Raw genomic sequence first — 115,343 nt, forward strand, 5'->3', positions numbered from 1 at the left:
GTCAGGACCTCGGCAGCAGTACGACCCCGTCCTGGTCGGCGTGCAGGATGTCGCCGGGGCTGAAGGTGACCCCGCCGAACGTCACGGGTACGTCGACCGCGCCCGCGCCCCGCCTTCGCGCTCTTGCGCGGGTTGGTGCCCAGCGCCTGGACGCCGAGGCCGATCCCGGCCAGGACGGCGCTGTTGCGGACGGCGCCGTGGATCACCACGCCGGCCCAGCCGTTCTCCCGCGCCGGCCCGGCCATCAGGTCCCCGAGGAGCGCGGTGCGCAGCGAGGCCCCGCCGTCGACGACCACGACACAGCCCTCGCCGGGGGTGCGGAGCAGCTCGTGCAGCAGGGCGTTGTCCTCGGTTCACGGACGTCGATCGTCTGGACGTCCGGGCGGGGCCTGTCCTAGGGTGCAAGGTGTATAGCAAGCGCTTTCTGGCCTGGCCTGGCTCGGCTTGGCCACCCCACACTCATACGCTCAGCTCCTTGACCGGCTGCGCGAAGAGCCGACGCGGGGCGCCGGGCGGAAAGGGAGCGTCTCGTGCCGCACCACGAACCCCGGAACCGGTCACAGCAACCACAACCGCCGCAGGCCCCGTCCCTGCCATGGACTCGCAAGTCGTTCCTGCGGGGCCTGGCCGCCGCCGGAGCGACCCCGCTGCTCCCGGGGCTGCTTCCCGCAACCGCCCACGCCGCGCCCCCTGATCTCATCGGCAGACCCGAATTCCCGCTGGTACACGGCGGGTTGGCCACCGACATCTTCGTCGACGCGGCCGACGACCCCACCGTGATACGCGCGGCCGGAGACCTCCAGGCGGACGTCGAACGGGTCACCGGCATCCGCCCCCAGCTGGTCCACGCCCTGCCCCGGCAGGCGCCGTACCTCGTCGTGATCGGCACGATCGGCGCGAGCCCGGTCATCGACCGGCTCATCGCCCAGGGCCGCCTCGACGTCTCCCGGGTGAAGGGGAGTTGGGAGGCGTCGGTCACTCAGGTCGTCGACCGTCCGCTGCCCGGGGTGGACCGCGCCCTGGTGATCGCGGGCAGCGACCGGCGTGGCACGGTCTACGGGATCTACGACACCTCGGAACGCATCGGCGTCTCTCCCTGGTACTGGTGGGCCGACGTCCCGGTGGAGCACCGCGACGAGGTGGCCGTGCCGACGGGCCCCTTCGTCCGCCACGAGCCCTCGGTCCGCTACCGGGGCATCTTCGTCAACGACGAGCAGAACCTGACCACTTGGTCCCACCGCACCCAGGAGCCGGACAAGAACATCGGCCCGGAGACGTACAAGCGCGTCTTCGAACTGCTCCTCCGCCTCAAGGCCAACTACCTCTGGCCGGCCATGCATCCGTACTCCGACTTCTTCAACAAGCACCGCGAGAACCCCGAACTCGCCGAGCGGTACGGCATCGTCGTCGGCTCCAGCCACCCCGAGGCGCTGCTCCGGAACGGCGTCCACGAATGGGACCCGTGGGCGGCGGAGCACCCGAACGCCGATGGCACCCTGCCGGTGTACGACTACACGGTGAACCCCGGTGTCATCTCGGACTACTGGAGAGCCCGGGCCCGCCAGAACGCCTCGTACGAGAGCAGTTGGACGCTCGGGATGCGCGGTCTGCACGACACGGCGCTGGAGACGAAGTACGCCACGACGATCCCGGAGAAGGTCGTGGTGATGAACGACATCATCGCCGACCAGCGCCGCATCCTGACCGAGGAGGTCGGCCTGGCTGCCGAGCCGCAGATCTTCATCCCGTACAAGGAGGTGCTGGACCTCTACAACGCGGGCGTCCAGGTGCCCGACGACGTCACGCTCATCTGGCCGGACGACAACCACGGCAACATGCGCCAGTTGCCGAACGACGCCGAGCGGCGGCGCGAAGGCGGCAACGGCATCTACTACCACCTCTCCTACTGGGGCCGCCCGAAGAGCTACCTGTGGCTGGACACCACCCAACTCGCCAAGGTCTGGCAGGAGTTGCGCCGGGTGTACGAGCACGGCGCCGACCGCATGTGGATCTTCAACGTGGGGGACGTCAAGTCGATCGAGACCGGCCTTTCCTTCGCCATGGACGTCGCCTGGGACGTGGACAGATGGGGCGCGGACGATGTGGAGGGATTCCTGGTCGAGTGGGCGGGCCGGCAGTTCGGGCGCCGGCACGGCCGCGAGATCGCCGCGATCCGTACCGAGTACTACCGCCTCGCCGCCGAACTGCGCCCGGAGTTCATCGCCAAGGGGCTGGTCTCGGTGGTCCACCACGGTGACGAGGCGGGCCGCCGCATGGATGCCTACACCCAACTCCTTGAGCGGGCCCGGACCTTGGGCGCCAAGTTGCCCGAGGCCTACCGGGACGCCTACTTCGAGCTGGTCGAATACCCGGTGCACGGCGCCTACTTGATGAACCTGAAGTACTACTGGGCGGACCGCAACGCCCTCGCGCTCCGCCAGGGACGCGGCGCCGGGACCAACCGCTTCGCGGACCTGGCCGAGGCGGCTCATACGACCGAGGCGGCGCTCACCAAGCGCTACAACACCGAGGTCGCGGGCGGGAAATGGGACGGGATCATCAACCCGTACCCCTCGCAGATCCCGAAGGCGCCGGGCCGCCCGGCCGTCAGCAGGGTCGCCCGGCAGGAGACGTCGGGGCTGGGGGTGGCGTCCGAGGGCAACGAGACGGGGACGGCTCGCCCGCTGTCCTTCTTCTCGGGCACCCGGGACCGGCGCTTCGTGGACGTCTTCAACACCGGCTTCCTGGAGGTGAGTTGGACCGCCGAGGCCAGTCATCCCTGGGTCCTGCTGAGCGAGTCGGGCGGTTCCGTCACCGACCAGACCAGGGTGTGGGTGGAGATCGACTGGGACCGGGTGCCCGAGGGGACCTACGACGCGACGGTCACGGTGAGCGGAGGCGACGCCGGGCAGCGTGTCGACGTACCGCTGAGTGTGCGCAACGACGGCGAACGGGCGCGCCGTCGGGCTCGTGGGTTCGTCGAGGCGCACGGGTACGTCTCGATCGACGCCGTGCACACCGACCGCCGGGTGGCGCGCGGCGGGGCCCGCTGGCGTACCGTGCGCGGGCTGGGCCGGCGTATCGGCGCGGTGAAGGCGGTGCCGTCGACGGCGGCGCCGGTCACCGTCGAATTCGCCGCGCGGGCACCGGAGTTGAGGTACCGGGTGCGCTTCAGCAGCACCGGTACCTTCCCGGTGACCGTCTTCCGGCTGCCGTCGCTCGACGAGCGGGGGTACCGGCGGGTCGCCGTGTCTCTCGACGACCAGCCGGTGACGGTCCTGTCGGGGCAGTCCGTCGCCACGGGCAACCGGGGGGACGCCTGGGCCCGCAATGTGGAGGACGGTGTGGAGAGACTGACCGCGACCGTGACGGTTGCCGAAGCCGGTGAGCACGTCCTGCGGGTCTTCATGGTCGACCCGGGGATCGCCGTCGACCAGATCGTCATCGACACGGGCGGACTGCCGGTCAGCTATCTGGCTCCGCCGGAGAGTTATCGCCCCGTCTAGGTGGTGGCGGAGTGCAGGAGATTACATCGGATCTATCTTCGGCTTGACGTGAGCGTTGACGCCCATCTGGGCCAGTTCTAGGCTCACCCGACAGATAGATCCGATGAATCGCCAATACTGGACCATTAGCGGAAGGGTGATTTGGCATGCCCATGACTCCATCGAGGCGCACGATTCTGGCAGCCGGAGGCTTACTCGCCGGAGGTACTGCCTGGCTGACGCCCCAGGCTGCGGCCGCGGCCGCCGCCGCGTCCCCCACGGACGGCTGGACGAAGACGGCCTTCACCTATGGCATGCAGAAGCCGTGGAACCTGGCCCTGAGCGACCGGTACAGCAACAGCGGCGGCGTCCACCGCATGTGGGTCTACGACACCGACGAGCCCATGTCCGAGGGCAGTTCGACCGACCCGCGCACCGAGATGCGCTGGCGCCAGGAGTACACGTCGGGCCGCCACATGTGGGACGCCGACGTGTACCTCCCGTCCGGCACGAACGGCGCGACCTTCGTGCAGATCCTCCGCGTGATCCACCCCGAGGGCACCCCGGCCACGGACTTCATGCTCAACGCGTACAGCGGGAGCGGCGGCACGGTACGGGCGTACGACAGCACGGTCCTGAAGACCGACGCGTACGACACGTGGTTCAACGTCAAGCTCGCGCACGACGCGTCGGCGGGCAGCGTGAACGTCTATTTCGACGACGAGTTGGTCCTCACGAGGGCCGACCGGGGTCCCGCCACCCGGCACTTCAAGAACGGCGTCTACCACCACGGCAGCGGACGGGCCGAGGCCCGCTTCCGCAACATCACCTACTGGACGCGGTGATCCGGCGATGACCTCCAGAAGAGCGGTCATCGGATCGGCGCTGGCCGGGACAACGGCCGCTGCCCTGCCGGGAGTTGCCCAGGCGGCCGGGAGCGCGGGTGTCGCCGCCCCTCCTCCGGGCGGCCGTTGGAAGCTGCGCAACCGGATGGACTCGGACGCCGCCTGGGCGGACTTCCTGCGGCGGCAGGATCTGCTGTGGCGCAGGGTGCCCACGCTGTGGCACGAGGGTCCGTTCCTCGGGGACGGGCGGCTGGGCAGCATGATCTACCGGGAGCCGGGCGCGAACGCGATCCGCTTCACCGTCCAGCACGGCGAAGTCCAGGACCACCGCCCGGAGTTCGGCAGCGGCTGGGGCACCTGCCGCCTCCCGGTCGGACATCTGACCCTGGACCCGGTCGGCACCATCACCGCCGTGGACTGGCGCCTGAGCCTCTGGAACGCCGAACTGACCGGCACGATCACCACGGACAAGGGCACGCTGACCCTCACCGCCCTCATCCACGACGGCGTCCTCGCCGCCCGTGTCACGGCGTCCGGGGACGAGGAGGTCCACTGGACCTTCCACCCCGAGGAGGCCATCAGCCCGCGCAGGATCAGCGAGGCCCCGCCGACGGGATACGTCCCCAACCCGCCCTGGACCACCGGGTCGACGGGCGACGGCATCGAGCAGGTCCTCCAGCCCCTGACCGGAGGCGGCCAGACGGCCACGGCGTATCGCCGGTCGGGCTCGGATTCGGACGGCACCCTCCTCCTCACGGTCGCCCACAGCCACCCGTCCGACACCAGGGCGGGGGAGGAGTCGCTCAGGAAGATCCGCCGCGCCAGGCCGAGTTACGCGGCCCTCCGCGCCCCGCACGCCCGCTGGTGGCACACGTACTACCGCAAGAGCTTCGTCTCGTTCCCCGACGAGCGGTTGCAGAGCTTCCACTGGATCCAGCTCTACAAGGTCGCGTCGGCCAGCCGCGCGGGCGGCCCGCCGATGGCCACCTGCGGCCCCTGGCTGGAGCCCACGCCCTGGCCGGCGGTGTGGTGGAACCTCAACATCCAGCTGGAGTACTGGCTGATCCACGGCTCCAATCACCTGGAGTTGGACGCGCTGGCGACGACCGTCCGCCAGAACCAGGAGCAGCTGACCGCGAACGTGCCTGCCGCCTACCGCTCGGACAGCTCCGGAGTGGGGCGCAGCTCCGACATGTTCGCCAACCGGAACGTCGGCACACCGGGCACCGGCGCCGAAGTCGGCGACCTGACCTGGGCGTTGCACAACGTGTGGCTGAGCTACCGCCACAGCATGGACGAGAAGCTGCTGCGGGACACCCTCTACCCCCTCCTCCGCCGGGCGATCAACTACTACCTGCACTTCCTCCAGCCGGGCGACGACGGCAAACTGCACCTCCCCTCCACCCTTTCCCCGGAGTACCCGGTGATCCCCCCGAAGGACACCAACTACGATCTGTCGCTGATCCGTTGGGGCTGCACCGCACTCCTGGAGGCGGCGGAACGCCTGGGCGTCGACGACCCGCTCGCACCCCGCTGGCAGGAGACCCTGGCCAGGCTGACGCCGTACCCGGTGGACGACAACGGCTACATGATCGGCGCGGACACCCCGTACGCGCAGTCCCATCGCCACTACTCGCACCTGCTGATGGTCTACCCGCTGTACCTGGTCAACTGGGACCAGCCGGAACACCGCGAGCTGATCGAGAAGTCGGTGGTCCACTGGCACGCGCTGACCGGCTCCCATCGCGGCTACAGCTACACGGGCGCCGCGTCGCTGTACGCGATGATGGGCCGCGGCGACACGGCCCTGACCTACCTGAAGAAGTTCTTCGACACCAGCACGCGCTACCCGTGCCGGGCCAACACCCACTACACGGAGGCCGGCCCGGTCATCGAGACCCCGCTCTCGGCCTCCCAGTCCCTGCACGACATGCTCTGCCAGAGCTGGGGCGACGTCATACGGGTCTTCCCCGCCGTCCCGCCCACCTGGCCGGACGTCACCCTCCACGACTTCCGCACCCAGGGCGCCTTCCTGATCAGCGCGGTCCGTACGGCGGGCATCACGCGTTTCGTACGGATACGAAGCCTTGCCGGTGAGCCGCTGCGGCTGCGGCACGATCTGACCGGCGGGCCGGTGCGGGCGGTGCTGGACGACGGCACCCGGGCCCGTACGAAGGTGTCGGAGGACGGCACCCTCACGATCGAGCTGGCCAAGGGGCGGGAGGTGCTGCTGTACGCGGGGGAGCGGCCCGACCTGGTGATCGGGCCGGTGGAGTCGGGGGAGCGGGGGGAGGCCTGGGGGCTGCCGTAGACGCGCACCCGTTCATGCCGCGAGCCCTGCCCGACGACCGGTGTCGGTCGGTCGGGCAGGGCTCGCGCACGGAAGGGGCGGACGGGACGGTCAGGTGGACCAGACCACGGTGCCCTTGTCCACGATGACGACCTTGCCGTCGGTGCGCAGGACCAGCTTCGCGCCCGGGTGCGTGTAGGTGCCTGAGGCCCACACGGCCCGGTTGTCACCGTTGTAGACGACCAGGTTGCCGTCCTCCTGGAAGACGGTCCTGTGGTTCTTGCCGAACATCATGCTCGCCCACAGCGCCTTGTTGTTCTCGTTGTAGACGACGAGGTTGCCGTCCTCCTGCTGGACCAGTTTGATCCGGTTCGTGGTCCAGGACTCACCGACGGAGAGCGTGCTGGGAGCGGAGACGGACGTCTGCGTCCACACCGGCGCCTTGGGCGTGTCCGCCTTCTTCGTCGCCTTCGGCGTGCTCGCCTTCTTGGTCGCCTTGGCCGTCGTCGACTTGCTGCTGCCGGTGGACGGCTTGGGCTGCGACTTCTGGGGCGCGGCGGGCGTGGTGCGGGGCGAGGCCGAGGCCTTGGACTCCTTCGGGCTCGGGGGAGCCGAAGGGCGCTCGGTGGTGTAGTCGTCCGGCGTTTCGCTCGGTGCGTCCGCGCCCAGAACCGTGTCGGACTTGTCCTGCTGGGACACGCTCTGGACCGTGTCGGACTTCTTGCCGTCGTCCTTTCCGCCCATCAGCAGGAAGGGGACGGTGATCAGCACGGCCCCGACGATGGCCGCCGCGGCCAGCATCGGCTTCTTCGGACGTCCGTCGTGGGCCGTGTGGCCGTCGTTCCTGGGCGGTGTCGCACCCGCTGCCGCCGCGATGGCGGCGGGCATGGCTCCCTCGGGGTCCTGGCCGCGGGTGCTGGGCGCGGCGGTCTCGCTCGTGCCTGGGGTCGCGGCGGCACCGCTCGCGGTGGTCGTCGCGGTCGCGATGGTCGCGGCGGTTGCGGCCTCGCTGTCGGCCCCCTGGACCTGGGGAGGCGCCGGGGCCGTGGAGGTGCCGGCGGGTTCCTCCGGCAGTACGGCGGCCGGGGCGGGGGCCGCGGACCGCTCGGGCGCGGTGGACTGCTCGGGCGTGGTGGACCGCTCCGGGGCCGTCGGCCGGCCGGCCGGGGTCAGCGCGCCTTCAGGGGGCTCCGAGGAGGCTGACAGGGCGACCGCCACCCGCACACGTGGTAAACCGTTTGCGGATCCGGGGGTCGTCCCGTCCCCCTCGTTTCGTGCGCCCATCCAGTCATTCCTCTCATCAAGAGAAGTCATCTGTTCATCCAGTCACAAGATTTACCTTGCAGATGTCGTCGGGGACAACTGGAGGTGTCCACGGGGTAATTGACATGTCCTGGGCCCACAACGGTTCCCTGATGGGGTCCCCTGGTGGGATCAGTACTCGCCGACCGGCCCCGAACACCGTTCCGGCCACTCCCCGGGACCTGGTGACGTGCGGTCGGTCAGGGCGTGCTGGATCCGTTCCAGGGCCGTGCGGTCCGCGTCCTCCAGCACTCCGGACATCGTGCCCATGTCGGGGAGCTGACGGAGCAGAACCAGAGGGGCGCCGCCCTCGGTCCGTACGTCGAGGACCCTGAAGGGGGTGCCGGGGGCGAACACGATCTCCTCACCGGAGTCCAGCAGTTGCCGTACCCGGCGGCCGGTGATCGACCAGATCGCGTAGCCCACGCCCGCGATCCGGTCCTTCCCGGCCGCGTCGAGCGGCAGCCCGCTCAGCGGCGCCGGGTCCCGCAGTACCGTGCCCGGCCGCAACTCCCCATGTCCCGCCGCACCGCCGGGTCCGCACAGCACCGCTCCCCGGTACGACGGCAGCCGTCCGAGCCCGGAGGCCAGACAGGCGGCATACGGCACCAGCCGGGGCTCCCCGTCCCGCAGCGACCGGGTCAACTCCCGGTGGTCCAGCGGCCCTTCGCCGTTCTTCAGATACATCCGTACGGCGATCAGATCGGCCCGCGCCGCCTCCTGCGCGGCCCCGCGCAACGCGGGCATCCCGGCGAGGGCCCGGTTCACGGCAGCGCTGTGCCGCTCCCAGGCCGCGTCTGCGAGCGCGCGGAAGGAGGTGCGTTCTTCTTCGGTGCTCTGGTGGCGGGGGGATACGGGTACTGGGGGGAGGGGGTGTTGGGGCGCTGCGTTGGGCGCGGGCGAGGAAGTCGGTGTCGGTGTGGGTGTCGGTGTCGGACGGTGTGGAGGCCCGGCAGGGCTGGGTTCGCGTGTGGGGCCGGGGGCCGGGGTCGGTTCGCCGTCGCCTTCGCGGGGCGCGGTTCTCGGCCCGGCCTCCGCCCGGCGAGGAGGGGACGCCGGGGCCGGTGCCGCACCGGTCGTACGGTGCGGGGCGGCGGGCGCTGCGGGGTCGCGCTCCGGCTGGGGAGCGTTGCCTCCAGTGGGCTGCGCCGGGGTGGCAGGAGCGCCAACCGGGTTCGCCGTCGCGCCTGTTGTGCGGTGCGGGGCGGTGGGTCCGGTCAGCTTGGGGTACGGGATGCGTGGCGCAGCGGGTTCGCGCTCCGGCTGGGGAGCGGGGCCGTTGCTGCCGGTGACCGGCGCCCGGTACGGGGCAGGAGCGCCAACCGGGCTCGCCGTCGCGCCCGTTGTGCGGTGCGGGTCGATGGGTGCGGCCGGGTCTGGTGGTGTCGGGCGTGCTGCGGGCTCGTGCTCCGGACGGGAGGCGGTGCTGTTGCCTGCGTCGGGTGGCGTCGGTACGGCGGGAGGGGCACCTGGGCCGGCCGCTGCGGCGGCGGTAGGGGGCTGGCCGCCGGGTTCGGCGGGGCGAACTGAGGGCGGTGCCGCGGGCTCGTGCTCGGGCCGGGGAGCGGGGTCGTTGCTGACGGCGGTTGGCGCCGGGTGCGGGGTCGGGGTGGCGGGAGGGCTACCCGGGGCCGCCGGCGTACCCGTCGGCTCGGCCGGGTTCGGTTCCCGGCGCGGGGCGGGTCCGTGCCTCGGACGGGAACCGGGACCGTCGCCCCCGGTGACCGGCACCGCTGAGGCAGGAGCGTCACCCGGGCCGGCCGCTGCGGCGGCAGCAGGGGTGGGCGGTGCTGTGGGCCCGTGCTCCGGCCGGGGAGCAGGGGTGTCGGTGCTGCTGGTCGGCGCGCGGTGCAGGGCCGACGTGGCAGGAGAGCGGCCCGGGTCTGCCGTCGTGCCCGCTGTGCGGTGCGGGTCGGCCGGGTTGGGTGTCGGGTGTGCTGCGGGGCCGTTGCCTCCGGTGGCATGAGGGGGACTCGGGACCGCTGTGGCGGCGGCCGTAGGTGCTGCCTTCGGGTGGGCCGATGGTGCTGGTCCGTTTGTCGTTGCCGGGCGGGGGCCCGGGGTGTGGGGTGCCGGAGTTGCCTCCGGGCGTACGGGTGTCTCTCCCCTTGGCGCCGGGCGGGGTGAATGGGGCGGCTTGGCGAAGCGGATGACTCGGAGGCCCTGGTCGGCGGCCAGGGTGCGTAGGGCTCGGCCGCCGTCGAGGGGGGTGGCGTGTACGTGGAGGGCGGCGCGTTCGCGTACGGCGGGGGCGAGGGTTTCCAGGAGGCGGGACAGGACCGGCCATAGGGAGGAGTCGAGACGCTCGCCCGGGCGGCCGATCTCGATGACCGGACCGTCGCCGCTCACCGGGTGGACGCTGTTCGACGGCGGGGCCCCGTCACGGGGGCCCACCCACAGGCCGGCCCTGGTCGCCGTGGCCAGCCACCGGTCGGAGAGCACGACCACGCCGTTCTCGGCACCGCCGATCTCCTCCAAGGGTGGTGCCCAGTGCAGCAGCCGGGGCGGCGGAGCGTGGTCGGCGTCCGCGGAGGGCGGGCACACCGCGGCGTCCACGAACGGCACCCACACCGGCGCCCCGTCCGCACCGACCAGCACGGAACGGACACCGTACGAGCCCAGCGGCCGTTCGCTGGTGAACAGCGGCAGCCCCGTGGTCACCTCGACCTCGGACTTCAGCATCCAGGCCACCGACTGGCCGAGCCGCAGTACATCGCGTCGCCCGCCCGGGGCGAGCCGGACCTGGGACCGCACCGCGGCCGGCAGGGTGATGAGCAGTTCGGCGACCTCGGACGCCGCGACATCCTCGCCCCACGGCACGCCGACAACCACGGCCGGACGCCTGTGGTCGACGGGTATCGCGTGGAAGACATCCCCGGGCCGGGACGCGGTCGCCTCGGCCGGCCGGATCAGCAGGCCCGCCGGTATCTGGTCCACCACACAGCCGTCCGTCATCCTGGCGGGCACCCGACGCACCCCCGACTGCCAGTCGGGGGCCGGAGTGCGCGGACCCAGCAGCTCCGGCTCCTCCCCGGGCGCGAACCGCCACCAGCCGGCGCCACCGGGCGGCACGAACACCGACCCACCCGGCACCACCAGCACCTGCCCGTCGGGAGCCTCGACCACCAGCTCCCAGGCGTCCGCGATACGACGGGCCAGGGCGGGCCGCTCCGGGCGGTCGTCCCCGGCGCCGGCCATGACCAGGCGTATGGACCCGGTGCCCTCCGCGCTGAGGGTGTCGAGCAGCTCGCTCAGTCGCGGCCACAGCGCGTCCGCCGCGCCGCCCGGGGCGGTGGCGACGATCGTGACGGTGCCGTTCTCCGAGTGCAGCGTGTGGGCCAGGTCGGCGACATCGACCGGCTCCAGGGTCTCGTCCGAGGCCGGACGCAGGAGGAGCAGACCGTCGTGGTCCTCGACCAGGAGCCGCTCGGTGGGCTCGTCGGCCCCCTTGCCCAGGGGCGCCGTCCGCCCCGTCGTCGTCGCCCGGTCACCGCGGCGCCGGCCGAAGGCACCACCCCAGCGGCTCACGCCCGGCTCCCGTCGGCCGAGGCCACCGCGGCACGCTCCCGTGCGCCGGTCGCCATGGCAAGTCCTCCAGAAGACAAGACGCGTACCACCCCTTCGAACCGTTCGTCACACACCCTCGTCGGTCGGCGGCCTGCTCCACAGACATCCGGCCGGAGGTCCCTCTCGGTGGCCCGAACGCGTGCGACACATGAACGGCACGCGACAGGCGTGATCCTGGGGCGAGCGCCCCGGCGTCCGGCGGGAGGGCCAACACTACCTACCGTCACCGGACTTGGGCCGCGGCGGATCCGCCGGGCGGACCGGCGAACGGTTCGGGCTGAGCGGGCACGGTACGAACTCTCCTCTGTTCTCAGGGTTGTTCTTGTTCTCAGGTCTTGTTCTCAGGGTCGTTCTCGGGTCAGGCGCGGTCGTTGTTCGGCGGCTCGCCCGGATGCCCGACGAGACGGCCGTCACCGTCGGGAACGAGGAGGACGGGCGGCGCGCTCCCCGAGGGATCGCCGAGCAACGTGACCTCTCCCTCCGAATCCACCATGGCCACGTGCGCGTCGAACAGGCGAACGGCAATCGCCAGCAGCGCGTACAGCCGTGTCTCCGCGTCCGCGTAGGAGGAGTCGCCGAGCAGCACCTGGAGACGCTGAACGGGCGTCAGATCGGCGAGAGGCAGGTCACCGCCGAGCAGGATTCCCTGGGCACGCTGGGAGTTGTCGAGCAGCACACCGAGTCCCTCCAGCCGCTCCACGGAAAGGCTCCGTCCTCCGGTCGGCTGCGGCACCAGCACGGTGGGCACCTCACCGTCGCCGACACCACGAACCAGCCGCTCGCGGAGGGCGTCCGCCGTATCGATCCCCGCCTCCACGAGCGCGGCGGGCGCGGCGAGGCGCAGTACGTCCAACAGGGCGCCGGCGTCGTCCCCCGGCGCCGGGAGCAGGGTGAACGCGGTGCCGTCGAGTACGGCGGCGTGGGTCCCGGTGCGCCGGAAGCCGGGGGTGTCCTGGGCGTCCTGGGCGTCCTCGGCATCCGGAGCGTCCTGGGCGCCGGCGTTCACTTCGGCCACCGGCTTCTCGTCCACGTACGAAACCGGGTCCCGCCTCTCGCGGTGCATGCCGTCCGTCGGGGCGGTTGGGGGTGCGGCGTGCACGCCGGCCTCGGCGGCTTCGGCTTCGCGTTCCCGTAGGGGAGCCACTTGCCGCTTGATGAGTCTGTCGATGGCCGGCCTGCGTGCCTGGCGGGCCGCCTCGGCTGCGTCCGCCGCTGCCTGTGCCACCTCGGCGGCGGGCACCTGCCGTCTGGTGGTCACGAGTGCGGCGAAGTCCCTGGCGTTGCCGTGGCCGATGCCGATGTTGTGGTGGGTGTGGTCGGCCATGACCGCGCCGACGTCCTGGGCGGACCTGAAGTTGGCTTCCGCACCCGTGCGCAGCCGCTCCTGGTGGATGAGGGCCGAGTCACGGATCTGGTAGGCGCCGGTCTGCTGGTTGGGGGTGCCGAATCGTCCGGCGAAGGCCCAGTAACCGTTCCACGGGAGCGTGAACTCGACGACCACCTCGGAGTCCGACGCGGCGTTCGCGTTGCTGAAGACGTGGGTGTGGGAGAGGGAGGTGGTGAAGAACTTCCGGTATTCGTCGCTGCGGTTGTAGGCCATGGCCGCGGCGATTCCGGCCGTGGCGGTTTTCGCGTCGAGGATCTGTGCGGCTTCCTCGGCGGACATCTTCCGGTACAGCTTGGCCGGTTCGCTGCCGGTACGCGGGATCACCGTCGGCTCTGCCGCCTGCTCGTCCCGGATCCGGACCAACTCGTCGTGGAAGGCCCGCATGCGGCCGGCCAGTGAGTCGTGCATGGCCAGTTTGCCGATGAGCACGGTCTGGTTGTCGGCGAAGACGTAGTAGCCGCTGTTGAAGTCGGCGGCGGTGGCGTCCGATTCGAAGAAGTCCGTGTACGCCTGGAAGTAGTCCTCCATGGCATCGGCGGTGATCCGCTTCGCGGGGCCGCCCGACGGAGCCGCGTGCACCCCGGCAACCGAACCCGCCCCTGAACCAGTCGCCAAGGTGACTTTCGAAGACGGCACCACCGCATCAGCAGTGGACGTGGCCTCTCCGTCCTCTCCCTCGATGCCGGCCATGAAGTCCCGGAAGGCCTCGTAGACGGTGTTGTCCGCGCCCGTCGCGGCCACCGGGTTGGCCGGCGCACTGTGCACGACCTGCGGATCGGCCCCGTACAGCCGCCGCATCAGCGACAACAGGTCCGGCTCATGGGACTCCACCCACTCGGCGCCGTTGTTGCGCGGGCGGCCGGTCGCGGTGTCCGTGCCGTGGTTGGTCCCCAGGAACGCGTTGCTGAGCTGCGCGAAGAACTCGTACTCGTTCATGGAGGAATAGGTGTCGGCCGCCCGCCCCTTCAGGTCCTGGCCGACACCGTCCGGCCACTGCACCTGCGGGCCTGGATCCCGCCCCTCCTCGACCGCCTTGCGCCAGGCGGCCTCCTGGTCCTTCTTCGCGTCGTACACGCGCTTGATGAGGTCACGGTCGGACTCGGTCAGAGCGACGGTGTGCAGCAGGTGCGCGATCTCGTGCGTGGCGGTCGAGTAGCCCTCGGCCTGGTGCGGGGAGGGGCCCACCGACGTGACCTCGCCCAGCAGGTTCTCCTCCGGCACCGCAGCGGTCAGCCCGCCCGTCGCACCGCGCAGGTCGTCGAAGCCGCGCCCGGACTCGGCATCCACCCGTCCGTGCAGGTGCGCGAAGGAACTCACCCACGTCAGCGGGACGTCCTGGGGCAGTACGACCACTGCCGCGCCCGACTCCAGCAGCTGGACCGTGGCTTCCTTGTCCTGGAGCATCCGGGCGGTCTGGGCGTACGTCTCGTGCCGCGCCGACACCGGCCGCAGCACCTCACCCGGCACGACCACCAGCAACCGCGCCGCCACCTGGGCGAACTCCGGCGCCGCCAAAGACTCCCGCACCCCGTCCACGAACGGCGCATGCCCGGCCAGCCACCGCCGGTGCGCCGCAGGCAGCAAGGCCAGGGTCTGGGGCAACTCCCCTGACGGCAGCGCGAGCAGACCCGCCACCAAGACGTCCGACCTCGGCGGCTCAACCGGCTCCACCACCGACACCGGAACCACATCCGGATCCAGGTCCGGGACCAGGTCCAACAGATCCGACCAGTCGTCGGATGCCTGCTCGGACGCAGGCCCGGAGGGCGCGGGATGCGGTCCCGTACCGTCGGCCGCCGCGTCGCTGCCGTCGTAGTGGTTGACGCCGTTGTAGTAGATCTCCACGTTCCCGGCGGCGGCTCCGCCCTGTGGCCCGAGGCTGCTGACCACGTGGCGCTGTCCTGGTGCGAGGATTCGCGCCACGTCGATCCGGACCCCGAAGGCATGGGCTGTGAGCGCCGGGAAGACTTCCCCGTACGCCGACTCCCAGCTCTGTGCCCAGTTCTGCACCGCGTTGAGGAGGCCGGCCAGTTCTTCGGTGGTGAGCGGTGCGGGGCTGGTCGCGTAGGCGAGTTCCAGGCGCTTGCGCAGTTCGCCGTCCGACAGGGTGTCCAGTCCGGCGGGCTCGTTGATGCCGTGCCACCGGGCGAGCGCGACCAACTGGGCTGTGCGCGTCTTCTTCAGTTCGGCGCTGAACTCCTGTGTGGTCGACAGCCGGAGCTGGCCGATGACCTCGTGGGGCAACTGGCCGTTGCCCGTCGCGCGGACCAGGTAGTTCACGACGAAGTCCCGCATGGCCGCGGTCACGGGATCCGCCTGGCGGTGCCGGGGCAGGGTGCCGGTGTGGGAGTACGCCTCCGCTCGTCGCCGGAGATCGCGACGCACACCGCCGGTGTCCGACAGCCACTGGAAGGACCCGGGGTGGTCGCTTGCCAGCCCGGGCAGGCTGTTGCGGACGTGCTGCGGATCACTGGCGAGGAACGCGTGCAGCAGGCATTCGCCGTTGGACACGGTACGGATGGGCCGGCCCCCGGCCGGAGGCAACAGGGAGCCGTCGGCCGGGGTCTGCTGGGAGGTCGGCTTGCCGCCCGGCACCTTCGACAGGGGCCCGGCCGCCGCCGACGAGGACGAAGCGGGTGACTGCACGGGCGGGACCGGCGGAGTCGGCAGGGGCGCCGTCAGCGGCGCGGGAGGCGTCCCGGTCACCACCGGAGGAACCGGCGGTTCCACGGGCGGGTCCGTCGGCTTGACGGGTGGGTCCGTCGGTTTTACGGGCGGGTCCGTCGGTTTCGCAGCCGGATCCAGCGGGTCGACGGGTGGCACTGGCGGTTCCACGGGCGGGTCTGACGGCTTCACCGGCGGGTCCGTCGGTTCCACGGGCGGGTCTGACGGCTTCACCGGCGGGACCGGCGGTTCCACAGCCGGGTCCGTCGGCTTCGCAGACGGGTCCAGCGGGTCGACGGGCGGCACCGGCGGTTCCACGGCTGGATCCGTCGGCTTCACCGGCGGGTCCGACGGCTTCCCAGCCGGATCCGTCGGCTTCGCAAGCGGTACCGGAGGCGCAGCAGTCGTCCCCGACTTCGGTGTCCCCACCGTGCCCGGCCGAGGCGTCGAAAGCGGGCCAGGGCGGCGGGCCGGGGTGGAGGCCAGGGAGGAGAGGGGGACGCTCACCAGGTCCTCGCCCGTGGCCTGGTGGGCCGTGTCGAGTTGGTCGGCGAGGTTCGGCAGGTGTTGTTCGGCGTCGGTCTGGGCGGCGGCGCGGTCGGTCTGGTCCTGGAGGGCGAGGACGATGTTCCGGTTGAGGGCGCGCAGCCGGTCCCGTACGGCATCGCGGTCCTCGGTGACCGTGGTGAGGTGCTCGGCGGCCGTGTTCAGGTGGGTCTTCGCCCCGGACGTCTTCGAAGTCGCGTCCGCCAGGGTCTGTTCGAGGCCCGGCAGACGGTCGGCGGCCGTCCTCGCCTTGGCCCGGGCGGCGTCGAGTTCGCCCTGGACGCGCACCTGGTCGGCGCGCAGGGCCGTCAGTTCCCCTCGTACGAGAGTGAGCCGCTCATCGGCCTTCCGGGCCCGCTCCCGCGCTTCGCGGGCCCGCGCCTCGGGTACGGTGCCGGCCTCCTGACGGGCGATGTGTTCGAGGAAGGCGTCGGCGGCCCGTAGCTCGCTGGAAGCGGCCGACTCCCGCTGCTTGACCTCCGCGATCCTGCCGGGCAGGGCGAGGAGCGCGGTGGACAGCTTCCGGACCTGGCCCTCCCAGTGGTCCCGCTCGGCCCGGCCGGAGGTGAGCGCCTCCTGGGCCTCGGTGAGTTCGGTCTCGGCGTTGCCGAGGGCCTTCCGGGCGTCGGTGTGTTCGGTGGTGGCGGTGTCGAGGTCGTCCTGGGCGGTGGCGAGGGCGAGCCGGCTCTCGGCCTGCGGGCCGCGCAGGTCGCTCTCCCGTCGGCGCGCGTCGGCCTGGGCGAGGGCTGCGTCCGCGTGCGCGGTGATCCGGGCGGCGAGGTCGGTCCAGGCGTCGGTGGTGTCCGCGTCGGTGCTGATCAGGCCGCCGGTGGGGTCGAACCGCCAGTGCCGCAGCCCGTCGTCCGTACGCAGCACCAGCTCGACGGGCCGGTCCGCGAGGACGGCGGTCCGGGAGGCCGCGTAGAGGGCGCGGCCCAGCAGGGAGCCGTCGGGGTCCGGGCCCGGGGCGAGCCAGATCTGTGCGGCCGGATCCTGTGGGTCGAGCCGGTCGGCCAGGGCGCGGGGCAGGTCGGTCAGCGGGTGCGTGGTCCAGTCCCGCAGGTCGGCCGCGGACTGGTCGGCGAGCATCGACCGCAGATCGTAGACCTGTGGGTCGGTACGGGCGTCGGTGATGCCGTAGCCGAGCACGTCCCGTTCGGACAGCCGCAGTTCGGCGCTGCCGGTCACATGCCGGGTGCCTCCGGGGCCGGCCACCGTGATCACGACGTCGGTCATGGTCTCGTAGCTGCGGACCCCGCGCCCCTCCGCGGGCAGTGCGGTACCGCCGGTCTTGAACCACTCCCGGCGGGTCGCGGCGCCCGCCGAGCCCTGGCCCGTGGCGATGGGCTGCTGGGCCAGCAGCGCCACCCCCACGCCGACGATGTTGCGGCCGTCGCCGCCCGCGTCGTAGGCGGCCTGCACGCCGAGGCCGGTGGTGGTGCCGGTCGCCAGCGAGGTCGAGGCGGCCGTGGTGGGCAGGCGCAGCCGGTCGAGCGTCACATCTCCGGCGTCGGTGACGCGCCGGGGGTTGTGCAGCGTGATCCGGAGGCTCGGCGGGGTGTCGGAATCGGACTCCAGGGGGTAGGCGCCGGGCATGGTGTCGGTCAGTCCGGCGGCCGCGCGGGGCGCGTCGAGGCTGATCTTCCCGGCCTGGATGAGTTCGCCGATGCGTACGGCGGTGGCCTCGGCGGAGCTGGAGGCCTGCGACGACTGCCACTCGGAGGCCAGCCGGGGCGCGACCGTGTGCAGGGCCTGGACCAGTTGCGGATAGCCGTTGAAGTGGAACACCGGGGTCGGCCCGGTGGGCACGATCCGCTGCCCGTCGGTGACGCGGCGCCCGTCGGCACCGGGGGGCGCCGTGGACGGGTGGACGGCCGAGGCGGCGGCCGGGACCGGGGTGGCGGACGCCGGGGGATCGGCCGCCTCGCTGCCGGTGAAGCGCAGGGTGACCTCCGCGGGCACGGTCACCGTGCGGGTGGGCCGGCCGTACAGGGTCTGCCTCAGCCAGTCGGCGAGGCCGGTCTCCTCCTCGTACCAGGCCAGGACGCCGCCCTCGATGAGGCCGCCGGGGATGTCCAGCGGCCAGTCGGTGACGAGTTCGGAGCGGACCGAGGCCTCGTACTCGTACTCGACGTCGAAGTCGGCGGCGTTGTCGGTCCGCATCCAGAAGCGGTCCTCCGCCGAGGCGGCGACCTTGCTGGTGTCCGTACGGACGCCGACGGCCGAGACCGCCGGTCCGGTCCGGTCGGTGCGGTCGTCGTCGGCGGGACGCGGATAGCGGGTCGTGGGGTTGAAGACTCCGGTGTGCTGGCGGGTCTCCGACACGGCACTGGAGGTGTTCGCCGGGGCGTGGATGTGCACCTGCTCCTGGCCGGTGCCCGCGCCCGCGGGCCTGCCGCGCACCGTGCGCAGCCCGGCGGTGTCCTGTACGGGCCTGGCCCGCAGGGTGACCTCGACGAGCCGGGCGCCGCCCTTGGCCACATGCCGGAAGTGGAAGCGCTGGACGCCGTGGGGTCCCCGGCCGGGCAGCGCGCGCAACGCGGTCGGCATGGTGATGTCGGCGATCCTGGCCTTGACCCCGGGCAGGTACGAGGCGCGGCCCGGCGTGGTGGAGCCGGGCGCCTCCCGCTCGATGAGGTCGGTGAGTTCGGAGCGCAGCCGGTCGCGCTGCTCGGCCCGGCCGTCGGGGCCGCCGCCGAGCTGCCTGACGGACAGGACACCGGCCAGGCCCGGTTCCCCGGTGCGGGCGAACCTGTCCGGCAGGGGCAGCTTCGGTTCGGGACGCTCGGGCACGGTCAGGCCCTCGACGCCCGTCAACCAGGCCGCGTCACGCGCCAGTTGGGGGTCGGTCAGCAGGAACTGCGCCGCGCGCGGCAGCTCCACGGCCACGGTGACGGGCTCGGCACTGGTGATACCGAGGGCGTTGCCGACCACGTTGCGCCGCCCATGACGGATCGTCATGAGGATGGTCGCGCCGCTGCGGACGCGGTGCTGGGTGCCGCTCTCGGTCGGCGTTCGCGTCACACCCGTACTCGACCCGAGGGTGTGGGTGTCGTCCGTACGGTGGGTGAACGCGTACCGGCCGGAGGGGTTGAACAGGGCGGAGGGCCCGGGCTTGGGCGCGCCGTCGGGGACCTTCGCGGGCCGCTGCTGGGTCATGGCGGCGACGGCGCCCCCGTGACTCGTGCTGGTGGTGGTCTGCTGGGTGGCGGTGTCCGTGGCGCCGACGTCCGTCTCCAGATACTGCTTGGCGCTCTGGAGGTGCTCCGGGTCGTGCAGGAAGCCCTGGAGTTCCACCGAGAACTCGTGGTCGGCGCCCAGGCCGGGCAGGGTCAGGCCCTCGATGACGTACCCGCCCTTGAAGATCTGGTGGGCGCGTGCGACGAGGTTGGCGGGGCTGAGCGCGGTCCGCAGCGCCTCGGCTGCCGGTGTGCTCTGGTCGGTGACGTCCGCGCCGGTCAGCGCCTCGGACATCCAGTCCCTGGCGGGCGCGGTGGCCGAGGCCACCTTGCCGGGCACATAGGAGGCGACGGTGTCCCACGCCTGGTCGAGCAGGCCCTTCTCGGGGTGCCCGGGGTAGGTGTTGGTGACGGCCTGTCCGAAGGCGTCGAGCAGGGCGGCCGAGCCGCGTATGCCGTCCATGATCGCGTCGTCGGGCAGCCGGACGACACCGGGCAGCGGGTTGCCGTCCGGGCCGGTCATGGCCAGCCTCGCCCGGTCGTCGGCGTCCGCGAGGCGGACACTGTGCCCCGGCGGCGTCTCCCGCTCCTGCCCCGGCTCGACCGTGCGGTGATGCGGGACGAGGAGGGTGATGCTCCCGCCGACACTGCGTACGACGGGACGCTCGGGCTCGGCGGGGCGCTCGATGTCCGCGGGAGCTACGGCGGACACCTCGTCGTCGGGGTGCCGCCCGGGGTCGGCGAAGCGCACGGCCGGCTCCGTGCCCGGACCTTCGTACAGGTCGAGCGCGAGCTGTGCCGGGACCTCGAAGACCTCGGCGGACTGTCCGCTGCCGATGAAGAACTGGTCCTGGTTGATCCCGGCGCCGACCGTGGAGGTGTGGGCGGTCGCCTGCGCGTAGGTGTAGTCGCCGCTGCCGCCGAGCGACCACGGCCGGTCGTCGCCGACCGGTCCCGCCACGCCTCCGCCGAAACCGGCCTGCCAGCCGTAGCCGTAGCCGGTCGACTCGGTGCCGCCGACGCTGAACGAGGAGATGCCCATGTTCTGGACGTCGGGCAGCGTCCGGCGGTGCCGGGTCCCGGTGCCGTCGGCGGTGTCCCGGAAGGCGGACAGCCGCAGTTGGACGCGGCGCGTGCCGCCGGTCCGCGACGGCCGGTCGAACCACAGGGCCTGGCCGCCGTCCAGCATGGAGTCGACCGAGGCCCGCAGCCCCACCTCGGACCTGGCCTGCTCGAACCGCCGCAGGTTCATCAGCTGGGCCTTGGCGGTCTCCTCGTCGAACAGGGTGCCGGGCGTCGGCTCGGCCGGCGGGAGGAAGCCCCGCTCGCGCAGCCACGACTCGGCCCGCTCGAAAAGCGGTTCGGTGCCCGTCACGGCCAGCGGGGCGGCGGACATGCCCAGGTTCTGGAGGTTCTCCAGTTCGTCGGGCAGCTCGCGCAGACCCTCGCCGGGGGCGTGTTCCTGTCCCAGCGCGTCGGCCTTGCTGAGGATCCGCAGCTGCATGCCCGCGTCCCAGGGCCCGAAGTCATGGGACGTACTGCCGCCGCGTGCCCGGATCAGGGTGACCCGGTGGGTGACCCTGACCGGGCCCAGGAGATGGCTGCGGTTGCTGCGCACGGAGTGGGTCATGCTGGCGGAACCGCCCGCGGCGAGCGCGGAGTTGGTCTGGAGCCGCGCGCCGGCCTTGCCGACGAAACTCCCGGAGACCACCGACGTGGCCCCCGCGTGCCCCCGGTCGTGGTCACCGGTGAACGACGGACCGACACTGCCGTCGAGGGCGACCCCGCTGGTCAGCTTCGCCGAGCTGTCCACCTTCACCGTCTGGGTGACATGCGCCTCCAGGTTGATCTTCCCGTCGAGCGAACGGTGGGCCGGCTGCACCGGCTCCACCTCGGTGGTGAGCTTCAGCATCCCGATCGTGTTGCCGTCGCCGTCCAGCAGGACCGGCGAGAACAGCCCCCGGCCGCGCTGCAACGGCAGCGTGCCCCGCAGGACCTGCTCGGACAGAAACGTCTCGAGCTCCCCGACCGAGGACTCGGACAGCGCCGCCAGCTCGGTGGCGAAGCTCTGCCGCACCTCCGACAGCAGCCGCCCCGGCTCCTTGACCGTGTCCACGCCCCACACCGGCCCGTCGTCGAGCCCCGCGGGCTCCGGCAGCTCACCCTCGTGGTCGACCGCGAGATGCTCCGGGAACCAGACGGTGACCGGCCCGTGCGACCGGGGCGGGCTCCAGTTCACCGGCGGCGCGAGCGGCGGTGAGTCCAGCCGCACCTCCCATTCCCCGGTGAACTCGAAGGGCTGCGACAGCTCGTTGCTGCGCTGCGCGGTCATCGTCTGCACCACGTTGGTGACGGTGGTCGACGACGAGAACTGGTTGTGCGTCAGCGTCAGGGACAGCGCCGCGTCGATCGCCCGCACCGGGCCCGCCGCCGCGATCGGGAACGACCCCGACCAGGGCACGGGCACCGCGCGGACCGTCCCCGACGCGACCGTGCCCGACGACTCCTGCGTGCCCTGCGCGCGCCGCTCCACGCGGCCCTCGGGGTCCGTGACACTGTTCGCGCCGTAGCGCCCCGAGCGGACCGGATCACGCAGCGCGAGCCGCACATCGACCGTGCGCTCCCGGCCCTCGTGGACCACGGTGACGCTCAGACCACCACTGCTGCGCAGATACGGCAGCTCCCGCGCCAGCTCCTCCGCACTGAGCCGGTCCCGCAACTGGACCAGCACCGGATGGTCGTCGGCCACGGGCCGGGCGATGCCCAGCGCGGTCATGACCTGGTCGTGCAGTCCGGCGACCACCTCGGCGGGCAGCGGCTCGACATGGACCAGACCGACGTTGCCGTCGTGCTCCGCACCGTAGTTCCGGACGTAGACGGAGGGCGGCGTGGTCCAGATGCCCGACGCCTTGTCCGTCGAGGTGGTGGGGAGCACGGGGGGTGCGGCGTGCACGGAGGCTTCGGCTTCGCGTTGCCGCAGGGGGGCGATCTGCCGCTGGATGAGCGTGTCGACGGCAGGCCTACGAGCCTGACGGGCGTCCTCCGCCGCGTCCGCTGCCGCCTGTGCCACCTCGGCGGCGGGCACCTGCCGTCTGGTGGTCACGAGTGCGGCGAAGTCCCTGGCGTTGCCATGGCCGATACCGATGTTGTGATGGGTGTGGTCGGCCATGACCGCGCCGACGTCCTGTGCGGACCTGAAATTGGCTGCCGCGCCGGTCCGCAGCCGCTCCTGGTGGATGAGGGCCGAGTCACGGATCTGGTAGGCGCCGGTCTGTTGGTTGGGGGTGCCGAATCGTCCGGCGAAGGCCCAGTAGCTGTTCCAGGGGAGTGTGAACTCGACGACGACTTCGGTGTCGGAGGCGGCGTTCGCGTTGCTGAAGACGTGGGTGTGGGAGAGGGAGGTGGTGAAGAACTTCCGGTATTCGTCGCTGCGGTTGTACGCCATCGCGCTGGCGATACCGGCGGCGGGGGTCTTCGCGTCGAGGATCTGTGCGGCTTCCTCGGCGGACATCTTCCGGTAGAGCTTGGCTGGTTCGCTGCCGGTACGCGGAATCACCGTCGGCTGTGCCGCCTGCTCGTCGCGGATCCGGACCAACTCGTCGTGGAAGGCCCGCATGCGGCCGGCCAGTGAGTCGTGCATGGCCAGTTTGCCGATGAGCACGGTCTGGCTGTCCGCGAACACGTAGTAGCCGCTGTTGAAGTCCGCGGCGGTGTCGTCCGTCTCGAAGAAGTCCGTGTAGGCGCGGAAGTAGTCCTCCATGGCATCGGCGGTGATCCGCTTCGCCGGGCCGCCCGAGGGAGCCGCGTGCACCCCGGTGACCGGATCCGCCGAGGATGAGACGGACGTCGTCGCTGCCTGGGGCATTGCCGCTGAATCCGCTGAATCCGTTACGGGCTCAGGGGTCCCCTCGATGCCGGCCATGAAGTCCCGGAAGGCCTCGTACATGGCGTTGTCCGCGCCCGTCGCGGCCACCGGGTTGGCCGGCGCACTGTGCACGACCTCGGGATCGGCCCCGTACAGCCGTTCCAACAGCGGTGCCAGGTCCGGCTCATGGACCTGCACCCACTCGGCGCCGTTGTGACGCAGACGGCCCGTCGTCGCGTCCGTGCCGTGGTTGGTCCCCAGGAACGTGTTGCTGAGCTGGGCGAAGAACTCGTACTCGTTCATGGAGGAGTAGTTGTCGGCCGCCCGCCCCTTCAGGTCCTGGCTGACATCGTCGGGCCACAGCACCTGCGGGCCCGGCTCCCTGCCCTCTTCCAGCGCCTTCCGCCGGTCGGCTTCCTGGTCCTTCTTCGCGTCGTACACGCGCTTGATGAGGTCACGGTCGGACTCGGTCAGAGCGACGGTGTGCAGCAGGTGGGCGATCTCGTGGGTGGCGGTGGAGTAGCCCTCCGCCTGGTGCGGGGAGGGGCCCACCGAGGTGATCTCGCCCAGCAGGTTCTCCTCCGGCACCGCAGCGGTCAGGCCGCCCGTCGCACCGCGCAGGTCGTCGAAGCCGCGCCCGGACTCGGCATCCACCCGCCCATGCAGGTGCGCGAAGGAACTCACCCACGTCAGCGGGACGTCCTGGGGCAGTACGACCACTGCCGCGCCCGACTCCAGCAACTGGACCGTGGCTTCCTTGTCCTGGAGCATCCGGGCGGTCTGGGCGTACGTCTCGTGCCGCGCCGACACCGGCCGCAGCACCTCACCCGGCACGACCACCAGCAACCGCGCCGCCACCTGGGCGAACTCCGGCGCCGCCAAAGACCCCCGCACCCCGTCCACGAACGGCGCATGCCCGGCCAGCCACCGCCGGTGCGCCGCAGGCAGCAACGCCAGCGTCTGGGTCAACTCCCCTGACGGCAGCGCGAGCAGACCCGCCACCAAGACGTCCGACCTCGGCGGCTCAACCGGCTCCACCACCGACACCGGAACCACATCCGGATCCAGGTCCGGGACCAGGTCCAACAGATCCGACCAGTCGTCGGGTGCCACCTCGTCCAGCGTCGCCAGGTAGTCGCCGAACGGCTCGCCGTGCACCGAGGCCCGCTGCCGTGCCGCGTCCAGTTTCTCCTGGACCAGTTCGTGTGCGAGCCGTACGCGTTCCAGCCGCGCGGCCTCCCGGGCGTCCTCGGCCGCCTGTGTCACCTCGTCCGCCGACACCACCCGCATCTCGGTGATCAGCGCGGCGAACTGCTTCCTGTTGCCGTGGCCGATACCGACGTTGTGGTGCGTCAGCTCGGTGATGACGGCGTCGACGTCCTCCTTGGTCCTGAAGTTCGCCGCCGCACCGGCGCGCAGTTGTTCCTGGTGGACGAGTGCCGAATCCCGGACACGGTAGGCGCCGTCCTGCTGGTTCGGGGTGCCGTAGTTCCCGACGAAGTTCCAGTAACCGTCCCACGGCAGCGTGAACTCGACGACTTTCTCGGAGTCCGACGCCGCGTTGGCGTTCTCGAAAACACTGGTGTGGGAGAGGGACGTGGTGAAGAACTTCCGGTATTCGTCACTGCGGTTGTACGCCATGGCATCGGCGACGCCCGTCTTCGCGTCCTTGGCGTTGACAAAGGCGTCGGACTCGGCCTCCGCCATCTTCCGGTACAACCGCATGGGTTCACGATCGGTGTGCGGAATCACCGTCGGGTGCGTCGCCTGGTCCGCCTCGATGGCCAGCAACTGGTCGTGGAACTTCGCCATCTGCGGCAACAGCTTCTGATGCCGGGCCAGATTCTGGTCCAGGACGTCCTGTTCGTCGAGGAACGAGTAGTAGACGCTGTCGAAGTCCCGGGCACCCTGCCCCGAGAAGAGGTAATTCGCATACCCGCGGTAGAACGAGGCTGTCACCTCGGGCGTCATCTTCTTCGCGGGCGCCGGTGCCTGGTCCGAGGCAGACGACTGCCCTGCGGCGGGCGGCGACGCCATCAGCTGCGGCGCCTCCTGCGTTCCGTCGAGGTCGGGGTCGGCGTCGGGGCCGAGGGATCCCGCCAAGGCGCTGGCCGTCCGGGGTACGGAGTGGCCGCCTTCGCCGTCCGAGTCGGTGCCCGGGGCCGCCTGCGCCTGCCCCCAGCCTGCCGAGGACTCCACGGGCGGACGTCGCACCGGCGTGGTGAACAGCCCCTCGTCCGAGTCGTCACCGGAGTCGTCGTCCCGGGACTCCGCTGCCGGAGCCGGATCCCACTGGGCGGACGTCGGGATGGCGACGGGCCTGCTCGGCGCGCCGCCCCGGAGACGGGGACGCAGGCCGAGGTCGCGGCGGAGGCGGTCGGCGAGGGCAGTGGCCGTTTCAGGGCCGCCGCCCGCCAACAGGGCCTCGGCGACCTGGCGTACGGCGTCCCGGTACTCCTCGCCCGCGTGGCGGGAGTCGGCGAGCACCGGGTGCAGTTCGAGCGGGAGCACGAGACCGGTGGCGGTGCTCCAGGCACGGGAGGCGGCGCCCTTGGCGGTGTCGGGCGTGGTGTCCGCGAAGTCCGTGTAGGCGTCCGCCCAGATCCGCCGGGTGGCGTTCGCGGCCACGACGTCAAGGGACTTCGGCCATGGACCGGGGCCGAGCATCGCCGCGCTGATCTGACCGACCGTCACGACACCGCCGTCGGCGCCGAGTTCGGCGAGATCCTCCTCGGAGAGATCTGCGGGGAGGTCGGCGGGGGTCACCTGCCCGGCGATCCACTGGCGTTGGGCCGGGTCGCGGCGCACCACGGGGGTGATGTCGGAGCGCGTGCTGTCGTCGACCGCGTACGGGTCGATCCCGAGCGCCTGCAACCGGCTCTCGCTCTGCGCCAGTTGCTGCCGGGCCTGCTCCGCGTCGGCGGTGGCCTCCGCGAGGGCGGCACCGTCGCCGCTGCCTCCCCGGTTCGTCTCCGCACGGTGTTGCAGCGCGTCGACCCGGTGGACGGCGTCGACGAAGGTGCGTACCGCGTCGGCGTGTTCGTCACGCGCGGTGGTGATGTCCTCCGGAAGCGACAAGGGGTCCGCGGAGGTCGGGAACGGAGTCGGCGACGCGACCCCGTCGAGCCTGCCCTTGCCCTTGTCGGTGTCACCGGTGCTGCTGCCGTCGTCGAACTCGTCGGCGCTTCCGTAGCCGCTGTCCGTGTCGCTGTCGTCGTACACGAAGTCCGAGGACGTACGGAGCCCCGGGGAAGCCGCACTTGGCGTGGCCGGCGCGGGGGCGGGAGTCTGCGTGCCGGGCGGTGCGGTGTCCAGCTGCTCCGAGCTGTCGGGACCGACGCTGCTGTCCGCGCTGTCGGTCGTCTCGGGGCTCTCGGCGCCGTCCACGAGGTCGGCGTCGCCGGAGCCGTCCGCCTGGTCCAGGGACCCTTCCGACTGGTCCGCGCGGTTCGACTGGCCGGAGTTGCCCGACTGCCCGGACTGGCCCGACTGCTGCGACGGTCCCGGTGAGCCCTGCGCACCCGGGCTGTTCGACGCACCCTGCGGGCCCGCCGAGGTACTCACCGGGGCAGGCGGAGCGATGCTCTCGGAGCCGGACGCCAGGTCCCCGTCGGTTGCTGCGCCGTCACGGACGACCCCCAGGTCCGAGGTGCCGCCCGTACCGCCGGTACCGCTCGCCCTCGGAACCGTGGACACCCCGTCGGGGTTGAGTACGGCATCCAGGTCCACGTCGAGGTCGGGCGTGGTCGTGCCGTCGACCTCGTAGTCCACCACGGACGAGGAGTCGGAGGTGCGCGGCGGAACGAAGGAGGGAGCCGTCGACCCGGTCGGCGAGCTGAGCGACGGCGAGTTGAAGGACGGAGTCGTGGTCGTAATGGACGACGGCGAGTCGAGAGACGGGTCCGACAGAGACGTGTCCGACGTGACGTCCGGCATCGTGTTCAGCGGAGCGCTCTGCGTCGGCGTAACGATTCCGCTGTTCCCCACGACAGGCCCCGGCGACGTCGTCGTCAGCGGTGCCGGAGTCACCGGACCCGGGGTGAAGAGGGACGTGGTGCCGAACCCCGCGGACCCGGGTCCCAGACTCGTCGTACCCGTCGTCGTGCTCGAAGGACCGGTGGAGACCGTCGACTTGGTGCTTCCGGAGCCCCCTCCGCTGCTCAGCGGGCCGTCCGTGGGCAGGTCATTGATCTGGTCGGCGGAGAGGTTCGTGTCGGCGAACCACTTGTTGTACGCGTACAGCCCCGCCCCGCCGGCCGCGAGCCCCGCGCCGAGGTCGAAGACCGCGCTGGAGCCGCCGCCGACGAACGTCTCCCACTTGAATTCCCAGTTGCCCTCGAACGCGCCCTTGATGATGTATTCGGCGAGCCCCTCGCTCGCACCCCCGATCACGAAGGCGCCGGCGATTTCCCCGGGCCCGTTCTTCAGGCCCTTGAAAATCAACGTGTCCGGATCGAACTTGAACTTCGTGAGGACGTCGTCCATGTAGTTCTTGAAGATGTTCTTGAGCGGCTTGAAGAACTGCTCGAACACCCCCATGAACGCGCCGGTGAGCGCACCGAAAGCGGCGGCCTTTCCGACGTCGGCCCAGTCGATTCCGTCGGGCTTTCGGCCGCCGTCGTTCAGGCCGATCTGGGCCAGCCGGACCGCGAGGGTCTGGATGGCCTCCTCCACCGCCTCCGTCAGGGTCGGCATCAGGTGGGTCATCCGCAGCAGCCGGTCGACGATCATCAGGATCGCGAACCTGCTCCTGGCCCTGGCCAGGAACATCTCCGACACGGACGCACCGCCCGTGAAGGCCATCAGGGCCGTCAGGATCGCCAGTTCGGCGATCAGCATGATGATCTCGGCGATGATCTCCCATTTGGACGCCTGGACCTTCTGGGAGAGGTCGATCTGGTTGTCGGCGAGATCGTCGAGCTGATCGAGGAGACGCTGTACGGGATCGTTCCCGTAGCCGTCGCCGATCAGCATGGTGAGGCCCTGGATGTACTGCTCGGCGACGTCCGGAGGCAGGGAGTCCCGCGCCTTGACGATGGTCTCGCGCGCGTTCTGCCTGAGGCCGATCAAGGACTGCTGAAAGGCGAGGTAGAGATTGCGGCTGCCCCACAGCAGATTCTCCCTGGCCTGCAAGGGCTGCTCACCCAGCAGGACAAAGAGCATCTTCCGGACGTCCGGAGGGAAATTGATCTCCTCCACTTAGCGCTTCTCGCCGCCTTGCGAGTCCAGCTTCGAGTGCTGCTGCTGGATCAGGTCGCTGGCGCCCTCCTGGGTGCCCACGATGTTGCGACGGTTGCCGAAGATCGCCGACTCAAGCCCGACGAAGGCGTTCTCGAACGCCCTGATCGCCGAGAGGCACATCTCGTTGTTCGCCTCGTACCGGGGATGGGTCTCGCTGTAGAACTCGTCCGAATATCCGTTCAGGCCACGGTAGTTGGCCTGATCCGCGATGAAGTCGTCACCGATCTTCCGCGCGTGCGCCGGCAACCCGCCGACCTCGTTGCCGCTCTGCTGAAGCCCCGCCGGATCCGCCTCGAACCTGCCTGACATGACTACCGTCCCCTCGGCAAGGTGTCGTCCGTGTCCTCATGGATCTCGTCGCGCAGCCGGTCCCGGGACGGCCGCCCGTAACCGCTGCCGCCCTCCGGGTCGAGCGCGGAGCCGAACATCCGGTCCCAGTCGAGGTCGAGGCCCGAGCCGGCGCCCTCGCGCTGGGTCAGCGGCGCGAACGTGTCCATGACCTTGCGCGCCATCTGGGCCCGTCCCTCCTGCACGGCCTCCAGGATGGAGGTCGCCAGCTGCGGGCCGGGCATGTTGCGGTACTTGCCGTCCAGGAACCTCAGCCCGGTCAGTTCGCCCTGCGGACCGACCGTGATCTCCACCACGCGGTCCCGGGACCGCACGGTGGCCGTGGCCCGGCTGAGTTCGCTCTCCGCCTGGGCGACGGCCTCCTGAACGGCGGTCAGCTCGGCCATCGCCGCGGCCAGCTTCCGCTCCATCGACTCGCTCAACGGGCACCTCCCTGCTCGACAGCGGACATCCCGACAGTGGTCATCTCGGCAATGGTCATCCGATACGGGGTCACGAGACCCCGGGTCCTCCGGTTCACCGGCCGATCACGGCGGGCGCGCCCCCTTCGTCCGTTCCCCACACGTCGTCGTCCTCCGGCTCCCACGCGTCGCGCGTCCGGTCGCCGCTCTGCGTCTGGGTCTGGCCGGGTCCGCCCGGGCCGCCCGCCCCCGGGAGGAACGGGGTGCTGCCGGACGTGGTGGGACCGCTCGCCGCCACCCGTACCTCGTCGTCGGCGTAACCGCCGGGATTGGGGCGTACGCCGGCCCTCGTACGACGGTTGCTGACCACATCGCCGTCGAACACGTTACGGACACGCTCGCCGTTCTCCCCGCCGGCCCCGCCACCGCCCATACCGCCGCCCATGCCACCGCCCATCGGCATGCCGCCCCCGGGCGTCCCGCTGCTGCTCGCGGCGTTGCTCGCCACGTCCGAGCCGCTGGTGCTGAGCCCCGGGAAGGGGCCGGCGTTCAGGAGCTGACGGGTGGGGCTCTGCTGGGCCCCCGACGAGGAGCCGTAGTCCAGCGGCGACTGGTAGGGGGAGCCGTCGTACAGCTCCTCCTCGTAGGAGCCGTAGTCGCCGTACGAAGGGCTGTTGAAGGAAGGGGCGTTGACGGAGGGCAGGCTGAGGTTGCCGTTGAGGTTGCCGGAGGACGTCGTGCCGTTCGGGTGCGTGATCGTGGTGGTGCCGGTGTCCGGGTCGACGGTCTGGACGGTGCCGTCCGGGTACTGAGTGACCACGTTGCCCTGCGAGTCCAGGCGGGTCGCGCTGCCGTCCGGATTGGTCAGCAGATCACCGGAGTTGAGCGGGCCGGAGATGGTGGAGCCGTCGGGCCGGGTCACGGTCGAGGTGTGGGTGAGCGGGTCGATCGTCGTCGAGCTGCCGTCCGGGTACTCGGTGACCACCCGGCCGTCCGAGTCGATATGGGTCTCGCCGCCGCCGGGAACGTTCAGCTCACCGTCGTTGAGGGAGCCGCCACCGAGGTCCAGCACACTGTCGTCGACCGGGCCGCTGATGTCCGTGGGCGACAGCTGGGAGAGGTCGCCGTTGTTGAGGACGGACCGCCGTTCGGCCTCGTACTTGGCCTCCGCCTCGGCCTGCTTCGCCTCCTGCTCGGCGCGCAGCCGGTCGGCCTTGGCCTCCTGCTCGGCCTGCTTCGCCTCGGCTTCCTTCTCCTTCTGTTCCTGCTTGGCTTCCTGTTCGGCTTCCTTCGCCTCGGCCTTGGCCTCCGCGGCAGCCTGCTTCTGCTCCTGCTCGGCCTCCTTCTGCTCCTGCTTCGCCTCCTGCTCGGTACGGATCTGGTCGGCCTTGGCCTCCGCCTCGGCCTGTTTGGCCTCGGCCTCTTTCTCCTTCTGTTCCTGCTTGGCCTCTTGCTCGGCTTCCTTGGCCTCCTGCTTGGCTTCCTGTTCGGCCTGCTTGGCTTCTTGCTTGGCCTCCTGCTCGGCCTGCTTCGCCTCGGCCTCGGCCTCCTTCTCGGCCTGCTCCTTGCGCTGCCGCTCCTGCTCGGCCTTCGCCTGGTTCATCTGCGTTATCTGGAGCTGCTCCTGACGCGCCTGCGCCTCAGCCTGCTTCTGCTCGGCCTCCTGCTCCTTGGCCTCCTGCTTGGCCTCCTGTTCGGCCTGTTTGGCCTCGGCCTCTTTCTCCTTCTGTTCCTGCTTGGCTTCCTGTTCGGCTTCCTTCGCCTCGGCCTTGGCTTCCGCGGCGGCCTGCTTGGCCTCCGCCTCCTTCTCCTTCTGCTCCTGCTCGGCCTTGGCCTCGGCCTCCTTGGCCGCCTGCTTGGCCTCCTGTTCGGCGGCCTTGGCTTCGGCCTCCTTCTCCTTCTGCTCCGCCTTGGCCTCGGCTTCCCTTTCCTTCTGCTCGGCCTTGGCCTCCGCTTCCTTCTCCTTGCGTTCGGCCTCCTCCTTCTCCCTCTTGCGCTCCTCCTCGGCCTTGATGGCCTGTTCCTTCTGCCACTGCATGAACTCTTCTTGCTTCTTGGCCGCCGCCGCGGCGGCCGCGGCGGCATCCTCGGCCGCCTTGTTCGCCTTCTCCTCGGCGATCTCGGACTTGTCCTCGGTGTATCCCTCCTTGAGGGTGTCGCCGGGACGCGACTTGACCGAGCCGAGATCGAAGTTCGCGTTGCTCCAGGCGTCGCGCAGGGCGTTCAGCGCGGAGACGGCCACTTTTTCCAGCCGGTCCTCGACGGACTTCTGCCAGAGCAGGATCGCCTGGTTCCCGACGTTCGCCCAGGTGCTGAGATCCTTCAGCGGACCGAAGTCCTTGCCCTTCCAGTCCGCCGGAAGATTGTGCCCGCCGGCGAGCTTGGCCTGGTGGTCGAAACCCGCCTCCGCCTCATAGGTCGTGTAGACGGAGTCACCCAGGATCTCGACGTCATAGGTGATCTTCGTGATGTTGTTGTCCCACGCGTAATCGGTGATCGACGACAGGATCTTGTGCAGGTGCACCAGAGGGTTGCCGTCCTCCCACTCCCAGCTCGCCCATTCCCGCTGCATGTCACCGGCGGCCGTCTGGAGGGCCGTCTTGGCGTCCCGGATCTCGTTGCCCTGCTTCGAGTAATAGGTCCCGTTGGGGCTCATGTCCTCCGCGTAGTCGGAGTACATCTTGTTGAGCTTGTCGATGAGATCCCAGAAGACACCCGCCGCCTGACCGCGCCAGGCCTCGTTCTCCTCGGTGCCGAGCCTGCCCTGCCACTCCTCGACCTTCTTCTGCTGGTCGATGAAGAACTTCGCCACCCGGTCGAACGCCCCCGCCACCACGTCGAAGTTCGCCAGGGTGACGGAACTGCCGTTGGGCACGGGCTCGCCGCCGAACGAGAAACCGTGGGTGCCCTCGGGGTCCCACAGCAACGCCTCCAGGGCGCGCCCGGAGCCGTAGCTGTATCGGTTCAGCGGCCGGGTGTCCCAGGTGGGCTTCCCGTCCATGTCCAGGTGGTTGTTGATGTGGCTGGTGAACGTCCCGCCCTCGGTCACACCGCCGGTCAGTTCACCGTCCTTCTCGCTGTGGTCCCCGAGCAGCGTGATACGCGCCTTGTGGTACGAGACCGTCGACCCCTCCCCACCGCTGGCGGTGTAGAACGGGATGACGAAGTCGGTGTTGTTGATCTTGTATCCGGCGTTCTCGGACAGCCAGTTGTAATCCTCCGTGTCGACGTAGTCCACGGAGTCCATGTCCGAGATCTCCACCTTCATCAGTGGAATGCCCTCGTTGCCGACCAGCGTGTCGAAAAGCCCGTCCCTGGCCGGCATGGGAAAGCCGGTGAGGAATTTGACCGCCTCGGACCACACGTCATTGGTGGCGGTGAGTTCGTTGGTGACCTTGCTGGGGTCGAGTGCCATGGCAGGGGGCCTTTTTCAGGAGAAGGACTCGGGATCCGGTGAACGAGGGCGACGGCCGCGCGCTCGGCACGGCGACGGGGTCAGTCGTTGTTCTCTTCGGTCGAACCGGGGCCCTCGGACAGGATGCTGTCCACGTCCTCGAAGAAGTTGACGAACTTCTTGCCGTCGATCTTGTCCATGTTCTCGTCCTGGGTCTTGAACATGTCCTTGATGGTCGCCTCCAGGTCGTCCTCGATCTCCTCGAAGAGCTCCCCCTGGTGCTTGAGGATCGCCGTGACCTGTTCGACCAGCTCGGCCAGTTTCGTCGCGACGTTCCCGCCGTTGGTCCGGCCGCCGGTCTCCGTCGCCATCGTGCCGATCGCGAGCGGCTTCACCTGCCCGTCCAGGAAGCCGACAGCCGTCCCGCCACCCTCCGCCACGAGGTCGAACACCGCCGGCACCGGCACCGAGTCGATCGGGGATTCGCCCTCGCCGTTCAGGGCGCTGATCGCCACCCTGAACGGGCCTATGTCGTCGGTGAGGAAGGCCTGCAACCACGCCTTGTTCAGGTTGACCGTGGGAGTGTTCTCCGCCATTCCGTACTCCTCCTGCTCCTGCGTCCGTCAGGTCCCGCCCCGCGTCGAGGGGCACGAAAGGAACGGCCGTCCGCGGAATGCGCACGCGGACGGCCGCCGGGGTGGGCGTGCCGCCCTCATGGGGTCAGGCGCCGCCGATGCGCACGCTCTCCCAGAGCTGCGTCAGGGACTTCTCGCTGTACTGGTAGCTGTCGGACACCTCGGTCAGCAGGGCCGAGTTCTCGCCGAGGATCCGCTCCATCTCGGCGACGGCGTTGTTCCACGCCGCCTGCTTCTCGCCGTACACGTTCTTGTCGTCACCTTCCCAGGTCTCCTTGAGCTGCTGGAGCTCGGCGTCCAGGTTGGTGAGGATGCTGTCGATCGCCTTGGTCTGCTGGACCATGTCGTCGGCGGCGTTGTTCATGTGGGAGTAGTCGACGTAGATGAGTCCGTCGGTGAAGTCGGGCATGGCTGTCCTTAAGTCTTGAGGCGGTCGTTTCAGGGGTGGGGGGAGGGCGGTTGCTAGCCGCGCAGAGCCTCGAAGATGGCCTCGGACCGGCTGTACGCCTCCTGGATGGCCTGGTTGGACGAACCCTGCTGCTGGCCCTGGGACTTGAGCGTCTCGTTCAGCGTGTCGATCATGTTCTGGAGGTTGTTCGAGATGACCTCGGCCTGCTGGTCCCACCGCTCAAGGAGCTTCTGGAACGCGCCACCGTCACTGCCCGAATAGCCGGAGGACAGGTTGTGCTTCATGTTCTCGACGTCCTGGCGGCACTTCTGGACACCTGTGAAGGCCTGCTCCAGCGCGGTGACGCCGTTCCTGGTCGCATCCGCCTGTGACTGCTGCTTACCTGTAGGTGCCATGGATCCGCGCCTCCTGGGGTTCTAGTGGTTCAAGTGAGCCTAGACATGCGTGAGTTGATCCATCAATGATGGACGTCACCTCGGCCCGTCCGGTTCGGTGGTTTGGGCAATTCGGCTTGAGATTTAACGTCGCGGACGCGTGGCGCTTACGACGACCGGCGCCTACGACGCCTCGCAGCGCGGTGCCGTCGTGCCGCTCTCGCCGACCACCGCGGCCTCCGCGCTGAGGTCGGGACCGGTCGGCAGCATCGCCAGCAGCGGCGAGGGGAGTCCGTTCGCCTGGCCCTCCGAGTAGCCGAGCGCGGCCAGCGCCTTCGCCGTCCCCACCCGGTACTTCATCCCGGTGTCCGTCACCAGGTAGAGCGTGCCGCCCACCTGGCTGCCGCCCGCCCCGAGCGCCCGCACCAGGGCCCCGCCGCCGGGCCGTACGGTGATCCGGGCGACCGGCAGACAGGCCGGCGTCAGCCCCTCCGGCGGTGCCTGCGCGGCCGGGCCCAGCGCTGCCGCCGTCTCGATGGCCACGCTGACCCGGGGGCCCTCCGCGCTGGTCGTGATCCTTACGCAGGCGGTCGTGTCCTCGTCGATGCCGACCACCTCGGGCGGTGCCTGGGGCAGGTCCGGGTTCTGCGCCGCCTCGCTCGTGCCCGGCGTCAGCCGGCCGTTCAGCGCGTCCGCGCCCAGCACCGCGACCTGCGCGGGCCCGCCCTCGTACACCTTCTCCTGGGTGTCCGGGTCGCCGAGCACCAAGGCGGCCGCGGTGGCGGTGAGCGGGGTCAGGCCCCTGCTCTCCAGCAGGTAGTAACGCTCGGCGGTGCCGGGCACGGTGACCCGGAACACCTGGCCGAGCCGGGTGCGCGCGCCGCCCAGCAGGGGGCCGGCCGCACCCTTGTCCACCACCGGCTGAGGGGCCAGATCGGGGCCGGACGGCAGGGAGTTGAGGAACGCCGCCGACACCGCCGTACGCGGAGTGGAGCCGTAGCCGAGGGCCTCGCGCGCGTTGGCCTCGTCGTCCAGGCGCAGTTTGCTGCCCCGCCACACCAGATAGTCGGCCTTGTCCGGGCCGGTCACCAGCAGCGCCCGGGTGGTGGGCAGGCCCGCCGTGGTGGTCTCCCGGCCCACCGCGAGGGTGGTGCCCGTCGAACCGGAGGCGGTGCCCGAACACACCTGCCACGGGCCGGTGTCCAGGTCCCCGCTGCCGGGCAGCGCGTCGGGTGCGCCGTCGATGCCGACCGGGGCTCCGTGCGGAGTGTCGCGCAGCGACGCGGAACCGACCGTGACCACCTTCATGTCGGCGCCCATCAGAAGCCGCGCCGAGGAATAGTTCCGCACCGGCCGCAGCCGGCCGTCCAGATAGAGATAGCGGGAGCCGGTCTCCTTGTTGACCACCAGGGTCCCGGCCGCCTGCCAGGAGTCCTTGGTGCCCGGCTTGAGCAGACCGAGGACGAACGCCCCGGCCGAGATCAGCACGGCGATCACCACCCCGATGACCACCCCCCGGTTGGTCCGGCCCTGCGGGCTCTCCGGGGCGTCCGGGTCCGCCCGCAGCATGCTTGAGGTCAGCCGCCCCATGACGAACATGTGCGCCTGGACCTGATCGCGCTTGGACTGCATGACAGCGTTATCCCTTTCGGATCAGCCGTTTCGAACCAGCCGTTTTCGGATCAGCCGTTGAGGGAGCGCAGTGCGCCGTACACACCGAGCACCCAGAGGCTGAGCGGCAGCAGGCTGATCGCCATGGCCGAGTGGAGGATCTCGCCGATCCGCCCCCAGTACGGCACGAGCCGCCGTCCGGGCACGGTCCACGAGGCGATGGCGAGACCCGCCGTGGCCGCCAGCAGTCCCGCCGCGCTCACCAGCCGCATCCCCGGCGAGGACTGCGGAACGGCGACGACGACCAGCGCCAGCAGCCCCGCCACGCCCGGAACGACCAGCGACAGCCGCTGCCAGACGTTCCCCAGGCCCCGCGCGTGCAGCAGGAGCAGCAGGGACAGCACCACCGCCATGATCGTCTCGGGCAGGTCGTCCTCCCGGGCCAGCACCGCGAGACAGGCCCCGGTGACCACGCCCACCGCCCCGTACAGCGAGGTCATCCAGCCGTCGGCGAGCACGGCACGGGAGGCCACCGTGGCGGTGGCGTGCGGCTCGATGCCCTCCTGCAACTGCTGGGCGTTGGTGGGCAGCGGCGGCATCCGCATCCCCGACATCCGGAACGACAGCGTAGGGACGAACGCCCCGAGGACCACGGCCGCGACCGCGAGGATCCCCGCGACATGCACCGGCGGCAGATCCGCCGCGAGCATCAGCACCGCCGCCAGCGCCCCGAACACACAGACCACGGTGAGACCGAGGAACAGCGCCGCGTACGAGGCCACGACCGCCAGCGCGAGCACCGCGCCGCCCGCCCCGGCCGCGGTCGCCGCGAGGAGCCGCGAGCCCAGCACCTCGTACAGCTCCTGGCCCTTCAGCTCCCCGCCCGGCAGCAGCCAGCCGGCCAGTGCCAGATACGGCCCCACCATGAAGCCGAGTGCGGCGCCGGCGCCCGCGTCCCCGACCGCCCGGCTCGCCGCGCCGGCGCCCGCGAGCAGCAGCAGTCCGGCCGCCGTGGCGAACACCGCGCGGGGTCCGGCGGGGCCGCCGGGCAGGGCGACCAGCAGGATGCCGGCCGCGAGCACCGCGAGGGCCACTCCGAGCAGCAGCCAGCGGCTCGCCCGGGGGCTCCAGCCGTAGGGCCGCTGCTGCATGGTGGTGGCGATGCCGTCCACCAGGTCGTCCAGGTGCACCTCGGGCAGCGCCTCGGCACGGGGCCGCAGGAAGAGCGTCTCGCCGTCCCTGAGGTCGTACGAGTCCAGGGTGCGTTCCTCGTCCAGCGGCTCGCCGCCGAGCCGCTGGAGCACCCAGCCGCCGTGGTCGATCCCGGCCTCTTCGAGGTCGTCACCGCCGTAGCCGAGGACCGCGGGCAGCAGATCCGCGACGGGCACGTCGGCGGGCACGGCCAGATCCATGGTCTTGGCCGGGGCTCGTACCGTCAGTCGGCACAGCTCCGCCATCTGTGTGTCAGTCATCGGGCTTGCTCACGCTTCTTCGAAGGTGCTTTCCGTGTCCTGGGCGGTGACGCCGGCTGACGCCCCGCCGAACATCGCGCCCGACCGGTCCGGTTTGCGAAGGTGCGAACTCGCCATGGAGGACCGGTCGTTGGCGTTCGACGAGACGATCGTAGTATCAGATGCACCGCGGGCTTCAGCCGCCACCGGGACAACAGCCGGCACGGGCCCATCCGCCGGCCGCCCTCGGGCGCCGTCCCGCCCGGGCCTCGTCCGCCCCCCACCCGGACCTTGCCCGCCCCGCAAGTCCTCGTAAGGAGAAGCTCCTTGAGTGTGGTCCTGTTCCGTCGCCCGGCCCGGCGCCGAGGCCCGGAGATGCCCGACGGGGAGCTGAACCTCCAGGAGCCGCCCGCGCTCCCCGAGGTGGTGCCCGACTCCTCCGCCGTGTGGACGTACCTCCCCATGGCGATGATGTCCGTGTCCATGATGTTCATGTTCATGCGGCCCGGTATGACCCGCGGCAGCGGCGGATTCATCTATCTCGCCCTGGGTGTGATGGTGGTCGCGGCCGCGGCGATGATCGTCGGTCAGGCGATGCGCCGCAGCAGCGAACGCAAACAGCGGCTCAAGGGTGAACGGCGTGACTATCTGCGCTATCTCGGCCAGATCCGGCGCAAGGTGCGTGGCGCGGTCGTCGACCAGCAGCGCGCGCTGGCCTGGCGGCACCCCGAACCCGCCGCCCTCTGGTCGATGGTGGGCACGACCCGGCTGTGGGAACGCCGCCCCCGCGACGAGGACTTCGGCGAGGTCCGGGTCGCGGTCGGCGAACAGAAGCTCGGCCTGAAGCTCACCCCTACGTCCACCAGCCCCGTCGAGGACCTGGAACCGCTCGCCGCGCACGCCCTGCGCAGCTTCATCCGCGCCTACGCGACCGTGCCCGGGCAGCCCATCGCGATCTATCTGCGGGCCTGGGCCCGCGTGCTGTTCCGGGGCGACGAGGACCGGATCCGGGCGGTGGCCCGCGCGATCCTCGCCCAACTGGCCACCTTCCACTCACCGGACGACCTGTGGATCGCGCTGTGCGTGTCCGACGAACGCCGCGCGGACTGGGAGTGGACCAAGTGGCTCCCGCACGCCCTGCACCCGCACGAGACCGACGGCGCCGGACCCGCCCGGATGACGTTCTCGGCCTTCGGCGAGCTGATGGACTCGCTCGGCGCCGAGTTCGAGGAGCGGCCCCAGTTCGACCCGGACGCCCTGCCCGGCCGGGAGGAGCCGTTCACCGTGATCGTCGTGGACGGCGTCACCGTACCGACCGGACACCGGCTGGAGGGACCCGGCTTCCGCAACACCGTCGTCCTGGACCTGTCCGGCGCGCTCGCCTGGCGGCCCGGCCGGGTCACCCTCCGCTTCGACGTCACCGACGACGCCTTCGGGCTGGTGCGCACCGACCGGGACCGCAAGGAGCAGACCACCGTCCTGGGCCGCCCCGACGGCCTCGGCGTGGTCGGCGTGACGGCCCTGGCCCGCCGGATCGCCCCCTACCGCATGGGCCTGGGCACCGGCGTGGACGCCGCGGAACCGCTGGGCACGAACGTCGAACTGACCACCCTGCTAGGCATCTCCGACCTGCACCGCCACGAACCCGCCAGGCTCTGGCAGCAGCACACCGGAGCCGCCAGGCTGCGGGTGCCCATCGCCGTCGGCGTGGACGGCCGGCCGGTGGAGCTGGACATCAAGGAGTCCGCGCAGGGCGGCACCGGACCGCACGGCATGCTCATCGGCGCCACCGGCTCCGGCAAGAGCGAACTGCTGCGCACCCTGGTCCTCTCCCTCGCCCTCACCAACTCCTCGGAGACGCTGAACTTCGTCCTCGTCGACTTCAAGGGCGGCGCGACCTTCCTCGGTCTCGACGAACTCCCGCACACCTCCGCCGTGATCACCAACCTCGCCGGGGAGGCCGCGCTGGTCTCCCGTATGCAGGACGCCCTGCACGGCGAGTTGATGCGCCGTCAGGAACTGCTGCGGGCCGCGGGCAACTACACCTCGGCGCTCGACTACGAGAAGGCGCGCACCTCCGGAGTGCCGCTCCAGCCGCTGCCCAGCCTGTTCGTGGTCGTCGACGAGTTCAGCGAACTGCTCGCCGCACACCGCGAGTTCATGGAGCTGTTCGTGATGATCGGCCGCCTCGGCCGCTCCCTCGGCGTCCACCTCCTGCTCGCCTCGCAGCGCCTCGACGAGGGCCGCATGCACGCGCTGGAGAGCCACCTCTCCTACCGGGTCGGTCTGCGGACGTTCTCCGCGATGGAGAGCCGCGGAGTCCTAGGGGTCCCCGACGCCTACCAGTTGCCGCCGCAGCCCGGCAGCGGCTTCCTCAAGTCCGGGGTGGAGGAGCTGACCCGCTTCCGCGCCGCGTACGTCTCCGGCGCGTACGAGAAGCGGGGCGGCGGCGCCCATCAGGTACGGGTGGCCAGCCAGACCGTGCCGTGGACGACGAGCCATGTCGTGCCCCGGCAACTGCCCGCCCCCGACCCGACCGCCGAGACGGAGGAGAGCGGCGACACGCTGCTGTCCGTGGCCGTGGAACGGCTGCGTGACGCGGGCCCGCCGGCCCACCAGGTGTGGCTTCCCCCGCTGGACCTGCCGGCCACCCTCGACCAGGTGCTGCCGCCGCTCACCCCGGACCCCGAACTGGGGCTCACGGCGGTCGGCTGGGCGGGCCGAGGCAGGCTCACCATCCCGATCGGCATCGTCGACAAGCCCTTCGAGCAACTGCGCGACCTGCTCACCCTCGACCTGTCCGGCGCGGGCGGCCACATCGCGATCGCGGGCGGCCCGCAGAGCGGCAAGTCCACGATGGTGCGCACGATCCTGACCTCGCTCGCGCTCACCCACACCCCGCGCGAAGTGCAGTTCTACTGCCTCGACTTCGGCGGCGGAACCCTGGCCGGCCTCTCCGGGCTGCCCCACATGAGCGGTGTCGCGGCCCGCCTCGACACCGAGCGGGTGAGCCGGACCATCGCCGAGGTCACCTCACTGCTGGCGGCCAGGGAACGCTTCTTCCTCGCCGAGGGCATCGACTCCATGGCGACGTTCCGGCGCCGCCGGGCCGCCGGGGAGTTCCCCGACGAGCAGCACGGCGACGTGTTCCTGGTGATCGACGGCTGGTCCACGGTGCGTCAGGACTTCGACAAGTACATCCAGACCTTCGGCGCGATCGCGGCGCGCGGCCTCAACTACGGCATCCACCTGATCGTCACGACCGCCCGCTGGGTGGAGCTGACCTCGGCGGTCCGCGACCAGGCGGCCACCCACCTCGAACTGAGGATGGGCGACCCGATGGACTCCGAGATCGACATGCGGCGCGCCAAGAGTGTGCCCCGGATGCCCGGCCGAGGCCTGACCCGGGACACGAAACTCCACTACCTCACCGCGCTGCCCCGGATCGACGGGGTGGAGGCGGCGGAGGACCTCACGGACGGGGTCGCCGAGCTGGTGGCGGCGGTCAGGGAGAGCTGGTTCGGCCCCGCCGCCCCGGCGGTCCGCATGCTCCCGACGAATCTGCCGGTCGCCGAACTCCCCGCCCCCGAAGCGCCCTCGGGCGGATTCCGGATGGCGATCGGCCTGGAGGAGCAGGAACTCTCCACGGTGTGGCACGACTTCACGGAAACCCCGCACCTGATAGTCGTAGGCGACACAGAAAGCGGCAAAACAAACCTCCTGCGCATGGCGGCCAAGGCGGTAATGGACCGCTACTCGCCCGCCGAGGCCCGCATCATGGTCGTCGACTACCGACGCGAACTGGTCGAGGCCGTCCCCGACGAATACCGCCTGGGCCACGCCGTCTCGATCGACGCCCTGAAGGACCTGGTCGCGGGCGCGGCCCGCGCGGTCACCTCCCGCCTCCCCGGCCAGGACATCACCCCGTCCCGGATGCGGCGGGCCGACTGGTGGAACGGCCCGAGGCTGTTCATCCTGGTCGACGACTACGACATGGTCGGCACGGGCCCCATGAACGCCCCCTTCGACCCCCTCCTGGGCCACCTGGCCCTCGGCTGGGAGGTAGGCGTCCACGTGATCCTCGCCCGCTCGGCGGCAGGCGCCAGCCGAGGAATGGGCGAAAGCCTGGTCCGCCGCATGCAGGAGGTCAACACCCCGCTGATCCTGCTCTCCTGCCCCCCGTCAGAGGGCTTCATCACGGGTTCCCTGAAGGGCCGCAACCTCCCCCCGGGCAGGGGCACACGGGTAACACGCCGCAACTCGACACAGGTGCAGACGGCGGTACTGGAGGATGCGGGGGAGTGAGCTGCGGGGGCGCCTGGACGAGGGGCGCCCAGTACCGGCCGGCAGCCCCCGGGGCGGGTCCTGCCGGCCTACCGACGGACGGGAACCCACCCCGGTCTTCCGGGACTTGGAGACGCCCCGGGCAGAGACATCGGCGCCTCGACCGGTCCGTACGGCCCGGTGATCACCGGGTGCCGTTCCGGTCACGGCCCCGTCCGACGGGGCAGAGAAGCGCGGCGATCAGGCTCATGGGGAGGGCGACGGCCCCCCGTCCCACGGTGCCGAAGGACTGAGCGGGTCAGCCCGCCGGGCGCCAGCCCCGGGCCCGCCTCCGTGGAACGACCGCTGCCAGGGGGGGCTGCCAGCGGCGCCCCCCGCTTCCGCTGCCGCGTCCGGCGGGGCCGAAGGCTCGGGAGGGCCAGGAGGCAGGCTGCCGGCCCCGTCCCCGTGGAACGACCACTGCCAGGGCGGCCGCCGGCAGCAGTGCCCCCGCTCCTGCCACCGCCTCCATCCGGCGGGGCCGGAGAGCGCGGTGATCCGGCCGGTGGGGATGGTGACGCCCGCCCCTCGCCCGGCGGAGGCAGAAGGCTTGGGCGGGTTGGCCGGCCGGGCGCCGGCCCCGGACCGTCCCCGTAGGACGACCACTATCGCCAGGGCGGCCACCAGCAGCAGCGCCCCAGCTCCTACCGCGCCCCCATCTGGCGGGGCCGAAGAGCGTGGCGATCCAGTCAGCGGGGATGGGGACGACCGCCCCCGTCCGGCGGGGCCAGCAGGCTTCGGCGGGTTGGCCGGCCGGGCGCCAGCCGCGGGCCCGTCCCCGTGGGACGCCCGCCGCCAGGGCAGGCGCCAGCGGCAGCTCCCCGCTCCCGCAGGTGCCCCCGCCCAACGGCAACCGAAGGCCCGCGTAGGTCAGCCCGCCGGGCGCCAGCCCCGGGCTCGCCCTCGGGGAACGACCACCGCCAGGGCGGCCACCAGCAGCAGTACCCCCGCTCCTGCCGCCGCCACGACCAGCGCCCGTCGGCGTGGTTCGGCCGACACCGCTGCCGGAACCACGGCCTTTGCGGGCCGGGGGGTCGCGCCCGGCGTCTCCGCCAGTACGGCGGTGAGTGCCGCGTACGGGTCCAGGCGGGGCGGCGCGGCCGGGTATGCGGCCTCTGTCAGTTGGCGGGAGATCTCCGGTGCGGACATCTCCGGGTGGCGTGATCGCACCAGCGCCGCCGCGCCCGCAGTGTGTGCGGCGGCGAGCGAGGCGCCTGAGCCGATGAAGTGTCCGTCCCCCCGGGGCCCGATGCCGACCACCGCGTCGCCGGGGGCGGCGAGGTCCGCGCCGGAGATCGTCGGTGCGTTGTCCGGGCGGCTGCCGTCGGGGCCGTAGTCGGTCACGGCCAGTACGCCGGGGGCCGCGGCGGGCCAGTACCAGGGCTCCGGGGCCACCAGGTCCCCCGTGGCCGAGTCCTTGGGCAGCGCGTCCGGGGCGAGCGGCGCGACGACCAGGGCGTCCTTGCGGCTCGCGTACGCGACCGCGTTCGTCAGCTCCGACTTGCCGTCCGCGAGGGCCACCCCGACGTAGACGACCGAGGCACCGGCGTCGGCTGCCTCCCGTATCCCCGCGGCGACCCGGGCCACCGAGGCGTTGCCGCGCTCGTCAGTGCCCCGTACGGCCAGGATCCTGGCCTGCGGCGCCAGCCCGGCGGCGCCCCCGTCCGCCGTACCCGCCGCAGCGATCAGACCGGCCGCGAAGGTGCCGTGCCCCACACAGTCCACGCCCGCGCCCCCGAGCGCGCTCACCCGCCCGGACAGCCCGGGGACGCCCGTACTCACCCCGGTGTCCACCACCGCGACCGTGACCCCGGCGCCCTGGGAGAGCGTCAGGGACCGTGTGTTCCCCAGCGCCGCCAGCGCCCACGGCTGCCCACTGGCGTGCTCGGCGGACGCCGCGACGCAGGACTCGTCCGCCCCCAGCACGGACCGTACGGCGGGCAGCCCCACGGAGTCGGCGGCTGCGGGAACGGCGGCCGACGAGACCACGAGCAGGACGGCGGCAACCGCCGGCCCACGGAAGCGCTGAGTACGAGCAGCACACATGGCGCGATCCTAGGTGCCGGGGACGACAGCGAGGCGGACGGGGTCAGCACCTGAACTCCCCTGGCTCTCCTGGAAGATGGCCGCCCCGGTCCCGTAGCCTGCACGCGTGCGCACGTCCGTACGACCGTACCCGGAAGGGAGACGCGCGGCGGCGGCACCACAACGAGGAGGATCGACGCGTGTCACGGCAGTTGCTCAGGGTCAGCTCGGACCAACCGGACAGCTTCCGGACGATCGGTGAGGCCCTGGAGAAGGCACGCACCGGAGCGGTGATCCGGGTCCAGCCCGGCCGCTACGCCGAGAACCTGACCGTCAGGACACGCGTCACCATCGTCGCCGACGGCGAACCCGGCAGCGTCGAGATCTGCCCGCGCCGGGGCACCGCGGTCGTCCTGGTCGCCGACGCGGTCATGCTCACCGACCTGACCCTGCGCGGCGGCAGCGAGGACCTCCCGGTGGTCGACGCACCGCGCGGCCAGGTCGCCATGGACGGCTGCACGGTCGTCGGCTCGGGCTGGACCGCCGTACTGGCCCGCGAATCGGGCTCCCTGGCCATGCGCGACTGCCGGATCAGCAACCCCAAGGGCGCCGGAGTCGTGGACGCCGCGTCCACCGGCAGCATCGTCGAGGGCTGCCTCATCGAGAACACCGGCACGTCCTCCGTCGTCATCGGCGAGGACGCCCGTACGACCGTGCGCGACTGCCGGCTGCGCGACGCCCGCGCCAACGGCGTCCTGGCCAGCGGCACCGCACAGGGCCTGGTCGAGGACTGCGACATCTCCGCCACCGACAAGCCCGCCATCGCCCTGGAGGGCAGCAGCTCCACCCGGATCACCCGCACCACGGTCCACGACACCTCGGTCGGCGTCTACATCACCAGCAGCTCCCGCCCGGTCCTCGAACAGGTCGCCGTCCTCGACACCTCCGGCCCCGGCATCATGCTCGCCGACAACGCCGACCCCGAACTGGTGCGCTGCCGCACCGCACGCACCAAGGGCAGCGGTCTCGCCGTCACCGAACGCTCCCGCGGCACCTTCCGGGACTGCGAGTTCGACAACGCCGCCGCGCCCGCGATCCGGGTCATCGGCTCCAGCGCCCCCACCCTCATCGGCACGGCCGTACGCGACTGCGCCGACAAGAACTGCGCCGTCCTCCTGGAGGACGAGTCGTCGCCCGAGTTCGACGGCCTGGTCGTCTCGGACGCGGCCGCCGTCGGCATCCGCATCCGCACCGGCGCCAACCCGCTCGTCTTCCGAGCCCGGATCAACGACCCCGGCGGCCACGGCATCGAGGTCGTCGAGGACGGCCGCGGGCGCCTGGAGAACTGCGAGATCGACCGCGCGGGCGGCGCCGCACTCCGCATCGCCTCGGGCGGCAGACCCGAAGTACGCGACACGGTCATGCGCGAGGCCTCCGACGCCACCGTCTCCGTCGGCACGGAGGGCAACGGCACCCTCCGCGACTGCCGGGTGGAGTCCGGCCGGGCGTCCGGCGTCGTCGTCGACAAGGACGGCGAACTGTCCCTGCTGCGCACCCACGTCATGGACTGCGGCGCACACGGCGTCCTGGTGTCCAACGGCGCCCGGGCCGCCCTCACCGGCTCCCAGATCACCGGCAGCGTCGGCGACGGCATCCGCGTCGACAGCTCCGAGCCGGTCACCGTGACCGGCTGCACCGTACGCGACAACCGCGGCGCCGGTCTCAAGCAGTCCCGCGCCAGTGAGCGGCTCACCGTCGAGGACCTGAACAGCGCGGGCAACGCCGCACCGGACGCCTGGGGCGACACCATCGCCCCCGACGTCGCGGCGGCCTCGTCGGGCGGCGAGAAGGGCAAGACCCCCGAAGGCCCGCTGGCGGAACTGGAGTCCCTGGTCGGCCTCGCCGACGTCAAGCACCAGGTACGGACCCTCGTCAACGTCAACCAGCTCGCCCAGCGCCGCGCCCAACTCGGCATGCCCGTCCCGCCGATGAGCCGCCACCTGGTCTTCTCGGGCCCGCCCGGCACCGGCAAGACCACCGTGGCCCGCCTCTACGGCGGCATCCTCGCCGAACTGGGCGTACTGCGCTCCGGACACCTCGTCGAGGTCTCCCGCGCCGACCTCGTCGCCCAGGTCATCGGCGGTACGGCCATCAAGACCATGGAGGCGTTCAACGACGCCCTCGGCGGGGTCCTGTTCGTCGACGAGGCGTACACCCTCATGTCCGACAGCAAGGGCTCCGGCGTCGACTTCGGCCGGGAGGCGATCGACACCCTGCTGAAGCTGATGGAGGACCACAGGGACGAGGTCGTGGTCATAGCCGCCGGCTACACGGACGAGATGGGCGCCTTCCTCTCCTCCAACCCGGGCCTCGCCTCCCGCTTCACCCGGACCGTGGAGTTCGCCAACTACTCGGTCGACGAGCTGGTGACCATCACCGAGAACATGTGCGCGGGCCACCGCTACGAACTGGACCCCAGCACCCTGGACGCGCTCGCCCGGCACTACGAACGCATGCCGCGGGACGCCACGTTCGGCAACGGCCGCGCCGCCCGCAAGGTGTTCGAGGAGATGATCGACCGCCAGGCGCACCGCCTCAGCACCATGCCGAACCCGGCCGAGAGCGACCTGACCCTGCTGCTCCCCGAGGACGTCGCCGACGACTCCGCCGCCAAGGCCGACGGCGGCCCCGGTGCCGAGGAGCTCCTCGCCGACCTGCACGCCATGGTCGGCCTGACCGCGGTCAAGAACGAGGTGACGGCCCTGGTCAACCTGCTCACCGCCACCCGCCAACGCCAGGCGGCAGGCCTCCCGACCCCCAAGATCAGCCAGCACCTGATCTTCTCCGGCCCACCCGGCACCGGCAAGACCACCGTCGCCCGCCTCTACGCGGACCTGCTGCGCTCCCTCGGCGTCCTGCCCAAGGGCCAGCTCGTCGAGGTGGCCCGCGCCGACCTGGTGGGCCGCTACGTGGGCCACACGGCGCAACTCACCAAGGACGCGTTCGAACAGGCGATGGGCGGCGTGCTGTTCATCGACGAGGCGTACACGCTCACCCCCGAGGGCGCGGGCTCCGACTTCGGCCGGGAGGCGGTGGACACCCTCCTGAAGCTGATGGAGGACCACAGGGACGAGGTCGTGGTCATAGCCGCCGGCTACACCCACGAAATGGCCCGCTTCCTGGCCTCCAACCCCGGCCTGGCCTCCCGTTTCTCCCGAACGGTGCACTTCGAGAACTACACCACGGACGAACTCCTGGACATTCTCGCCCGCACCGCCACCGGCTACGGCTACGACTGCACCCCCGAAGCCCTCACCGAACTCCGCACCTACGTGGACGCCCTGCCCCGCGACCGCTCCTTCGGCAACGCCCGCACGGCCCGCCAGATCCTGGAAACGATGATGACCCGCCAGGCCGGCCGCATAGGCGCCCTCCCGGCCCCCGGTCTGGACGACCTCCGCATGCTCCTCCCGGAGGACCTTCCTCGCTGACGGAGGGCGGCCGGAGACAGCGAAAAGCCCGCCGCGAGTGATCTTGTGGCGGGCTCGGGATCTTGTGACGGGCTGGATCCGACGGGCTTGAAGGGCCGCTGAACTGCAAAAAAAAGAGCGCCCCCGGCGGGGCGCTCCGCAGAAGGATGGCCGTCTTCAGCTGGGGTTTTGCCGGGGAAGCTCGTGGTCGAGGGGAGCTTTTGCCCAACGGCGCGGGGGAGGGCGGCGCGGTGAGGCGGCCTGGCGTGGGGTCGGGGGCCGATCTGGAGGTGTGGGTTCGGCGTGTGGGGGCCTTGGTGGTTGCCGGGGTCGCGGCGTACGCCTCGTATGTGCATCAGCGTGAGTTCGCTCTGCAGGGTGGGGCGGACCGGACCAGTGCGACTCTGTGGCCGTTGTCGGTCGACGGTTTGCTGCTGTTGGCGACGGTCGGTGTGCTGAAACAGCCCAGTGAGGGTGACCGCCGCACGCGGTATGTGGTGCGGTTGGCGTTTCTGCTTGGGATCGCCGTTTCCCTGGCGGCCAACGTGGCCGCGGCGCCCGCGTTGGCGTGGAAGCCGGTTCTGGTGGCGGGATGGCCTCCCGTGGCACTGCTGCTCGCCGTGGAGCTTCTTGCCCACCGGTCTCCCGATCGTGCCGGGACCGCTGCTGGAGACGAGTTCATGGACGAGGGCGGCGGTGCGGGTGATCCGCTGGTGGGGCGTGCCCGGCAGGTGGATGCCCGGCATTGGGAGTTGTATCAACGGCCGGTGTCGGCTGAGACGTTGCGGAAGGAGTTGCGCATCGGCGCGAGTCGGTCACGGCAGTTGGTAGCGGCGGTGCGCGCGCGTAGTAACGGAAGCACTCGCGATTGAGTCTCCGGCGTACAGCCCGACTCGCCTGCCTTCGGGGCTCTGACCTGGTCTTATGGCCCGGTCGGGCCTCTTCTCGGGTTCGGGCGCTTCCCGCTTCTACCTGCGAGTTCCCGGGAGTTCCCGCGGAAGTGTGCACGCGTTGTGCACTGGATCAGCGTGCCGGGTGGTGGGTTCGATGAGTGATGTCGGCGAGCCTCGGGAGGGAGCGGCCGGGAGCCGGGGTTTCGGCCTGGACGCATGGATCCGGCCTCTGTGCGCTCTCGTCGTTGCCAGAGTCGCCGCTTATGCCTCGTACGTTCACCAGCGGGAGTTCGCGCTGCAGAGCGGAGCCGACACGGTCAGCGCTTCGCTGTGGCCGCTGTCCGTGGACGGGCTCTTGCTCTTGGCCACGGTCAGCGTGCCGAAGCCCACGGCGTTTCCCACACGCCGGGCGTGAGGCGCGGTGTGGTCAGCTTTTCTGCTGGGGATCGCGGTCTCGCTCGCGGCGAACATCGCGGCGGTGTCGGCTTTGGAGTGGAAGCCGGTGCTAGTCGCCGGATGTCCTCCGGTCGTGCTGCTGCTGTCGGTGGAGTTGTTGGGGCACCGCCCAGCTGACGTGGCCGGAGTTCAGGGTGAGGGAAACGGTCTCGTGCTGGGTGAGAGTCCGCTGCAGACGAGGATCCATTGCTGGCGCGGGCACAGATACTGAATACCAGGCATTGGGAACTGCACCAGCACCCCATTTCGGTTGAGACCCTGCGGAAGGAACTCCGTATCGGCGCGAGTCGGTCGAGGCAGTTGACGGACCTTGTACGGGGGAGCCGTCGTAATGGCATGGGCACCGATACGCCTCATGAGCGAATAGATGCATGCGGTGGGCCGGGTCCGAATTGAGTTGTGCCGGAAAGCGTACGGCCAGCGATGGCGCCTACATCAACACCGGCCTGGTCGTCCCGCACCGCAAACGCCCGGCAGGCCCTTGCTGGCCGCCGAGGAAGCTGAAAACGCGGAGGATCGCCGGTCCGTGCGGGGGTCGAGCATGCGACCGGCCTGTTGAAGAACTGCAAGATCCTCCGCGACTGCCGGCAGCACGGCGACGGGCTCTACCGCGGGGTCCAGGCCGTCACCCACATGCACGACCTCGCCCTGGCCGCGTGATCAGAACACCTGTGGGTCAGGGCCCTGACGCGCAAATTAGGAGCAGGTTGGGGTGTGCGAGGGAAGGGCTGGGTGCCCGGTGCCGGTAGAGGGCTGCCGGATGTCTGGGACTAAGGACGGGTCCCGGACGTACCAGCGCGTCGTTGGAGTTGTCACCCAGCTACTTGATGGTGCCGGTCCAGTGGGGGTCTTCTCCGAGGAAGCTGCCGCTCTCCAGCCATGCTTCGTCCGTGCGGGACATGGTGTATACGACGTCCTTGCCGTCGCTTTTGGCGATGGAATACTCGGACGTGAAAGTGCCGCTGCGTCCGGCGGCGAGGCGGCCGGCCATCTGCTTGGAACCGGCGTCGACGTACAGGAATTCGGTCTGGCCGCCGGTGGTGGCGCCTTGGGCGTCGTAGCTGAAGCTGTCCATGTCGTACGGCTTCTTGGTGCCGTTGGTGATGGTGAAGGTGACGCGGAACGGGATTCGGTCGGCGTCGGGCTTGTCGTCGTACTCGCCGAAGCGGGTGATGGTGCGGATGCTGTCGACCTTCACCTTCAGGCCGTCGGTGTAGGCAAAGGTGTCGCCGACGGCGAGTTCGGTGTCCGGCTGGTCGGCGGCGGGTGTGACGCTGTCGTCGCATTGGTCGATCCAGTCGGATTGCGACAGCGTCGAGTCGGGGCCGCAGTCGGGCGAGGCGGAGGCCGACGCGCTGCTGGCGGTGGTGGCTCGTTCGGCTGTGCCCTGCGCGGGCTCGCTACAGGCGGTGAGCGTGGCGGCGAGGATGACGATGGTGGCGAGTGCGGTTCTTCTGGCGTGCATGGTCCCCCCAAGGACGGTTCTGACTGCCCGTCATTGTGATGACAACATTGGGGTTTATGGATGGAATGTGCACGCTTCGTGGCGCATCTGTAACAGTAGTGACTGCCCTCCGGCTCAAGGACTTAGCGGTCTCATTCACCCCAACTCGCTGGCCTGACCAGCCAATTGGTGTTTCCTCCCTGATCAGTACGAAAATTACCAATCGTGTCAGATGCTCCCTGGATTACCGCCCAAGCGACGGCTGGCTTCCTCGCCTTCGACGCGGTCGCCTGGCAGGCCTACCGGATTCGTCAGGGCAACGAGGTTGCGCATCGTGCGCTCATCGCCTCTGAAGCCGTGAAGATCGATGCCGCCCGCGCGCGGCTGGACGCTCAGGCCCCCGCAGTGACTCGGCCGTGGTACTGGCGGGCTCGCCTATTCAACTGTCGCCGGTTCCCCGTGCAACTCACCCTGCTGGTGACCCTGTGTGATCACCACGGCGAGATGGGCGATCCGCGGGCGGGTCCTGGGCCACCGTGCGAATACCTGCCGTCACACTGGTTTTGTGCTTGGTCAGGGTTGGTCATCGCAGTGGGACCGGGTAGGTCGCCGTCTCGACGATGTGCGGACCCTCTACGAGCGCGCGCCGGGCGGCACTGACGCCGCTATCGACGCGGTGCTGTCGTTCTTCGAGACCGTGCACCACCTCAAGGACTGGCTCACGAATGATCAGGCGAGCGGGGTGCTGACGGCCGACGTGCATGACCTGCTCGATGGCAGCCCGACTCTCAAGCTCTGTGCAGATCTCGCCAACGGCGCGAAGCACTTCAAACTGGACCCAACGCGTCGCGCGCAGACCGGTGACCACTCCACGACGATCGCGGAGAATGACGTCGTCGTATTCGTCGGCACGGGTGCCTCAGCGCACCGCTTCCGCACAGCATCCGGCGGCACGCCACGCGACGTCTTGGAGGTCGCCGAAGAAGCAGTGAACGAGTGGCGGGGCTTCCTCTCTGCTCGCAACCTCATCTGAAGACACAGCCGATCCGGAAGCGGCCCTGGACTACGCGGAAGCCGTAGAGCCTGTTCTTCACCTTCTCGAATGCCGTCATGCGGCTTGCTGGTATTCGGACATGGGGAGCTTGTCCGGAGTCCAGGATGCCCGCGGCAGCCTGCGGGCCGGACAGCACGCGGCGGCCCGCAGTAGACATCGGCCCCTCTCGGTGCCCCAGTAACAGCCGGGCCGCGTAGCTGATCCGCCGCCCGCTGGGGTGGGAACCGGCAGCGATGGTGTGCCGTCGTGTTGATCGTGAGACTCTCCCTGCCCCGGATGCGGGCCGAACGTCGCGGTCTGCGCCTTTGGAAAATCTGGATCGCCCTCCTTCTGGCCTTCATCACCGCAATCGCCATCGCCGCCGGCGTGTTCTACGCCGGGTGGGGCCTGCTCGGCGCCCGCGGGCTCAAGCCCGAGCCGCGCATCGACGCCAAGACGCTCTTCGACCTGGTGAAGCTTTCCTTCGGCGTGGTGGCCGGGGCCGGCGCCCTCGTCGCCCTGGTCGTCGCCTACCGGCGCCAACGCCTCGACGAGGATGGCGCCCTGCGAGACGACACCCGTCTGCACAGCGAACGCTTCACTACCGCCGTCTCCCAGCTCGGCGACGAAGCCGTCGCGGTCCGCCTCGGCGGGGTGCACGCCCTGGCCGGCCTTGCAGACGACGCCCCCACCCGCGGCTTGCGCCAGACGTGCATCGACGTCCTGTGCGCCTATCTCCGCCTGCCCTACACCCCCGAGACAGAACTGCCCACAGGCGCCACGGAAGCCCGACACACCTACCTGGCGCTGCGGGAAGTGCGGCACACCATCATCCGGTTGATCCGCGACCATCTCCGTTTGGACTCCGGGGACCAGTATTCCTGGCAGGGCCACGACTTCGATTTCACCGGTGTCGTGTTCGACGGCGGGGACTTCACGGACGCGGTGTTCTCCGGCGGCACGGTCACCTTCAGCGAAGCGGCATTCGCCGGCGGCACGGTCACCTTCTGGGGGGGCGATGTTCTCCGGCGCCACGGTCTCTTTCGACGATGTGCTGCTCTCCGGCGGCTGGGTCACGTTCCACGACGCGGCGTTCGCCAGCGGCACGGTTGACTTCAGCCAGGCCGCGTTCGACAGCGGCATGGTCGACTTCGCCCACGCGGCGTTCACCGGCGCCACGGTTTCCTTCGAGGGCACATACTTCGGCGCCACGATCGACTTCACCCAAGCGGCCTTCTCCGCCGGCGCTGTCACCTTCAACCGCGCGCTGTTCCACGAGGGCGCCGTCACGTTCCACGAAGCGGCGTTCACTGGCGCCATGGTCGACTTCGACAATGCGATGTTCGCCGACAGCACGGGTGACGTTCGCAGCGCGGTGTTCCTCGACGGCCGGGTCACCTCCGGGGAGCCACCGGTATCCCGAAGTTGAGCACCTTCTGAGCTACGGCCTTGGACCATCGGTACAACCATTAACGCTAAGCACTTGATCTTGGGCGTCCAGCACAGGTGATCGGTCCCGTGCGGAGGCTCGGCGGAAGATCCTCGATCACTGGTGGGACGTGGCTACGGTCCGCCGCATGGAGCGTCACAGTCGGGACGTAGTCCGTCGGCCAGCGTCGCGAGCACCGGATCCGTGGGGGCGCCCCGCGACCCCGGCAGCAGGGCGACCACCCGCTTCGGTGAACCAGGCGTGTCAACCGACCACCAGCAGCCATACGGCGACCGTCGCGGGGCCGACCACTTCTGGTGGCGCGGGTAGACCGACGACTCGCTGAGCCACCAGGCCGCCGCTGTCGGATCGACTGGCGAGCGGCGCGCACCAGCCGACGGTCCGTGCGCGTCTGCACTCACCAGATGACGCCCAGGACGGCATTGAACGCCGCGAATGCCAGCAGCCAGCCGGCCGTGACCCTCTCCACCGTTTCGTTCACGACGCTCCCCATCCCTGCGTGCCTGAGTGACGAGCCGACCGCTCACGCGTGGGACCTGACAGCGGCGATCCCCCCGCTGTCGATCAGCGCTTCACGGTTTCTCGCCTCCTGGACCGGATTCCTGGTACTCCGCTCGACTCCCAGCGCGCTCACGACCTGGACGTCACGGAAGCAGGCGTTCCACGAGAGCGTTGCACTCCTCGACGAGACGGCCGGTCACCTGGTCCACCAGGGCGATCGGCTGGAGCCGGAGGGTGATGCCCGCGAGCCAGCCGGTCAGGTCCGTGGCGATCACCGCGCCTCCGGGCCCGGTTTCGAAGGCGGGGATGAGGGCCAGCAGCATCCGGGCCCATGCGGCCCCGAAGTCATGGAACTGGAAGCGCATGGACGGCACCTGGGCCCGGGAGGCCGCAGCGAAGAGGTAGTGCGCCTCCCGCCCCAGGAGGCCGGCCTCCCGGGCGCTGTACGGGTCCGGATCGTCCAGGAGATCGACGACGAGTCCGGCCAGCAACGTCGCCATGGCGGGTGCGGTCTGCTTCTCGCAGCGCAGCGAGGGGACCATGGTCGTCGCCCCGTCCGCCGGGTCGAAGGCGAGGTCTCGCAGTACCGACGGCACCCGGTCGTCCCCGAGTTTGCGTGCCGCGGCTGCCAGGGCGTCGGCGAAGGACATCGAAGGCGGCCTCGCGGTGCCGGTGGTGTCCTGCGTGGTCAGGGACTGCCAGGCCCGGGTTGCCTCGGCCGTGGTCAGGGGGTTGAGCTCGCGGCCCTCCCCGATGAGCTCCCCGCCCTCGTCGCTGCGACCCGCTTCGCGGAGATTCAGTGCTGCGACCCGCTTCGCGGAGATTCAGTCCGTGGTGGACGAGCGCGGTCACCAGGTGCGCGAGATCTGCGGGGGCGTTCGTCCGGGCCATCGCCCTCGCGCTGTGCACCTCTGTCGCCCCCACGGCGAGGGCGATCTCGGGCCGGCCCTGTCGGGTGTGCACCCGCGCGGCTATTGCGGCGGAGCCCCGCAGGTACCGTCCGTGCATGAAGGATTCCGCCAGTGGGGCGTCGTTGATCGCTTCGGCCTTGGAAAGGTAGAAGCGGACCGCCCAGTCCGCCGAACAGACCGCGAGGTCGTGGTCGCCGTAGTCGTACAGGACGCTCGCGTTCAGGCTGAGCACCCGGGCAAGGTCCAGGAACAGGGGTGAGTCGCCTCTGTCCGCGCCGAGGTCCAGATACGTCATGACCGCCTGGTCCGCCTCGATGACGGCGGAGACTCCGCGCCCCAGCTCCGCCAGGACCAGCGCCTTGCGGACGTGGACATCGGCAATGAGGGGTGGCATGCCGGGTTCGCCCAGCTCGCGGAGCTCCCCGTAGACGTCGGCGCACTCCGTGAGCGCCGCGAGAGACTCGTCCGGCTGCTGCGCGCTGACCAGTGTCGAGCCCAGTCCGTACAGCACGCTGCCGAGCATCCGCTTGGCTTCCCTGTCGCCGGGGTCCCGCCCGACCAGCACGTACATCAGCCTCCGGGCCTCCTGTTGGAGCGGCGCCGCATCTGCCGACAGCCCACCGACCATCAGCCCCTGCGCCTCCGAGAACAACTCCGCCACCCGTAGCTGAAGGTCCCCGGTCGCAGCGCCCGAGTCCGGATCTCGGCCCGGGTCCGGGGCCGGACCGTCGGAGGACGCACCAGACTTCGCCGAACGACGCCACTTCATGCGCACGCCCCCACTTTGAATGACAGGAAACCCGTCTCCTCAGGCGTGTCGAGAGGCACGTTCTGCACCGGACCCCCTCCTCACGTCCCACCCTGCAACCTTCCTCCCCTGTCAACTGCGACCGAAACAGGGGCCGTTGACGACTCTGAGGGCGCTCGAGCAGCAGAGACCCCGCACGGCCGACAGCGAATCGCGGTCTTCCCGGTCCGACCTACTTGAGCAGCCGGAAGTCCGGATGCACCGCCCTGAGGAGTACCGCATCCCGACAGAGGAGGAGTGGGACGCCTTCCTCTCCCACTTCGAGAAGCGGAAGGTGTCCATCAGTACCTGCGCACGTGCCTTCGGATCGCCATGCATCCATGAGCACACGTGTGTCAGATGCTTACTTCTCCGGCCTGATCCAGCCCAAGGGTCACGGCGGACGGACATCCGTGACAACATGATCGCCCGGATCGCCGAGGCGGATCCAAGGACTTGTCATGTGAAGTGCGTGGCAATCCTCGCCCCGACGCGATCAGCTGGTGGCCGCACACTCCGGGCCGTCTTCGACTGGCGCTGCGGTGGCCTTGTACGCCGGCCGCACGTTGCCTCATGCTGCGAACATGATCAAGGTATTGGTGGCGGAGGACCTCCACGTCGTGCGGGCCGGGCTGGTTGCCCTGCTCGGCGACGCCTTCGACGTCGATGTCGTCGCACAGGTGAGCACCGGGGACGCGGTCCTGCCCGCGGCGCTGCGGTACACCCCGGACGTCGCCGTGCTCGACATAGGCATGCCGGGACTCGACGGTCTCGCAGCCGCTGCCCTGCTGCGCGAGCATGTTCCCGCCTGCCGACCGCTGTTGCTGACAGGCATGGACCGGCCGGGGTATCTGCGTCGGGCACTGGACGAGGGCATCCCCGGGTTCCTGTTGAAGACCACCACCCCCGAACGGCTCCTGGAGGGTGTGCGCACGGTCGCCGCCGGCGGTCGTGCGATCGACGCCGAACTCGCGGACGACTTCTGGGCACTGGGGGAGTGCCCGCTGACCGAACGGGAAGCGGAGATCCTGCGGGCGACAGCCGACGGGCTGGACGCCCGCGAGATCGCTGTCCTGTTGTCGCTCAGCGTGGGCACGGTGCGCAACCGCCTGTCGGATGTGATGAGCAAGCTGAGCGCCCGGACGATGGTGGACGCCGTACGCATCGCCGAACGGAACGGCTGGATCTGACGCTTGTCGTGACAACTCTGTTCAGGGTGCGGCAGGGACCGGCTCGAATGCCTCCGGGCCTCGGTGAGTCGCTGCCGCGAGCGGCAGCACGGCGACCAGTCGGAAACCGTCCGGGGCGTATCCCGAGGAGTGCAGCGTTCCGCCCATCGCCGTGACACGGGTGGCCAGATTCTCCAGGCCGCCACCGCCGTACGATCGGTCGCGGACGTCCGCACGGTCGTTCTCGACGGAGAGTTCGGCTGTGCCGTCCACGCACCGGACCGCGATGGAACACGTCCGTGCCTGGCTGTGCCGCAGTACGTTCGTTACGGCCTCGCGCAGGACCGTGCCCAGGCAGTTCTCCGCCGCCGTCGGCAGGTTCGGCCCTTCCCGGCTGATCCGCACCTGGACCGCCGCCGCATCCAGCGCCATACGAGCGGCTTCCAGCTCGTGGGACAGGGAGAGGGAAACCTGGTCGCGCACCATGCTGCGTACTTCGTTCAGGGACTGTCGGGCCAGTTCGGCGATCTGGAGGAACTCCCTGCGGTTCGCGACCGGGTCGCCCGGGCTGAGTGCTGCGGCCTCGCTCCTGATCGTGATGGCCGAGAGCGTCGATCCGAGCAGATCATGCAGGTCCCGGGCCATCCGTATCCGTTCACGGTGCACGGCGAGCCGGGCGGACTGTCCGCGGAGGACGTGTGCCTGTGCCGCGACCGAGGACAGCCGCACGATTCCGTACACCACCAGCCCGACCACGACGGTTCGGGCGCCGCATTCGAATGCCGTGTGGTTGCTGACCGGCAGGGCGAAGATTGTCAGGGGGCCGGTCGCGGTGATGAGAGCCGCACCCATCAGTCCGCCGGGCCGCGGCAGCGCCACGAGCACGACACCGGCGAGCAGTCCGAGCATGCTGAGCCAGACCTCGTCGAAGATCAGCAGGGGCACATAGGTGAGGAAGATCTGGCCCGCGAGCAGGGCTGATCTATGGTTGCGGGAACGTTTCCCCGTGTGTTGCCCGAGCAGAGTGGCTAAGAGCAGTCCGGCCAGCAGCCAGCTGGCGGCGAGCACGCCGAGTTCAGCTTGCTTGCCGTGCAGTTCCCGTGTCACGCGCAGGAAGACGACTCCTGTGGCCGCGGCGAGTGCCACCAGGCACAGGTGCTGGGCCAGTTGCTCTCTGTCCACTTCCGATGCCCTGGTGTTCACGCCCACGCGCGCGTGCCTGAACCTGACCCCAATAGTCTTCTGGACCACATCTCCCCCGACCGCCACATCGCACCCTCCCGCAGCAGGCCAATGTTGTCATGGCGAAGACACAGGGCACCGGCGAATCAGGAGGCAGGCCGTGCACGGATGCTCCACAGGTGACTCGTGAAAATCTCACTTCCGCGTCACGAGAGGGGACGGGACTCTACAGGCGTAGCACTCTGCAACATGCCTGTTAGGAGCCGATTTCCTTGCACTGGAGACCCACCCGCACACGCGGGAACCGGCAGGGCGGTGGCTGTAGGGCCGGCGCCCGGTCCCGAATAGCGCTGGCCATCGTCGCCGCACTCACTGCCGAGACGGCCCTTGTCATCGGCGGTACGGGGCAGGCCATGGCGCTGCCCGCGCAGTCGGAAGCCGCGAAAACCACGGCGGCGAAGGACACGAAGGGCCCGAAGGAGGCTGCCGACATCGCCTCGGCGCGTGTCACGGCCCGTCTGTACGGTCACCGTGTCGAGGCGCTCAGTGAACGCACCGAGACGTCGACGACCTGGGCCAACAAGGACGGCTCCCTGACGACGGAGCTCGCCGCAGGCCCCATACGCTTCGAACGCGACGGCGCGTGGGTCGACGTGGACGTGGCGCTGGCCGAGCGCGAAGACGGCTCGGTCGCCGCGAAGGCACACCCGAGCGGGCTCGAACTCGCGGGCAAGGGTGGCACGGTCGTGAAGTCCCTGGCGGCGGCGGAGGACGCCAAGGCACGCGACCTGGTCACACTCGGCTCCGGCGACCAGCAGATCACTCTCCAGTGGAAGGGCGGGCTGTCGAAGCCGAAGCTCGACGGCACGACGGCCCGCTACGGGAACGCCGTTCCCGACGCGGACCTCGTGATCGAGTCGACCCGTACGGGGTTCGAGCAGTACGTGGAGATCGGCGAGCGGCCCGCGACCGGCGCTTACTCCTACACCCTGCCCCTGGATGTCAAGGGGCTGAAGGTCAAGCAGCTGAAGGACGGCAGTCTGCTCTTCACCGACAAGAAGTCGGGCAAGAAGAAGCACGCTGTCATGCCCGCCCCGGTGATGTGGGACGCGACCGTCGACAAGGTGTCCGGCGAGCACACCCGTAGGGCGCCCGTCGACCTGAAGGTCGTGAAGAACGGGGACGGAGTCGACCTCGTCGTCACCCCGGACGCCGCCTTCCTGGCCGACAAGGACACCAAATTCCCGGTGACGGTCGACCCGTCGACCTCGTCCCTGGGCAACGTCTTCGACACCTACGTCCAGCAGGGCGAGACCGTCGACTGGTCGGCCGACACGGAGCTGGACTTCGGCAACCCGGGCACGACGAACGCCGACGGCACGCCCCGTACGGCACGTTCGTTCATCACCTGGAACACCAAGCCGATCTCCGACGCCCTGGTCTCCAGCGCGACGCTGAGCCTGTACAACTTCCACTCGGGCAACACCGACTGCGCCGCCTACCCCTGGCAGGTCTGGTCGACCACGGCCGCGTCGACGTCGTCCCGCTGGGCCGGCAGCGCCCAGCCCACCTGGGAGGACCTGTACGCCACGTCGACCGAGACCAAGGGCAACTCCGCCTGCACGGCCGACGGCTGGATCAACGCCGACGTCACCGACCTGACGCAGGTGTGGGCCTCGGCGAAGAACGCCACCTCGCACATGGGCATCAGGGCCTCCGAGGAGAGCACTTTCTACTCCTGGAAGCGGGTCAACTCGGCGAACGCCGCGGCCAATCCGCCCAAGCTGACGGTCACGTACAACTACCGTCCGAAGACCGGCACCGCCCCGCAGGCAGGTCCGCCGTACTTCGTGGAGAACGGCGCCTGGACGGTCGACAGCACCACCCCGACCCTCCAGGACACCTTCACCGACACCGACGGCGACAAGGTCACCGGCGCGTTCCAGATCCGCGACGCGGCCACCGACACGCAGGTCGGTGACATCCTCGTGTCGGAGTACGTCCCGTCCGGGCAGCCCGCCCCGGTGACCGTGCCCACGGGTGTGCTGAGTGACGGCGGGACGTACAAGTTCCGCACCTCGCCCTACGACGGCACGCACTACAACACCGACTGGTCCGCGTGGACCACGTTCACCGTGGACGCCACCGCTCCGTCCGCCCCGGCCGGTGTGACCTCCACCGACTACCCGAGCGGTGACTGGGTCAAGGGCGCGGGCCAGGCGGGCACCTTCACCGTCACACCGCCGTCCGGCTCCGACCACCGCTGGTTCGAGTGGTCGCTCGACGGCGTCGAGTGGACGAAGAAGGACGCTGACGGAGCCGAGCCGGTCGGCATCAGCGTCACTCCGCCGGAGGACGGCACCCAGACGCTCCAGGTGCGCAGCGTGGACGCGGCCGACCATCGTTCCGAGGCGGTCGAGTACACCTTCCACGCGGGCCCCGGTGGTTTCTCCTCCCCGGACGACGGGACCCGCACGGCCCGCAGGCTGTCCCTGGTCGCCGAAGCAGACGCTTCGGTGTACGACTCCGTGACCTTCCTGTGGCGGCGCTCGGCGGAGGACGACTGGGCCGAAGTGCCCGTCTCCGCCGTGACGGTGGGCGGCGAGGCGCTGTCCGCCTGGCCGCTGCCATTGACCGCCGGCACCAACGAGGCGGCTGTCTGGGCGGCCACGGACACCGTCGACCCGGACGGTTCCATACAGCTCAAGGCCGACTTCACCGGCCCGGCGGACGCTGCGGCGAGCACCGCTTCCATCGGCGCCGTGGTGGATCGCAACGCTGATTCCGCCGCCGCTACTGAGGTCGGCCCCGGCCATCTCAACCTGCTCACCGGGGACTTCACGCTCACCGGTACGGAGGAGAGTCACTTCGGCCTCTCCGCCTCCCGTACGGCCAAGTCCCGGCAGCCCACCGCCGGCGCCCAGGAAGGGCAGGTGGCGATCTTCGGGGAGGAGTGGACGTCGGGTGTCGTCGCCGAGGTCACGTCCGCCGGGTACACCCATATCCGCAGGACCTCCGACACCTCCCTCGACGTCGTCATGGACGACGGCTCCAGCGTCTACTTCACCGCCAAGGTGGACGACGCCGACGGCTGGGTGCCCGAGCCGGGCGGCGAGTCCCTGACCCTGACCCTGACCGGGACGTTCACCGACGGGTTCACGCTGACCGACACCGACGGTGCCGTGTCCACATTTGCCAAGGTCGCGGCGGGAGCCGAGACGTGGCAGATCACCTCCTCGGGCCTGAGCGGCGTCGAGAACTCCACCACGGACATCGCCTTCGAAGCGGTCACCGTCGACGGCAAGGTCCTCGCCCGTCCGAAACTGCTGGTGGCTGCAGGAGGCGCCATAGAAACCAGCACCTGTGCCACGGCACCGTCGACGCGCGGCTGCCGGGTACTGGAGTTCGCGTACGCGGACACCACCTCCGCCACCGGCAGCGCCTTCGGCGACTACGCGGGCCGGGCCAAGGGCCTCACCCTCTGGTCCACCGAGACCGGCGACACCGCGGCCACCGCCCGCACCATCCAGTCGTACGCGTACGACACCTCGGGCCGGCTGCGAGAAGCCTGGAATCCCCTGATCACCCCCGCCCTGAAGACGTCGTACGCCTACGACTCCGCCGGCCGGATCACCAGCCTCACCCCGCCCGGCGAACTGCCCTGGACCCTGGGCTACGGCAACGCGGGTGGCACCGCCGGCGGGGACGGCATGCTCACCACCGTCACCCGCGCCACCCTGGAGCAGGGCAGCGCGACGGAGACGGACGGGCAGGCGGTCACCTCGGTCGTGTACGACGTCCCGCTGTCCGGGGCCACCGCGCCGCACGCGATGAACGCCTCGGCGGTGAAGAACTGGGGCCAGCTCGACTACCCGACCGACGCGACCGCCGTCTTCCCGGCCGACTCGACTCCCGCGTCCCACAAGGGTGTCGAGCTGACGGCAAGCGGTTACGACCGTGCTGTCCTCCACTACCTTGACGCCTCGGGCGACGAGGTCAACACCATCGACGAGACCGGCGGGGTCACCACGACCGAATCGGACAAGTACGGCCATGTCGTGCGCGGGCTCTCGGTAGGCAGCCATGCCCTCGCCCTCGGCACCACCGACGAGGACAAGGCACGTCTCGACGACCTCGGCATCCGTGCGCTGAGTGTCGCCGGGAGGGCTCGTCTGCTCTCCACCACGTCGAACTACAACGACAACGGCACCCGTCTGCTGGAGCAGTTCGAGCCGCTGCGCAGGGTCGACCTCACCGAGGACTTCAAGGACGGCGACACTGTCCTGATCCCTGCGGGCACGTCGGTCGCGGCCCAGCCGTGGACCGTCAACGAATACGACGAAGGCCGTCCCACCGACGGCAGCGCCACCGTCAGGAGCCAGCTCACGCTGGCGATCTCCGGGGCCCGCGTCCGCGGCTACTACTCGATCATGAGTGAGAAGAGGCTCACGGAAACCCAGTACGACTGGGCAAAGGGCCTGCCCACGCTCTCCATCGAGGACCCGGGCGGCCTCGGCCTGAACACCAGCACGGAGTACGACGCGCAGGGCCGTGTCACGGCGGTTGTCCCCCCGGGCGGCACCGGCGAGGACGCGACCTCGCGCGTCACCGTGTACTGGTCCGCCACAGGCGACGGCTGGTGCGAGGGACGCCCCGAGTGGGTCGGCCTGGAGTGCTGGACCGGCCCGGCGGGCGACATCACGGGCGGCGGCGGCAACCCCGCCCAAGTGGTGGACTCGGCCACCGAGTACGGCTTCTACGGACTGGTGACGGAGAAGACCGACACCTCGGGCAGCGAGACCCGTGTCACCACGGTGAGCCACGACTCCGCCGGCCGTATCAAGAGCAGCCAGATCGACGGCGGCCTCGGCACCGCGGTGACGGGTTCGTCGTTGTCCTACGACACATCGAACGGTCAGATCACCGTCGTGACGTCGGCAGACGGAGGCACGATCTACCAGGCGTACGACGCACTCGGCCGCCTCATCTCCTACACGGACGCGGACGAGGGTGTCACCACCACCGAGTACGACGCCTTCGACCGGCCGGTGAAGGTCTCCGACTCGGTGCCGTCGACAGTGACGTACGCCTACGACCACGCCTCCGAACCGCGCGGCCTGGCCACCACGACGACCGACTCGGTGGCGGGCACGTTCACCGCTGAGTACGACGTGGACGGCACGGTCGTGAAGGAGACCCTGCCCGGCGGCTACACCATGACCCAGACCGGTGGAAAGGCCGGGCTGCCCAACCAGCGGACGTACACCCGGGATTCGGACGGCACGGTTCTGCTGACCGACACCGTCACGGAGTCGGTCCGCGAGGAGTGGACCACCCACTCCGGCGGTGCGGGCGCGGGCGAGTCACAGGCGTACACGTACGACGCGTTCGGCCGGCTCACCGAGGTCGCGGACACGTACGACAACGTGTGCACCACGCGCGCGTACGCCTTCGACGAGCGCACCAACCGCACCGGGCTGAGCACGGCGGCGGCCGACAACGGAGCCGACTGCACCACCTCCGGTGCCACGACGGTCTCGCACACGTACGACAGTGCGAACCGCATCGTGGACTCCGGGTACGTGTACGACGCGTTCGGACGGACCACGGCGATGCCCGACGGCACGTCGATCGCGTACTACACGAACGACCTCGTCCGGCAGCAGACGGCGGGCAGCACCCGCCAGACCTGGACGCTGGACGCGGCGGGCCGCTTCCGCGGCTGGACCACGGAGTCCAACGCATCCGGGGCGTGGGCGCAGACCGGTTCGAAGACCAACCACTACGCCGGGTTCTCGGACAGCCCGCGCTGGATCACCGACAACACCTCGGGCGGCATCGCCCGTATGGTCACCGGGCTGTCCGGCGGCATGTCCGCCACAACGGGCGCGACGAGCACGGTGGTTCTGCAACTCGCCAACCTGCACGGGGACATCAGCCTGATGCTCCCGCTCGACGCGTCGGCCGCGCCCGTCGCGCTCAGCGCCGACGAGTACGGCAACCAGCGCGAAGGCACCGCCGACGCCCGCTACTCCTGGCTCGGCGGCTACCAGCGTTCCACGGAGGTCGTGAGCGGGGCGATGCTGATGGGCGTCCGTCTCTACAACCCGGCGACCGGACGGTTCCTCTCGGTCGACCCGGTGTACGGGGGCAACGCGAACGCTTATGAGTACTGCATGGGCAATCCCGTCAACCGGGTCGACCTGGACGGGAAGTTCAGCAGGTCCAAGACCCGCTACTACTCCTGGGGCCGTATCTCCGCCAAGTACTGGGGACCCAACTGGGGAACCGGCGTCGGCGGTGTCTCGCTCAAGATCGTGGCGAACAAGCGGTGGACGTACCGGATCGGCGCCTACGGCTGGGTGACCTACACGATTGCCGGGGCGGTGATCGGGATCCTGTCGGTTCTCTTCCCACCGGCAGCGCCGGTGCTGCTGGTTCTGGGATCCTTGATCGTCATCATCCTGGCGAGCATCCAGTTCGTGGCCCAGAATGCGGCCGCACGCGGGCAGTGCCTGCATATCAACGCGGGTGCCTCGGTCTACACCAAGTGGTGGATTCCCCGGTACTCCTACGGCCGGTACGCGTATCCCTGGCGAGGCAGCTGCTGACGCGGCGTCGCTCGGCACAGGCCGCTGACCGTGGTTGGGGACCAGGCGCCAGTGCCTGTTCCCCAACCATCTCAATTCCACCCTTCTACCCATCCCGGAAAGACACCACATGAGTGTGAACCGTCGCGCTGCGACCGCCTTCGCCCTGGCCGCAGCCGTGCCAGTCGTCATAGGCATCATCTTCACCATTACGGAAGGGCGTGCGTTCGGAGCCCCCTTGTTCTGGCTGTCCACCGGCTTCCTCGCGGGTGCCTGGTACTTCGAGAGGAAGTCCGCCGCCCGTGACTGACGTGCGATCTGTGGGCAACCACACGAGCTGACACGGTCAAGGCGCAGAGGCGGAGTCGGCGGTGTCCGGCTCCGCCTTTGTCATGAGTCGCGGCCTCCAGGCCGCTGCGAAAGGTATGTGGGCAACAGTGAAAAAGCGGGGGATTACGCCGCGGGCGCAAGGTGCGGTGATGTGGAGCCTGGCGATCGCGATCAATACGACGGGAGTCGTGCTCGGCTACCTGTGGGGGCCCGAGGCACTTCTGCAGCTCCTGGTCCCCGGCGTCGGCTCGATCATTGCGGCAGGGCTTGTCAGTTACAGCATCAGAAAGTGACGGGTTCCACTTCCGCCCCGGCGCTGGTGAAAGTGGCACAGGCCGGGCGGTACGTACTCTTCGTGACGGACGACCAGGCAGCACCGTTCGGCTGAGCTGCGGCGATGTAAGTGTTCCGTCATCTCCCAGGGGGTACGCAACGGCCCCGCCGTTCCGTTGAATGGGGACCGGCAGGAAGCTCCTTGGACAGGCGAGGCGGGAATGGGACGCGTGCGGAAGGTGCTGGGCAGGCCGTGGATCATTGGGGTGCTGGTGGTGGCCATGGCCGGGGCGGGCTTCGGGCTGTACTGGTTCCAGCCGTGGAAGCTGTGGCAGGACGAGACGGTGCAGGAGGCGCTGCCCGGCGCGGCGGAGGCGTCCGCCCCTCCCACGGTGGCACCGTCCGGGTCTCCCTTCGCATCACCCTCCGTGCAGTCCGTGCCGGACACGCTGGCGGGCGGTGAGCTCATCAGCCATGAGCATGCGACGTCGGGCACGGTGAAACTTGTACGGCTGGTCGATGGCTCCCATGTCGTACGGCTGGAGAACCTCGACACCAGCAACGGGCCGGATCTGCGCGTGTGGCTGACCGACGCGCCGGTGAAGGAGGGTATGGCCGGCTGGCGTGTCTTCGACGACGGGGAGTACGTCAGCCTCGGCAGGCTGAAGGGCAACAAGGGCAGCCAGAACTATGCGGTGCCCGAGGACGTCGATCTGTCCCGGTACAGCAGCGTCAGCATCTGGTGCGACCGCTTCGACGTCTCCTTCGGCGCCGCCGAACTCGCCCAGGTCTGACCGGGGTTCAGAATCAGCCGACCGTCCCTCGGCCAGGCCGAGTTCACGCGTTCCGTGCGTGTTTCATTTCGAACCCACCGCCACAGCCGTCGCGGCAGTCGGTTCGGTCAGTACGCTCACCCCTGTCGCCCCGACGATGCCCAGCCGAAGCGGCGTAGTGCTTGTGGAGCCTCCTTGGCAGGCTGCCCGCAGCGATGTCCGAGAGTGCGTCTCCTTACAGGAAGCCGCCAGGTTGATCCTTGGCCCACCACAGGAACGCGGCGGCGTGCTGCTGGTTGGCGAAGCCTTCGCCGGCCAGGGCACGCAGGACGTCGTTGCTCCAGAGGATCAGCCGCCCGAGCGTCCAGTTCACCGACTCAGGTGCCGGCAGCTCCAGGCCGTAGACCATCCGCGTGATCTCGCGCTTGCCGCCCGCCTCCGTCGTGTACTTGAGGATCGTCAGGAACCGGTCGGGCTGCATCACGCAGAGAACCCTTGTGAGGAGGGCTTCTTTGAAGCCGGTCATGGCGAACGGCTTGGTGCCGTCCAGCAGTTGCTGCAGCCGGTCTTCGAGCGGCACGGCGTCAGGCCCGTACAGGAGGTACTCGATCGTCTTGCGGGTCGCCTCTCCGGCCGCGGTGTCGCCCATGGTGTTCCAGGCGGAGTTGAAGGTGGCCTGGTTGCCGGGGCGGGCTCCTACCTCGGAGTTGGCGAAGTCCTTGAGCACCCTCGGGTCGCATGTCCGCAACCCGTCGGGAGAGAAGACCTGCTGGTACTTCGCCCAGTAGGCCGCTACCCCGGGGTCGAAGTCCGGCCTGGTGGCGAGGTATTGCGTCTTGAGCCGGGCCGCGCGTTCCAGCACCTTGGGCTCGATGTCCTCGGGTTTCGGGAAACGGGCCTTGAGGTCGTCAAAGGAGTGGGACGCAATCCTCTTCGGAGCGACGGGCGCCCCGTGTTCCCATGCGTAGCCGCACCGATGTTTGACGACGCGTCGTCCGTCATCGAGGGTGCGGACCACCTCGATGTCATCGTCTTCACTGCACAGCGGGCACATGGCCAGCCCCATGGTTTTCCCCCGTTTCAATGGTGGTTGCGTCCTACCGTGCGCCAGTGCCCTCGTCGCATCAGGGCCGCATTGTTGCATCCGGCCTGGGCGGGCGGGATGTCGTGTCAGTCACCCGGATCACAGGGGGCACGTGCCGGTCGAGAGCGCGTACGTCCACCGTTTGCGCGGTCCCCGCCGCGCTGGAGCCGGTCAGCGTCTCGACGACGAAGGGCGGCACCATCGTCGGCGTCTACCAGCCGAACGGTGAGTCCAACTACGACAGCTACTAGCCTCGATTCTTGTATGACGGTCTGTACGACCTTCGGCACTCGGCCCTGTTCCGCCTGGCTGTGCGCGGGGCGACCCGGCTCAGGTCGCCCAGCGGGCCGGTAACGGCGTCGAGGTCCTTGCTGTCTCGGTACGCGAAGTGCCTGTACGTACGGCAGCCCATCAACAACCAGCGCATCGAAGGGCTCCGGAGCGCCTACGACCAGCCACCCGAGTCGGACGAGGATCGCCGGGACGAGTGGGGACCACTGCGATCGGCCGTATGTCTATATCTCTGCGCTGGTCTGCGGTCAGGGCTGTGGGGTGCTGCCCATCTCCGCGGAGAAGCCCACGGGGTCGCTGTCGAACCCGCGGACCGTCTCGTGGAACTCCCACACTCCGGAGGCATGCCGGGTGAACTCCGCAACCGTTGCCGCGGTGGATTCGGAGACCTGTGCGAAGTCGTCCTTCAGCAGCTCCGTGTACCCCTCGACAACCAGCACTCCGGCGTCCGATATGTCACCGAAGGTCTTGGGGCCGCTGTTCTGGTGGATCGCCACGCCCACGACCACCCGCGCGAAGGAGGGAGCGAGGCGATCGAGCTCCAGGGTCATCACTTCGACGTAGCCGAAGCCCTGACCGGTCTGGCTGTGCCGGCCCATGTTGATGGTGCCGTCCGGTGAGCGGCTGTCGGAGTGGACGACGTATACCGGCCGCCCGTGGGGCGCTTCCGACGAGTAGGTCGTGGCGATGATGTCGAGATGGTGAGGTGGCTGGTTCCAGGGACTCGGGTCCCACTTGAGCCGTACCTCGGCCTTCCTCACGCCCTGGCTGTCGCTGCTCACCGGATTGCTGCCTCTCCCATGCCAGGCCATCACGGGATGGTCCCCGCATGGTCAAGTATGGCTCTCGGCCAACCTGTTGAAGCCCTGTGCGGCACGTTCCTTCGACATGCCGCCGGGGCAATGGTCGGCAGGCCAGGCAGCCTGGTGATGACGTTGTCGCGGGTACTGTCGGCTCAAGCTGCGGGGCAATTTCAGGTAGCCGACGCAGGATCGTCTGCCGATCGGCTACTCCTGTCCACATGCTGTGGACAGGAGTAGCTCCGACTGACCGTCGAGCTGCGGGGACAGAAGCGGCTGTCGGCGTAGGACCGCCGTCGGGCCCCGACGGCCGGGGTGGGGGCCGGTGTCGTAGCGTTTTTTGGCAGGCCAGTCCACCAGCCGGGCGCCGATGGCCAGGATGCCCGCGTCGGCCGCGCGAATCCCGGCGACGGCGTGGCCCGGCCCTGGTGCCAGTGGCCCTCTCCGCGGCGATACGTCCCGTGGTCACCGTCCCCGCTCCCGTCCTGGACGGCAGCGCCTGTTTGCAGGCCCGCCTGGCCGTCGACGTACGGCGACCGCGCAGTGTCCTGACGTCCCCGGCGCCCGCTGGTCCGGCACCGTCGGGCGCGGCCTGCAGCTGTCTGTATCTGCCCTCGCCGGTCAGGGTGAACCTTTCAACGATCAGGACCCACGGCACCCGTGTCTGTTCTGCCCGAGTTATGGCAGGTAGCTTGGTGGAGAAGGCCCCTGTAAGGAGGGCGCTCCGATGCCGTGGTTCGTGTGGCTGTTCGCCGCCGGGGTGCTGGGTGCCGCGGAATTCTTCACTCTGACGCTGGCCTTCGGGTTGCTGGCGGGCGCGGCGTTGGTCGCCGCCGTCGTCGCAGGTGTGGGCATCGGCGTTCTCGGCCAGCTCGTCGCGTTCGGGACAGCGGCGGCAGCGGGTCTCGTCATCGTCCGTCCTGTCGCGCTGCGGCACATGGCCCAGCAACCCCTCACGCGCGAGGGCAGTGATGCGCTGATCGGTAAGCGGGCCGAGGTCATGCAGGAGGTGACCGCCACCCGCGGCCTGATCAAACTTTCCGGCGAGGAGTGGTCCGCCCGCGCCCTCGACGAGAGCCTGGTGATACCCGTCGGAGCGCTGGTGGATGTCATGGGAATCGAAGGCGCCACAGCCATCGTCTACCCCCGCGAGCTCCTTCCGTGAACGGCTGAGCACACAGCAACGGAGGCACACTGTGGATCCCGTTGTCATCGTCACTCTTGTGGCGGCCATCGTCGTCGTCTTCCTCGTGGCCTCCACTGTGCGGATCGTCCCGCAGGCGCGCCGCTACAACATCGAGCGGTTCGGCCGATATCGCCGGACGCTGCAACCCGGCCTGAACTTCGTCGCGCCGGTGGCGGACAGGATCAACACCAAACTCGACGTGCGCGAGCAGGTCTACTCCTCCGATCCCAGGCCGGTGATCACCGAGGACAACCTCGTGGTGAACATCGACACCGTGCTCTACTACCAGATCACGGACCCCAGGGCGGCGGCCTACGAGGTCGCTGACTATCTGCAGGCGATCGATCAGCTCACCGTGACCACGCTGCGCAACGTCATCGGCAGCATGGACCTGGAGGAGACGCTCACCTCGCGTGAGGAGATCAACTCCCGGCTCCGTGCCGTTCTCGACGACGCGACCGGCAAGTGGGGCATCCGGGTCAACCGTGTGGAGATCAAGGCCATCGATCCACCGCACACCATCAAGGAGGCGATGGAGAAGCAGATGCGGGCCGAGCGTGACAAGCGCGCGGCCATCCTGCACGCCGAAGGGGAGCGGCAGGCCAAGATCCTGACCGCGGAAGGCACGAAGCAGAAGGACATCCTGGAGGCCCAGGGCACGCAACAAGCCATGATTCTTCGGGCGGACGGTGAGGCCAAGGCGGTGGAGCTCGTCTTCCAGGCCGTCCATCGCAACAATGCCGACCCCAAGGTCCTGGCCTACAAGTACCTGGAGACGCTCCCGCACCTGGCGAGCAGCGACAACAACACCTTCTGGGTGATCCCGGGAGAGCTGACCGAAGCGGTGCGGACCGTCACCCGCGCGTTCGGTGACCAGCCGATGACGGGTCCGCACACACCCGCGCAGCCCGAGGGAGCAGCCGCCGCCGACGCTGACGACACGTCGTACGAAAGCCGGGTTCCAGAGCTCGATGCGGGCTCAGCGGTCTCGCTCGACGCCGCAGCGGCTGCGGACGAGGCCGGGAAGCAGGCCGCCGCCGCGGTGAGCGATGCCAAGGCGGAGGCAGCAGCCGCGATGTCGCCCCAGGTGCCGCGTCGGGGGCAGACGTCCGGCGACTGAGCCCACCCTCGGGCTGTCGCCAGGACCGCCGTGACAGCCATCGGCGCCCGCCTGCTCGTCTGGCCGACCAGAGCCCTGTGATCCACAGACCGGTCCGCCGACATGCCGCTGGTGGCACTGGTCGAGAACGACGGCCGGGAAACGTCGGAGCGATCACGCCAGCCCGGCTGAAGGAATCCTTACGCGGCCACATGAGGTGACATCCCGTGCCTACGCTCGCAAGTGCGTTGGCCAAGGACGTTGGCCCTGCCCTGGTAGTCGGCGGCGACCTTGGCGGTCTCGGCGGCCTGGACCCGGCACTTGGGGCACCACGGGGCCCAGAACTACAGCACCGCGGGCTTACCCGCAAACGTCTTGCCGTCCACCGTGGTGCCGGTGAACCGCAGCGCCTGGGGAACCTGCGCTGCCGTCTTCGACGGTACGACCTGGGCGGCACTGCCGGAGCCGGTACCGCCGTCGGAGCCGCACCCCGTGAGGCCGAACAGAACCGCGGCCAGGACGGCCGGGAAGAGAGAGCGGGCACGCATGACGGCTCCTGTGAGTCGGGAGCGGCTGTGACTGCGGAGCGGATGGGTCCGCCCGGCGCGGGGCAGCGCTCTTACGGTTCGGTGACGTCATCCGGCGGCGACCAGCCGGGCGGAATCACGGACGGTGACGAGGCCTGGGCGCGCCGGAGCAGACCTTGGCCGACGTCGGCCGGCACAGCCGTACGGGACCTTGGCGCGGATCTCACATGAGAGGCGGGAAGGAGCGGTCACGGCGTTCGCGGCGCCGCCGTGGAAGGGAAGCAGCGCACGGTCGGCACTCTTCGCCCCGCCCCGGCCCGCGCCATGTGTTGTGGGGAAGGGCGGGTATGGGAACCGCCGTGCACGGCTTGGGGCGGACGGGGACAATGTGGGTATGGGGCGCCGACTCAGTGACGTGAGCGCATCCGCCCGGCTGGCCGGACCGGACGAGGGCATCGGCCGGGACGAACTGGCGCTCGCCACCCGCAACCACGGCCTGCCGCTGGAGGCCCTGCGCTACGACGTCACCCCGCCCGGGCTGCATTACGTCCTCACGCACTACGACATCCCGTACGTCCCCGACGGCGAGTCCTGGGAGCTGACCATCGGCGGCCGCGTCCGCCGCCCGATGAGCTTCGGACCGGCGGCCCTGCGCGCGTACCCCGCCGTCACCCTCCGTGTCACCCTGGAGTGCGCGGGCAACGGGCGGGCTCTGCTGACTCCCCGGCCGGTCAGCCAGCCGTGGCTGGTCGAGGCCGTCGGCACCGCGGAGTGGACGGGCGTACCGCTGCGGCTGCTGCTCGCCGATACCGGAGTCGAGGACGGTGCCGTCGACGTCGTCTTCACCGGCGCCGACCACGGTGTGGAGCGCGGCGTCGAACAGGACTACCAGCGCGCCCTCCCCGTCGACGTGGCCGTTGGCGAGGAGTCCGACGTGCTGGTCGCCTACAGGATGAACGGTGCCCCGCTGCCCCCGCAGCACGGCCGCCCGTTGCGTCTGGTGGTGCCCGGCTGGTACGGCATGGCGCATGTGAAGTGGCTGCGCGACATCACCGTCACTGACAGGCCGTTCACGGGGTTCCAGCAGTCCGTGGCCTACCGGCTCAGACGGCGTCCGGAGGAGGAGGGCGAGCCGGTCACCCGGATCGCGCCGCGCGCCCTGGTGGTCCCGCCCGGCTTCCCGGACTTCATGTCCCGGGCACGGATCGTACGGCCCGGCACGGTGACGCTGGAGGGGCGCGCCTGGTCCGGGCGGGTGCCGGTGAAGCGGGTGGAGGTCAGCACCGACGGCGGACTCGGCTGGGGCGAGGCCGAGGTCGAGCCGGCGGGCACGCATCGCTGGGCCTGGCGCCGGTGGCGTCTTGCGTGGACGGCCACCCCCGGCGACCACGTCCTGACGGCGCGGGCCACCGACGCCGAGGGGCAGACCCAGCCGCTGGACCAGCCCTGGAACCGGGGTGGTTTCGCCAACAACCTCGTCCAGCGCGTTCCCGTCGTGTGCCTGGAGCCCGACGACTGAACGGGTGGAGCAGCGGGCTCGGCCACCCCGTCAGAGCGGCAGGTCCACCACGTCCCACGCCCGTCGTCGACCGGCCTCGGCGACGGCCTCGCCCCGCTCACGCACCAGCGTGGCGAACTCCTCCCCCAACCGGCCCGGGCGCTCCCCGCCGTTGGGGTGGGCCAACGCCTACGCTTTCGAGTAGATCCGGGACGCCCGGCAGCGGACCGCGTCCTGGAGCGGGTGGCAGGATCTACGGGTTGGGGTTGCCGGGACCTGCCACCTCCCGTCACCAGCCGGTCATCAGCAGGTGATTGAGAAGCAGAGCGAGCGCGGCCTGCGCCGCGAGCCAGGCCCGGGGTCGGGTCAGGAACGCGCATGCGGCCAACAGCCACAGGGCGAACGGCAGCCAGATGCGCTCGGTCTCCGCCTTGCTCATCCCCGACAGGTCGGCGATGAGCAGAGCGGCGAACGCGGCGGCGACGAGCAGGGCGAGGCGGACGTCGGGTGAGGTGCCGGACCAGCCCGCCCGGGGCACGACACGCCGACGGAGAGCAGCGACGAAACGTACGGGAGCGCCGTGGCGGTCGTCTGTCCGCACCCCCGTCTCTGGAGCGTTGAAGGGAGAACGTCCCGTGAGGCGCGCCGGCGGCCCCAGGAGTGTGGCGCCGGCTCGCCGCAGACCCGCCACTGTCGCCGGGCCGACGAGCAGGACCGTGCAGGCGAGGTTGGCCCACACCCAGTAGCCGTAGGGCCGGATGCCGCCGGCCCCCTGGTAGTAGCGCTCGACGAGGAGGTGGTACGCCTCCCACCAGTTGAAGCCGGCGAGGGTGAACGCGAGCGGGACGACGGTGACTCCGGCGAGGGCGTAGAGCAGGGGACGGGTTCGGCGCGGGCCGCCGAGCAGCAGGGCGGCGCCCGCGAGCACGGCGAAAAGGGTGAGGCCGTAGGAGAGGTAGCAGGTGAGGCCGAAGAGGAGGCCGGAGGCGAAGCCGGTGAGGGGAAGCCGGTGTCCGGTGACCGCGAGGGCGAGGAAGGCGATGGTCCAGGCGGCGACCGCCGCGAAGTAGCCGTCCGCGGACGTCCCCATCCACACCGCGGCCGGCGCCATCACCAGGAACGGTGCCGCCCGGCGCGCGAGGGCCTCGTCCGCGAGTGCCCGCACGGCGACCAGTACCGCCACGCATGCCGACGCGCCGACGGTGATGCACCAGACTCCGGCCCAGCCTCCGCCGCCGAGTCCGACCCGGTCGAGCAGGACGAACGTGACCGTCGCCCCCGGAGGATGCCCCGCGACATGCGGGGGCCAGTGGTCGGGAGAGTGGAGCAGGATGTGACCGGTGAAGTCCCGCAGTGTCGCGGGGATGTCCTGGAAGCGGTCGATGACCTGCAGGTACTCGTACCTGGTCGTGAGCCGGACCGCGATCCCGCGCTGCCAGCCGTCGATCAGCGCCAGTGACCACGTCCACGCCATCGCCGTGCCCCAGACGGCGCCGAGCAGCGCGCGCCACGGCAGTCGGGCGGCCACGCGGGGGCCGTATGCCACGACGGCGACCGCGACGACGAGCGCGGCAGGTGTGCCGGGGCCGATGTGGGGGCCCCAGTTGGCGTACAGGGGAGGCCAGCCCACGTGCAGGTTGCCGTAGGTGAATTGGAGGTGCCGGCCGACCAGGACGGCCGACACGACGAGGAGGACGGCGGCCAGGACAGCCGCCAGGTCGCGGAACGGGGTGCGGATCACACACGGAACGCTAGGGCGGAAGGCGGCGCACAGGGTCGCCCGCGCTGCTGACGTCAGAGTTTCGTCATGGGTCGCACACCCCTGTACAGGCAGGTTCCTGCCTAACGTCGGAACATGTCCGACCAACGCCTGCCTTCCTCCCCCGGTTTCTGGCGCAGTCCGCTGCGCGGTCCTTGGTTCACCTCGGTCCTCGGTGTCGTGCTGCTCGGCGGGATCACCGTGCTGTTCGTGACCGGGCTGCTGTCCTACGCCGCGTACAACCCGGAGCTGTCGCCGGTCAACGACAAGACCCCGGACAAGGGACTGCTCGGCTTCTACCTCTTCGCCTGGCCGACCGATCCGCCCTGGCTCTACCGGCTCAACCAGGGCGTCCACGTCACGCTGGGCATCACGCTCATCCCTGTCCTGCTGGCCAAACTGTGGTCGGTGGTGCCCAAGCTGTTCGCGCTGCCACCGGCCCGGTCGCTCGCCCACGCCCTGGAGCGGATCTCGCTGCTCCTGCTGGTCGGCGGCGTGCTCTTCGAGCTCGTCACCGGTGTGCTCAACATCCAGCTGGACTACGTCTTCCCCGGCTCCTTCTACCCGCTGCACTTCTACGGGGCGTGGGTCTTCTTCGCCGCGTTCGTCGTGCACGTGGCGCTGCGGGCGCCGGCCGCCGTACGCAATCTGCGCCGCATGCGGGAAGGGGAGGGCCCTCAGGAGGAGGTCGGCGTCGATCCGGAGTTTCCGCTGGTCTCCCCGCGGCCCGCGGAGCCCACCGTGTCGCGGCGCGGTGCGCTGTGGTTCGTCGGGGGCGGTTCGCTGCTGCTGTTCGGGACGACCGTGGGGCAGAACTTCGACGGACCGCTGCGGCGGACGGCCCTCCTCGCACCGCACGGGGGCGCCGATCCGGGCAGTGGACCGGGCGGCTTCCAGATCAACAAGACGGCCGCGTCCCGAGGGATCAGCGCCGCCGAGACGAGCGAGGCGGCGTGGCGGCTGGTCGTCAGGGGGCGCTCCGGGGCCGTCCGGTTGAGCCGGGCCGATCTGCTGGATCTGCCCCTGCACAGTTCGGCGCTGCCCATCGCCTGCGTGGAGGGCTGGTCGACCTCCGACCAGTGGTGGCGGGGCGTACGGCTGCGGGATCTCGCCGCCCTGGTGGGATACGACGCGGACGCGGCGCCCGATGTCCTGGTGGAGTCCCTCCAGCGCCGAGGAGCGTTCCGCTCGGCGGCCCTGCGCGCCAACCAGGTGCGCGCCCCGCGCTCCCTGCTGGCCCTGGACGTCAACGGCGAGCCGCTGACCCCCGACCACGGCTACCCGGCCCGGATCATCGTGCCCGCCGCACCCGGAGTGCTGAACACCAAGTGGGTGGCCCGGATGACGTTCGGCGACCTCTGAGAGGACTTGCGATGAGAGGACTTCCGAGGAGATCTGTGAGGCGAATCCGTGTGAAGGTGGGCAGCCCGCTGCAACTGCTGCTTCTGGCCTGCTCGTTCGCGTTGGCCGGCTATGCGGGTGTGCGGCTGCTGGCGGATGACTGGTTCCAGGTGGCGCTGTGGTTCGTGGGGGCGGCGCTGGTTCACGACTTGGTGCTGCTGCCGCTGTACGCGGTGGCGGACCGCGCGGTCGTAGGGTCGCTCGGCGCGGCCGGCCACCGGGGGTGGGCTCTGTACGTCCGGGTGCCGGCCGCTCTGTCCGGGCTGCTCCTGCTGGTGTGGTTCCCGCTGATCAGCGGCCGGGTGGCGGACCACTACGCCTCGGCGACCGGCCTGTCCGGGGAGGGCTTCCTCGCCCGCTGGCTGCTTATCACGGCCGTGCTCTTCGGCGGCTCGGCGCTGCTGCTGGTGCTGCGGCTGCGCAGGGCGACGAAGCGGCGGCCACCGGCCGCCCACTGATCGATGGCATGCCAGCCCAGTGGGCGGGCGTACCGGAGCAGGGCCGGGGTGCCGAGCCGGGCCCAGGGGAACGGGGCGCCGGCGGTCCCCAGGACATCGCTGCCGGGCACGATGCGGACGTCGATGCGCTCGTCCACGTCCACCGGGGCCGTCTCGGCGATCAACAGGCCACCCGGCAGCAGCAGTTCGGCCAGCCTGCGGAGCAGGGCGCGTGGGTCGCCGCCGATGCCGAGGTTCTCGTCCAGGAGCAGGGTGGTGTTCCACCGGCCCTCGCCGGGCAGTGGTTCGAAGACCGACCGCCGCAGGGCCTGCCCCCCGAGCCCGCGGGTGTGGGCGACGGCGGCCTCGCTGATGTCGATGCCGAGTGCGGGACGGCCACGGGCGGCGAGTTCCGCGATCAGCCGTCCCGGTCCGCACCCGACATCGAGCACGGCACCCTCACACCGGTCCAGGATCCGCAGGTCCACGGCGTCGGCGGGCGCGCACCACCGCTCCACGTCCAGGGGCAGCAGCCAGCCGTCGCTGCGGCGCAGGAAGAGCGGTCCGTGACCGGCCTGGAGGGCGTCCGCGTAGGGGTCGGCGGCCCAGTTGTGATGCGCGGTGTCCCGCGCTCTCACCTCGTGTGCCGTGCTCATCGGCGGGCGACCGGCCGGAGCCGGGACAGCTCCGCGGCGAAACGGCTGTGCGGCGCCGTGGCGGCGACCGCTTCGGCGTCGGCGGCGGTGTCGACGTCCCGCAGTCGCGGCAGGTCGCGCACGCGCAGGCCCGCGGCGACGAGCCGGGCGCGCTGGACGGCGCCGGTGACGGGCGTCGACATCGGGACCCCGCGCAGCAGCCCGGGGTCCGGGGCGGCCAGTCCGAGGGCCCAGAATCCGCCGTCCTCGGCCGGACCGAAGCAGGCGTCGTACCCATACCCCTCGAAGTCCACGGTGAGCAGCTCCGGTGTCACCTGCGGGGTGTCCATCCCGATCAGCAGTGCCGGACCGTCGCAGCCGGCGAAGGCCGCCGCCAGCCGCTCGTCGAGACCGCCCGCGCACTGCGGCACGACGTCGAAGCCCGGTGGCAGCCAGGGCCCGGCCTCTCCGTCGAGGACGAGGACCCGGCGCCGTGCGGGGGTCGCGGCCACCGCACGCAGGGTGTCGGTGAGGGCCGCCTCGGCGAGCACCGCGGCCTCCTCGGGTGTGAACGGAGGGGTGAGCCGGGTCTTCACCCGCCCCGGCCGGGGTTCCTTGGCGATGACGAGCAGGGTGGTCATCGGCTGCTGCCTCCTCGCGTTGGCGCCGCATCCGTCGCGGGCACGGCCGGTTCCTCGGTCAGGACACGGCTCATGTCCCGTACCGCCTGCCAGGTGCCGCGCCAGGTACCCGTCACCTTGGAGGCACCGGAGCGCGGCAGGTACGGGACGTCGTGCTCGGTGACGTGCCAGCCCGCGTCGGCGGCCCGCACGACCATCTGCAGGGGGTAGCCGCTGCGCCGGTCGGTCAGTCCGAGGCCGAGCAGTGCCTCGCGGCGGGCGGCCCGCAGCGGACCCAGGTCGTGCAGGCGCAGGCCGGTGCGGCGGCGCAGCATCAGCGCGAGCGCGAGGTTGCCGGCCCTGGCGTGCGCGGGCCAGGCGCCCCGGCCCTGCGGCCGGCGCCGCCCGAGCACCAGGTCGGCCTCGCCGCCCTGCACTTCACGCACGAACGGCACAAGCAGAGCCGGATCCAGCGAGGCGTCGCAGTCACAGAAACACACGATCGCGGCCGTCGCGGCGGTCAGCCCCGCATGGCAGGCGGCGCCGAAGCCGCGGCGTGGCTCGTGGACGACGGTCGCGCCGAGTTCCCGGGCGATGTCGGCCGAGCCGTCGGTGGAGCCGTTGTCCACGACGAGGGCGCGCCAGCCGGGAGGGACGCGGTCGAGCACCCACGGCAGGGCTTCGGCCTCGTTCAGACAAGGGAGGACGACATCGACGTCCTCGGATTCGGAAGGGGTCATCACGGCTCTCACCCTACGAACGCGAAAGCCGCATAACGGACATCGGCTCCTTACGAAACACGGACGTCCGTGCCTGCCGGCGCCTGGAGCGCGACGCGAAGCAGCGCGCAGTGCGAGGCTGGCCGTATGCAGCAGCAGCCGTACGAGCCGACGGCGGACACATCCGCCGGTGGCGACAGAACCGATCGCGGGGGCAGGGCCGCCCGCGTCCTCGTTGTCGACGACGACCCCACGGTCGCCGAGGTCGTCTCGGGCTACCTGGACCGCGCGGGGTACGTCGTGGACCGGGCCGGAGACGGGCCGACCGCACTCGCCGGCGCCGCCACTCACTGGCCGGACCTGGTGGTGCTGGACCTGATGCTGCCCGGCATGGACGGCCTGGAGGTGTGCCGCCGGATGCGTGAGCGCGGCCCCGTGCCGGTCATCATGCTCACCGCCCGCGGCGACGAGGACGACCGCATCCTGGGGCTGGAGGTGGGTGCGGACGACTACGTCACCAAGCCGTTCAGCCCCAGAGAACTGGTGCTGCGGGTGGAGTCGGTCCTGCGCCGCACACGGCCCACCGCGGGCGAGCGCCCCTTGGACGCGGTCGGCCTCACCGTCGACCCGGCTGCGCGCCGCGCCACCAAGAACGGTGCCGAACTGGCCCTCACCCTGCGCGAGTTCGACCTCCTCGCGTTCTTCCTCCGTCATCCGGGCCGGGCGTACGGCCGCGAGGACCTGATGCGGGAGGTGTGGGGCTGGGACTTCGGCGACCTGTCGACCGTCACGGTCCACGTCCGACGGCTGCGCAACAAGGTCGAGGACGATCCCGCCCGGCCCCGCCTGATCCAGACGGTATGGGGCGTCGGCTACCGCTTCGATCCCGCCGGCCCTTCTGGCCCTTCCGGCCAGGGCGAGGAGTGATCATGAGTGACACCCTGCTCATCGCCCTGTTCGCCTTCCTCGGCGCCGGTGTGGCCGGCCTGCTCGGCGCGGGAGCACTGTGGCTGCTGCGCCGCCGCTCACTGACCACGTCACTCACCGTGGTCGCGGCGGTCGCCGTGACCGCGATGCTCGCGGGCACCCTGGCCGTGGCAGAGGCGATGTTCCTGTCCGCGCACGACCTGTCGGTGGTGACGACGGTGGTCGCGATGGCGGCCGTCGTCTCCCTGGCCACCGCGCTGGTGCTGGGCCGCTGGGTGGTGGCCCGCAGCCGCGCACTCACCCTCGCCGCCCGCTCCTTCGGTGACGGAGGCGAATTCACCGCGCCCCACGGTCCGGCCACCGCCGAACTCACCGCGCTCAGCCGCGAGTTGGAAGCCACCAGCGCGAAGCTCGCCGAGTCCCGGGAACGTGAACGCCTGCTGGAGTCCTCCCGCCGGGAACTCGTCGCCTGGATCTCGCACGACCTGCGCACCCCGCTCGCGGGCCTGCGCGCCATGTCCGAGGCGCTGGAGGACGGCGTCGCCGCCGACCCCGACCGCTATCTGCGCCAGATCCGCACCGAGGTCGAACGTCTCAACGACATGGTCGGCGACCTCTTCGAACTCTCCCGCATCCACGCCGGCACCCTGGCTCTGTCGCCCGCCCGGATGTCCGTCTACGACCTCGTCGGCGACGCCCTCGCCGGGGCGTATCCGCTGGCCCACGAACACGGGGTACGACTCGTCGGGGACGCCGTCGAGCCGGTACCGGTGGAGGTGGACGGCAAGGAGATGAGCCGCGTCCTGGGCAATCTCCTGGTCAACGCGATCCGGCGAACCCCCACGGACGGCACCGTCATGGTGGCCGCCGAACGCCTGCTCGACGGCGTGGTGCTGTCCGTGACCGACGGCTGCGGCGGCATCCCCGAGGAGGACCTGCCCCGCGTCTTCGACACCGGCTGGCGCGGCACCCACGCCCGTACGCCTCCGGCGGGCGCCGGGCTGGGCCTGGCCATCGTCCGGGGCATCGTGGAGGCCCACCAGGGCCGCGCCACCGTACGCAACATCCCCGGTGGCTGCCGTTTCGAGGTGGTGCTGCCCGCAGCCGCTTCCTGAACGCGGGCAGCACCACCGGTCGCCCTACGGGCGCATCCCGGCCCGAGCGAACTCCCGTACGCCCTCCTCGAAGCCGACCTCCGGCTTCCACCCCAGCTCCGCCCGCAGCCGGGACGAGTCGGCCGTGATGTGTCGTACGTCCCCCAGCCGGTACTCGCCGGTCACGACCGGTTCGGGCCCGCCGTACGCGGCGGCCAGCGCCCGCGCCATCTCCCCGACGGTGTGGGGTTCGCCGCTGCCGGTGTTGTACACGGTGAGCGCGCCGCCGGCCGGATCCGCCTCCAGCGCCGCCGCGTTGGCGGTCGCCACGTCCCGTACGTGCACGAAGTCCCGCCGCTGCCGGCCGTCCTCGAACACCCGCGGGGCCTCACCCCGGGCGAGCGCCGAACGGAAGAACGAGGCGACCCCGGCGTACGGGGTGTCGCGGGGCATCCTGGGCCCGTACACGTTGTGGTAGCGCAAGGACACCGCCGCCCCGCCCGTCGACCGCGCCCACGCGGCGGCCAGATGCTCCTGGGCGAGCTTGGTCGTCGCGTACACGTTGCGCGGGTCCACCGGCGCGTCCTCGGCGACCAGCTCCGGCGACAACTCCTGCCCGCACACCGGACAGCGCGGCTCGAAGTGCCCGGCCTCCAGATCGGTGACGGCCCGCGGCCCCGGCCGCACCACCCCGTGCCGTGCGCACGTGTAGCGCCCCTCGCCGTAGACCACCATCGAACCGGCCAGCACCAGCCGCCGGACGCCCTTCTCGGCCATGGCCGTGAGCAGTACGGCGGTGCCGAGGTCGTTGTGTGAGACGTACTGCGCCGCGTCGGCGAATCCGGTGCCAAGACCGACCATCGCCGCCTGATGGCACACGGCGTCCACACCTGACAGGGCACGGCTGACCGCCTCCCGGTCCCGCACGTCCTCGCCCGCGTCCTCGCGCACATCGAACACCACGGGCTCGTGCCCGCGCGCTTGAAGCACCTCGACGACATGGGACCCGATGAACCCGGCACCGCCGGTGACCAGTACACGCATGCGCCCACGCTAGAGCGGCGGACCCGCCGGACCAGGGGACCGCGCCCATCACGTCACCAGTCCGTAAGACAACGCGCCGCCCGGCGAGATGTTCGCTCCCGGTGGGAGAACCCGACTCGGTCGGTGCGCTGACGGGTGTGAGCCGGCCACCTGCGCGTGAGGGCCAGGCGCGGCACTCAACTGTGAACCGGTAGGTGACGGCCAGGGCACGGCGTGACGCAGCAGTTCGCCTCGGGCCGACCGGCATCCGACGCTTTCCGGAACCTCTGATGCCGCTTGCGGGAAGGGCGGTACGAGTCGGTCCGGTTGCTGCAGGGGGGGAGCCGGGGCGTCGAGGGCCGCTACTTGGGCGGCAGGCTCACGGCGAAGGCACGTCCCTCGTCGACCCACTCGCCGAGGACGTCCTCCTCGCTGAGAGCGGTCCCGGCGACGAGGATCCAACCGCGCATGGGGCGGCCGGTCATGTCGAAGACGCGCGTGCCGGGCCGGGCCAGGGCCGCGTCGGTGTGGTCGGGACCGACCCGCACCATCAGATCGTCGCCGCTCACGCCCACGGCCATGTTGCCGCAGTACAGGAAGGCGATCCCGCCGAACATACGCCTTTCCGTGACGTCCGCATCAGAGCGGAGTCGCTGTCTGATCCGCTCCGCCAGTCCTTCGTCGTACGCCATGGTGGTCCTCTCACTGTCCGGTGAGCCGGTGTTCGAGGTCACGCAGATCCTTGCCGATGGAGGAGCGGACCTGGCGGGCCAGGACAGGCCCGGCCAGCCGGTAGAAGCCACCCCCACCGCCCCGGACCCGGATGCGGGCGAAGGTGCCCCCCGGGTCCGGCTCGAACGTGTACGTGACGTGCATGGGCATCGGCCCGGCCACGGAGACCATGTCCAGCAGGCGAGGCGGCGCGTACGCGGCCACGCGCAGGACGTAGTCGATGCGCCGGCCGAGAAAGTACGCCGTACGGGTGACCTCGGCGCCCACGCCGAAGCCGCCCTGGTCCGCCTCCCGGGTCAGCTCCGCAGTGCGGATGCCCTGCGTCCACTCAGTGTCATGGCGCCAGTCCATGGCGTACTCGGCCACCCGTTCGGGCGGAAGCGGGATCATGCGCTCCGCTGACACGTCGATCGTCATGGTGCTGTTGCCTTGTCCTCGACCGGCCAGGAACCGGGGCTGTGTTGCCGACTCCAGGATCCTTCAGGCGGTGGACGAGCGCACGACGGACCGTCGCACGCCGGTGGAAAACACCGTGCGGCGGTGCGTCGCAGCGAGACAGCGTGCGATTTCCGCGAGACGCTGCCGCCGGGCGGTACGGAGTGCCGCCTGCCCCGCCCGTCGGCCCTGTCCGCTGTCCTCCCCGGAGTCCGCCATGGCAGCACAGCCCACCCCGTCCACTGAGGACGGTCACCGTTTCGACGACCTGCGCGCCCTTTTCATCAACTGCACCCTCAAGCCGTCCCCCCAGCTCAGCCACACCCAAGGGCTCATCGACAAGAGCCGGGCGATCATGGAGGCAAGCGGGGTGACCACGGACCTCGTCCGCGCGGTCGACCAGGACATCGCACCCGGCGTCTACCCGGACATGACCGAACACGGCTTCGCCACCGACGCCTGGCCCGCGCTGTACGAGCAGGTGATGGCCGCGGACATCCTGGTGCTGGCCGGACCCATCTGGCTCGGCGACAACAGCTCCGTCACCAAGCAGGTCATCGAGCGTCTCTACAGCTGCTCCAGCCTGCTCAACCCCCAGGGCCAGTACGCCTACTACGGGCGGGTCGGCGGATGCCTGATCACCGGCAACGAGGACGGCGTCAAACACTGCGCCATGAACGTCCTCTACAGCCTCCAGCACCTGGGCTACACGATCCCGCCGCAGGCGGACGCAGGTTGGATCGGTGCGGCCGGCCCCGGCCCCTCGTACCTGGACCCAGGTTCGGGCGGCCCGGACAACGACTTCACCAACCGCAACACCTCCTTCATGACCTGGAACCTGATGCACCTGGCGGCCCTGCTCAAACGCGCGGGAGGCATCCCGGCCCACGGCAACCAGCGCTCGGAGTGGGACGCCGGCTGCCGCCCGGGGGCGGACAACCCCGAGCACCGCTGAATGCGACGGTGCGGCGTAAGGATTCCGTCATCACCTGCGGGGTGTGCGACGGCTGCCCGCTTCCGTTGAATGGGGCAGGACGGACAGACTCCCAGGAGGCGAAGCGGGTATGGGGCGCGTGCGGAAGGTACTGAACAGGCCGTTGATCATGGGGATGCTGGTGGTGGCAGTCGCCGGAGCCGGCTTCGGGCTGTACTGGTTCCAGCCGTGGAAGCTGTGGCAGGACGAGACCGTCGAGGAGGCCCTGCCCCAGGTTGTGGAAACCTTCGCTCCCCCTGCGGCGGAGCCCTCCCAGACGCCCACGACGCCGGCTGGGCCGCAGACGCTGGCGAGCGGTGAGCTGATCAGCCACGAGCACACGACATCGGGCACGGTGAAGCTCGTACGGCTGGCCGACGGCTCCCACGTGGTCCGGCTGGAGAACCTCGACACCAGCAACGGCCCCGACCTGCGCGTGTGGCTCACCGACGCACCGGTGAAGGAAGGGACGGCAGGCTGGCACGTCTTCGACGACGGCAAGTACGTCAGCCTCGGCAAGCTCAAGGGCAACAAGGGCAGCCAGAACTACGCCCTGCCCAGTGACGTGGATCCGTCCCGATACACCAGCGTCAGCATCTGGTGCGACCGTTTCGACGTCTCCTTCGGCGCCGCCGAACTCGCCCGCGCCTGACCGCAGTTCACGGCACTGCCGGGAACCGGCACGAGGCCGGTGCAGGCTGCGTGTGAGGGATCAGGGCACGGGCGTCCCGCTCGTCGTCCGTCCCGCTGCCGCCGTTTCCGCCTTCCACGCGGACTAGCCCGCCGGTAGCTTTCAGGGCTTCGTGACGGCGGTCCTCTTGGCTCGGGACTCCTGTCCGTGCCCCACGGTGCAGGGTAGCGAGGTGAACACGTCCTCACGGCTGTGTCGACCGGTTCATCGCAGCACGGGTGGTGCGCGCCCAGCAGTGGTCGGCGTCGGGTCACCACTGGGCGATGAGCGGCGTGTCCGGTTCGTGCTGTCGCCAGGCTTCGGTGAGGCGGGTGAGGCGGGTGGGGGAGGCGATGCCGCGTACGGTGGCGATCTTGCCGCCGGTGATGTCGAACGTCACGGAGCCGACGACCTGGTCGCCGAGCACGGTGAGGATGGCGGGGGCGCCGTTGACGACCGCGTAATGGATGGCGGGCGTGCCGCCGACAAGTCGTCGTTTCGCGGGTGTGGGTTTGAAGCCGGCCCGTGCGACGGCGGCGACGCGCTGCGGAGTGTCGTACCGCAGCAGCCTCTCGGCCAGGCCGGCGCCGTCGGAGATCGCGGTCGCGTCGTCGGTGAGCAGCGCCACCAGCCGTTCGGTGCGGCCCGAGGTGGCGGCGGCGAGGAATTCCTCGACGATCCTGCGGGCGGATGCCGGGTCGACTTCGCCGCCGCCGCGGCGCGCGACGGTGATGCGGCGCCGGGCCCGGTGGAGGTGCTGCTGGCTTGCGGACTCGGTGATGTCGAGGATCTCGGCGATCTCGGCATGGCTGAAGGAGAACGCTTCGCGCAGGACGTAGACGGCCCGCTCGAGAGGTGACAGGCGCTCCATGAGAGTCAGGACGGCAAGGGAGACCGATTCGCGCTGCTCGAAAGTGGCGGCCGGGCCGAGCATCGGGTCGCCGTCGAGGAGCGGCTCGGGCAGCCAGGCGCCGACGGTGCGTTCACGGCGGGCCTGTGCCGAGCGGAGCCGGTCGAGGCACAGGTTGGTGACGACCTTGGTCAGCCATGCTTCCGGCACCTTGATCTGCTGCCGGTCGGCTGCCTGCCAGTGCAGGAACGCATCCTGCACGGCGTCTTCGGCGTCGGCGGCGGAGCCCAGCAGCCGGTACGCCAGCGAGGCCAGCCGGTTCCGGCCGGCCTCGAACCGACTGGTGTCGAAGCGATCAGTGGCGGTGCTGTCCACTCGGATCACCCTAGGCGGCCACGCGACCGCCGACCGCCTCCTTTTCGGCGGACGCATCCGGTGCGGCGGCCAGGCGGTGCTTGCGCTTGGGCAGGCCGAAGGTCGGATGCGAGGTGGCCCACAGCGACATCCTGAGGATGCCCGCCTTGATCCGCGCGGCCTTCCGGCCACCCACGTACTTCGGCTTCGCCTGCGCTTCGTCGTCGACCATCTGCAGGATCCCGTCCCGCCGCCCGAGGCTGATGTGGTTCGCCAGGTACTCCAGCTTGGTGTTCGGGATCTCGCGGCCGGTCAGGCGTGCCACGATCGCCTCCGTGGCCTGCCGGCCGGTGTAGCCGGCCGAAGCGCAGGACATGGGCAGAGGGCGGCCGTTGTCGCCGATGGCGTGGGCGCTGTCGCCGACGGCGTAGACGTTCGGGTGGGAGACCGACCGCATGGTGCGGTCGACGACGATCCGACCGATGTCGGTGACCTCCAGCCCGCCTGCGGCGGCGATGGGGCCGACCGCGAACCCGGCCGTCCATACGGTCGCGTCGGACGCCAGGGCGGTGCCGTCGGCGCACCGTACCCGGGTCGCTTCGACGGCTTCCACGGTGGTGTGCTCCAGGACGGTGATGCCCAGCCGCACGCAGGCCCGGCGCAGATGGCCGCGGGCTCCGGCGGAGAGCGGGGCGCCCAGCTCGCCGCGCGCGGCCAGGGTCACCGACAGGCCGGGCCGGGATTCGGCGATCTCGGTGGCCGTCTCGATCCCGGTCAGCCCGTCGCCGACGACGAGCACCCTGCCGCTTTCGCCCCGCGCGTCCAGGCTGTCCAGGCGCTCGCGCAGGCGCAGCGCGGCGGGCCGGCCGGTGACGTGGAAGGCGTGTTCGGCCACACCGGGCACACCGTGGTCGGCGACGCGGCTGCCGAGAGCGTAGAGGAGCGTGTCGTAGCCGAGTTCGCCGTCGCCGTGGCCGTCGCCGTCGGCCACGGCCACGACCTGGCGCTCGGGGTCGACGGCGGTGACGCGGGCCAGGCGCAGCCGTATCCCCGTGCCCGCGAAGACATCGGCGAGCTGTGGAGCCTCGATCTCCTGGCCGGCCGCGAGCTGGTGCAGCCGCAGCCGCTGGACGAAGTCCGGCTCGGCGTTGACCACGGTGATCTCGGTGTCCGCCGGGGACAGCCGGCGGGCCAGGGTCCCGGCCACGTAGGCCCCGGCATAGCCGGCGCCGAGGACGACGATGCGGTGCTTCATGTCTCGCTCCTGTCGGTTCGCTGCTCCCTGTCGGTGACTTGAGCGGAACAGCGCCCCGATTCCTGACAGGAACCGCATATGGCATGGGTCACAGTCGCAGGGCGTGGAGCTGTCGATGCGGATCAGCAACGCGGCCGACGCGTGCAGAAAGCTCACCCCGGCCGTGCGTCGGCGCCGGGCAGCGGAGGGCGCCCGGGGCTGCCGGGAACCGGCATGGTGGTCACCGCGGTGTGGGTCTATCGTCGGCCGCGTTGCCGGGGATCTGCCACGGGCGACGGTGTGAAAGAAAGTGCGGACTCGTGCACGGAAATCCGGTCTACCACTGGATCGCGCCGGCCGTCTCCAGCGTCCTGATGGCGTTGCCGGCAATGGCGATCCTGCGTGGATGGGTGCCGTCGTGGCTGCGCGGACGCACCGGTGGCCTGCGACCTCGTGCCTACGGACTTCTGTGCTTGTACGCCGGCATGCTGGCCAACGGTGTGCCCCGCCTGGCGAACGCCTCGTACGACGTGGTCATGGTCAGCGCGATGTTCGGTATCGCGTCCTTCCTCTGCGCGGGCGTTCTGTTCTTCCTGTCCGCGGTCCAGGACAAGCGGGCCCGGAACTGAGACTCCGGCTCGGTGATCGCCGGCGCGGGGCGCTTCTTTCCCGAGGGTGGGCCCGCGCGCGGCTGTCCGTCAGACGATCAGGTTCGACAGGGCGATGACGCACAGGGCCAGAGGCGACCACACGGCGAACGGTCTGCCTCTGAGCCGCGGTCGGGGTCCGCGCTCGGACGCAGGCGGGGGTGGCGGGCCATGAGTGTCAGGGTGTCGGCCGTCCGCTGTCCTGTGTCGGGACGGCCGAGGATCCGGTTCAGCCGAGCAGGGCCGTACAACCCGGCCATGGGTTGTCGGTGGCCGTCGAAGAACTCCAGCAGTCCGTCCCGCCGCATGTCCACCCGGCTGATCTCCTGCCAGGGCAGGAACATGACGGCCCAAAACCGCCGTATCCACACACCGCTGCGGCCGGCAGTGACTTGCCACATGCCCAGGCGGCAGCCCACCCAGGTGGCGAACAGGGACGAGCAGAACAGGAAGATCCAGTCACCCGGAGAGGGGCGGGCCGTCTCAGCGGCGGCGGGACGGACGACGAGCCAAAGGAACTGGGCACACCACAGGAGGGCGAGGACACGTCCTCCCCAGCCGGCGTGCCAGCTCGGCGGCGCGGCCGGTGGTGCCGTCTCGCGGGCCAGCACGTCGAGCCGCTGTTCGCGGATCCGGTGCCGCTGTCGTCCGCTGTCTCTGCGCGCTGTGCGCCACGTCCGTATGTACGTCATGCACGCGGCGAGACCGGGGACGGTCACTGGATGCCTCCGGGGCAGGTCGAAGTGGACCGCCGACCAGGCTTCCCGGCACACCGAGGGGAACCGTACCCGGCCTTCGGCCGTCGCCAACAGTGCTCAGGTCGGCACTTGAAGCAGCCGGGACGTTGCCGGGGACCGGCACCGCCGAAGGGCGCGTGCGGATCGGCCGGGCGGCGGCCGGAGAGCCACGATGCGCCTGCCGGCGGTATGAAGTGGGCATCAAGGGCGCGTAAAGACTGCCGGAACCTGGCAATGTCCGATGCCGGGTCCGTATGGGAACGTCTGTGCGTAGGGGGTCGTCGTACGAAGGAGGGGCCCGCATGAACTGGTTTCTGGGTCTCGGTGTCACGGGACTGGTGCTGCTCGCCCTTTCGTTCGTCCTCGACGGGCTGCTCGAAGGGGCGTTGGACGGCGTGCTGGACGGTGTTTTCGACGGCTTGCTGTCGCTGCCGGTCATCGCCGGGTTCGTGTCGATGCTCGGGTTCGGCGGCGCGATCGTGCTCGGTACGACGGGGCTGGGGGCGGTGGGGGCCACCGGAGCGGGGGCGGTCGCGGGCGTCGGGGCGGGCTGGGTGACGTACCGGTTCAGTCGTGCGCTGATGCGTGACCGGACCTCCTCCGCTCCGCGCGGCGGCGACCTCGTCGGCAGTTCCGCCTCGGTGGTCACGGCCATTCCGGCCGAGGGGTACGGCGAGGTGCTGGTGTATCTCGCCGGGCAGCCGTTGAAGCTCGCCGCCCGGAGCCACGGGCCCGTTGCGCGGGGCGCCGACGTGTGGGTCGAGGCGTCGCTGTCGGCGACCTCCGTCCAGGTCCGGCCCGTCGAGCGCTGACCGGCCTGCTTTCACTGCCACTGCCACGGTCTCTGTTCCTGATCCGATTTCGTTTTCCGATGTCATTCGTCGCCCTCGGGGAGGGCTGAAGGGGGATGTGCACCATGAGCCCTGTACTCGTCGCTGTCGCGGGAGTCGTCGTACTCCTGGTCCTGCTGGCCCTGGTGGTGGTCACCCGCTACAAGGTCGCGGGGCCCAGTGAGGCGTTCATCGTCACCGGACGGCGTGGCAAGAAGTCCACCGATCCGGAGACCGGGCGGGTGTTCACCGACAACAGCGGCCAGAAGGTCGTGGTCGGCGGGGGTGTCTTCGTTGTGCCCTTCGTGCAGCAGAAGTTCACCCTGGACCTGTCCAGCCGGCACATCCCGGTGGCCGTGCGGGGCGCGGTCACGCTGCGCGGGGTGAAGGCCCACCTGGAGGGCGTCGCCATCGTCAAGGTCGGTGGCACCGAGGACTCGATCCGGGCCGCCGCCCAGCGGTTCCTGATGCAGCAGGACGGCATCGTCGGCTTCACCCAGGAGGTGCTGTCCGGCGCGCTGCGTTCCATCGTCGGCCGGATGTCGGTGGAGGACATCATCCGGGACCGGGCCGTGTTCGCCGGTCAGGTCGCCGAGGAGGCCGAGGCGAGCCTGTCCGGGCAGGGGCTGGTGCTGGACGCCTTCCAGATCCAGGACATCACCACAGAGGGCTCCTACCTGGAGGACCTCGGACGGCCCGAGGCGGCCCGCGCGAAGCAGGAGGCGGACATCGCCGAGGCAGTCGCCCGACGTGCCTCCGAGCAGGCCCGGCTCAAGGCGGAGGAGGAGATCGCCATCGCGCAGCGGACCTTCGCCCTGAAGCAGGCCGAGATCAAGGCCGAGACGGACGAGGCCGCCGCCCGCGCCAACGCGGCCGGACCGCTGGCCGAGGCGGCCCGGCAGCAGGAGGTTCTCAGCGAGCAGGAGAAGGTCGCCGCCCGCCAGGCCGAGCTGACCGACCGTGAGCTGGACACCAAGGTCCGCAAGCCCGCCGACGCCGCCCGCTACCAGGCCGAGCAGGAGGCCGAGGCCCGCCGTATCGCCCTGGTCAAGGAGGCCGAAGCGGCGGCCGACCGGGCCCGGCTCACCGGTGAGGGCGAGAAGGCGCAGCGCGCGGCGCTCGCCGATGCCGTACGCCTCGAAGGCGACGCGGAAGCCGCCGCGATCGCCGCCAGGGGCGCGGCGGAGGCCGGGGCCATGCACCAGAAGGCCGACGCCTTCGAGCGGTACGGCGACGCAGCCGTGCTCCAGATGCTGGTCGAGGTGCTGCCGCAGGTCGTCGGCAAGGCTGCGGAGCCGCTGGCGGCCGTGGACAAACTGACCGTCATCTCCACGGACGGCGCCGGACAACTGACGCGCACGGTCACCGACAACGTCGCCCAGGGCATGGAACTCCTCAGCTCCACCACCGGGGTCGACCTCGCCCAGCTCCTCCAGGGACTCGCCCAGGGGCGGACGCCCAAGGCGCCCAAGGCGGCCGAGACAGCCGAGACCGCAGGGGTCGCCAACGGAAAGGTCGCCATCACCGACTGACCGCGCGCAGTAGCGTCCGAGTGAGCGCACGCACATAACAGGACAGGCCCGGACGGGGGACAACCCGTCCGGGCTTCCGTGTGTGAAGGCGGCGGCACGGCTTCCCCGGCCGCTCATGTCCCTTCGACGAGGCTTCCCACCGGCGTCCGCTGACCACGCCTGAGGCCAGGGGACTGCCCGTCTGTGCCACGAGGGCCGCGTTCCGCGCGGCCCTCGCGTTTCGGGGCTGTCGCCCCGGCGGGCCCTCTCGCGCGCACTCCGGTCCGACGAGCCGGCCGCGGGACACGACTGCGTACGGCCTGGCGTCCGCCTCGACGACCAGGAGCGCGGGCAGCCGATCTGTGCGTGGACGGCGTCCTCGCCGGTGGTGATGTACGGGCAGGGCTCGGCGAGTTCACGCGCCGACGGGGTCGGACTTCTTGGCCGTGGGTGGCACCGTGTCGTCGGAGCCGGGTACGCCTGCGAGGTCCTCGACGCGGAAGAGGCGGGCGATCGGTACGTCGGTGGAGCTGTGGGCGACGATCGAGAAGGCGATGCACACGGCGATGAGCGTGAACGCCTCCTCGCCCTGCGATATCCCGGCCTGCAGGACCAGCAGCCCGTACACGACGGAGGCGAAGCCCTTCGGCCCGAACCAGGCCGCGACCAGCTTCTCCTGGCGGGTGAACCGGGTGCCGAGGAGCGACAGCAGCAGCGAGGCCGGACGGATCAGGACGATGGCGAGGACGACCGCGACATACCCGCCCAAGGACAGGTCACCGAACAACTGCGGCGTCAGCAGCGCCCCGAACACCAGCAGCGCCGCGAACTTGGCCAGTTCAGCCAGTGCTTCGCCGAGCGGCTCGAACGCCTCCTTCGCCTCGATCGAGCGCGCGGTGAGTACCGCGCCGGCGGAGAAGGCGGCGAGGTAGGGGTTGGCGTGCGTGAGGTGGCAGGTGGCGTAGAGGATCACGCCGATCGCCAGCGGCAGCAGTGGCTGCAGCTTGGGTTCGGCGCCGAGCAGCCGGAAGCGTACGAGTTCGATCACCACGTACGGAAGGACGATGCCGAAGACGAGGCCGAGGAACAGTTCCAGCGCGATCTTCCCGAAGTCGGCCTCGGCGTGTCCGGAGGTCGGCCCGGCGGCGGCGATCAGGATCAGGACGACCGGCAGGGCGAGACCGTCGTTGATGCCGCTCTCCACGTTCAGCAACTGCCGTAGTTTCGCGGGGACTTCCTTCCGCCCCACGATCGCGGAGGCGAACACCGGGTCGGTGGGGGCCAGTACGGCGCCGACCAGGAAGGAAGTCGTCCAGTCGAGGCCCACCAGGTAGTGCGTGATGACCGCCATGCCGATGAACGCGAGCGGCATGCCGAGGCCGAGCGCACGGGCCGGGTTGCGCCAGTTCTCCCGCAACTTGGGGAACGAGACGTGCATGCCGTCGGTGAACAGCACCGCGAACAGCGCCAGATCGGCCGTCACGGACACGATCTCGCTGTCCGGCGTGATGTGGATCAGACCCAGGAACCCGTCACTGACGAGCGCCCCGCCGACCAGGAAGAGGAACGACGTGGACAACACGGTCCGGGCGGCGAGACCGGACAGAAGCACCGCGATGAGCAGCGCCACCCCGAAGACCACGACAAGCACCATGACCAAGACCCCCGATCGACAAGAAGACTGTGGAGAGCTCTCTCCACACCGCCGACCAGGCTTCCCGGCACACCGCGAGGAACCCTACACGTTCTTTACGCGACATTGGCAGCCCCTTTGCATGCACCTACCGAGCCCGTGGGCTGCCGGATTCCGGCAGCGGACGTTCCACGGATGACATGTCACTCAGTGCTGTCGTTCCCCTCGCCCTCGGCGAGGGCCCGTGTCAGACCGGTCTGCCACAGAATCCCCCGCACCTGCTCGTTGGCGTGGGTGAGGACCAGCCGTGCGCCGCGCGCCCGAGCCGCCCGGAGAGCGGTGAACAGGGCCGCGCACCCGTCGGGGCTGAGGTGCGGCACGTCCGTCAGGTCCACCTCCAGGACCTCCGGCCCCGAGTCGATCAGCCGCCCGAGACGCCGGCCCGTCGCCGCCGCGCTTCGCACGTCCAGGTCGCCGTGCAGCCTGACCACCTCATGACCGTGCGGGCGCTGCGGCATGGGACGTGGCCGGTCGCGGTGGCGGAAGGGGAAGAAGCGCACGAGCGGCTCCTGGGGCAGAGGGAAACGTCCGCCGACCAGACTTCCCGGCACACCTGATCGCAGCGTATCGGCACAACCCCGACACCGCCCTCCGGGAGTTGCCGGGGCCGGCAGTGACGTCGTCTCCGCCGGGGCCGGACTCGGGGTACGTGCGCTACAAAGGGCGTCAGCGGCGCATCAAGATCAAGGGGGGCGTACATATGGCAGCGCGGGATGTGCCGGAGGAGTTCACGGAGTACCTGGAGGGGCTTGCCGGTGTCCTTGAGGAGGCCGCGGTCACCGGTCGCCGCCTGACCCGGGAGGAACTCCACGCACGCCGGATCCTGGGCGAGCGGGCCGCGGAGGCCGGTCTGGGGCTGCGCGTCATGGTCGCCTCTCACCTGGCCGTCACCCGCGCGAACTGGCCGACGGCCAGGGGCGCGTCCGCGGACAGCGTGCTCGCCGCCGTCGCCCAGGCCCTCGACGCGTTCGCCGAGGGCTACGAGCGGGCGCAGAGGGATGCCGTACGCCAGGAGGAGGCCGCGCGCCGGGAGTTCGTCGACGACCTGCTGTACGGCCGCAGCGACCTGGGCAGGCTCGCCCAGCGCGCGGAACGCTACGGGTTGCGTCTGTCCTACGAGCACGCCGTCGCCGTGGCACGGGGCGAGACCGCCTACGACGAGGGTGACCCGGTCCCGCGGGAGGTGGAGCGGGCGCTGATAGGGCGGTTCGGCGACCGGAGCATCCTGCTGACCACCAAGGACGGCCGGCTCGTGTGCGTCGCGCCCGGTGACCAGCAGGAGGTCCTCACGTACTTCGCCAAGCAGGCGTACGCCGCCATGGGAGGAGGCCAGGTCACGATCGGCCGCCCGCAACAGGGACCGGCCGGCGTCGTTCACTCGTACGAGGAGGCCCTGAACGCCCTCGACCTGGCGGAACGGCTGGAGATCGACGAGCCGGTGCTGCGCGCCGCCGACCTCCTCGTCTACCCCGTCCTCACCCGTGACCGGCAGGCCATGGCCGACCTGGTGGAGAGCACCCTGGGCCCGTTGCGCGAGGCCCGCGGCGGCGCCCAGCCGCTCCTCGACACCCTCACCGCGTACTTCGACTCCGGCTGTGTGTCCGCGGAGGCGGCGCGGCGGCTGTCGCTGAGCGTGCGCGCCTTCACCTACCGCCTGGAGCGCATCCACAAACTCACTGGCGCGGACCCGTCCGAGCCGGTGCACCGCTACACGTTGCAGACGGCGGTGATCGGGGCCCGACTGCTGGACTGGCCGGCGAAGCCCTTCTGACCCGCGTACCGCGAGGCTGCCGGCAGGCCCCGGGCCCCTGCGCCCCCGCGGGAGCCGCAGGACCTGGCGGTCCCAAACGTGATGATGCTCGCAGCGGGCAGCCCTCATCGGGGAGCACTCCGGCCGCATGCGCGGTGCCGCAGCGGATAGTGTGTAAAGAACGCGTCAAGAGACGCGGGGTGTGCCGGGAAGTCTGGTCGGCGTCGAAGGGGCACGTGTGCCCGCAACCCGATGCTACGGAGGCCGCCCCGGATGCCTGCCCCCCGACGTGAGCGTTCCGTCTTCCTCGGTCTGCCGTCCTGGCCGGAGCGGGCGCAGGTGGCCCGCGCACTGCGTACGGAGACGGTCGGCGGCCTGCTGCTGCTGGCGGCGGCCGTGGTGGCGCTGGTCTGGGCGAACACTCCGTGGAGCGACGCGTACGAGCACCTGCGCGACTTCCACTTCGGGATATCCGCGCTCGGCCTGGATCTGTCGGTGGGGCACTGGACCGCGGACGGGCTGCTGACCGTGTTCTTCCTGGTCGCCGGGATCGAGCTGAAACGCGAACTGGTCGTCGGTGAACTGCGGGCCCCGGCCACCGCCGCCCTGCCCGTGGTCGCGGCCCTGTGCGGCATGGCGGTGCCCGCCGGCGTCTACCTGGCCACCACGGGAATCGGCGGCGGCAGCGGGACGGGCTGGGCGGTGCCGATGGCCACCGACGTCGCTTTCGCGCTCGCTGTGCTCGCGGTGCTCTCCACCCATCTGCCGTCCGCCCTGCGGGCCTTCCTGCTGACGCTGGCCGTGGTCGACGACCTGGGCGCGATCCTGGTGATCGCGGTCTTCTTCACCAGCGATCTGAACCTGTCCGCGCTCGGCGGGGCCGTGGTCGGGCTGGTCGTGTTCTACGCGCTGCAGCGGTTCCGGGTGCGCGGCTGGTGGTGGTACGTGCCGCTCGGGGTGGTGATCTGGGCGCTGATGTACAACGGTGGCGTGCACGCCACGGTCGCCGGTGTGGCGATGGGCCTGATCCTGCGGACCGTACGCGACGAGGGCGAGGACGCCTCGCCCGGGGAGCGGACCGAGCATCTGCTGAGGCCGGTTTCTGCGGGCGTGGCGGTACCGCTGTTCGCGCTGTTCGCCGCCGGGGTGAGTGTGTCGGCCGGCGCGGTGGGTGAGGTCTTCACCCGTCCGGAGCCGCTGGGGGTGGTGCTCGGGCTGGTGGTGGGCAAGACGGCGGGAATCTTCGCGGGCACCTACCTGGCGGTCCGGTTCACCCGGGCCCGCCTCAACCCCGATCTGGCGTGGGCGGACGTGTTCGCGCTCGCGGTGCTGGCCGGGATCGGCTTCACCGTCGCCCTGCTGATCAGCGAGCTCGCCTTCCCCGACCCGGCCGACGTCGAGCACATCAAGGCCGCCGTGCTCCTGGGCTCACTGATCGCCGCGGTGGTCGCGGCGGTGCTGGTCAAGCGCCGCAACGGGATCTACCGCCGCCTGTGGGAGGCCGAGACCCGGGACGAGGACGCCGACGGCATCCCCGACATCTACCAGCACACCGCCCACGGCCGCGACGCGGCCGAGGGAACCGGCTGAAGGAGGACGGTCATGCCCGCACGGGATCTCGCCGAGCCCGGCCCGCTCGTGACCACGGACGACGACGCGATGAACGTGGCCCGCCTGCCGGCAGAGCGGTCACTGCCGGCCCTGCCGGCCCTCGACACCGGCGGACAGCCGTACGCCATCGTCCCCCGTTCTCAACTCGTCCGGCAGCTCCTCCCCGTCCACATCGCCGAGGACCCCGTACTCGCCCGGATCGCGGGCGCACAGCACCCTGCCGAACTCGCCGACCGGCCGGCCGGACTCACCGTGGCCGAATGGGCGCCACGTCGTCTGTACCCGCTGCCTGTCGTCGGTCCCGACGCCCGCCGATCGGAGGTCGCGATCCTGATGGCCCGTACCCACAGCCCTCAGGTCGCCCTCGTCGAACGCGACGGCACGAACGTGACGGTGATCGGCACGGTCACCACCGCCCGCCTCATGCGGTACTTCCTCGAAGGCACGCCGTGAACCCGGGCGCGACGCCACTGATGCCGGTGGTCGTCGCCATTGCCGCGCTGGTGATCAGGACCGCGATCGGTGAGATCCGCAGACCCGGCTCCGCACGGAGACAGTGGGCGTTCCTCGGCAGCGGCCGAGCCATGACCGCCGGGCTGGCCACAGCCCTGGTCGTCGCCGTGACGGGCTGGCAGCAGGCGGGGGCCGCGGTCCTGGCGTGGGCGCTGCTGGCGGGCGGTCTGGTCGCCTTTCTGACGGATCCGCCCCGGGAGTAGGCGCCGGACGCGTGAGTCGGGCATGGGCGTGGAGTCGGAGCGACCTGGTCATGTATCCATGTCCTGGTCCTGGCTTCTGCCGGCGGTGTCACACCGCGGCCTCTCCTTGTCTTCGTCGCCGGTGTTCCGCGCAGCCCGCGTACGGCTGAGGGCTCCCGCGCCCACGATGACGACGACCGCTCCCGCGAGGACGGCCAGGGCCGTGGTGCGGCCGAGCCCCAAGACCTGTACGGCCCGGCTCGCCATGGCGTTCACCCCTCACGACCTTCGTACGACATCTGTGACGGCCACCTGTGAGCCGCCGTCACGGACGGCTGTCGCTCTCCCGGTCACGGGTCTCGTGGGGACGTCAGGTTCACGGACGCCAGGGTTATTACGAGAACCTGACGTGGCGGCGCAATCCCTTCAGTCACAGGCATCTCGTCGGCAACTCTGGCTCTGCCCGCCACCGTTCGGGGGTGGCGGAGGGTTTGAGGAGCGACGTATGAGCAGGCACACCAGGCGCAGGTCCTCGTTACAGGTCCGGCTGACCGTCGCGGGAGCCGCGGTCCTCGCCACGGCCGCCGCCGTGGCAACGGTCACCGTGGCCTCCGCGGGAGAGACCGCCCGCCGGTACACGGGCTCGGGGGAGGCCGGGGCCGATCACGCCGTGTTCGTGCAGGGCAACGAGCTCGACGGCAACACCATCCACGTCTTCAGGCGCGGTGACGACGGCAAACTGACCGCCGCGGGCCGCTACGCCACCGGCGGCGAGGGAGGCGACCAGGTCGACGCGCCGACCGACTCCCTGGCCTCCCAGGGCTCGCTCGTCTACGACGACCGGTCGGGGCGGCTGCTGGCGGTCAACGCGGGTAGCGGCACGGTGACCTCGTTCCGGGCCGAGGGCCAGAAGCTGACAGACCGGCAGGTCGTGGATTCGGGAGGCGACTTCCCGGCGTCGATCACCGTCTCCGGCAACCTGGCGTACGTCATGAACGCGGGCGGAGAAGGAAGCGTCCAGGGCTTCCGGATCACCGCCGACGGGCTGAAGCCACTGCGGGGTTCGCAGCGCTCCCTGGGGCTGGACAACGAGAACGTGCCGCTGTTCAGCAGTTCGCCCGGGCAGGTCGCGTTCACCCCGGACGGCCGTGCGCTCGTCGTCACCACCAAGTCCGCGAACACCGTCGAGGTCTTCCCCATGGGGCATGACGGGCGCCCCGCGCAGGCGCCGGTCGTCAACGAGTCCGCCGGCGGGGTGCCGTTCGCGATCACCTTCGACCAGGACGGCCGGATGCTGGTGGCCGAGGCGGAGAAGTCGACGGTCAGCACGTACCAGGTGCGTCGCGACGGCACCCTCAAGGTCGTGCAACAGCCGCTGGCCAACGGCCAGGAGACGCTGTGCTGGCTGGAGCGCGCCGGTGACTTCTTCTACGGGGGCAACACCGGCAACTCCACGGTCAGCGGCTACCGCATGGACGAGCACGGCCGCCTCGCGCTCACCAGCGACGTGGGCGTGGCGACACCGCCGTCGGCCCAGTCCCAGGGTGTCATCGACCTGGCGGTGACGGAGGACGAGAAGTTCCTGTACGTCCAGAACGCGGTCTCCGGCACGGTCGACGGCTTCCGCATAGGCAGGAACGGCTCGCTCACGAAGGTCACGACCGCCACAGGACTGCCCGCCTTCGCCGAATCCGGCATGGAGGGCATCACCGCGGTGTAAAGGGAAAGCGGCCACCGTGGTGCGGCGCCCCGGAGTCTCTCCGGGACCACCGGGACCCGGCGCGACTCCGTGTACATGTTGGACGTCCTCTGCGACTGCTGTGGTGGCACCCGAGCCCGGGACGATCGTCGTCGGCACGCCCTGCATGGCGTCACGGTCGCCGTTTCCACCCAACGCCCGGCATCCCGACGTCAACCCGCAGGAAGACCGGTTGCGTCGGGATCACGTCGGCGGGGACCCGAACGTGGACGACGAAGCCCTGTTCCGCGCCGACGGGGCTGCCGGGTTCCCGGCGAGCGGGCCGAGCCATGACGTAGGGATCGCGTCACGGACCGTTGAGGAGTGGCCGCGTGGCGGACCCGCGGGTCTCCGCCCTCAGTTTCTCCTCAGGAAAGGCTCAGAGTTCCGTCAAGCGATGGAGCGGTGGCAGGCCCGAGGATCGAGCCGTCCCGGTGACCGGGAGACGAGTGACCGGGATGACTGACAGGGTGCCGATCCGTGTTGCCAGGCGTTCCGGCGCTGATTCGCCGTCGACAGCTGCGCCTCGGTGTCCCGGGCCGCGCGGCCTCGCCCCGCCGGATCGCTCGGTGCCAGGTCCGGTGGTCCGCCCGGCACGGCGAGCGCCGGCCGTCCCGGTCACCGCAGCGAACCGAGAAACGGAGATCCCATGATCTACAAGAGCAGGTACCCGGATGTCGCCGTCGTCGATCGCCCGGTCCATGAATGGGTGCTCGGTGATGCGGCGCGGCGCGGAACGAAGCCGGCCATGGTGGACGTGTTCAGTGGGCGCACACTCACCTACGGCGAACTGGCCGCGCTGGTCCGCGGGCTCGCGGCGGGCTTTGCGGCCGAGGGCATCGGCCAGGGTGACGTGGTCGCGCTGCACCTGCCGAACACGGTCCTGTTCCCCGTGGTCCTCTACGCCACCACCACCGCGGGCGGGACGGTGACCACGCTGTCGCCGCTGGCCACACGGGACGAGATCGCCAAGCAGCTGATCGACTCCGAGGCTCGGCTGATGGTGAGTGTGTCGGCGCTGATCGGGACCGCGCGGGCCGCGGTAGGGGTGGTCAGGCGGCTGACCGGCCGGGACATTGAGATCCTGGTCTGTGACCGGGCCGACGGTCACCGTCCCGTACTGGAACTGCTCGGCGACGGCGACGTGCCGGTGTACGAGACCGATCCGGCGGTGGACGTCGCCGTACTGCCCTATTCGAGCGGTACGACGGGCGTGCCCAAGGGCGTCATGCTGACCCACCGCAACCTGTGCACCAACCTCGAACAGCTGAACGCTCTGCATCGGGTCGGTGAGGACGACCGCGTCATCGCGATCCTGCCCTTCTTCCACGTCTTCGGGCTGACCGCGCTGGTCAACAGCGCGCTGCGCCGTGGCGCAACGGTGTATGTGCACGCGCGGTTCGACCTCGACGCGTTCCTGACCAGCCTGGAACGCGACCGCATCACCCACGCCTACGTAGCCCCGCCGGTGATGCTCGCGCTGGCCAAGCACCCCGCGGTCGGGAACCTGGACCTGTCGCATCTGCGGCGCGTCATCTGCGCGGCGGCACCGCTCGATGCCGGACTGCAGGCGGCGGTGGCCGACCGGCTGGGCGTGGAGGTCGGGCAGGCGTACGGCATGACCGAACTGTCCCCCGCCTCACACATCCACGCCGACGGCAACCGGGACGAGCCCGTCGCGTCCGTGGGGCATCTGCTCCCGTCGACGCAGGCGCGCCTGGTCGATCCCTTCACCGGGCAGGACGTGGCGGAAGGCGAACCGGGCGAGGTGTGGATCCGCGGGCCACAGGTCATGAAGGGCTACTTCGGCCGCCCGGAGGACACCGACGCGACCGTCGACGCCGAAGGATGGCTGCACACCGGGGACATCGGCCGGGTCGACGAGGGCGGGAACTGGTTCATCGTCGACCGGGTCAAGGAGCTCATCAAGTACAAGGGCTACCAGGTGGCGCCGGCCGAGCTCGAAGCCATCCTGGTGCAGCATCCCGGCATCGCCGACGCAGCCGTGATCGGCGTCAGTGACGAGGAGGGCAACGAGATACCCAAGGCGTTCGTGGTGCCCATGACGGGGGTGCCGATCTCCGCCGCCGAGGTGATGGCCCACGTCGGGGGCCAGGTCGCCCCGTACAAGAGGATCCGCCGGGTCGAGTTCATCGAGGCGGTACCCAAGGCGGCCTCCGGGAAGATCCTCCGGCGGCAGTTGCGGGAACGGGAGCCGGCGCGCTCCTGAGCGGTGTCCGTGCTCGCCGGCCCGGCGCTACCTGGGCGCCCCCAACTCCCGCAGATTAAAAGGATGTTGTAAAGTTTTGGTGTGGACAGCGCGGTTTACCGGTTCGGGCAGTACGCGTTGGATGCGGACCGCCGTCGACTCAGGCATGACGGGCAGCGGGTCGACGTCGAGCCCCGAGCCCTGGAACTCCTGTGCCACCTGGTCGAGCAACGCGGCCGCGTCGTGCCCGAAGAAGAACTGCGCGACAGGGTGGGCCACGGACACCCCGTCGGCGAGGCGGCATTCGCCACCTTGCTGCGCACGGCCCGTCTCGCGATCGGTGACAGCGACACACGGCAGCGGCTGATTCGCGCCGTGCCCCCGCACGGCTATCGGTTCGTCGCGTATACGACGGTGGCGTCCACGACTCCGGCCGCCATGCCCACGGCCCCCGGCGTCCCGGCAGGAGCGGAGGCGGACCACGAGGTCATCCGGTTCTGCCGGTCCGCCGACGGCACCCGCATCGCCTACGCGATCACCGGCGAGGGCCCGCCCCTGGTGAAGACCGCCAACTGGCTGACCCACCTCGACCTCGACCGGACCACCCCGATGTGGACCCACTGGTTCGACGGGCTCACCCGCGGCCGGCAGCTCATCCGCTACGACGAGCGGGGCTGCGGCCTCTCCTCGTGGGACATGGGCAGCTTCACCCTCGACAACCTGGTCGCCGACCTCGACTCGGTGGCCGATGCCGTCGGCCTCGACCGCTTCCCCCTGCTCGGAGTGTCACAGGGCGGCGCGGTGGCGGTCGCCTACGCCGCGCTTCGCCCCGAGCGGGTCAGCCATCTGATCCTCACCTCCGCCTATTCCCGGGGACAGCAGATCCGTGCGGGCAATGACGCCGAGCGCGATGCCGCCGAGGTCGACCTCAACATCGCCCGCGCCGGATGGCGTTCGCAGGACAGCAGCTTCCTGCGTTACTTCGCCTCGCAGTTCCTCGCCGACGCCACTCCTGCGGAGTGGGACGCGTTCGCCGCCTACCAACGGCAGACGACCTCACCCGCCAACGGGCTGCGCTTCCTGGAGGAGTTCACCCGCATCGACGTCTCCGGCATCGCCCACCGGGTGACCTGCCCCACGCTGATCATCCACTCCCGCGACGACGCGCGCGTCCCTGTCGCACAGGCCCTGGAACTGGCCACGCTCATCCCCGACAGCCGGCTGATCCTGCTCGACAGCCGCAACCACCTGTTCACCGCCGACGACCCGGTCTGGCCCACCTTCCTCACCCACCTGGACAACTTCCTCTCCGAGTAGCCCGGCGGACGGAACGCCCACGCAGGGGGAAGGTCCCAGCGGGGTGCGGTGCGCCGACGTGTCGGCGACTTCGTACGGATGCGGGCCCGCACTCTGGTGGATGCGGCGGTGGCACAACAATCCGTGACCATGCCGCGGAAAGCACCGCGAGGCCCTCCGAAGAAGGCCCGGACGAACACACCGGTGCCGCCGCGGCCGGTCCGGCTCCGCCGCGGCAGCACCGGAAGGAAGGCGAGACGGGCGAGGGCCCACCGGCACAGCCTCGGCCGGTGGGCCCTGTTGCCCGTCAGGTGACGGCTACTGCCGGATCTCGGTGACGTCGGACTCGGTCAGGACCTTGATGTCGATCCCCATCTCCTTCGCGGCCTCGATCTCCTCGTCCGAGAACGTTCGGGCCACGACGATCCTGGTGCCGTCGGCATGCGGGAAGGTGCGGCCCCGGTAGTTGCCGGAGTTCAGCTTCAGGTTCTGGCCGGTGACCAGGGTGCCGTCGGCCCGGAGGGGGACCAGCAGATGAGTGTCGGTCCACAGCGCGCCGGCATGGTCGGCCGGCACGTCGTACGACACGCTCACCGTCTTGTTCTCGAAGGCGGACACGCTGTAGCGCGAGGCGTACCCGAGTTCGAGGGACGCGCTCACCGTGGCTTCCGCGTAGGCGCTGGCTCCCATGCCGAAGGGCTTCGCCGACACCTCCACGCCCACCGTGGCGCTGACGGAGATCCCGACGTTCTGCGAGAACTCCTGTCCCTGCTCCTGCGAGACGCCCTGCTGGATCGCCTCGCTGATCGCCCCGCCGCCGGATCCCCGGAAGTCGACGTGGCGGACCAGGTCGTACTGACGCTTGCGCTCGATCTTGTAGAAGGGGGAGTTGGCCACCTTCCACGCCTCGGTGCGCCCGTCGTCCTTGACCATGTGGTACGGCACGGTCACGGTCCGGTCGGTGACGATGGACCGGGGCGGCGGCGGGTTGTAGGACGTCAGGGTCAGGTCCGGGTCGTAGTCGGCCTTGTCGACGACGGCCGGCAGGTCCAGCACCCAGGTCACGGCCGTCGGCGCGTGCTGTGTGTCGGGGCCGCAGCTGAAGGCCGCGGTCGGCAGGAGCAGATGCTCCTCGGTGTCATCGACGGGGAGCAGCGGGTTCGTGACGGCCCACAGGGCCTTGCCCGAGCCGTTGGCCTGCAGCGGGAGCCGACCGAGTTCGCCGCGGCGTACATAGGCGCGGCCGGCGTGCTCCTTCTTGACGCACACGAGACCCAGCGCGGAGGCGTCGGGCTTGACCGGGATGGCCCCTCCGATGGCCACGTGCACGGTCACCACGTCTCCCAGGGAGACATAGCCGGCGGGCGGGACGGGACGCCAGATGACGGCCCTCATGAGCCCGCTCCAGGGGGCGTCGCCCGCGAATCGGCCCACCCGCTGGAAGTCCACGGGCGGCCGGAGCAGGTCCTGGCCCGAGGAGCGGTCCCTGACCAGGAGCCCACCGACGTTGCCCGCCCACGTGGACGGGCTCGTGTGGGCGAAGACACTGCCCAGGATCTTCCACTCCCCCTCCCTTACCGGGACTCCGGTGTGGAAGTACGGGCTCACGTTCCACTCCGTGGTGTAGGCGATCTCCAGGTCGCCATAGCGCTGAGTGATCATTTTTCTGGGTTCCCCCCTGTGGTCTTCTGATACGGCGTCCGTGAAGCCGTCGGACGGCTTCACGGACGCCGGTGGTCTTGTCGGGCCGGCATGCCGGCCCGTGCGATCGGTGTGCGATCAGCCGATGACGATGTCGCAGTCGGCCCTGCCGCTGGCGGCGATGTCGGCGAAGTCCGCCTGGATGGCGGGGTCGTACGCCGCCGAGCTGATGCTGCGGGTCTTCTTGCCGGGCACGGCCTTCTTCCCGGTCGAGTGCGTGACCTCCGCCGCACCCCACGTCAGGTCACAGGTCCAGTGGAAGGTACGGACGAGCAGGTGCGAGTTGTGCCCGCTTCCCGCGATCGACCAGTTGCCGTCCGCCTTCACCACGAACGTGACGTTTCCGTTGACGCCCCGGCTGCTGTCGCTCGTGGCGAACGTGATCGACTGGCCGTCCGCCGCGACCGTCTTGGTGGTGTCGTTGGCCTGCGCCGGAAGCGTTCCCAGCAGCAGGGAGCCCAGCCCGGCCCCCGTCGCGATCAGCAGCGCCAGCCCCCGGCGAGTCCGGGCCTGGCCGGACGTCCTGGTGTTGTCGAGTCGCATCTTGTGTCCTTCTCTCGTGTGTGTCTGTGTCTGAGGTGAGTACCGGGCTGGGGAAGACACCCCCACGACTGCTCTTCGGCCCGGCACATCTCCAGCATCGGGTCCGCCGACCGGCAAGACTTGGTGGAGGTCTGAGGCATGTCTGAGGGTGAGCTGAGGGCGGGCTGAGGGTGTTTCCCTCATGGGCGAGCCGGGTTGACGGGGTGTGTGTGAGCACCACGTCCGGCGAGCCGGACGCAGACGGGGGTGTGTGAGGCTGCCCGGATGTTTCCCGCGTGGGGCCCGATGCGGGGCGCTGAACACCGGAAACAGCAGACAACCGGAGATCGCGACACCGGCCTACGGGGGCGGGCTGACCACTCGTCCCCACCACCAGCCCGGCGACACGGTCTGAGCGGCGCATGGTGCCGCAGCCCGCCCGCAGGCCGGCGTGGGCCTGCCCGGGAAAACAGGCTGAGCAACTCTCAGGGCAGCCCACGCACGGCGCGGGAAGATCAGGACGTTGCCGTCACCGGGGAAGTCCGCGGCCGCCGGCTTCGCCGCCCCGCGCGCCAGGCAGCCAGGACCGACTTCGTCGGCCCGAGCCGTTGATGACGTGGCCACGGTCGTCCGGGTCCTGCCGGCCGCCACCCGGCCCCTCGGCCCGCAGACGACCGGCCACCTGCCCCAGCTCGGCGCCGCCTTGGCCGTCGGCTGCCGAGGCCACGCGGCTCACTCGGTCAGGAAGGCGTCGATGTGCGACAGGAACTCGTCCCAGGCCGGTTCGAACGCGGTGAGCAGGTGGCTGCGGCTCTTGAGCAGGACCAGCCGGCTGTCGGGAATGAGAGAGGCCAGCTCGTTGGCCTGCGAGACCGGCACCCGCTCGTCGTCGCGGGAGTGGAGGATCAGCGTCGGACAGGCCACCCTGTGGGCGATGTCGGACACGTCGATCCGGGCGAACTCCTCAAGGAAACGGACCCCGTTGGACGGCGAGGTCGTCTGCCGCTGGAAGGCGGTGAACTCGTCCCAGTCCGCCGGTGTGCCGTCGGGCAGGAACTGCGAGGCGAAGACCCGCAGGAATCTGGGGTCCTGGTGGATCCATCCCACCCGGGCCACATCCAGGTCGAGGGCCGCCTCGGCGCTCTCGGTCTCGCTCCGGGCCCGGACCTGCCGTCCGCGGGCGTAGGCCCCGGCGAGGATCAGCCGGCTGACCCGCTCCGGATGGCGTGCGGCGTAGGCCACCGCCACGGCACCGCCCTGCGACACCCCGAGCAGAGGGAACCGGTCGAGCCCCACGGCCTCGACCACGGTCTCCAGGTCGTCGACCCAGTCCTCGAACGTGAAGCCGGGCACCACCCAGTCGGAGAGGCCGCACCCGCGCTCGTCGTAGCGGATCAGCCGGCGCTTGCGGGCGAGCCCGCCCAGCCAGTGCGACCACACCGGAGTCGTCCACTCCAGGTCGAGATGGGACATCCAGTTGGCCGCCTTGAGCAGGGGCGGGCCCGAGCCGACGGCGGCATACGCGATGCGCGTGCCGTCACCGGCCCGGCAGAACCGGATGGTCTGACGATCGCCGCCGCTCGGCCCGTCGGCTGTCGTCTTCTCGGCGCCGGTCCCCTGTCCGGTGCCTGCGGACGGGGACGGGGTGTCACCGACGGCTGTCACGGGGGCCACGAACTGACAGCCCCGCCGGTGCACGGTACGGATCAGCTGCTGACGGCTGCCGGTGTCCCCCACGGCCAGTCGCGCGGTCCTCAGCGCCGTCGTGAGGGCGGCCTCGCTGACGAAGCGGTCACCCCACACCTCGTCGAGCAACTCGCTCTTCGGAACCACCCGGTCCCGGTGTTCGACCAGGTGGCACAACAGATCCAGAGCCCGGGGCTCGACATGGACCGGCTCGCCGGCCCGTAGGAGCTGATGCCGAGCAATGTCCAGCTCGAACTCCCCGAAGCGATACTTGTCCCCCTCCACCTTTGCAGCGTACAACAATCCCCCTTGGGCGTACACATGTCCGAGCACGGCTGGATCGGGGCCGGCGGAACGTCGACCGGTCCTGGTTCGTGGGCATCGGGCCGGCCTGTGTTCTGGGGCCAGTCACTCCATGTCGTGTGATGCCCTGGTACGGGCCGGCCGGTGCTCCCTGCGGCAGGGGTGTGTGGCCGCCGGTGAGGGTGCGTACCGATCGTCGGCGCTGCTGCACCACTGGTGATCCCGGCGCGTCCGCCGGGGCGGAGGGTGGTGGCGACGGTCGGCTCGCGGGTGACGACGGAATGATGGCGGAGCCCGCCGACGGCCGCTGTGCCGTCCTGGGTCGCGCAACCGTGCCGGTCACTCCTGGGCGCCGGACGGCTGGCGGCCGTCGGCTCGGCCCCCTGAAAGATAATTGCATAGTGCAAAATCGAATGCCAGGGCTGAGGGTGCCCTCGGGGGCTTTCCGGCCGGGGTGCGGTTTCCGGGGTGTGCATGGTGCGGTGGCCGCGGCATCGTGCACACCCCGCCCGGCGATACTCGTCGGGCGGACGTCGTCCGGGGTGTCGAGTCGCGCGAAGGGGATGGGCGGCCCGCCTCGCGGAACGGCGCCGCGCCGTTCTCCCGAGGCAGGAAGCGGGAGGGGGTGTGTGGTGGCGATTGGCCACCCGGGCGGCGGCCTACGGGCGGCGGCGCAGGTTGCGGTACCGGACCGCCCTCGGTCCGAAGGTGCGCGCCACCGTTCGCCTGCCCCCTGCCGGATTGTGGGTGGCCACCTCCAGGGCGGCAAGGCGGTCTGTTCCAGTGGTGCGGCCGATGCGCCGCGGCGGGAGGAGCCATTCGCCGCAGACCATTCCGGGCCTGCGCGGAACAGCCGGATCGGCAGTCGCAGGGCGGAGCGGCGTCATCGGCAAGGGAGTTGGGGGTGATGTGGGGTGGCGGTGTCCGGGTGCCTCATCGTTGCCTCCGCGGGGCGGGGGATGTCGGTATTCGGCCTCGATCGGTTAAAGGGGCAGGGCGAGCCCGTGCCCTCGCCGCCACCGTTGCATAGTCTAAAGGTTGGGAAGGGGCGCCTGGGCAGGGCGGCTCTACAGGGTCGCGACACCGCTGGAGTACGCCATGACTGTGAAGAAGCCGCCGTCTGACGGCACGTTGCTGTCCTTCATGCCGGTCGCGGTGATGGCCGTGGTGACGGGGGTGGACGTCGTGGCCGGGCCTGGGGTCGGGCTGCTGCCGTTGGTGTCGCTCGGGCCGGCCTTCTCCGGACTGCTCGGGGGATGGCGGCGTACCGCCGTGATCGGCGTGGTGGCGCTGCTGCTGTGCGTGGGACTCGGCCTGTACGACGGGCTGTTCGCGGAGAGCCGGGGCTTCGCGGCCCTCGGGTCGGTGGCGGGTGTCACCGGTGTGGGTATCGCGGCCGCGGTGATGCGCTCGCGCCGGGAGGCGGAGCTGGCCGGCGTCCGCTCGATCGCCGAGGTCGCGCAGCGGGTGCTGCTGCGGCCCGTGCCGCTGACGGCGGGCCCGCTGCAGGCGGCGGTGTCGTACACGTCCGCCGTTGCCGAGGCGCGGATCGGGGGCGATCTGTACGAGGTGGTCGCCTCGCCGCACGGTGTCCGGGTGATCGTCGGCGATGTGCAGGGCAAGGGGCTGGCCGCGGTGGAGGCGGCCGCCGTGGTGCTTGGCGCGTTCCGGGAGGCCGCCCACGACGAGCCCGACCTGGTGGGGCTCGGCGAGCGGCTGGAGCGCAGTGTGGCCCGGGACCCGGAGGGGGAGAAGTTCGTCACCGCGATCCTCGCCGAGATCGGCTCCGGCCACGAGGCGGTGTTCCTCAACTACGGCCATCCGGCCCCGATGCGTGTACGCCGGGACGGCACCGCCGACTTCCCGCAGCCGCCCTCCTTCGCGCTTCCCCTGGGGCTGGGTGCCCACGGGGCGGACGGCCCGAAACCGTACCCGGTGGCGTTCGGGCCCGGTGAGCAGCTGCTGCTGTACACCGACGGTGTCACCGAGGCCCGTGACGAGCGCGGATCGTTCTACCCGCTCGCCGACCGGGCCCACCTGCTGAAGGATCCCGACCCGCACAGCGCGCTGGACGCGCTGCGCGTGGACGTGCAGCGGTACGCGGTCGGGCCGCCGCACGACGACGCCGCGATGCTCCTGCTGCGCTACCACGGTCATGGAATGGGAAAATCTGTTCCGGCCGATTGAGTGTGCGGGTGCCTCGGCGCGTAGAAAGGGAGGCATGGCGGAGCGTGAGACCCCTCTGAGGGGCATGGACGATGTCGATGCGGTCACTCGTGCGGTGCTGACCGCGTCGCGGTTGCTGGTGGCGGTCTCGGCGCGCTCCCTGGCCGCGGTCGAGGAAGGGGTGACGCTCCCTCAGTTCCGGATGCTGGTGGTGCTGTCCACCCGTGGTGCCACCAAACTGGTCGTCCTCGCGGATCTGCTCCAGGTGGCGCCGTCCACCGCCATGCGCATGGTCGACCGCCTGATCGCGGCCGGGCTCGCCGACCGGCAGGTCAACCCGGACAACCGCCGCGAGACCATGCTCCAGCTCACGGACGAGGGGCGGCGCACCGTCGAGGACGTCACCGCCCGTCGTCGGGCCGAGATCGCGGCGATCGTCGAGCGGCTCGGTCCGGAGCAGCGGGGGGCACTCGTCGGTGCGCTGACCGCGTTCAACGAGGCGGGCGGAGAGCCGCCGGCCCCGGCGGCGGACGACGAGGAGCTGTATCCGCTGGGCTGGGTGGACACGACGGTGGGGCGCGGGGCCTGAGGCCAGCGTCCCCGTCCGCTGCCCGCTGCCTGCGGTTCGTTGGACCGCCCTGTGCCACCCTTGACGGGTTTTGCCTAACGCAAGGGAGTCGTGAAGGGTGGCGGCGGGGATGATGTCGAGCCCCTGGCTGCCGGACCCCGGCAACATACGCCGCTCCAGGATGTCCAGCTGAAGGCGGTGCGGGCCGCTGGGCCGGGCACCACCATGAGGGCGCCGCGACTCGCGGACAACGGACGACCCGGGGGTGGAGAAGCGGATGCCGAAACCACGCCGACGGCCGCACGTGGCGGAAGCGGGAACGATGCCTCTGATGTCCCACCTGAGGACAACCGTGTGGGGGCCCGCGGAGTTCGTCGGCCTGCCCCCGCGACGGCTTCTCGCCGAGGGGCTGTTCGCGGGGATCCTGACCGCAGGCGCGATCATCGGCGTAGGGGCGGCGGGGGTGTGGACCGGGCGGCCCGCCCTGGCCAATGGGGAGGCCGGGCTGGCCGTAGCCGTCGCACTGGGTGTGTACCTGCTCGTGACCGGGGCCGGGCGGGCGCTCGTCGGGATCGTCACGGTGCTCGGGGCGTGCCTGGCCCTGCTGACGCCCCAGGCCGCCGTGGGACTGGTGCTGGAACAGCGGGGCCGGGTGCAGTCCGTGGTGGTGACCTCGGTCGACGGCGGGCCGGGCGCCGGCATCCGGGACGGCCGCTACCTGTGCTCGGTGGCCGGCCCCGAGGGCGTCCCTCTCGGCACGAGGATCTGGCGGGGCTGTCGGGCCTCGACCCGGCCCGGGGACGCGCTGACGATCGTGTACGACCCCGAGGGCAGGGTTCCGCCCCGGGGCGTGGCTCCCGAGGCCGGGCACGGCCGCCTGACCGGCGTCGTCGCCCTGGCGTGCGCACTGGTCGTCGGGTGCGCGGTCGCGGTCGTACGTTCCTTCCGGCTGAGCCCCGCCCCCGCGCCGACCGGCAACCGGCCTCGTCCTTCCGCCGATTGAGGACGAGGCCGGGGCGGTGCTGCGTCTTCCCGGGGGCTGAGACATCGGCGGCTGCCACCGTGGGCCCCCGGGCCCCCAGCAGAAGAGCAGGTCGGCAGGTGTGACCGGCGCGGACATCGCGAGGCGGACCCGAGGGAACCGGAGGCCGCGTGTCACTCCGACGTCGACGCGGCGGCTGTCGGGCTGGCCGTCGGGGCGGCGGTCTGTACGTCCAGGTCCGGGCGCGGCTTCAGGACGACGATCGGGGATCCCGGCTGGGGGACCGGCGGGGTGACCTGCTCCTTGGGGAGTTTCGGGGGGTTGGTCTGCTGGTAGTTGACCTGGTCGTGGTTGACCAGTCCGGTCTTCTCCAGCACGGTGATGTGGTCGAGCACGGTGTCGTTGGCGAGGTCGGCCAGCTGACGCACCAGGATGTTGCGCGTAGTGGCGCGGATCTTGGCGATGGCCGGGAAGATCTGGCCGTGGGTGACGCGCATGATGGTGACCGCGGTGGAGTCGAACTCCCTGCCGGTGGCCGAGTCGACGGTCGCCACGAACTGCTGCTGTTGGGGGCTCGCCTGGTTGTTGAGGGTGATGCCCAGTTCGGGGGCGATCTTGCGGCACATCTCGTCGAGTCCGGCGTGCCCGACGATCAGGTGCTCGCCCGCCTCCTTCATCTCCGGCGTCGTGCCGCGCTCCATGGCCATCTCGCCCAGTGGGTACTCCCAGAGCCCGGCGGAGCGGACCTTGATGACGAAGTCCCGGTCGGCCTCCGTCAAAGGACCGGACGGAGTGTTGGCGATGATCCGTTCCGGGTTCGTGGCCGTGTTCTCGATGCCCAGCATGGCGGGGTAGGCGAGCGCGGCGAGGGTCAGCAGCAGACCGCCGCCCACGAAGATCGTTCCGATGTTCCACGTACGAGGCATGGCAGCTCCTGGCAGCGGGTGTCCGCACCGGCGGGGTCCGACGTGGTGCACCGGACCCGCTGGAACGGCAGGGTCTCCAAGGGGTACGGATGACGGCAGCCAATGAATCATTGCTCTGGGTAAATTTTGCAGTGTGCTCGAAATGGGTGGCCGGGCGATACGGCGTGGATCGCTTCCACCTGCGAGAACGTGGCGGTACGGCACCCAGGCAACAAGATCCAGGCGTGCGTCATGGAGGGATGCCCGTCGGAGGTCTCGATGCACGCTGATATCGACGTCGCCGTGAGCGATACTCGGACGGGAAGCGCGTCATCCTCAACGACATGGACCAGCCCAGTACTTCGAGGAGAAGCGGCGCGAGCCGGCGGAAGGAATCAACGGGATCGTGGCAGGGCCGAACGACGACGATGACTTCCGCCATGGCGACGACAACCACCCAGCTCTGCTGGTGGTTCACGGGATCAGACCTGCCTCAGTCGTGAGAGCTACCACCCGAACCAGGCCGGTACCAGTGCTTACGCCCAGGCGTTCATGACCATCGGCCCCACCGCAGCTGTCATACCAGAGGATCAGTGAGCAGGGGTATGTCCGATCACGCCACTGTGGCGTGGCCGGACCGCGTCACGATGCCATCCCCAGGGTGCCTCGTCGCCATCATCGCCCCGATCCTCGCGGTGCTGCTTACGGCCTCGGTCCTCATGGCCATGCACCACCGCCAGGAAAGTGCGAATGACCGCAACGAGAAAGCGGCCCTGCGCAGGACGGTCACTCAGGCCCGGTCGTACGCGCATGACGTGCTGGCGAAGGCCCCGGACGACTATCCCGGCCGGAAAGTCGTGCGCGGCATCGCCGAACGGCACGACGGCAGGCTCATCTCCTACTCCTACGTGCGATCGGGCGGTTCGCTGACCATCACCGTCCGCTTCTTCGCGGAGTACGAGGACACCAGCATGTTCGGCGTCTCGTACTCCCGGGCCCATCGCTGCTACTCCTTCGAGTTTCGGAGGGACGCCGAGGGCGGGCTGCGGGAGAGGACAACTCCGCTTGAGAAGTGCGATGTCGCTTGATCGGACATGGATCAGCGCCGTAGTCATCGGTGCTGATCCTCGCGCGCGAGGAAGGTTTTCTCACCACCCACCACCTACCGGCAAACGGAGGACGTGTACGCCGCAACGATCGGCCGCACGCGCGCGGGGCGCTACGCCGGACGACTCGACGGTGCACGTACGCGTTGTTGTCGTCCGGTGGTTCGGGCCACAAGGCCGGTACCCCGCCGGAGCAGAGGGCGGCCGGTGGGCGTCGGGGTTTGCAGCGATGCGTTCCGTACGGGCCCGCTGCCGCGGATGCGGGCTGTCGGAGCCGGTGTCCGTGGTGGCGGGGGTGTCCAGGAGGGGTTTCCTGCCGGTCCGGGGGATCCGTACCGGGCCGGCACTACGGATCGTGATCGGATGCCCTGCCCGGTCTGTCGTGCCGAGGACGAGTTCGCCGCTGTCGTACGGGGCGCCGAGCACGACCACTTCGTGCAACCGCGTGTCTACGAAGGGGAGTTCCTCGTCGCCAGCGCCAGCGTCGTCGTGGCCGGTGCGGTTCGCCGGTTCGTCGCTGTCGGGGAGCGGCGCCAGTGGGCGGCGGTGGCTGCGTCCGCCGTCGGGAGTGTCGGTGATGCCGGGGCCGAGGAAGCCCCAGAAGCTGTAACCGATCTTCATTTGGTGACCCACCAGTCCTCAAGGAGCAGCGCGTCGAGCCCGGAGTCCGTCCGGCAGTCCAGGGTCATATCGGGAGTCCCGCAGATCGGCTTGCCCTTCACGTTGAGGGACGTGTTGATCAGTACGGGGACGCCGGTCAGCTTCGCGAAAGTGGTCAGTACGGCGTGCAGCATCGGGTTCTGGTCCGGTCTGACCGTCTGTACGCGGGCGGTTCCGTTGGCGTGCACGATCGCCGGGATCTGCTCTCGGGCCTTGGCCGTGACCTGGGATGCCATCGACATGAAGGGCACTGCTTGCCCGAGCGTGAAGTACTCCGCCGCGTGCTCCTCGGGCACGACGGGTGCGAAGGGGCGGAACGGCTCGCGGAACTTCACCGTCGCATTCAGCCGATCAATGACTCCCTCGCTCAGCGGTGACGCCAGGATGGAACGGTTGCCCAGGGCTCGGGGGCCGGCTTCCACCCGTCCCTGGAAGAGGCCGACGATCTGGCCCCGAGCGAATTGGGTGGCGAGGAACTCCGCACGGTCTGACGGGAGTTGTCGCACCCGAAACCCTGGCCGGCTGTTCCGGCCGATGACGGGGGACGGCCACGACGGGCCGAGGTAGCAGGCGCCCTCGATCCCTCTCAGCAGTTGTGGGGTGGTGGCCAGGTGGACGGCGGCGGCCGCGCCGATCGCCGTGCCGGAGTCGCCCGGTGCGGGCGGCACGAAGACCTCCTCGAAGATGCCTTCCTCGACGATCCGGCCGATGCCGATGCCGATGCCGATGCCGACGCAGTTCGCCGCCACGCCACCGCCCATGCATGATCCTGTCGACTGCCGTGCCATGCGGGCGAGATGGAGGAGCACGACTTCGGTGCGCTCCTGCAGGGCGGCGGCGAGGTCCCGGTGGACCTGCTCGACCGGCTCCTCCGGGCGCCGTGGCGGACAGGCCGACGCGATGAACCGTGGAGTGACTCGTGCCGCGCCGCGACGGAGGGTCCTCGGTGGGAACAGTTCGGGGGCGACGGTGAATCCGCTGCGGGTCGTCCGTACGGCGTGAGTGAAGAGCCGCCGGAAGCGGGCAGGGTAGCCCAGCGCAGGGCCATCACCGTTCCCTCCTCGTCGCCGCGCCGCCAGCCGAGGTGCATGGTGACGGCGCCGTAGACGTAGCCCAGGGAAGCCGGGTCGTCGATCGCGCGGAGGGTACGTAGAGCCGGGCGTCCGGGCGTCGGCTGCCGTCCGTGAGCGATCGTCGTGGTCTGCGTCTCGCCGAGGCTGTCTACGACCAGGACGGCGGCCTCCTCGAATCCGGAGGCGGCGAAGGCGTACGTCTGGTGGGTTCGGTGGTGGACGAGTGAACGTATGTGGGCGCGCGGGAACTTCCCGGGGAGGAAGAGCGCGCGACCTCTGATATCGAGGCGTGTGTGATTTCCCGTCGTGGAACGGGCTCGGGCTGTCGAGGATGTGTTCCTGGTCGTGGTCGTCCGCTGTGGAAAAGAGCTTGGACACGGGCCTGCCCAGCATGTGCTCCAGCACTCGGCACGTATCCGGCCGGGGCAGAGTCTGTAACTCACCGCCGCACCGCCGCTCGAACTGACGCGAAGAGATCCGAATGGACGCGAGACGGTGGTCCCCGTCGAGTCCGGCCAGATTGACGGCGGCCCGCTCGAAGCGCGCAGAGAAGGCTTCGTACGTCGTCAGATGCCGCCGCTGAAGCAGGTGGAACAACGTCGTCCGGGGCATGGCACACGCTCCTGGTGCGGCGAGTGGAGCCGACGGTGCGTTGGTCAGGCGTATGGAGGTGGCCGACATAGTGGCCTTTCAACGAGCAATTGGTGGCGGAGTATCGCTACCCCGAAGTTCCCCCGGCGCGCATGCATGAGCTCGCGGCGCTCGTCGAACGGGGCTTCGAGCAAGGCTTTACGACCGGCCAGATGGTCTGCCTCTCTTGGCGTGCCGCCGACTCTGCGTCGTCCTGGAAGGAACTCAAAGGCCTGGGTCCGGGCGAGGCGTCCTCCGCTTCCGTCGCCACCCTGGAGGGGAAAATCCTCGACGCGATCGAGCGCCGGCAGACCGTACCGGAGTACGACAACCGTCCCTGGCACCTGCCGCTGCCCGCTCTCGCCCCGGGCCGTGACTTGCACACCGTCGTCGCCCAAGTCCGGGACCGCCGCAGGATCGGCCAGTGCGGGCAATGCGACGAGATGGGATCTATCGATGCGGAGGAGGTCGACGGTCGGACGGTCCTGCGCCGCTGCCTACATCCCTCCGGGGTTTTTCCCTCTCCTGAACCGTCGCCTGACCAAGCCGCAGGATCAGATGTCAAGTGAACCGTCGACGATCCCAGCACGAGAGGGCTCACAACGGCTGGCCCGATGAGCCGAGTTGTCGGCAGGTGCCGTACCGAGGTGCCGGTTGGCCTTCTCCACCGGGGCGTCGAGGGCTCGCCGGTGCCGTTGGAGCACGGAGTCGGGGCCGATGAGGAGGGCGCCCGGGGTGAAGTGCGGGGAGGCGAGGTGGCGTTCGAGGGCGGGGAGGTAGTTCCAGCGGATGGCCGGGTGGGTGGAGTGGGCGTAGTGGTGCAGGTCGCCGTAGGGGAGCCAGGTGAGTGCCGCGAGTGCAGTGAGGAGGCGGTTGGCCGGGTAGAGGCGCAGGCAGCGGCCGGCTTCGACCCAGGCGGGGGCCCCGGTGCGGGTGTCGGGGTCGAACCAGGTGTGTTCGTTGATGAGGCTGAGCCAGGCGAGCTGGGGATAGAGCAGCAGGCGGGGGAGGAGGGCTCCGGCGAGGAGGGCGGGCCAGCCGCCGACGGCGTAGGCGGCTGCGGGTATCAGCAGCGCTGCTGCCAGGCGGGGCCAACGGCCCGTGTGCTGGGAGAGGTTGGAGCTGATCTCTCCTGCGGTCGCCCGCACTCCGCTTGCGGTGAGAGGGAAGACGAGGGCCTGTGCGAAGCGGGTGCGGGAGACCCCGGGACGGAGTCCTGCTACTCGGAGTTCGGCGAGGTTGGGGTCGTTGTCCAGGGTGGCGTTGGGGTGGTGGTCGCGTACGTGCTTGTCGCGGCGGACGACGGCCGGGGCCAGGACGAGCGGGTGGTGGGCGAAGATCTCGGCGAGGAGGAGGTTGGCGCGTCGTCCGCGGGCGAGGACGCCGTGGACGGCGAAGTGGCTGATCTCTTGGAGATGGCGGTAGTGGACGGCCACGGCGAGCGCGCAGATCACTGCGCCGAGCGGGCTCTGTGCGGCCAGGAGCCACCATCCGGTGATCTGTACCCACTGGCCGATGAGCAGCAGCACGGGAGTTAGGTTGTTGGCCCGCGTGCGCTGGAGCGTGATCAGTTCGGCGGCGCTGCCCGTGTGCGGGCGGGCGCGTGCGAAATGAAGCCTGTCGATCTGCCGGAGGGCGGCACCCGTGAGGAGCAGGGCTATGCACAGCAGCATGGACAGTCCCGGAGCAGGCGGAAGGCGGGTGGGCACCCGCCCGCACGTGACTGTCACTGAAAGTAGTCTAGTTAACTAGCTAGTACTGCTGTGCGAGGCGACTTTGGCCGGAAGTGATCTACGTGGCGGCTACAGCTGGTCGACGGCGTTCCCGGCGCGGTCGTCGTCCCAGGTCTGTCCGTCCAGCATCGGGCGTGCCACGGACTCGTAGGACTGGAGGGTCATGGGGGCGGAGTCGGTGCCGTGGCCCCAGACGGACTCGAAGCGGCCGGTCCAGCGTTCGACGCCCTTGAAGTACACCGAGGAGCGTCCCTTGGAGTAGTCGGCGTCGCCCTGTTCCTCCTCCACCAGAGCGGCGGCTGACGCGATGATGATGACGTCCACGGCCTGGTCGGCGCGGAGCCGGTCGCGTACGGCCAGGCCGCAGGTGACGCCCATCTGCCGGTGCATCGTGATCAGTTGGAGCAGATTGCGCGCGTACTCCTCGCGGATCAGATCGGCGCGGTAGCAGATGAACAGGCGCTGGATGGTGCCGCCGGCTTCCAGCAGGCGCCGGTTGGCGGCAAGGTATTCGCGGCGCTGGGTGAGCAGGGACGGGTTGGTGGTCAGGTCGGCCGCGAGGACGCGCAGGGGGTCGGTGCGCGAGTCGACCAGGGTCTTGAGTAGCAGGACGGACAAGCGCGGTACCTCGGTGGCGTAGACGCGCAGGTGTCCGTCGGCGATCTCGCCGTAGTCGGAGATGAGTTCCTGTTCGAGCTGGCCGCGCACCAGGTCGTAGTAGCGGGCGTCGTCCATGGCGCGGATGTTGTTGGTCCGTCGCAGGGTGATGTAACGCCGCCGCAGCCAGAGATGGTTGGCCGTCAGCGCGACGACGAGCACGGTCTCGGCGATCAGCAGGGCGTTCTTCACCCCGGTCCGGTCGTTGACCCAGGCGATGACGGGCACCGCGATGCCCGCGATCCCGATGAACGCGTTGAGGACCGGCGACGCCAGCCAGTCCGTCGCCCGGCGCACCGGATCCGCTTGTGATGTGCTCATGACTCAACTGCCCCCAGAGTGGCCGGTCGTCGTACGGGTGTGGTGCCTGATGCCTGTGGCGGAGCGGCTACGGGCCCGGCGTGCGCAAGACGCCGAACGGGACCTTGTAGGTGATGTCCCATGCGTCGGCCGGAACCAGGAGATCCGACGTCTCCACGGCACGCCCCGAGGTGTCGTAGTGGGTGCGCTCGATCAGCGTCGCGCGCGAGCCGGCCAGGATGCCGAGGAGGTGCGCCTGCTCCGGCGTGATCTGAACCGGCCGGGGAGTCTCCCGGACATGGTCGACCGTGACGCCGATGTGCGCCATGCGGGTGGCCACACCACGTCCGGCCAGCGGGCCGCCTTCGGGGAGCACGATCTCGGATCCGCCGGTGACGGACATCGGCTCCCAACTCGTCGAGATCATCACCGGCCGGTGCCGGGCGAGGAACTCGTAGACGGTGTGGACACAGGGCGCACCGACCTCGATGCCCAGCCGGTGGGCGATCTCGGCGGGCGCGGCCGTCTTCGCCGTGGTGTCGGCTTCCCACGTTCCGGTGAATCCGTACGGCGCCACGCCCCGGGCATCCGCGTCGGCGGGCGGGGTGCGCAGCAGAGTGTGCCGTGGACGGGGAGCGCGTACGTAGGTTCCTGAGCCGGCCCGGCCCTCCAGCAGGCCCTC

At 70.4% G+C, this 115,343-nt stretch carries 80 protein-coding genes and 6 pseudogenes (1 of these 86 only partly in view); 41 read left to right on the forward strand and 45 right to left on the reverse strand.

The features are described 5' to 3' along the window. Position 1: 1 nt before the first annotated feature. Both OG787_RS31955 and OG787_RS31960 read right to left on the reverse strand, forming a co-directional pair. Positions 2-85, reverse strand: a complete 84-nt coding sequence (locus tag OG787_RS31955) for a hypothetical protein (protein WP_405540651.1) — start codon at positions 83-85, stop codon at positions 2-4. Between the two features lie 76 nt (positions 86-161). Further along, positions 162-296: pseudogene (locus OG787_RS31960) on the reverse strand (S-adenosylmethionine--2-demethylmenaquinone methyltransferase); the annotation flags it as partial. Positions 297-623: 327 nt separating this feature from the next. Here OG787_RS31960 and OG787_RS31965 point away from each other — a divergent pair. From OG787_RS31965 to OG787_RS31975, 3 genes are all read left to right on the forward strand, one after another. After that, positions 624-3,506: a glycosyl hydrolase 115 family protein gene (locus tag OG787_RS31965; RefSeq protein WP_405540652.1), complete on the forward strand. Its 2,883-nt coding sequence runs from the start codon at positions 624-626 to the stop codon at positions 3,504-3,506. 146 nt (positions 3,507-3,652) lie between these two features. Beyond that, positions 3,653-4,330 (forward strand): cinnamyl alcohol dehydrogenase, encoded by a 678-nt coding sequence (locus OG787_RS31970; protein WP_405537420.1) that lies wholly within the window; start codon positions 3,653-3,655, stop codon positions 4,328-4,330. Between the two features lie 7 nt (positions 4,331-4,337). Further along, positions 4,338-6,641, forward strand: coding sequence for a glycosyl hydrolase family 95 catalytic domain-containing protein (locus tag OG787_RS31975; protein ID WP_405537421.1), 2,304 nt, complete (start codon positions 4,338-4,340; stop codon positions 6,639-6,641). 90 nt (positions 6,642-6,731) lie between these two features. Here OG787_RS31975 and OG787_RS31980 read toward each other — a convergent pair whose 3' ends face one another. The 11 genes from OG787_RS31980 to eccD form a co-directional block, all read right to left on the reverse strand. Then, positions 6,732-7,838 (reverse strand): mannose-binding protein, encoded by a 1,107-nt coding sequence (locus OG787_RS31980; protein ID WP_405537422.1) that lies wholly within the window; start codon positions 7,836-7,838, stop codon positions 6,732-6,734. 216 nt (positions 7,839-8,054) lie between these two features. Then, a complete protein-coding gene (locus OG787_RS31985) occupies positions 8,055-11,450 on the reverse strand; it encodes a hypothetical protein (RefSeq protein ID WP_405537423.1) in 3,396 nt (1,131 codons plus the stop codon). Between the two features lie 397 nt (positions 11,451-11,847). After that, positions 11,848-28,329, reverse strand: a complete 16,482-nt coding sequence (locus OG787_RS31990) for a hypothetical protein (RefSeq protein ID WP_405537424.1) — start codon at positions 28,327-28,329, stop codon at positions 11,848-11,850. Next, positions 28,330-28,680, reverse strand: coding sequence for a hypothetical protein (locus OG787_RS31995; protein WP_369033311.1), 351 nt, complete (start codon positions 28,678-28,680; stop codon positions 28,330-28,332). Between the two features lie 2 nt (positions 28,681-28,682). Next, a complete protein-coding gene (locus tag OG787_RS32000; RefSeq protein ID WP_369033310.1) occupies positions 28,683-29,141 on the reverse strand; it encodes a YbaB/EbfC family nucleoid-associated protein in 459 nt (152 codons plus the stop codon). A gap of 94 nt (positions 29,142-29,235) precedes the next feature. Beyond that, positions 29,236-32,535: an AAWKG family protein gene (locus tag OG787_RS32005; RefSeq protein WP_405537426.1), complete on the reverse strand. Its 3,300-nt coding sequence runs from the start codon at positions 32,533-32,535 to the stop codon at positions 29,236-29,238. Between the two features lie 80 nt (positions 32,536-32,615). After that, the gene (locus OG787_RS32010; protein ID WP_369033308.1) at positions 32,616-33,110 is read right to left on the reverse strand and encodes a type VII secretion system-associated protein; all 495 of its coding nucleotides are present in this window, start codon (positions 33,108-33,110) and stop codon (positions 32,616-32,618) included. Positions 33,111-33,234: 124 nt separating this feature from the next. After that, positions 33,235-33,558 (reverse strand): WXG100 family type VII secretion target, encoded by a 324-nt coding sequence (locus OG787_RS32015; protein ID WP_369033307.1) that lies wholly within the window; start codon positions 33,556-33,558, stop codon positions 33,235-33,237. A 53-nt stretch (positions 33,559-33,611) separates the two neighbouring features. After that, positions 33,612-33,953 carry a WXG100 family type VII secretion target gene (locus OG787_RS32020; protein WP_369033306.1) on the reverse strand — a complete coding sequence of 114 codons (342 nt, stop codon included), beginning with the start codon at positions 33,951-33,953 and terminating at the stop codon, positions 33,612-33,614. Between the two features lie 162 nt (positions 33,954-34,115). Further along, positions 34,116-35,564, reverse strand: a complete 1,449-nt coding sequence (eccB, locus tag OG787_RS32025; protein WP_405537428.1) for a type VII secretion protein EccB — start codon at positions 35,562-35,564, stop codon at positions 34,116-34,118. A gap of 50 nt (positions 35,565-35,614) precedes the next feature. Further along, complete coding sequence (eccD, locus tag OG787_RS32030; protein ID WP_369033304.1) at positions 35,615-37,015, reverse strand: type VII secretion integral membrane protein EccD; 1,401 nt, start codon at positions 37,013-37,015, stop codon at positions 35,615-35,617. Between the two features lie 312 nt (positions 37,016-37,327). Between eccD and eccCa the strand changes: the two genes are divergently transcribed. Then, positions 37,328-41,299, forward strand: coding sequence for a type VII secretion protein EccCa (gene eccCa / locus OG787_RS32035; RefSeq protein ID WP_369033339.1), 3,972 nt, complete (start codon positions 37,328-37,330; stop codon positions 41,297-41,299). A gap of 888 nt (positions 41,300-42,187) precedes the next feature. Here eccCa and OG787_RS32040 read toward each other — a convergent pair. After that, complete coding sequence (locus OG787_RS32040; RefSeq protein ID WP_405537429.1) at positions 42,188-43,363, reverse strand: S8 family serine peptidase; 1,176 nt, start codon at positions 43,361-43,363, stop codon at positions 42,188-42,190. 179 nt (positions 43,364-43,542) lie between these two features. Here OG787_RS32040 and OG787_RS32045 point away from each other — a divergent pair, with 179 nt between their 5' ends. The 4 genes and pseudogenes from OG787_RS32045 to OG787_RS32060 all read left to right on the forward strand — a co-directional run. Next, positions 43,543-46,833, forward strand: a complete 3,291-nt coding sequence (locus OG787_RS32045; RefSeq protein WP_369033302.1) for a right-handed parallel beta-helix repeat-containing protein — start codon at positions 43,543-43,545, stop codon at positions 46,831-46,833. Positions 46,834-46,979: 146 nt separating this feature from the next. After that, positions 46,980-47,684, forward strand: coding sequence for a DUF2637 domain-containing protein (locus OG787_RS32050; RefSeq protein ID WP_405537430.1), 705 nt, complete (start codon positions 46,980-46,982; stop codon positions 47,682-47,684). Between the two features lie 175 nt (positions 47,685-47,859). Then, positions 47,860-48,120, forward strand: a complete 261-nt coding sequence (locus OG787_RS32055) for a DUF2637 domain-containing protein (RefSeq protein WP_405537431.1) — start codon at positions 47,860-47,862, stop codon at positions 48,118-48,120. Between the two features lie 460 nt (positions 48,121-48,580). After that, a pseudogene (locus OG787_RS32060) lies at positions 48,581-48,821 on the forward strand (IS5/IS1182 family transposase); the annotation flags it as partial. A 160-nt stretch (positions 48,822-48,981) separates the two neighbouring features. Here OG787_RS32060 and OG787_RS32065 read toward each other — a convergent pair. After that, positions 48,982-49,626, reverse strand: a complete 645-nt coding sequence (locus OG787_RS32065) for a hypothetical protein (protein WP_405537432.1) — start codon at positions 49,624-49,626, stop codon at positions 48,982-48,984. Between the two features lie 466 nt (positions 49,627-50,092). On the opposite strand from OG787_RS32065, the gene OG787_RS32070 reads away from it, so the two are divergent. The 3 genes from OG787_RS32070 to OG787_RS32080 all read left to right on the forward strand — a co-directional run bounded on the left by OG787_RS32070 (position 50,093) and on the right by OG787_RS32080 (position 52,067). After that, positions 50,093-50,638 (forward strand): hypothetical protein, encoded by a 546-nt coding sequence (locus OG787_RS32070; RefSeq protein ID WP_405537433.1) that lies wholly within the window; start codon positions 50,093-50,095, stop codon positions 50,636-50,638. Positions 50,639-50,905: 267 nt separating this feature from the next. Then, positions 50,906-51,751, forward strand: coding sequence for a hypothetical protein (locus OG787_RS32075; RefSeq protein ID WP_405537434.1), 846 nt, complete (start codon positions 50,906-50,908; stop codon positions 51,749-51,751). Continuing rightward, the gene (locus tag OG787_RS32080) at positions 51,690-52,067 is read left to right on the forward strand and encodes a hypothetical protein (RefSeq protein ID WP_405537435.1); all 378 of its coding nucleotides are present in this window, start codon (positions 51,690-51,692) and stop codon (positions 52,065-52,067) included. The genes OG787_RS32075 and OG787_RS32080 overlap by 62 nt, the downstream gene beginning before the upstream one ends. 665 nt (positions 52,068-52,732) lie before the next feature. On the opposite strand, the gene OG787_RS32085 is transcribed toward OG787_RS32080, so the two are convergent. Further along, entirely contained in the window at positions 52,733-53,239 is a 507-nt protein-coding gene (locus OG787_RS32085; RefSeq protein ID WP_405537436.1) for a hypothetical protein, read from the reverse strand. A gap of 1,632 nt (positions 53,240-54,871) precedes the next feature. Here OG787_RS32085 and OG787_RS32090 point away from each other — a divergent pair. Next, a complete protein-coding gene (locus OG787_RS32090) occupies positions 54,872-55,477 on the forward strand; it encodes a DNA-binding response regulator (protein WP_235478613.1) in 606 nt (201 codons plus the stop codon). 21 nt (positions 55,478-55,498) lie between these two features. On the opposite strand, the gene OG787_RS32095 is transcribed toward OG787_RS32090, so the two are convergent. Then, the gene (locus OG787_RS32095; RefSeq protein WP_405537437.1) at positions 55,499-56,638 is read right to left on the reverse strand and encodes a sensor histidine kinase; all 1,140 of its coding nucleotides are present in this window, start codon (positions 56,636-56,638) and stop codon (positions 55,499-55,501) included. Between the two features lie 413 nt (positions 56,639-57,051). Here OG787_RS32095 and OG787_RS32100 point away from each other — a divergent pair, with 413 nt between their 5' ends. The 4 genes from OG787_RS32100 to OG787_RS32115 all read left to right on the forward strand — a co-directional run bounded on the left by OG787_RS32100 (position 57,052) and on the right by OG787_RS32115 (position 64,625). Then, positions 57,052-63,249 (forward strand): DNRLRE domain-containing protein, encoded by a 6,198-nt coding sequence (locus OG787_RS32100; protein ID WP_405540653.1) that lies wholly within the window; start codon positions 57,052-57,054, stop codon positions 63,247-63,249. A 109-nt stretch (positions 63,250-63,358) separates the two neighbouring features. Then, complete coding sequence (locus OG787_RS32105) at positions 63,359-63,538, forward strand: hypothetical protein (RefSeq protein ID WP_405537438.1); 180 nt, start codon at positions 63,359-63,361, stop codon at positions 63,536-63,538. Positions 63,539-63,599: 61 nt separating this feature from the next. Further along, positions 63,600-63,851 carry a hypothetical protein gene (locus OG787_RS32110; protein WP_405537439.1) on the forward strand — a complete coding sequence of 84 codons (252 nt, stop codon included), beginning with the start codon at positions 63,600-63,602 and terminating at the stop codon, positions 63,849-63,851. 201 nt (positions 63,852-64,052) lie between these two features. Continuing rightward, a complete protein-coding gene (locus OG787_RS32115; protein WP_405537440.1) occupies positions 64,053-64,625 on the forward strand; it encodes a DM13 domain-containing protein in 573 nt (190 codons plus the stop codon). Between the two features lie 214 nt (positions 64,626-64,839). Here the strand turns inward: OG787_RS32115 and OG787_RS32120 are convergent, their stop codons facing one another. Then, entirely contained in the window at positions 64,840-65,670 is an 831-nt protein-coding gene (locus OG787_RS32120) for a hypothetical protein (protein WP_405537441.1), read from the reverse strand. A 164-nt stretch (positions 65,671-65,834) separates the two neighbouring features. Here OG787_RS32120 and OG787_RS32125 point away from each other — a divergent pair. Further along, positions 65,835-65,939: pseudogene (locus OG787_RS32125) on the forward strand (dihydrofolate reductase); the annotation flags it as partial. 288 nt (positions 65,940-66,227) lie between these two features. Here the strand turns inward: OG787_RS32125 and OG787_RS32130 are convergent. Further along, positions 66,228-66,791, reverse strand: a complete 564-nt coding sequence (locus OG787_RS32130; protein ID WP_405537442.1) for a TerD family protein — start codon at positions 66,789-66,791, stop codon at positions 66,228-66,230. Between the two features lie 715 nt (positions 66,792-67,506). On the opposite strand from OG787_RS32130, the gene OG787_RS32135 reads away from it, so the two are divergent. Together OG787_RS32135 and OG787_RS32140 are read left to right on the forward strand one after the other, a co-directional pair. After that, positions 67,507-67,944, forward strand: coding sequence for an NfeD family protein (locus tag OG787_RS32135; RefSeq protein WP_235478621.1), 438 nt, complete (start codon positions 67,507-67,509; stop codon positions 67,942-67,944). Between the two features lie 31 nt (positions 67,945-67,975). Beyond that, positions 67,976-69,085, forward strand: a complete 1,110-nt coding sequence (locus tag OG787_RS32140) for an SPFH domain-containing protein (protein WP_235478622.1) — start codon at positions 67,976-67,978, stop codon at positions 69,083-69,085. A gap of 179 nt (positions 69,086-69,264) precedes the next feature. On the opposite strand, the pseudogene OG787_RS32145 reads toward OG787_RS32140, so the two are convergent. Both OG787_RS32145 and OG787_RS32150 read right to left on the reverse strand, forming a co-directional pair. Further along, positions 69,265-69,396: pseudogene (locus OG787_RS32145) on the reverse strand (hypothetical protein); the annotation flags it as partial. 12 nt (positions 69,397-69,408) lie between these two features. Continuing rightward, complete coding sequence (locus OG787_RS32150) at positions 69,409-69,612, reverse strand: hypothetical protein (protein WP_405537445.1); 204 nt, start codon at positions 69,610-69,612, stop codon at positions 69,409-69,411. A 373-nt stretch (positions 69,613-69,985) separates the two neighbouring features. On the opposite strand from OG787_RS32150, the gene OG787_RS32155 reads away from it, so the two are divergent. Next, positions 69,986-71,110, forward strand: coding sequence for a sulfite oxidase (locus OG787_RS32155; protein ID WP_405537446.1), 1,125 nt, complete (start codon positions 69,986-69,988; stop codon positions 71,108-71,110). Positions 71,111-71,140: 30 nt separating this feature from the next. Here OG787_RS32155 and OG787_RS32160 read toward each other — a convergent pair whose 3' ends face one another. Both OG787_RS32160 and OG787_RS32165 read right to left on the reverse strand, forming a co-directional pair. After that, positions 71,141-71,275: a hypothetical protein gene (locus tag OG787_RS32160; RefSeq protein WP_405537448.1), complete on the reverse strand. Its 135-nt coding sequence runs from the start codon at positions 71,273-71,275 to the stop codon at positions 71,141-71,143. A 103-nt stretch (positions 71,276-71,378) separates the two neighbouring features. After that, positions 71,379-72,830 (reverse strand): hypothetical protein, encoded by a 1,452-nt coding sequence (locus OG787_RS32165; protein WP_405537449.1) that lies wholly within the window; start codon positions 72,828-72,830, stop codon positions 71,379-71,381. Positions 72,831-72,944: 114 nt separating this feature from the next. On the opposite strand from OG787_RS32165, the gene OG787_RS32170 reads away from it, so the two are divergent. After that, on the forward strand, positions 72,945-74,210 hold the full coding sequence (locus tag OG787_RS32170; protein ID WP_405537451.1) for a molybdopterin-dependent oxidoreductase: 1,266 nt from the start codon (positions 72,945-72,947) through the stop codon (positions 74,208-74,210). An 11-nt stretch (positions 74,211-74,221) separates the two neighbouring features. Next, positions 74,222-74,707, forward strand: coding sequence for a hypothetical protein (locus OG787_RS32175; RefSeq protein WP_405537453.1), 486 nt, complete (start codon positions 74,222-74,224; stop codon positions 74,705-74,707). Between the two features lie 137 nt (positions 74,708-74,844). Here OG787_RS32175 and OG787_RS32180 read toward each other — a convergent pair. From OG787_RS32180 to OG787_RS32190, 3 genes and pseudogenes are all read right to left on the reverse strand, one after another. Next, positions 74,845-75,342 (reverse strand): annotated as a pseudogene (locus OG787_RS32180) (class I SAM-dependent methyltransferase); the annotation flags it as partial. Next, positions 75,339-75,962 carry a DUF2064 domain-containing protein gene (locus OG787_RS32185; protein ID WP_405537454.1) on the reverse strand — a complete coding sequence of 208 codons (624 nt, stop codon included), beginning with the start codon at positions 75,960-75,962 and terminating at the stop codon, positions 75,339-75,341. The pseudogene OG787_RS32180 and the gene OG787_RS32185, both read right to left, overlap by 4 nt. After that, entirely contained in the window at positions 75,959-76,681 is a 723-nt protein-coding gene (locus OG787_RS32190) for a glycosyltransferase family 2 protein (RefSeq protein ID WP_405537456.1), read from the reverse strand. Before OG787_RS32190 ends, OG787_RS32185 begins: the two co-directional genes overlap by 4 nt. A 126-nt stretch (positions 76,682-76,807) precedes the next feature. Here OG787_RS32190 and OG787_RS32195 point away from each other — a divergent pair, with 126 nt between their 5' ends. Both OG787_RS32195 and OG787_RS32200 read left to right on the forward strand, forming a co-directional pair. Then, entirely contained in the window at positions 76,808-77,587 is a 780-nt protein-coding gene (locus OG787_RS32195) for a response regulator transcription factor (RefSeq protein WP_405537458.1), read from the forward strand. A gap of 2 nt (positions 77,588-77,589) precedes the next feature. Further along, positions 77,590-78,702: a sensor histidine kinase gene (locus OG787_RS32200; protein WP_405537460.1), complete on the forward strand. Its 1,113-nt coding sequence runs from the start codon at positions 77,590-77,592 to the stop codon at positions 78,700-78,702. A gap of 24 nt (positions 78,703-78,726) precedes the next feature. On the opposite strand, the gene OG787_RS32205 is transcribed toward OG787_RS32200, so the two are convergent. From OG787_RS32205 to OG787_RS32215, 3 genes are all read right to left on the reverse strand, one after another. Continuing rightward, on the reverse strand, positions 78,727-79,725 hold the full coding sequence (locus OG787_RS32205; RefSeq protein ID WP_405537462.1) for an NAD-dependent epimerase/dehydratase family protein: 999 nt from the start codon (positions 79,723-79,725) through the stop codon (positions 78,727-78,729). A gap of 341 nt (positions 79,726-80,066) precedes the next feature. After that, positions 80,067-80,438, reverse strand: coding sequence for a TfoX/Sxy family protein (locus OG787_RS32210; protein WP_405537463.1), 372 nt, complete (start codon positions 80,436-80,438; stop codon positions 80,067-80,069). Beyond that, positions 80,407-80,853: an SRPBCC family protein gene (locus tag OG787_RS32215; protein ID WP_405537464.1), complete on the reverse strand. Its 447-nt coding sequence runs from the start codon at positions 80,851-80,853 to the stop codon at positions 80,407-80,409. Before OG787_RS32215 ends, OG787_RS32210 begins: the two co-directional genes overlap by 32 nt. A 235-nt stretch (positions 80,854-81,088) precedes the next feature. Here OG787_RS32215 and OG787_RS32220 point away from each other — a divergent pair, with 235 nt between their 5' ends. Both OG787_RS32220 and OG787_RS32225 read left to right on the forward strand, forming a co-directional pair. Next, complete coding sequence (locus tag OG787_RS32220) at positions 81,089-81,826, forward strand: flavodoxin family protein (RefSeq protein WP_405537465.1); 738 nt, start codon at positions 81,089-81,091, stop codon at positions 81,824-81,826. 109 nt (positions 81,827-81,935) lie between these two features. Next, on the forward strand, positions 81,936-82,496 hold the full coding sequence (locus tag OG787_RS32225) for a DM13 domain-containing protein (RefSeq protein WP_405537467.1): 561 nt from the start codon (positions 81,936-81,938) through the stop codon (positions 82,494-82,496). 289 nt (positions 82,497-82,785) lie between these two features. On the opposite strand, the gene OG787_RS32230 is transcribed toward OG787_RS32225, so the two are convergent. Together OG787_RS32230 and OG787_RS32235 are read right to left on the reverse strand one after the other, a co-directional pair. After that, on the reverse strand, positions 82,786-83,739 hold the full coding sequence (locus OG787_RS32230) for a sigma-70 family RNA polymerase sigma factor (protein ID WP_405537469.1): 954 nt from the start codon (positions 83,737-83,739) through the stop codon (positions 82,786-82,788). A 10-nt stretch (positions 83,740-83,749) separates the two neighbouring features. Beyond that, complete coding sequence (locus tag OG787_RS32235; RefSeq protein WP_405537470.1) at positions 83,750-84,973, reverse strand: NAD(P)/FAD-dependent oxidoreductase; 1,224 nt, start codon at positions 84,971-84,973, stop codon at positions 83,750-83,752. A 299-nt stretch (positions 84,974-85,272) separates the two neighbouring features. Between OG787_RS32235 and OG787_RS32240 the strand changes: the two genes are divergently transcribed. Then, positions 85,273-85,581 (forward strand): hypothetical protein, encoded by a 309-nt coding sequence (locus OG787_RS32240; RefSeq protein WP_405537471.1) that lies wholly within the window; start codon positions 85,273-85,275, stop codon positions 85,579-85,581. A gap of 77 nt (positions 85,582-85,658) precedes the next feature. Here OG787_RS32240 and OG787_RS32245 read toward each other — a convergent pair whose 3' ends face one another. Next, positions 85,659-86,318 carry a hypothetical protein gene (locus OG787_RS32245; protein WP_405537472.1) on the reverse strand — a complete coding sequence of 220 codons (660 nt, stop codon included), beginning with the start codon at positions 86,316-86,318 and terminating at the stop codon, positions 85,659-85,661. Positions 86,319-86,638: 320 nt separating this feature from the next. On the opposite strand from OG787_RS32245, the gene OG787_RS32250 reads away from it, so the two are divergent. Further along, positions 86,639-87,148 (forward strand): hypothetical protein, encoded by a 510-nt coding sequence (locus OG787_RS32250; protein ID WP_405537474.1) that lies wholly within the window; start codon positions 86,639-86,641, stop codon positions 87,146-87,148. 104 nt (positions 87,149-87,252) lie between these two features. Continuing rightward, on the forward strand, positions 87,253-88,698 hold the full coding sequence (locus OG787_RS32255) for a flotillin family protein (RefSeq protein WP_405537475.1): 1,446 nt from the start codon (positions 87,253-87,255) through the stop codon (positions 88,696-88,698). Positions 88,699-89,092: 394 nt separating this feature from the next. On the opposite strand, the gene OG787_RS32260 is transcribed toward OG787_RS32255, so the two are convergent. Both OG787_RS32260 and OG787_RS32265 read right to left on the reverse strand, forming a co-directional pair. Beyond that, positions 89,093-90,331, reverse strand: coding sequence for a cation:proton antiporter (locus OG787_RS32260; protein ID WP_405537476.1), 1,239 nt, complete (start codon positions 90,329-90,331; stop codon positions 89,093-89,095). Between the two features lie 182 nt (positions 90,332-90,513). After that, complete coding sequence (locus OG787_RS32265; protein ID WP_405537477.1) at positions 90,514-90,870, reverse strand: STAS domain-containing protein; 357 nt, start codon at positions 90,868-90,870, stop codon at positions 90,514-90,516. A 200-nt stretch (positions 90,871-91,070) separates the two neighbouring features. Here OG787_RS32265 and OG787_RS32270 point away from each other — a divergent pair, with 200 nt between their 5' ends. From OG787_RS32270 to OG787_RS32285, 4 genes are all read left to right on the forward strand, one after another. Next, positions 91,071-92,141: a CdaR family transcriptional regulator gene (locus OG787_RS32270; protein ID WP_235478644.1), complete on the forward strand. Its 1,071-nt coding sequence runs from the start codon at positions 91,071-91,073 to the stop codon at positions 92,139-92,141. A gap of 252 nt (positions 92,142-92,393) precedes the next feature. Next, the gene (gene nhaA, locus OG787_RS32275) at positions 92,394-93,710 is read left to right on the forward strand and encodes a Na+/H+ antiporter NhaA (protein WP_405537478.1); all 1,317 of its coding nucleotides are present in this window, start codon (positions 92,394-92,396) and stop codon (positions 93,708-93,710) included. Positions 93,711-93,722: 12 nt separating this feature from the next. Next, a complete protein-coding gene (locus OG787_RS32280; protein ID WP_405537480.1) occupies positions 93,723-94,184 on the forward strand; it encodes a hypothetical protein in 462 nt (153 codons plus the stop codon). 26 nt (positions 94,185-94,210) lie between these two features. Continuing rightward, on the forward strand, positions 94,211-94,447 hold the full coding sequence (locus tag OG787_RS32285) for a hypothetical protein (protein ID WP_405537481.1): 237 nt from the start codon (positions 94,211-94,213) through the stop codon (positions 94,445-94,447). Between the two features lie 48 nt (positions 94,448-94,495). On the opposite strand, the gene OG787_RS32290 is transcribed toward OG787_RS32285, so the two are convergent. Then, positions 94,496-94,702 (reverse strand): hypothetical protein, encoded by a 207-nt coding sequence (locus OG787_RS32290; protein WP_405537483.1) that lies wholly within the window; start codon positions 94,700-94,702, stop codon positions 94,496-94,498. 229 nt (positions 94,703-94,931) lie between these two features. On the opposite strand from OG787_RS32290, the gene OG787_RS32295 reads away from it, so the two are divergent. The 3 genes from OG787_RS32295 (at position 94,932) to OG787_RS32305 (ending at position 99,690) form a co-directional block, all read left to right on the forward strand. Then, a complete protein-coding gene (locus tag OG787_RS32295; protein WP_405537484.1) occupies positions 94,932-96,146 on the forward strand; it encodes a lactonase family protein in 1,215 nt (404 codons plus the stop codon). Positions 96,147-96,813: 667 nt separating this feature from the next. Then, complete coding sequence (locus OG787_RS32300) at positions 96,814-98,394, forward strand: AMP-binding protein (protein WP_405537486.1); 1,581 nt, start codon at positions 96,814-96,816, stop codon at positions 98,392-98,394. A gap of 81 nt (positions 98,395-98,475) precedes the next feature. Then, a complete protein-coding gene (locus tag OG787_RS32305) occupies positions 98,476-99,690 on the forward strand; it encodes an alpha/beta fold hydrolase (RefSeq protein WP_405537488.1) in 1,215 nt (404 codons plus the stop codon). A gap of 297 nt (positions 99,691-99,987) precedes the next feature. On the opposite strand, the gene OG787_RS32310 is transcribed toward OG787_RS32305, so the two are convergent. The 3 genes from OG787_RS32310 to OG787_RS32320 all read right to left on the reverse strand — a co-directional run bounded on the left by OG787_RS32310 (position 99,988) and on the right by OG787_RS32320 (position 103,863). Beyond that, positions 99,988-101,331, reverse strand: coding sequence for a hypothetical protein (locus tag OG787_RS32310; protein WP_405537489.1), 1,344 nt, complete (start codon positions 101,329-101,331; stop codon positions 99,988-99,990). Positions 101,332-101,448: 117 nt separating this feature from the next. Further along, positions 101,449-101,913, reverse strand: a complete 465-nt coding sequence (locus tag OG787_RS32315; RefSeq protein WP_405537490.1) for a hypothetical protein — start codon at positions 101,911-101,913, stop codon at positions 101,449-101,451. A gap of 711 nt (positions 101,914-102,624) precedes the next feature. Next, on the reverse strand, positions 102,625-103,863 hold the full coding sequence (locus OG787_RS32320; protein WP_405537491.1) for an alpha/beta fold hydrolase: 1,239 nt from the start codon (positions 103,861-103,863) through the stop codon (positions 102,625-102,627). A gap of 1,116 nt (positions 103,864-104,979) precedes the next feature. Between OG787_RS32320 and OG787_RS32325 the strand changes: the two genes are divergently transcribed. The 3 genes from OG787_RS32325 to OG787_RS32335 all read left to right on the forward strand — a co-directional run bounded on the left by OG787_RS32325 (position 104,980) and on the right by OG787_RS32335 (position 107,618). After that, positions 104,980-106,068 carry a PP2C family protein-serine/threonine phosphatase gene (locus OG787_RS32325; protein ID WP_405537493.1) on the forward strand — a complete coding sequence of 363 codons (1,089 nt, stop codon included), beginning with the start codon at positions 104,980-104,982 and terminating at the stop codon, positions 106,066-106,068. Positions 106,069-106,102: 34 nt separating this feature from the next. Beyond that, entirely contained in the window at positions 106,103-106,636 is a 534-nt protein-coding gene (locus OG787_RS32330; RefSeq protein WP_405537494.1) for a MarR family winged helix-turn-helix transcriptional regulator, read from the forward strand. A 310-nt stretch (positions 106,637-106,946) separates the two neighbouring features. Continuing rightward, positions 106,947-107,618, forward strand: a complete 672-nt coding sequence (locus OG787_RS32335) for a hypothetical protein (protein ID WP_405537495.1) — start codon at positions 106,947-106,949, stop codon at positions 107,616-107,618. Positions 107,619-107,770: 152 nt separating this feature from the next. On the opposite strand, the gene OG787_RS32340 is transcribed toward OG787_RS32335, so the two are convergent. Beyond that, positions 107,771-108,523, reverse strand: coding sequence for a DUF4142 domain-containing protein (locus OG787_RS32340; protein WP_405537496.1), 753 nt, complete (start codon positions 108,521-108,523; stop codon positions 107,771-107,773). A 626-nt stretch (positions 108,524-109,149) separates the two neighbouring features. Between OG787_RS32340 and OG787_RS32345 the strand changes: the two genes are divergently transcribed. After that, positions 109,150-109,590 carry a hypothetical protein gene (locus OG787_RS32345; RefSeq protein WP_405537497.1) on the forward strand — a complete coding sequence of 147 codons (441 nt, stop codon included), beginning with the start codon at positions 109,150-109,152 and terminating at the stop codon, positions 109,588-109,590. Between the two features lie 60 nt (positions 109,591-109,650). Here OG787_RS32345 and OG787_RS32350 read toward each other — a convergent pair whose 3' ends face one another. The 3 genes and pseudogenes from OG787_RS32350 to OG787_RS32360 form a co-directional block, all read right to left on the reverse strand. After that, a complete protein-coding gene (locus OG787_RS32350) occupies positions 109,651-110,229 on the reverse strand; it encodes a hypothetical protein (protein ID WP_405537498.1) in 579 nt (192 codons plus the stop codon). Beyond that, a complete protein-coding gene (locus OG787_RS32355; RefSeq protein ID WP_405537499.1) occupies positions 110,226-111,077 on the reverse strand; it encodes a carbamoyltransferase C-terminal domain-containing protein in 852 nt (283 codons plus the stop codon). The genes OG787_RS32350 and OG787_RS32355 overlap by 4 nt, the downstream gene beginning before the upstream one ends. Positions 111,078-111,367: 290 nt before the next feature. Continuing rightward, positions 111,368-111,784: pseudogene (locus OG787_RS32360) on the reverse strand (carbamoyltransferase); the annotation flags it as partial. Positions 111,785-112,045: 261 nt separating this feature from the next. On the opposite strand from OG787_RS32360, the gene OG787_RS32365 reads away from it, so the two are divergent. Then, entirely contained in the window at positions 112,046-112,540 is a 495-nt protein-coding gene (locus OG787_RS32365; RefSeq protein WP_405537501.1) for a hypothetical protein, read from the forward strand. Here the strand turns inward: OG787_RS32365 and OG787_RS32370 are convergent. From OG787_RS32370 to OG787_RS32380, 3 genes are all read right to left on the reverse strand, one after another. Further along, positions 112,526-113,701 carry a fatty acid desaturase gene (locus tag OG787_RS32370; RefSeq protein ID WP_405537503.1) on the reverse strand — a complete coding sequence of 392 codons (1,176 nt, stop codon included), beginning with the start codon at positions 113,699-113,701 and terminating at the stop codon, positions 112,526-112,528. The two genes, OG787_RS32365 and OG787_RS32370, sit on opposite strands and share 15 nt — an antisense overlap. A gap of 72 nt (positions 113,702-113,773) precedes the next feature. Beyond that, entirely contained in the window at positions 113,774-114,682 is a 909-nt protein-coding gene (locus OG787_RS32375; protein WP_405537504.1) for a hypothetical protein, read from the reverse strand. 67 nt (positions 114,683-114,749) lie between these two features. After that, a protein-coding gene (locus tag OG787_RS32380; RefSeq protein ID WP_405537505.1) for a GntR family transcriptional regulator crosses the window boundary here: on the reverse strand, positions 114,750-115,343 show its 3' portion. 183 nt of this gene lie beyond the right edge of the window; only the last 594 of its 777 coding nucleotides appear in the window; its start codon lies beyond the right edge, outside the window; it ends in the stop codon at positions 114,750-114,752.

The sequence above is a fragment of the Streptomyces sp. NBC_00075 genome (assembly GCF_045041225.1).
Lineage (GTDB): Bacteria > Actinomycetota > Actinomycetes > Streptomycetales > Streptomycetaceae > Streptomyces > Streptomyces adonidis.

Excerpts from the sequence above, each read along its gene's own strand:
- OG787_RS32155 (WP_405537446.1), top strand. The coding sequence starts at position 69,986 with ATGGGGCGCCGACTCAGTGACGTGAGCGCATCCGCCCGGCTGGCCGGA.
- OG787_RS32130 (WP_405537442.1), bottom strand. The coding sequence starts at position 66,791 with ATGGCCTGGCATGGGAGAGGCAGCAATCCGGTGAGCAGCGACAGCCAG.
- eccD (WP_369033304.1), bottom strand. The coding sequence starts at position 37,015 with ATGACTGACACACAGATGGCGGAGCTGTGCCGACTGACGGTACGAGCC.
- OG787_RS32190 (WP_405537456.1), bottom strand. The coding sequence starts at position 76,681 with ATGACCCCTTCCGAATCCGAGGACGTCGATGTCGTCCTCCCTTGTCTG.
- OG787_RS32350 (WP_405537498.1), bottom strand. The coding sequence starts at position 110,229 with ATGAAGATCGGTTACAGCTTCTGGGGCTTCCTCGGCCCCGGCATCACC.
- OG787_RS32375 (WP_405537504.1), bottom strand. The coding sequence starts at position 114,682 with ATGAGCACATCACAAGCGGATCCGGTGCGCCGGGCGACGGACTGGCTG.
- nhaA (WP_405537478.1), top strand. The coding sequence starts at position 92,394 with ATGCCTGCCCCCCGACGTGAGCGTTCCGTCTTCCTCGGTCTGCCGTCC.
- OG787_RS32135 (WP_235478621.1), top strand. The coding sequence starts at position 67,507 with ATGCCGTGGTTCGTGTGGCTGTTCGCCGCCGGGGTGCTGGGTGCCGCG.
- OG787_RS32105 (WP_405537438.1), top strand. The coding sequence starts at position 63,359 with ATGAGTGTGAACCGTCGCGCTGCGACCGCCTTCGCCCTGGCCGCAGCC.
- OG787_RS32270 (WP_235478644.1), top strand. The coding sequence starts at position 91,071 with ATGGCAGCGCGGGATGTGCCGGAGGAGTTCACGGAGTACCTGGAGGGG.
- OG787_RS32015 (WP_369033307.1), bottom strand. The coding sequence starts at position 33,558 with ATGCCCGACTTCACCGACGGACTCATCTACGTCGACTACTCCCACATG.
- OG787_RS31970 (WP_405537420.1), top strand. The coding sequence starts at position 3,653 with ATGCCCATGACTCCATCGAGGCGCACGATTCTGGCAGCCGGAGGCTTA.
- OG787_RS32115 (WP_405537440.1), top strand. The coding sequence starts at position 64,053 with ATGGGACGCGTGCGGAAGGTGCTGGGCAGGCCGTGGATCATTGGGGTG.
- OG787_RS32065 (WP_405537432.1), bottom strand. The coding sequence starts at position 49,626 with ATGCACGCCAGAAGAACCGCACTCGCCACCATCGTCATCCTCGCCGCC.
- OG787_RS32335 (WP_405537495.1), top strand. The coding sequence starts at position 106,947 with ATGTCCCACCTGAGGACAACCGTGTGGGGGCCCGCGGAGTTCGTCGGC.
- OG787_RS32170 (WP_405537451.1), top strand. The coding sequence starts at position 72,945 with ATGTCCGACCAACGCCTGCCTTCCTCCCCCGGTTTCTGGCGCAGTCCG.
- eccB (WP_405537428.1), bottom strand. The coding sequence starts at position 35,564 with ATGCAGTCCAAGCGCGATCAGGTCCAGGCGCACATGTTCGTCATGGGG.
- OG787_RS31975 (WP_405537421.1), top strand. The coding sequence starts at position 4,338 with ATGACCTCCAGAAGAGCGGTCATCGGATCGGCGCTGGCCGGGACAACG.
- OG787_RS32250 (WP_405537474.1), top strand. The coding sequence starts at position 86,639 with ATGAACTGGTTTCTGGGTCTCGGTGTCACGGGACTGGTGCTGCTCGCC.
- OG787_RS32315 (WP_405537490.1), bottom strand. The coding sequence starts at position 101,913 with ATGCGACTCGACAACACCAGGACGTCCGGCCAGGCCCGGACTCGCCGG.
- OG787_RS32345 (WP_405537497.1), top strand. The coding sequence starts at position 109,150 with ATGCCATCCCCAGGGTGCCTCGTCGCCATCATCGCCCCGATCCTCGCG.
- OG787_RS32235 (WP_405537470.1), bottom strand. The coding sequence starts at position 84,973 with ATGAAGCACCGCATCGTCGTCCTCGGCGCCGGCTATGCCGGGGCCTAC.
- OG787_RS32090 (WP_235478613.1), top strand. The coding sequence starts at position 54,872 with ATGATCAAGGTATTGGTGGCGGAGGACCTCCACGTCGTGCGGGCCGGG.
- OG787_RS32225 (WP_405537467.1), top strand. The coding sequence starts at position 81,936 with ATGGGGCGCGTGCGGAAGGTACTGAACAGGCCGTTGATCATGGGGATG.
- OG787_RS32050 (WP_405537430.1), top strand. The coding sequence starts at position 46,980 with ATGGCCGTCTTCAGCTGGGGTTTTGCCGGGGAAGCTCGTGGTCGAGGG.
- OG787_RS32255 (WP_405537475.1), top strand. The coding sequence starts at position 87,253 with ATGAGCCCTGTACTCGTCGCTGTCGCGGGAGTCGTCGTACTCCTGGTC.
- OG787_RS32340 (WP_405537496.1), bottom strand. The coding sequence starts at position 108,523 with ATGCCTCGTACGTGGAACATCGGAACGATCTTCGTGGGCGGCGGTCTG.
- OG787_RS32005 (WP_405537426.1), bottom strand. The coding sequence starts at position 32,535 with ATGGCACTCGACCCCAGCAAGGTCACCAACGAACTCACCGCCACCAAT.
- OG787_RS32085 (WP_405537436.1), bottom strand. The coding sequence starts at position 53,239 with ATGTCCTTCGCCGACGCCCTGGCAGCCGCGGCACGCAAACTCGGGGAC.
- OG787_RS32200 (WP_405537460.1), top strand. The coding sequence starts at position 77,590 with ATGAGTGACACCCTGCTCATCGCCCTGTTCGCCTTCCTCGGCGCCGGT.
- OG787_RS32310 (WP_405537489.1), bottom strand. The coding sequence starts at position 101,331 with ATGATCACTCAGCGCTATGGCGACCTGGAGATCGCCTACACCACGGAG.
- OG787_RS32280 (WP_405537480.1), top strand. The coding sequence starts at position 93,723 with ATGCCCGCACGGGATCTCGCCGAGCCCGGCCCGCTCGTGACCACGGAC.
- OG787_RS32100 (WP_405540653.1), top strand. The coding sequence starts at position 57,052 with ATGGCGCTGCCCGCGCAGTCGGAAGCCGCGAAAACCACGGCGGCGAAG.
- OG787_RS32260 (WP_405537476.1), bottom strand. The coding sequence starts at position 90,331 with ATGGTGCTTGTCGTGGTCTTCGGGGTGGCGCTGCTCATCGCGGTGCTT.
- OG787_RS32300 (WP_405537486.1), top strand. The coding sequence starts at position 96,814 with ATGATCTACAAGAGCAGGTACCCGGATGTCGCCGTCGTCGATCGCCCG.
- OG787_RS32150 (WP_405537445.1), bottom strand. The coding sequence starts at position 69,612 with ATGCGTGCCCGCTCTCTCTTCCCGGCCGTCCTGGCCGCGGTTCTGTTC.
- OG787_RS32205 (WP_405537462.1), bottom strand. The coding sequence starts at position 79,725 with ATGCGTGTACTGGTCACCGGCGGTGCCGGGTTCATCGGGTCCCATGTC.
- OG787_RS32055 (WP_405537431.1), top strand. The coding sequence starts at position 47,860 with ATGAGTGATGTCGGCGAGCCTCGGGAGGGAGCGGCCGGGAGCCGGGGT.
- OG787_RS32020 (WP_369033306.1), bottom strand. The coding sequence starts at position 33,953 with ATGGCACCTACAGGTAAGCAGCAGTCACAGGCGGATGCGACCAGGAAC.
- OG787_RS32010 (WP_369033308.1), bottom strand. The coding sequence starts at position 33,110 with ATGGCGGAGAACACTCCCACGGTCAACCTGAACAAGGCGTGGTTGCAG.
- OG787_RS32330 (WP_405537494.1), top strand. The coding sequence starts at position 106,103 with ATGGCGGAGCGTGAGACCCCTCTGAGGGGCATGGACGATGTCGATGCG.
- OG787_RS32185 (WP_405537454.1), bottom strand. The coding sequence starts at position 75,962 with ATGACCACCCTGCTCGTCATCGCCAAGGAACCCCGGCCGGGGCGGGTG.
- OG787_RS32295 (WP_405537484.1), top strand. The coding sequence starts at position 94,932 with ATGAGCAGGCACACCAGGCGCAGGTCCTCGTTACAGGTCCGGCTGACC.
- OG787_RS32120 (WP_405537441.1), bottom strand. The coding sequence starts at position 65,670 with ATGGGGCTGGCCATGTGCCCGCTGTGCAGTGAAGACGATGACATCGAG.
- OG787_RS32040 (WP_405537429.1), bottom strand. The coding sequence starts at position 43,363 with ATGTGTGCTGCTCGTACTCAGCGCTTCCGTGGGCCGGCGGTTGCCGCC.
- OG787_RS31995 (WP_369033311.1), bottom strand. The coding sequence starts at position 28,680 with ATGTCAGGCAGGTTCGAGGCGGATCCGGCGGGGCTTCAGCAGAGCGGC.
- OG787_RS32175 (WP_405537453.1), top strand. The coding sequence starts at position 74,222 with ATGAGAGGACTTCCGAGGAGATCTGTGAGGCGAATCCGTGTGAAGGTG.
- OG787_RS32215 (WP_405537464.1), bottom strand. The coding sequence starts at position 80,853 with ATGACGATCGACGTGTCAGCGGAGCGCATGATCCCGCTTCCGCCCGAA.
- OG787_RS32220 (WP_405537465.1), top strand. The coding sequence starts at position 81,089 with ATGGCAGCACAGCCCACCCCGTCCACTGAGGACGGTCACCGTTTCGAC.
- OG787_RS32325 (WP_405537493.1), top strand. The coding sequence starts at position 104,980 with ATGACTGTGAAGAAGCCGCCGTCTGACGGCACGTTGCTGTCCTTCATG.
- OG787_RS32195 (WP_405537458.1), top strand. The coding sequence starts at position 76,808 with ATGCAGCAGCAGCCGTACGAGCCGACGGCGGACACATCCGCCGGTGGC.